Source organism: Streptomyces chromofuscus (assembly GCF_015160875.1).
In the GTDB taxonomy this organism is placed as follows: domain Bacteria; phylum Actinomycetota; class Actinomycetes; order Streptomycetales; family Streptomycetaceae; genus Streptomyces; species Streptomyces chromofuscus.
In genome coordinates this window covers 403701-514247 of record NZ_CP063374.1, presented here as the reverse complement: position 1 = coordinate 514247, position 110547 = coordinate 403701, and the positions used below count along the sequence as shown (strand labels likewise).

The following is a 110547-nucleotide window of genomic DNA, read 5'->3' as shown; positions in this document are numbered from 1 at the left end:
TTCCTGACGGCTCTGGACCCGGATCACCGGGAGGCCGTCAGTGCCAAGCCCCGCGAGGAACAGGAGCGCCTCGCGGCAGCCTGGGAACGGGAACTGGAAGCGGACACCGAACTCGACACCCTCGACGAATTGTCACCGGCGGCGGCGGAAGCGGAGGCTGCCCGCCGTGTGATGGACCGCGACACCGACGGAAGCGTGTGACGGAGGGCCGTTGAGAGGCCCTCCGTCTTGTGTGCCAGGGCGTTCGAGCGAGCGCGGTCGATCGTCTACTGCGGCTTCGTCGCGATCTGGATCAGGTTGCCGCAGGTGTCGTCGAAGACGGCGGTGGTGACCGGTCCCATCTCCAGGGGCTCCTGGGTGAAGCGGACGCCGAGGTCGCGCAGGCGCTCGTACTCGGCGTTCACGTCCTCGACGGCGAACTGGGCGAGCGGGATGCCGTCTTCGACGAGCGTGTCGCGGTACGTCTTGACGGCCGGGTGGCCGGCGGGCTCCAGGAGGAGTTCCGTGCCGCCGGGTTCGTCGGGCGAGACCACGGTCAGCCACCGGTCCTTCTCCCCCACGGGGACGTCGTGCTTCTTCACGAAGCCGAGGATCTCGGTGTAGAAGCGCAGTGCCTTGGCCTGGTCGTCGACGAAGACGCTGGTCAGATGGATCTTCATGGGGCGCTCTCTTCCGGTTCGGATGCGTCGGGCACGAGCCACCGTTCGGTGATCTGCCGTAGCGGGGCCGTGTTGAGGTCGTGGAACTTGTAGCGGCCCTCCCGCCTGGTCTCGACGAGCCCGGCGGCTTCCAGCACGGCGAGGTGCTGGGAGACCGCCTGGCGTGAGATGCCGAGCTGATGCTTCATGCTCAGTCGCGCGCAGATCTCGAACAGTGTCTGTCCGGACTTCTCCGTGAGCTCGTCGAGGATGGTGCGGCGGGTGGGGTCGGCCAAGGCTCTGAACAGGTCGTCGGCCACGGCCACAGCATAGGCAAGTCGCCGCTTGCCTATCAAGTCGAGGTGCGCCGTGCTCCGGAGTCGGGCCGGGCTTCGCCAAGGGCCTTGCTGGTCGTTCGGTGCCGAACGCAACCGTGCCGTAGGCCTGCTGGTGGCGACAGCCGACGTCACCGCACGGTCGATGACGCGGTGGTGCCGGTGCCGACTCGGGGGAGTCGGCGCCTGGGAAGCACCCCAGCGGTTTCGGCCGTCGATCCTTGTTGATCCGCTGGGGAACCGAGTCGCGGATGCGGCGGGCGCAGAGAGCGGGTGCGGCGGAGCGCGGAGAGAATTCCAGATCCTCGTGCGGGACCTAACGGGCCGGGACGGGGAAGATCATGCAGCTGCTCGTGGCGTGGGCCAGGAGACGGTCCGTGCTGTCGAACAGTTCGGCTTGGGCAAGGGCGGTACGACGGCCCTGGCTGAGAACGGTGCCCACGGCGCGGACCTTGCCGGTGTCGACGGTGATCGGGCGCAGGAACTTCACGTTCAGGTCGAGCGAGGTGTAGCCCGTGCCGGCCGGCAGGGTGGACTGCACGGCGCAGCCGGCGGCGGAGTCGAGCAGGGTGGCGTAGACACCGCCGTGGACGCTGCCGATGGGGTTGTAGTGCTCCTCGCCCGGTTCCATCGTGAACACCGCGCGGCCCGACTCGACCTCGTGGAGCGTGAAGTTGAGGGTCGCGGCGATGGGCGGGGCGGGCAGGCGCCCGGCCAGCACGTCCCTGAGGAACTCCAGGCCGCTCGCTCGGCCGACCGCGGCCGCGGACACCTGGGGGTCCCCCCACTCGAACGTGCGTGACCTGGCCATGGGATTCCTCCTGCGTACTGACTTCGGCAGACGAAGCTAGCCAGTGAGAGATCTGGCTGTCAATGACGAAGTCAGCCTACGATGAGCGCATGACCTGGCTGGAGACCAGTACCGAGAACTGCACGGTGCAGCGCACTCTCGAGCTCGTCGGCGAGAAGTGGTCGCTGCTGGTGCTGCGCGACGCCATGAACGGCGTGCGCCGCTTCGACGACTTCCGCCGCCACATGGGGCTGTCCGAGGCGGTGCTGGCGGACCGGCTGCGCAAGCTCGTCAACGCCGGGATTCTGGAGACCGTTCCGTACCGCGAGCCCGGCAGCCGTACGCGGCACGAGTATCGGCTCACCCCCAAGGGCTGGGACCTGTGGCCCGCGATGGTCGCCCTCAAGCAGTGGGGCGACCGCTACACCGCCGACATCGAGGGCCCGCCCCTGGAGGTCCGCCACCGCGACTGCGGCGAAGTCGTCGAGGCCGTGATCGTCTGCGAGGGCGGCCACGGCGCGCTCACTCCCCGGCAGGCCTACACCTGCCCAGGAGCCGCAGCCCGCACTGCGCACTGACCGGGGGCGTCGGGCGAGGAGGCGTTGGTTCCAGCGGGTCCAGGTCACCGTGGCCCGTCACCGGTGTCTTCGGTGCTACTGGGTGCGGGGAGATCGGGCGCGGCCGCAGGGAGTCATGGGGACGACACCGGAGCCGGACAAGGCCCAGTGCGCAACGGGGTTGCGGGGAGGGCAGTCCAGTCCGGCGTCGTACCCCATGGACGAATCAGCTCTGGATCAGGCCCAGTTCGAAGAGGCTGTCGGCGGTGTCGGTGATCGTTGTCTCCACGTCGATCGACACCGGCGGGGCTTCTGTCATTGCCACGTCCTCAGTGTTCGGAACTTCAAGCGCTTCAAGCCGAGCGTGGGCCGTGACCTGCCCAGGATCACGTGGGGCGTGACGGAGTCGGATGGGTGCGACCGGCCGGCACCGCTCGGCAGACCCGCGGGTGGGACGGAGATATCGGTGCCCAGTGCCTTGACACCGGGCCGGAGGCCGGCGAGGGCGGCGCTGTCGCGTACGGCGCCGTGCAGGACGAGGCCGGCCCAACCGCATGATCGGCCCCATGGCCCTCACCAGCCTGTTCGTCATCGCCGTCGCCCACTGGCTCGGCCTGGGCGAACGCAGAAGATCGACACCGAGAAGCTCGCCGCCGTCGGACCGGTGTGTACGCGGGGCGGCCGGTGACCCGTGTCGAAGGACGAGGTCGGACGGGAAGGTTCCGGGGCAGACGGACTGCGAGCAGCCGTACGACAAGGAGTGTTCACACGATGGGTACCACCGTGCACGTCCCGCAGACCCGGGACATGATCGGGGAAGAACTCTCCGGAGACGAGGCGTTCGCCGCCCTGCGCCATTACGGGGGTCTGCGGCTGCTGGTCGACTCCTTCGCACGGTTCCGTTACGCGGACGGCTTCACCAACGCGCGGGCCCTCGCCTTCCAGGTGGTGCTCGGGCTGGTCCCGTGCACCGTGGCGCTCGTCGGCCTGGCCACGTCGGTGCACACGGAGGGCGTCGGCCGGATCATCGAGCTGACGCTCGGCCGGATCGTGCCGGGCGCCGGCGCGGAGATCGTCGAGGACGCCTTCGAAGGCACCCGGCGCACCGCTCACGGCGACATCTGGAGCACGCTCGCCCTGTGGCTCGGCCTGGGTTTCGCGCTGCTGAACCTCTCCTCGGCCATGGGCCAGATCGAGCGCGGCGCCAACCGTATCTACGGCATCGAGCGCGACCGTCCCTTCCCGCGCAAGTACGGGCGGGCGATCCTCCTCGCGCTCGCCGCCGGTCTGCCCCTGGTGCTGGGGTTCGTCGTGCTCGTCGCCGGTGAGGCCGTGGGCGACGCGGTGGCCGAGTCCGCCGGTTGGGAGGGCGGACCTCAATGGTGGGGTCTGGTCGACGTCCCCCTGGGGCTCGCGCTGGCCTGGATGGCCTCCGCCGTGATCTTCCGCTGGTCGCCCCGCCGCGACCAGCCCGGCTACACCTGGCTGGCCTTCGGCTCGGCCGTGCACCTCCTGCTGTGGGTGTCGGCCACATGCCTGCTCGGGCTGTACGTGGAGGAGAGCGGTGCCTTCGGCGCCGTGTACGGTCCGCTCACCGCCTTCATCGCCCTGCTGTTGTGGGCCAACCTCACGGCCGTCGCGCTCTTCCTCGGTATCGCGTTCGCCGCCCAGCTGGAAGCGGCCCGCGCCGGCATCGAGTCGGCTGTCCACCCGGACCCCGGTCCGGGTGCGTGAGGCCGGACGCCGGCTGAGGCCGCCGCCGCGTTGTCAGCCGCCCGCCGCCGCGGACACCGTCGCGGGGTCCACCCCGGTCAGCTCGACGATGCGGTGCGGTGGCACGCCGGCGGCCAGCGCGCGTCCGATCAGACCGTCCCGGCCGTCCGCGCAGTCGCGGTAGGCGAGCAGCTCCTCCTCGACCCGGGCGAGCGGCTTCGGCGCCATCCGGTGGCGGACCCCGCTCAGTTCCTCGTCGCTCAGCGGCACGGGCAGTCGCTCCGCCCCCTCGGGTACGGCCGCTGTCTCCTCCGGCGGCAGCAGGCGCAGGTGCGGGGAGGTCGGCGTGGTTCCCTGAGCGTCCAGCCACGCGCGTACCGCGGGAGTCTCCATGCACGCCAGATCACCGACGGCGGCGGGGGCCACACCGAGCGGCGCGGACGCGTCGTCGAGCAGGAACAGGTAGGCGTCGTCGGTCATCTTCGGCTCCTTCTCCAGGGGGCTGATCGACGTCCCATTACCCCGCCCCGCCCGGATGAGCGCCGGCCACCGAGCCGAGTCACTGATGGGGGGACATGGCCCCGCGCGCCGACGTCGTCGGCCGGCTCGCCGCAGCCGGCTCGAAGGCGACCGGCATCCCGTTGGGCGCCGCTGCGGTTCCGGTCGCGCCGTCGTCGCGCGGCATTACGATCGCGGACATGCCGAGGGGTGAGACGAGCGGGGAAGCGGCGGGCGGGAGCGCCGCCGCGTGGAGCGCCGACGTGGTGGACCACCGGCGAACGGTGGGGCGGCCGCCGTACGAGCCGGCCCGGTCCGCGCAGGAGCCGCTGGCGCGCCGGGGTGATGTGCGCATCCTCGGCACCGTCGGTGCGATCAGCTGCGTCGACTCCACCGGCCGCACCCGCTGGACGCACCGCTGCGCCACGCGGCCCAACGCCGCCCATCTGTCCGGCGACCGGGTGCTCGTCACCACGGACTCCCTCGAGTACACGCCCTGGGGCAACCTCGGGCCGGCGCTGCTCCTCGACCTCGCGGACGGGCGGCTCGTCGCCGAGTTGCGCGGGGAGCGCGCCGCCGCACGGGGTGGCGAGCGGTTCGTGCTCGGGCTGGAGGGCTACGACGTCTTCGACACCTGGGAGTACGACCGGGACGGCAACCGGACCGACGCCTGGCGTTCCTACGGCCACTACGTCGTCGGCACCGGTCTGCGCGTCGTCGAGGCCGATCGCCAGGTGCCGACCAACGGCCGGGTCGTCCGGCTGCTGCCCGGCGGTGTCGTGGAACGCGGCCCGCGCCTGACGGATCCGCTGCCGCCCGAGCCGCTGGTCCTGCGGGACGGGACGATCCTGGTGCTCGACGGGGGAGCGGTCCGCGCGGTGGGCCGCAGGCTGGACAGCATCGTCCTGGCGGAACTCGACGGTGTCGCCGGGGATGTGAGGGCGCGGTCGATGCGGGCACTGCGGTGGGACGGCGACCGGGTGATGGCGGTCGTCGCCGAGCAGCACGCGGACGAGCCCAGCCGCTGCACCGTGGACACCTGGACGCTCGCTCTCCGCCGTCGCGCTTGAGTCGACATCGATCCCGGGGCCCGGACCGTCTCGGCTCCGTTGGCCGGCAACCGCCAGGCAGTCCGCGTCGGTCGGGACCGACGACGACACGAAGCGGGAGATGATCCACCGGTTCAGCGAGCTCGGCCCGGCCTGCCCGGACCGTCGACGGGCGGGACGGGCACCGGCAGGCGGTTGCCGTCGGCAGAGGCACGTTCCGGGCCCGCTCGACGGAGGCGCACTCGTCACCGATGAGGCCTGCGGTTCAGGCGCGCGGCTGACGCGTGAACCCGCTCATCTCGGCGCAGTTGTCGGGGTCACCGACCCAGTAGTACAGCCGAGGCTCATTCCGGGTTCCGGTGACGTAGAAGTACGACCCGTACGTGCCCGGGCCGATGGCGTAGTCGCTGATCTCGTGAAAGGCGAGGCGAGCTCGATGTCGGCCCGGCCGCGTTCGCCGCCCTTGAGCTCCCACCGCGGCCGACGCATTGCGGTACGTCCCGGCCAGGTCCCGCACGGTCAGCCCAGCGGGCCGTCCGTCCTCGCCGGGACACGCTTCACAGCGAGCGAAGCAGCCCGTCACGGACAACAAAGCGATGACCAGCAACCCGCCAATCGGTGTCTCAGTGGGAGATCAGGGGCGGCGTTGGGGGTGGGCGTCGTGGAGGTGACGGGTGCGGTGCGGAAGCCGGTGCCTCCGCGCGTCGGTGCAGGTGGCCGGTCGGGTCGGCGGTGGCGTGCTCGTGTCCGTCGGCAGGCGGAGGGTGTACGCGGAACCGGTGATCCCCCCTGTTGCCGCCGACGTGTGCTAGTGTCGTGGAGTTGCAGTTGTGGTACCCATGAATCTATGTGCGCCTGACGGGAATGTTTCTCCTTCGGGCGCATTATTTGTTTTCCGGCGTCTCCGGATGGGGCCTCTGCCTACCGAAGGAAAAGAACATGGCACAGGGAACCGTTAAGTGGTTCAACGCCGAAAAGGGTTTCGGCTTCATCGAGCAGGACGGCGGCGGCCCCGACGTCTTCGCCCACTACTCGAACATCGCGACGCAGGGCTACCGTGAGCTCCTGGAGGGCCAGCGGGTCTCCTTCGACGTCACGCAGGGCCAGAAGGGCCCGCAGGCGGAGAACATCGTTCCCGCCTGATCGCCCGTCGCGCATCCCGCTCACCGGGGTTCGCACCTCATGGTGCGGACCCCGGTTTGTGCTGTTTCCGCTGTTTCCAGGAAGGCAGATAACTGCATGCCCCGCAGGCCCCAGAAGTCGAACCGACGCGCCTCGTCGCCCCGACCCCCCGCGTCGTCGCCGACGGATTTCCGGCTGCCGGAAAGCACGACACCTGCACTTCCCGCCGTCGCGGACTTCGCCGACCTGGACATGCCCGCGGGCCTGCTGAAGACACTCACCGCGCAGGGCGTGACCACCCCCTTCCCCATCCAGGCCGCCACGCTGCCCAACTCGCTCGCCGGCCGTGACCTGCTGGGACGGGGACGCACCGGCTCCGGCAAGACCCTCGCGTTCGGGCTGGCGATGCTCGCCCGCACGGCCGGACTGCGTGCCGAGCCCAAGGCACCCCTCGCTCTCGTCCTCGTCCCCACCCGGGAACTCGCCCAGCAGGTGACGGACGCGCTGACCCCCTACGCCACGGCGGTGAACCTCCGGCTGGCCACCGTGGTCGGCGGGCTGTCCATCACCAGGCAGGCCGCTGCCCTCCGGCGCGGTGTGGAGGTGGTGGTGGCCAGTCCCGGCAGGCTCAACGACCTGGTGGAACGCGGGGACTGCGTACTCGACCAGGTACGCATCACGGTGCTGGACGAAGCCGACCAGATGACCGACATGGGTTTCCTGCCGCAGATCACCAAGTTGATCGAGCGCGTACGGCCCGACGGTCAGCGCATGCTTTTCTCGGCGACCCTGGACCGCAACATCGACCGCCTGGTGCAGCGGTTCCTGACCGATCCCGTGGTGCACTCCGTGGACCCGTCCGCGGGAGCGGTGACCACCATGGAGCATCACGTGCTCCACGTTCAGGACGAGACCCAGAAGAAGGCCGTCACCACGCGCATCGCGGCGCGGGACGGCCGGGTCATCCTCTTCCTGGACACCAAGAGGTCCGCGGACCGGCTCGCGAAGCGGCTCCTGGCCGTGGGTGTCCGCGCGGCGGCACTGCACGGGGGCCGCTCCCAGCCGCAACGGACGCGCACCCTGGAGCAGTTCAAGAACGGTCAGGTCACCGCCCTGGTGGCGACGAACGTCGCGGCGCGCGGCATTCACATCGACGATCTCGACCTCGTCGTGAACGTCGATCCCCCCACCGACCACAAGGACTACCTCCACCGGGGCGGCCGCACGGCACGCGCCGGCGGCTCCGGCAGCGTGGTCACGCTGGTCCTGCCCGAGCAGAAGCGGGACGTCACCCGGCTCATGTCGGACGCGGGCATCCGTCCTCGGGCGGCCCGGTCGAGCGACGAGGAACTGGCCACCCTCACCGGCGCGCGTGAGCCGTCCGGCGTGGCCGTCACCATCGAGGTGCCCCAGCAGGTGACACCTACGGCGTCCCGCGCGGACCGGAATGACGGTGCCAAGCCCGGCAGGCGGTCCGGCCGGCGACGCCAGAACGGCGGTGAGGCCAAAGCGGCGACGACTGCCGCCACCAGGACGGGGAGCAAGGGCTCGGGCCGGCGTGCCGCGAGCGGGTCGACGGCGTCCGGTGGCACCTCCGCTGCCGCCACCAGGACGGGGAGCAAGGGCTCGGGCCGCCGGGCCGCGACCGGTGCGACAGCGTCCGGTGGCACCTCCGCGAACGGCAGGCGCGGTTCTGCCCGTCGGGCGGGTTCTGCCGGCTGATGTGCCCGTCGCCGCACCGACTGACGGCTCATCAGCGCACCGGTCCGGTACCCGGGGCTTCGCCGGAACCCGCGCGCAGTGCAGGGCGGGGACGGGTTCCGGTCCCACCCGCCAACTGGCTTCGCCAACGGGCTTGTCGGGCTGTCGGCCCGTCGGCACGGACGGATTGATTCCGGGCCAGACGTCTGGCGGGCCGCGCAGACGGCCGGAGCGTGTCGGCGCATAGGGTGATCGCATGTCTGCCTCTTTGAGCCCTGCGAGAACCCGTGCCGCACTCCGTGCGTCGGCGCGCATATCGGCGGAGCTGCTGCTGGTCCTCGTGGGGACCGCGGTGGTGCTCTGGCTTCTCGGCCGGATGTGGCCGATCGTCTGGCCCCTGGTCATCGGCTTGCTGCTCACCACACTGACCTGGCCCTTCGCCCGGTTCCTGCGCCGTCACTCATGGCCGCCCGCACTCGCCGCGTCGGCGGTGACCGTGCTGTTCCTCATGGTCGCCGCCGGCGCCGTGGCGCTCATCGCCGTCCCCGTGGCCTCGCAGTCCGGCGAGCTGACGGACGGAGTGGTGGAAGGCATACAGCGGGTACGGGAGTGGGCCGCGGGTCCGCCGCTGAACATCGGTGACGACCAGATCACCAGCGCCCTGGACACCGCGACCGACCGTCTCCAGAACAGCGTCGGCAGCATGCTCACCACCCTCGCCACCGGTGTGGGCACCGTCGTCAACGGAGTGGTGACGGCCGTCCTCGCCCTCTTCCTGATGTTCTTCTTCCTCAAGGACGGACCGCGCTTCCTGCCGTGGCTCGCTCGTCAGCTGCCCGGTCGCCTCGCGACCGACGTGCCTGCCGTGGCCGAGCGCGGCTGGGACACCCTCGGGGCCTTCGTGCGCTCCCAGGCGGCGGTCGGTCTGCTGGACGCCGTCCTCATCGGCATCGGACTCTGGGTCCTGGACGTTCCGCTGGTCCTCCCGCTGGCCGTGCTCACCTTCGTGTGCGCGTTCGTGCCGATCATCGGCGCCCTGTTCGCGGGATTCGTCGCCGTGCTCATCGCCCTGGTGTCGAACGGGCTGATGGACGCCTTGATCGTGCTGGCGATCATCGTCGTCGTCCAGCAGTTGGAGGGCAACGTCTTCCAGCCCATGATCCAGAGCCGGGGACTCGGCCTGCACGCGGCGGTCGTCCTGCTGGCGGTGACCCTGGGAGGCAGCCTGGCGGGCATCGTGGGCAGCTTGCTCGCCGTTCCGGCCGCCGCACTGATCGCCGTCGTCTGGAACTACGTGCGCGAGCAGTTGACCGAGCCGCCGCGGGAGCCGGACGGCGCTCCGGGTCCCGATCTCGGGAACGACCCGGAGCCCATGACGGCCCCGCTCGCCACCTGACGACGCGTCGGACGTCGCTTCCGTCGCCCACCACGTCGGCCGGCCGGGTGTCGCGGTGAGTCAACCGGCCGGCGCGGACGTAGTCAGTGGGGGAGGGGCTGGTCCCGCCCCGCCTGCGTCGCTCGGCGACGCACGTACTGGTTCGAGGAGTACTCACCCATGAGCACCGCAAGAATGAACGACCGACTGACCGGCTACCAGCCCCTCGTACTCGGCGCGTATCGGATCGTCCTTGGCCTGCTGTTCACCAGTGAGGGCGCCGCCACCGTCTTCGGTGTGCTGGGCCGCGAGGCGAGCCCGGTGGGTGACTGGCCGTTCTGGTACGCCGGGGTGATCGAGTTGGTGTGCGGTGTTCTTGTCCTGTTCGGGGTGGGCACGCGCAGCGCCGCCTTCGTCAGCTCGGGGATCATGGCGTTCGCCTACTTCACCGAGCACCAGAAGGACGGGCTGTTCCCTCTGCAGAACGGTGGTCTGTCGCCCGCGCTGTTCTGCTGGGGCTTCCTGCTGCTGGTCTTCTTCGGGCCGGGCGCCCTGTCGGTGACAGGACGGGCCCGTCGGGGCCGTACCGCCGCGGACGAGGTCCGCTTGTCCGGCCCGGCCGCATGACACGGCGCGCTCTGCGCATGTGAACCCGGGTGCCCGGTCGCGCCGTTCACTGCGCGTCGGGCATGGCGAACGTCGTGATGACCGCTGCGTGGTCGGACGGCCAGTCGTCGCCGGCCGGCCCGCGGGGTACCGGCCACGTACGTCCGCGCGTCGAGAACCCGCAGACCGCGGTGGAGGACGTAGTCGACGCGGTCCTGCGGTTCGGGGCGGCCGCCGCCGCCCTCGTGCAGGACGTGGACCGGTGACCAGGTGCGGCCCGGCCGGTGCGGCGAGAGGGCGTGCCGGTCGTCGCGACGGGGTGAATGCCTGCCGCGGCACTAGGGTGCTGTCATGCGCGACGACACCCCCGACGAAACGCGTCGTGTGCGGTTGAGTCGGACCTTCGACGAGGACGCCGAGCTGTACGACCGGGCCAGGCCCGGGTATCCGCCGGAGTTGTTCGACGACCTCACCGAGGTGGCGGGCATCGAACCCGGCTGTCATGTCCTCGAGGTGGGGCCGGGCACCGGCCAGGCGACCTTGCCGCTCGCCGAGCGCGGCTGCCGGATCACCGCCGTCGAACTGGGCGCGGACATGGCCGCCGTCGCGCGCCGCAACCTGGCCGGGTTCGCGGCGGTGGAGATCGTGACGGCGGACTTCGAGACCTGGCCCCTGCCGCAGGAGCCGTTCGACGCGGTCGTCTCGGCGACGGCGTTTCACTGGATCGACCCGGCGGTGCGGATGACGAAGGCCGCTGACGCGCTGCGGCCCGGTGGCGCCCTCGCCGTGGTCGCCACGCAGCATGTGGCGGGCGGCAGCGCGGAGTTCTTCGTCGAGGTTCAGGAGTGTTACGAGCGTTTCGATCCGGCCACCCCACCGGGGCTGCGGCTTCCCTCCCCGCAGGACGTCGACACCTCGGACCACGCGGATGAGGTCGCACGCAGCGGCCGGTTCGGTCCCGTCGTCTTCCGGCGCTACGCGTGGGATCTGACGTACAGCACGGCGGAGTACCTGGAGGTGCTGCGGACCTACTCCGGCCATCGGGCGCTGCCGCCGGAGGCCAGGGACGGACTGCTGGAGTGCATCGCCGGGCTGATCGACAGACGGTACGGAGGCCGGGTCACCAAGCGGTACCTCACGGAGCTGCGGGTCGCACGAGCGGCTCCCTCAGGGCGCCGTCGCCGTGCGCCTTGACGCGCGGTGGTGCCCGCCACGACCGGGGAGCGGGCTTCACGTGCTCGGCGGCGCGCTGCGGCTGAGCTCCGCGAGGTGGGCGTCCAGCGGCTGGAGCGCCCCCGGCAAGGACGCCCGGAGGTCCCACCACCGGACGGCCGCGATCTCGTCGTTGGGCTGGAACGACTGCGACACGTCGGCGCCCTGCCCCGTGAACAGCGCGCCGTACTCGGCCCGCTGGTCGGGCGCCAGAGTGAAGCGGGCGAAGCCGACGAAGCGGATCCGCCCTCCGGACACGTGTCCGGTCTCCTCCAGCAACTCCCGCGCGGCCGCTCGGCGAGGCGTCTCACCCGGGTCGATCAGACCGCCTGGCAGTTCCCAGGCCTGTCGGAACCGGTTGAAGGTCATCAGGACGCGGTCGCGGTGCCACAGGGCCATCAGTGCTAAGGGCAGGGGCGCGTCACCGGGCGGCTCGTCCTCCGCTCCCGGGACGAAGGAGACCAGGGCATTGCCGCGGTCGTCGACGGCGAGCGGCGGAGAGTGGGGAGCAGCCACGTCGACATGATGCCCGCCGTGGTCCGGCAGTAGCCCTACTCGTCACGCGGCCGGCGCGGCGCTCGTGATGCGGGGAGCGCCGCGGTCGGTTGCGGGGCCGTACGTCCGCGGGCCCGTGCGTGGAGGCGACGGGCCCGCGCACGGGTGCCTAGCGGTAGCGGATGTGCAGGTGATTGTCGTGGTTCGGGTAGCTCGTGGTCAGGCCTTCCGAGATCAGCTGCGGGTCGTTGAAGAAGATCAACTCGACATGGCCGGGGGCCTTCGCCCGGATCTCCTGCACGAGCCGGCGGGTGGCCGCGCGGTCGTACGTCGACGACTGCCAGGTGATGCGTCCGGCGGTGCACTGCGCCGAGTCGGTGCGGATCGGCCACACGTCGATGTCCAGCCCGACCTCATGGCTGGCGTGGCCGGGTATGTCCCCACCGTGCTCGAAGCTCGCGTCGCCGACCGGCAGTCTGCCGTTGCCCGTGCCGGCGAAGGTGGCGGCGGCGGCTTCGAGCTGCCCGACGGCGCCCGCTGTCGCCCAGTGGGCGTTCGCGTTGCCGTCGGGGCTCTGCGCGCACATCGTGCCCGGGCCGAAGTCGATGTTCTCGAAGTGCCACAGCAGGTTCTTCCACGTGGTCGGTCCGACGATGCCGTCCACGCCGATCCCGGCGTGCGACTGGAAGGTGCGGACCGCCGTGTACGTGGCGGGTCCGAAGGCTCCGTCCACCGAGAGGCCGGCGCCCCGCTTCGCGTTGAGCAGCGCCTGGACGGCCTTCACGGCGGGCCCGTTGTCACCCTGGCGCACGGTGATGGCGAGCGCGCCCCAGGTGGCGGGGCCGACGATGCCGTCCGCGGTCAGACCCTTGGACTGCTGGAAGCCGACGACGGCGCTGTGCGTGCCGGAGCCGAAGACGCCGTCCACGGCCACGGTGCGGCCGTGTGCGGCGAGCAGGTGCTGCAGCGCGACGACGTCGGTGCCCCGGTTGCCGTTGCTCGTCAGCGGGAACGCGGCCTGGGAGAAGGCCTGCGCGGGGATGCCCGCTCCGAGGAGCAGACCGGCCACCGCGGCGAACAGCGCGATGACGCGCCAGAGTTGTCTCATGAGCCCTTCCTCACTTTCCTGACTGGAGGGCGCCCCAGGTGGCGGGGCCGACGATGCCGTCGACGCCCAGCCCGCGCGAGGACTGGTAGTCGCGTACGGCCTGGGTGGTGCCCGAGCCGAAGATGCCGTCGATGGCGACGGTCCGGCCGAGCGCGGCGGTCAGGGAGCGCTGCAGACGGGTGACGGCCTCTCCCGTCGAGCCGTTCTGGAGGGTCGGGGTGGTTCCCCGGGACAGCAGCGCGGTCCAGGTCCTCGGGCCGACCACGCCGTCCGCCGAGAGCCCCCTGCTGGACTGGAAGTTCCTGGTGGCGGTGGCGGTGTCGGGGCCGAAGATCCCGTCCGGTGTGCCCGGGTCGTAGCCGGCGGCCTGCAACAGGCACTGGGCGGCCTTGACCAGGTCACCGGTCGAGCCGCTCTGGACGGTGGTGTACGCGGTGAAGTTGAGGTTCACGCCGGTGCAGCCGGGCGGCGGCGGGGTGCCGGTGCCCACGTCGAGGTAGTCGCGGTCGATGTTGATCGAGTAGCCGCCGTAGGACTCGGTGACCTCGCCGACGTACTGGTGGATGCGCTGGTGGTTGGACCAGTACGTGGACGGCACGTAGGTACCGGTGTTGGTGTCGGCGGCGCCGTTCCACCAGGCGTAGAAGATGTGGTCGACGCGCGTGTAGGCGGTGTTGTTGTACTCGCTGGCGGCGTCCCTGATGCCGGAGGCGGCGCTGGAGTAGAAGCCCGACAGGTAGCCGCTGCTGTGCAGCCGCTCGGTCCAGCCGGACAGGTACGACAGCACGGCCGCTTTGCAGGAAGTGGTCGAGGTGTACGCCTCGATATCGCTGTAGATCGCGCTGCCCGGCGGGATGCCGAGGCTCGACGCGGCGCTGACGGCGCCGGCGGCCGCGGTGACACCCTGGGACTTGGCCGTGGCCGGGTCGGTGGACATTTTCAGCGAGTAGCTGGTGCACGGCGCCTGACGGCCGACGTCGATGGGGATCAGGCGCCAGCCGTTGTTGGTCTGGTTGGTCACCCAGGTCGCGGTCAGATTCGGCTGGGCGCAGCCGCGGAAGGAACCGCTGATGTAGACGCCGACGGCGCTGTACGGCGAGCTGGACTGCCAGGCGTTCATGGCGGCTTGCGAGGGCGCGGTGCAGGCGTCGAAGCCCTTGCCCAGGTAGGAGCCCGGTTGCGGCCCGGCCGCGGCCAGCGGCGCGGCGTCGGAGCGTTGTCCGGAGTCGGGCAGCTCGGTGCGCTCGGCGCCGGCGGTGAGCTCGGCCGAGGCGAGAACCTCGCGCACCAGGCTCTCGGTGGCCGGGGTGTGGGCGGCGGTGACCAGGACCCCGGCGTCCTCGACCGCGATCTGGATGGTGTCGCTGCGGGACGCGGCGGACGGGGCGGTGGCCTTGCCGCGCGGTGCCCGCGCCGTCGCCGCCGTCGCCTGCCCGGCGGAGCGGGCGGTGATGGGCTCGACGACGATGCCCGCCGTACGGCCGACGACCCGTGCGGGGCAGTCGTTCTGGTCGGCGGGCCGACCCAGGTAGACGGCGGGTCTGTCGAGGCGGAGGCAGGCGCGCGGGTTCTCGGCCAGATCGACCACCTGCCAGTCGGTGGGCACGTCGACGCTGTAGCCGTGGTAGGTGACGGTCCGCCGGTTCTCGGGTGGGGAATCCGCCTGGGCGGTCGCGGGGGCGGCCAACGCGCCGATACCGGCGAGCACCGCGAGTAAGGCCGTTCCGGCGCGGACGCGCCGGCGGTTGCGGGACGACATCAGGGCACTCCTACTCGGTGCGGGGGAGAGCGAGGGGGAGCGGCACGACGCGTCTGCTCCGTGCCGGGCGAGCAACGTCCCGGCACGGTGGATCGCTTCGTGCCGGGACGCGCGGTGCGGGTGGGAGTGCGCTGGTCAGATGCCGCAGCTGGGTGCGGACCAGGAGCGGCTGGTGCGTCCGTCCACGTGGGTGTGGTCGTCGTGGCCGGGGTAGCCGGGGCCGAAGATGCCGCCGAAGCCGTGGTAGCGGGCCCGTTGCGCGAGCTGGCAGAACGACGGGCTGCCGACGAGATCGGCGGCGTCGCCGTACAGGTGCCGGCTGTTCGAGGCGCCGCCCACCGCGCTGTTGCAGGAGTACGAGCGGAAGCCGCTGGACACGACGATCGGCACGTCGCCCATGATGCGCCGCATGGCCTCCAGCTTCCACATGGTGCGCAGGGCGTTGGACTTGGCCGTCGCCGCGCTGACCGCACCACCGGACCAGTCGGAGTTGCACTTGTTCAGCTCGGCGTAGGTGAAGTGGATGGGCGTGCAGTCCGGGTCCTGGAGCGCGTAGATCTTGCTGAACGTCTGGCTGCCCGCGACGCCGTCCGCCGACAGCCCGTACGCCTGCTGGAACTTGGTGACCGCGGCCTTGGTCCGCGGGCCGAAGTTGCCGTCGATGGAGAGGATCTCGCCGTAGTCGACGTGCCCGGCCACCCGGATCTGCAGCTGGGTGACGTCGGAGCCCGACATGCCCTCGGACAGGGTGCGGTTCCAGGTGTAGCACTCGTCGGCCTGGGCCGGGCCGGCCGTGGCCAACACGCCGCCCAATGTGGCAGCCATGAGCATGACAAATGAGAGGAGCAGTCGGACCGTACGTCGTTGCATCGTGTCTCCGTCCTCGAATCCTGGCGACCCGCAAGGGGGTTGAGCAGAGTTTGACGCCGCAACCGTGGCGTGTCCACTCCGTCACCAGCTGCCACAGGACCAGACCACCGGCACAACCTGCGAGCAGGCAACAGCTGTTGTGCCATCCGGTGGGTGGCAGGTGTCGTCCCTCCGGTCCGTGGCAGCTCCAGCGCTCGTGACGCCGTCGGCCGCGGGACTACTGGAGTACCGCGCAGGCGGCAGCGCCGATCAGCGCGGAACACACGACGGTCATCCCGCTCAGCCGCCGTGCGAGCAGGTCGTCCCAGCGCTCCCCGTCGCCCGAGAGCCTGCGCAGCGACGGAGTGAGAGCCCGGCCCGCGCCGAAGCCGAGGCCGGCGGCGAGGGCGGGCGCCCAGGAGCCTCCCGACAGCAGCACGGCGACCGCCATCGCGTACGGCGCGCTCGCCGAGACGTAGGTACGCACCCCCGTGCCGAGCTCGAAACCGAACTGCAGCGCCCCACGCGCCAGATGGCGGCGCAGCACGTCCTGCGGTATCTGCCGGGCGTTCTGCGGCAGCCTCAGTGACAGCTTGCCCGCGTCGCGCAGCGCGGCGAGCAGCGCGGCGGCCACGATCAGCCCTTGCCGCCCGCCGGCCGGAACCGGAGTGAAGAGACCGGACAGGAGCCACAGCACCGCGGCCGTCAGCGCCCCGCCGACGAGCAGGCCGACGGTGAACACGCCGAGGACCACTGCCTGTCTGTACGTCGCTCGCCAACCTGGCGAGGCCAGCGCGAACGCGCTGTTGCGCGTTCAAACGGAGCCCGAGAGCGAGTAGCCGGCCAGACCTCCGGTGATCGCCCAGGTCAGTACGGGGGCGTGCAGGGCGGCGGCGACGGCCGCAGCCCCCAGGGCCACCACGGGCAGGGCCGGATCGGTGAGCCGCATCCGTACGGCAGTCCGGACGCCGCCCGGCCGGGCCACGGGACGGCCGGGGCCGCTCACCTACACCGTCCCGGTCAGTGTGCGCCAGGTGTTCTGGCCGACCACGCCGTCGGCGGTCAGGCCGTTCCGGGTCTGGAACGCGATGACGGCCTGCCGTGTCAGCGTGCCGAAGTTGCCGTCCACGTTGAGCGCGTAGCCGTGCTTGTTGAGCTGTCGCTGGGCGCCCCGGACGGCGTCGTTGACGTCTCCCTGCCGCACGGTGACGACCAGGACGGGCCAGGTGGCCGGGCCGACGCTGCCCGTGGGGCTCAGTCCGTTGGCCGACTGGAACTCCTCCACCTTCGCCTCGGTGTCCGGCCCGAAGATGCCGTCGACGTCCGTCGGATGGCCGTGGAAGGTGAGCAGGTGCTGCACGGTGTGGACGTCGGGCCCGGTGGCTCCGCGGCTCGTGGTCGGCCAGGTGACGGAGCCGGGGCAGCCGCACGAGGTGGTCCAGCGGCAGATGGACTTCACCCAGCCCGAGCCGGTGTTGCGGTACCCGTCGTGGCAGCGCCGCTCGATGCCGCAGCCGCACGTGCCGCAGGCCGAGCTGTAGGCCCAGAGCCAGCCGTCGTAGGTACCGGCGTAACACTGGTTGGGCCGCAGCGTCCAGGTGACACCGTCCGAGCGGTGGAAGCCGGTGTTCGTCCCCGACGTCACGCAGGCGTCGGCGTACACGGTGCTCGGCCCGCAGCCCGGGGAGCAGTTGTGGTCCGCGGCGTAACTCGGGCACGCACCGGTCCAGATGTCGTAGCCGTCTGCGTACGCCTTCCGGGCGGCGGGGAACACCCCCAGCGCGGCGAAGCCCACGGCGGTCGCCGCCTGCAGCACCGTACGCCTGCGTGGCGCGAAGGACGGCAGGACCGCGCGCCTGGTCCGGGAGCGCCCGCCGGTTCCCGACCGGCGCAGCGTGGGCACGTCGTCCAGCGATGTCATGGCAGGCTCCTCGGCGTCGCGGGGTGAAGGTCGTCGAGCAACCGCAGCAGTGCGGTGGGCGAGCCGAGCGGCTCCGAACGCGCGATCCGGCCTCCGACGTCGACGGCCACCGCGTAGGGGGTGGCGGGGATGTCGTACGCCGTGAACAGCTCGGCACGGTCCCCCAGCACCGGGACGGCGCCCTCGCCGGACCGCGGTGCGGGGCCCGCGTAGAGCCCGACCACCCGCGGGGCGACGTCACCGCCCTGGCGGGCGGTCCAGGCGCCGGCCTCGGCGAGCACCTGGACGCAGGTGCCGCAGTCGGCGGAGAGGAACAGCAGCAGCGTGGTGCGGTCCGCCGAGACGATGCCGTCGAGCCCGGGTGCGTCGAGCCCGGGCGCCGACGCGCCGGACGCGATGCCCACGCGCCCCGGCTGGTGCGGCTGCGCGCGCGACAACTGGTGCACCTGCCTGACCAGTCCCGAGACGACCAGCGCGAGCAGCGCGATCGCCGCCCACGAGACGATCACGGCGCTGGTGGTGAAGTCCATCGCGTCGGTACTCCTTCGGGGGTCTGGTGGGCGGGGGGTGCGGTGGGCTGGTGGGGGGGGGTGAGCAGTTGGTGGGCGGGTGCCGTGGGCGGATGGTGGGCGGTGGCTTCGGACGGCCGGTGAGCGGTCGCCGTGGTCGGGTGGTGAGCGGTTGCCGTGCTCGGATGGTGATGCGTTGCCGTGGGCGGACGGTGAACGGTGGCTGCGGTCGGCTCGTGCATGGCGGCGGGGAGGACCCACAGCAGGACGGTGCAGGCCGGGGCTGCGAGCAGGAGCGTGGTCAGCTCCGTCGCCGAGAGCTCCACCGGTCCGGAGGCGGCGAGGATCGCACCGGTCAGTGCGAGGCAGGCGAGAACCGCGGCCCGCCGGGTCACCCAGCGGCTCAGCGGAACATCCCTGTGCGAACAGCCGCAGGGACCCCCATGGCCGAGGGCGAGGACGTGCCGCGTGTAGCCGGCGTAGAGGGCGAAGAGAAGGGCCGCGGCGGCGAGTACGGCTTGCAGCCCCCGCTGGTGCCCCGCCAGCAGCGCGCCGGCACCGGCCGCCCCCAGGGCGCCCTCGGCGACCGGCAGGGCGACGGCCGCGCACCGCAGGAGCCGCGAGCTCAGCACCCCGTGTTCCCGCAGCGCCTCGCCCAGGGCGGCCGGACGGGCGGCATGGGCGCCCGCTCCCCAGAGCAGGACCAGCGTCACGATCGCGGCGGTCAGCCCGCCGTAGAAGTCGGTCACCGGCCGCTCACCCGGTGCGCCGCAGCGCGAGCCGCCCGACGAGCTCGGGCACCCGCTCGACGGATGTCGACGCCAACGGCACCAGCGTCGCCCAGATTTCGGGGGAGGAGAGCACGAAGAACGGGCTGCCGTCGAAGAGCGTGTCGCGGAACAGCTCACCGGACGCGACCGACACGCCCTTCCAGGGAGGAAGCTGGGCGGTGTGCTCCTTGGTCCGCCGGGACAGCTCCAGCAGCCCGAGGCCGGGTACCTCCTTGATCACCGTCGCGGGCCGTGCGAAGGCGCTGCCCGTCGACGGATCGGGCTGGAGGGTGACTCCGTACTCGGTCTCGGCGATACGCACCGACCGGAGGAGCCCGAGCACCTCGGCCTCGGTCATGCCGTAGAGCCGGGTCACGAGCGCGTGGCGCTCCCCGCGCCACACGACGAGCGACGGCCGCTCCACGAGCCCTGAGCGTGGTTCGCGTTCGACCGAGTGGTGGATGCGCAGCGTGCCCTTTTGGAAGGTGAGTTCGGAGTCCGGTGCGTCGATGCCGAGGGAAGCGGCGACATCGGTTCCCAGACTGGCAGGCCCCGCGGTGAACTCGACCAGCCGCCCGCCGACCACCACCTCGACGGCGGAGGTGCAGGGTGCATGGAGGTCGAGATCGCCCTCCATGCGATACGTCGCGCCGTCGAGGGCGCGGTGAGTGACGAACGGTGCGACCATGTTCATCCTCCCGGGGGTGCGGGCCTGAGCGACGCCGCGACCGGAGAGGAACCTAGGCAATGAACATGCACCTGTCAATTGCACGGGATCCGGATTCGCGGTCGACTGAGGCTTCGCGCGGTACTGTCCGGCCTGTGTGGCAGCGCTGGGATTGGGCGCGGACCCGGAAGGGACTCCGGGTCTGCGCCCGAGGCGGTCGTCAACCGTCCTGGTCGGCGTACCACATGTTGCTGCACTGCAGAGCGCCGCTGCGGCGCAGGCAGACACGGATCGCGTTCTGGTAACCCTCGATCTGCTGGGTGTAGTGCGTTCCGCTCGTGCTCGCGGTGATGCCGCAGTAGTCGTACCCGTTCAGCTCGTTCATGACCTGGGTGGTCGTCGACCACTTGCGGGTGGTCTGGTACTTGGAGCGGTCGAGGGTGAGGATGTCGCCGGCCCTCAGACTGGCCTTGGCGCGGGCGGATCCGTTCGGGCTGCCGCTCTGCAGGTAGACCGTGGTCCCGTGCAGCGTGACCGGGTAGTAGGTGCCGACGTCCCTGTAGGCGATCTCCCACGTGGTGTGGCAGATGGCGTCGGCCTGCGCGGGCTCGGTGGTGACCGCCACCGCGGAGGCGGCGAGGACTGCGGTGGTGATCGCGGAACAGAGACTTATGCGGTGCCCCTTGAGGTGCAATGCATCATCCTCTCGAACGGATCTTTCCTGTGAGTGAGCGAAGTTGGCTGATTCTGGACGTATGAATATGCTCATGTCAATCACTGGCGCACGGTGAACCACTGAGCGTCTTTTGGGCATCAGGTGTCTTGTGCCTGGGGTGGCAATCCCTGCGGTCAGAGGGTGTCCGAGCGGTGAACTGCGTCACGCTGTGCGGCAGTAGTGGTGGCTTCCCGTTGCAGGGTGGGCCGGTGGGTGGCGCGCCACTGGCCGGGTGGGAGGCCGTGCGCGCGGCGGAAGGCGGTGGCGAACGCGAACTCGTTGGTGTAGCCGACGTCGGCCGCGATGGCGGCCAGGGTCGCGTCGGTGCGCAGGAGCGCGTCCTCGGCGTGTCCCATCCGCAGTTGGGTCAGGTAGCTGCCGGGGCTCTGCCCGATGATCTCCTTGAAGGTGGCGGAGAAGCCGGCACGGGACATCTCCGCGGTGCGGGCCATGCTTTCCACCCTCCATGTCCGTTCGGGGTGTGCGTGGATCGCCTGGATCACCCGCGCGAGTCGGGGGTCGGTCAGTGCCCGGTACCAGCCGGGCGCCCGCTGGTGCTCCTGCTGCCACCAGGTGCGCAGCGCGTAGACCAGGTTGAGGTCCAGCAGCCGGTCGAGCAGTACCTGTTGCCCGGACCCCGTTCCTTCCGCCTCCGCGGCCAGCAGGCTGATCGCGTCACGATGCCGCGGGTTCTGCGCGTGCGCCGGTATGCGGGCGAATCGGGGCAGTGATTCCAGCAGACTCTTTCCGACGCTTCCCTCGACCACGTACGCGCCGCACACGATGTGGGACGCCTGTCCCGGCCCGTGGTCGCTGCCGCGGCGGCGGGCGTCAGTGATCGTCTCGATGTCCGCGCCGACCTCACTCACGATCTCGTACGGGTCTCCGGCGGTGGCGAGGACGACGTCGCCGGCGGCGAGCCGGACCGGCTCCTCCTGGCTCGGGGTGAGCCACCCCGCTCCGTCGAGGAGGATGTGCGCGGTCAGGGGCCGCCGCCCGGTGAATGCCAGCCCCCAGGGCGCGACGCGGCGCAGGGCGGAGAACACGGCGCCACGTGCCCGTGCACGGGTGAGCTGATAGCTGAGCACGTCCACTTCGCCAGCCTAGACGAACGCGAATGTTTTCTGGCTGATCGCCCATCCATCATCGTTGGGCAGCTCCGTAACGTCGACGGCATGGCGAATTTTGTTGTTCTTGGCGGAAGCGGAAAAGTCGGGCGGCGTCTCGGCGAGGTGCTGGAAGATCAAGGTCATCACGCGGTGGCGGCCAGCCGGAAGTCACCGGCCCGCTTCGACTGGCACGATACGTCCACCTGGCAGCCGGTGCTCGCGGGAGCGGACGGGGTCTTCATCGTCGGCCCCGGCTCCGCGCGGGACTGGAGCGGCCCGCTGACCTCCCTCCTGGAGGTCGCGGAAGGGGAGGGCGTGCAGCACGCCGTGCTGCTCTCGGCGCGCGCGGTGGAGTTCCTTCCGGGCGGTGCGGTGTATCTCGCCGAGCGGGCTCTTGCGGCGGGCCCGGTCCCGTGGACGGTGCTGCGTCCCAGCCACTTCGCGCAGAACTTCACCGAGGCGATGTTCGTGCCCGTCGACGGGCTGATCAGGCAGCCCGTGGGCGCGGGGGCCGAGCCGTTCGTCGACGTGCGGGACGTCGCCGAGACCGCCGCGAAGGTCCTCGTCGAGCGGACGTTCATCGGCGAGCGGATCTCCCTTTCCGGCCCTGCCGCGCTGACCTTCGAAGAGGCCGCGAAGACCCTTTCCGAGGCTTCCGGGACCACGGTCCGCTTCGCGCACGAGGACCCGGCAGACCACGAGGCCGGCCTGCGGGCGGCCGGCACACCGGAGGGGTACGTGCGGTGGCGGATGGCGATGCTGGAGGCGATCCGCACCGGAGCCGACGCGTATGTCTCCGACGGCGTCCAGCAGGTCCTGGGCCGCGCGGCCACGGGATTCGCGGACTGGGCCGCACGTGAGGTGCCGCGTGCGGCATGGGCCGTGGAGGGACGCGGGCAGCGCTGAGGCATGCGACACCGGCCACGACGTGCCGGCAGCGTGGAGCGGCCCGAGGCGAATGGGTCGAATCGGTGCGGGCGCCATGTCGAGCGCTGCGTCCGCGGCACCGGGCACGGTGACCGGCGGCTCGGTTCCGGCGTCCCGTCGGACGGCTCCGCGCCCGACCGGTGATCGACGAGGCGGCGGAGTGGGGCTGGGGCCTGCTGGAGCTGCCCGCCCGGCACACGCCGCGCACCGATCCGGAGGCGGTGCGGGCGGTGGCGACGGTGGTACGACGGCTGCTGGACCGGGGTGGGGCGGCCACGTCGGAGCGCTCACCCGACCCGACGCCGCTGACCGCCTGGGACGACGCCCAGACGCCGGAACACGGCCCCGACGCCCTCAGCTGTCAGGGCGACCTGTCGATTCCGCCCGGCCGGCGGGTCGCCGGCTTCCCCAGCTGGGCGCCGACGGGCCCGAGGAGCATCGACTGCGCGTCCTGCGCAGCCCCGATGCGGCTGCTGCTGACCGCGGGGGGCGACGAGATGGACGCCCGCCCGCACAGCTGGGTGCCCCTGGAGGACCGCGATCCGTCCCGGTCCGGGACGGCCTCGATCCGGGGCGGTCCGTCCATTGCCCAGCCCACGCGGCTCCGCTTCGGCCGGGACCACGACCTGCACGTCTTCACGTGCCCGGCCGGTCCCGGACACCCACCCCCATGGGTGCTCGCCTAGTGCCGCGACAGGCAACGTTGACCCCGTCCCGACGCCCGGCACGCCCGCTCGCCGCACCGGCCGGAAGCCCAAGTACATCCAGTACGAGGGCTTCCGGCCGGCACGTCGAGAGCACGCACCGGACGCCGCTCCTTGCCGGGCAAACGTTGCCTGCCGCGGCACTAGCATGTCCCAGGGGATGGAGTCGGGCCGAGGTACGTGCTCGGCAGCGCCAGGGGACCAGCCGCGGCGACCGACCGCGCGGCACGTGGTGGGCGAGGCGTCACCGGGGCGGTGCCACTGCCCAGGGGAGTCGGCCGCAGTCTGTTCCCCTCTGCCGCATCACCGCTCCCGATCAACAGCCGGTACGCGCCGGGCGACACCCCTACCCTCTTTCGGAACGCCCGGCTGAACTCGGACGCCCGGGGAAACCCCCACCGCGCCGATCGCATGCACCGGGACCGTGTGGAGTGCGGGGTCGGCCAGGTCGCGGCGGCAGTGCGCGAGGCGGCGTTCGCGGATGAACGACGACGGGGTCGTGCCCTGGTCCCGGAAGACCAGTTGCAGATAGCGCGGCGAGATGCCGTGCGCCCGGGCGACGACGCCGGGGGAGAGTTCCGGATGCCCGAGATGCCGCTCCACGAACGCCGCGCACTTGAGGTACAGGACGCGCTGCCGTGAATCGGGTGGCAGCAGCGCGTCCCGGTCGGTGAAGTGCCCCAGGACGGCCACTGTCAGGTCCATGACACCCTGGCCTGCCCGGACCAGGTCGTGCGGGGACAGTTCGGTGTACTCCTCCGCGATGCCCCGCAACAGCCCCACCAGCAGCTTCCCGACCCCCGTTGTCGTCGGCAGCGGCACTGCCAGCAACTCCTTCAACCGCGGCTCGGGAAGACGGATCAGCTGCTTCGGGATCTGCAGTATCAGCGCCCCCGACAGACCGGAGGTGACCGCGGCCCGCGCTGTGAGCGGCAGCGAGGAATCGTGGACGACCATCTCACCGGGTCGGACCAGCGCCCGTTCCCGTACCTGCTCGATGCCCTGGTCGCCGGTGACGACCACGGCGATCTCGTACACCTCCGGGTCGTCGCGCCGGATGAGCCGCGGGGTCCGTTCCGCCACCAGCGCGCTGTAACTCGCCTGCGCCAGTCGCACCCCGCCCAACGGCATGGACACCAGCCGGCCCCGGCAGTCGTCCGGGATCAGGAAGCGACACCTCATCGGCAGTGCTGCGCGGGCGATGACCTCTTCCCACGCGGACGTCCGGTCAGGGCATGAAACGTCCTCAAGATCGATCACGCTGCGCACAAGGCCCCCCTTGAATCCCCCGCCTACATGGTGGGACCCGACGTCACCGATACGACAGTGCGCCGTCGGCCAATCACCATGCGCGTCCAGCACATGCCCTTCTCCGGCCCCAGCCAGCAGAGTGGCTCCGCTCGCTCCGGCCGATCCGCCCCTTCACGCATGAGAGGGAGGCAAAGGCCGGTTATCTCCGACCCTTCCGTCACAGAACTGGAGACAGACATGCGCATACGCAGAAGGCTCGGCGTCCCCGCCGCCCTGGCCGCGATGGCCGCCGCGGCCGGACTGCTCGCCACCGCCGCCCCGGCCTCCGCCGGCCCGAACTGCGCCTCCGGGTACCACTGCGTCTTCTACCTGGGCATCAACGACTCGGCCCGCCACTCGTACTTCAACTCCGACAGCAACTTCTCGGGCGACACCTTCAACCAGCTCACCACCCGGTCGGGCGGCGGCCTGAGCGTGAACGACAACACGGTGTCCGCCAGCAACTCGAGCACGGGTGGCTACGAGAGCCACTACTACTACAACTCCGGTTACAGCGGCTTCCTGTTCTGCGTGAACCCGGGGTCCTACGTGGACTACCTGCCCAGCGCCCTGCAGAACCGGGCCAGCTCCCTCCAGCTGCGGGGCACCACCACCATCAGCTGCTACTGACAGGCCGGGCCGACGGAGCGGCGGCGGCAGGCCACCTTGCCGCCCCGCTCTGTCCGCCGCGCTCCCCCGGCACCCGGCCGCTCACGGACACCGCCAGCCCGAAGGACGCCATGCCACCGACGAGTTCACCCGACAGCCCTCCCGATCCGCCCGACCTCGGCCCGCGTACGGGTACGCGTCCCAGTCCGGGCCGGCGTTCGCGCCGAAAGGCCGGAACCGCCCTGTTCCTCCTCGCGCCGGTCGTGTTGGCGGCGACGATCGGCTGGTCCCTGCAGGACGACGACGCCGCCCCGCAGGACGAGCGCACGAGCAGCCTGGCCGCCCTGCGCACCGCGCTCCCGCTGCACCGGCTGCTCAACTCGTCGACGGAGACAGCCCGCCAGGTGCACCGGGCGGAACAGGCACTCATCGCCGGCTGCATGGCACGTCAGGGCTTCGCGTACGAACGGGTGCCCGACCCGGCGCCGGCAGGGTCGGAGACGGCCGGCACCGCCAAGTCCTACTTCGGCATCGAATCGGTGGACTCGAAGGCCTCGTCGGCCGAGGAGGGGGCGGCCCCCGGGCGACAGCCGGTCGAACGCAACCGGGGGCAGGCCTTCGACCGAGCTCTGTACGGCGACCCGGAACGCAGGATCTCCGCCCGGAACAAGGTCATCCGCGTCACCCGCCCCGCCACCGGCTGCCTCGCCGAGGCCCAGACCCGCCTCCTCGGCGAGGACGGACGCCAACGCGACCTCACCCTGCGCCTCGTTCTCGACCAGGGCGAACGCGACGCGGTGGAACGCCTGGCCGACGACGCCGCCTTCCGCGCCGCCGACACCGACTGGCTCACGTGCATGGCCGACGCGGGCATCGAGGCGTCCAATCCCCGCGACTTCGCCCAGGACCTCCCGAGGGACACGGACCTCGCCGACGACCCGTCGGTGGCCGCCGACCTCACGTGCAAGAAGCGCACCCGCTACCTGGAGCGCGCCTACGGCCGTCTCGCCGCCGTGCAGCAGGACTGGCTGTCCCGGCACGAGAAGGACGCGGCCGAATGGAGGTCCCTCCGCACCCACGAGGCCGGGAAGGCCGACGAGGTGCTGCGGGGCGCGGGACACGCGGCTGCTGAGGCCGCCCAGCCCAAGTGACGGCACGAACGAACGCGCCCGTGGTGAAGGACCGCGGGAGTGGCGCGTGGACTTCCACCACGGACCGTGACGCCCGTACGAATCGGTACGGGCGTGCGGCCGTCCCGAGCGAGCCCGGCGCACCGGCCTGTTTCCTGCGCGGCGATCGCCCCTGCACACCGCGCACCAGCACGCACCCGGCGCCCGCGCCGGACCCCTTGGCGGCCGGCGCAGGGCGCGGCGCTGGTGGACGTACAGGGCTGCCGGACCGTGCGCCCACCCCGGGCCGTGTGCGGCGGCCTGTGCCGTGATGTGGGAGGGGCACGGGAGACGAGGCAGGGGTTGGGGCGCGGGGGGCCAGGTGCCGTCGCCCTTGACACGCGCTTCAGCGCGAGGGGCCCGTCCGAATCCGCATCGTGATCCGGGTGATATCCCGCCGGGCTGGCACCGCGGGCCCGCCGGTGTGACGGTGACTGGCACTGTCCACCGATATGGAGGTCCCTCATGTTCGGCCTGGCCTTCGCCGCCCCCTGGCTGGTTCTCGCCTCCACGCTCTGGGCCATGCTGCCGCTCGTCTGCCCCGGGCGGCGACGGGCGGGCGTCGTCATCGCCCTGACGCACGTGGTCGTGACGCTGGCGATCACCCGGCCCTGGACCGAGGGCTGGTACTGGCGTGACGGGGCGTGGCTGATGCTGGTCTTCGGGCAGGGCGCCCTCGTCGCGCTGGGACGGCTGGCCTTCGAACTGAGCCCGCTCGGCGCCCGCCGTCGCGCGACGCCCCGCGGTTCATCGGCCGCCGGACTCAAGTCACCTGTGTGACGATCACAGAACTCGTCGTCCTGACCGCGCATTGATGAGCAAACTGGATCAAAATGGACGCATCACACGGTCAACCTGCGGAGGCGCGGCGATGCACGGCAACGCCGAGAACGACGAGGGCTCCATCGAAGAGCGTGACTGGTATGAACGTGACCGCTACGCAGACGAGGATGCGGCCACCGCCCGCAGGAGCCCCGTCGCCCCCGACCGTGAGACGGCCGGCGCGCGTGCGGCGGCGGCGGATGCGGACCCCGACGTCTTCCTCGACGTTCCCGTGCTGAAGGTCGACGAGATCGACCTGGACGTCGAGGACCTACGCGCGCACGTCTCGCTGCAGGCCGAGGTGCTGGATCTGCTGAAGCTGAACGTGGGAGCCGACGTCACGCTCGGGCGCGTGCACCTGGGTATCTCGGGCGTCGAGGCACAGGCCCAGCTCAGGGTACGTCTCGACAATGTCGCGACGATCATCAACCGGGTGCTCACCACCCTCGACCGCAACCCGGAGATCCTGCACGAGCTGGCGCGGGGGGTCGGGTCCGCCGTGCGGGACGTCGGCGGCGGGGCCGGTCAAGCCGTTGGCGAGCTGGGCACGGGTGCCGCGAGAGCCGTCGAGGAAGTCGGCCAGGGTGCCGGGACCGCCGTACAGGACGTGGGCCGTGGTGTCGGTTCGGTGGCGAAGGACGTGGGCCAGGGAGCCGGAAGGGCCGTTCAGGACGTGGGTCGTGGCGCCGGGCGTGCCGTGGAGGACCTCGGCGACGAGACGGGCCAGGCCGTCGCGAGGGTGGGCCGGGACGTCGGCGACACCACCCGAAGCGTGGGCGAGAAGGCGGCGGACCTGACGGAAGCGGCAGGCGAAACAGCGAGGGAGAGCGGACGCGCTCGTGCGGACGCGCCCGAGGCGGCGCCGGACCTCCCGGAGGAGCGGGGCGGCGTCGCACGCCGCACCGAGTCGGCCGAAGGGAGTACGGCGCGCGAGCCCGCGGAGGGAGACCGGGACCGGATCGACCGGAGGAGTGAGGGCGGCACGCGCGAGCGTCGAGTGCGTGCGGAGGACGGGAGACTGCCGCCGCGGCCCAAGCGCCGCCGCGCCGCCGAGGAGCGGGAGGAACCGCCCTGAACCTCAGGCGAGGGGGACAGGAGCGCGGTGTGGGACATCTCGTTCCGTTCCACGGTCCGCGCCGAACGGCTCCGCTTCACGGACGATCCCCGCACCGCCGTGCGTTTTTCCGGCACCGGTGAGCGGGAGTCGACCAGTCGCAGTGACCGGACCCACCTTCCCGACAGGATCGTCCCCGGTGAGGAGTACCACGACGTCGGCGTCGCCTACCGCCTCGTGACCCGGCTGACCGGAGAGCCGGACGACGATCCGGGCGGCGCCGACGGCACGGACGCGTGACCAGGTCCGGGTGAGACGGCGGGCCTCATGAGGTCGATCGCGGCCGGCTGATGCATCGAGGCGAGCGTCAGCCGCCGCCCTGTGCTGCCCGGCGTCGGCACGTATACGAACGTGGCGCCGACCGCGTCGCCGGCGCCGTCCTCCGCCCCACCGTCACCGCGACCGACGGCCGGCTGACCATCCGCCGCCCCGCCGCCCCGCCGCCCCGCCGTCGCCGCGATCGTCGCCGCGACCGACGGCTGGCTGACCATCCGCCGTCGCCCCGCCGTCGCCGCGACCGACCATCCGCCGCCGCCCCGCCGCCCCGCCGCCCCGCCGCCCCGCCGCCCCGCCGCCCCGCCGTCGCCGCGATCGTCGCCGCGACCGACGGCCGGCCGACCGGACACAGCGCGCCGAACGCCGGATGAGCCCCTCCCCGTACTCCTGCGCTCATGCGCCTTTCGTGCAACGGCACGCCCCGATCGTGCAGGAGTTAACCCGCGCGTAACCCGCACACTCGGTGGCCAGGCACAACCGCCAGGCGGCCCACACACACGGAGGCGATGGACCATGCGGACGTTCGTGCACACTTCCCATCCGGCACGGGTGCTCTTCGGCTCCGGCACTGTCGGCGACCTCGCCGAGGAGGTGCGGCGGCTCGGCGGTAGCCGGGTGCTGCTGCTGTCCAGCCCGCCGCTCGCGGAGGCGTCCGCGCGGGTCCGGGACGCCCTGGGCGGGCTGCTGGCGGCGGAGTTCGACGGTGCCGCCATGCACACGCCGACCGAGGTGACGGAAGCGGCGCTCGCCGTACTGAGGGAGGCGGACGCCGACTGCCTCGTGTCCGTCGGCGGCGGATCGACCACCGGCCTGTCCAAGGCGCTCGCGGTGCGCACGGACCTGCCCCAGGTGGTCGTACCCACCACGTACGCCGGATCCGAGGTGACCCCCGTGCTCGGGGAGACACGGGACGGACACAAGGTCACCCGGTCCTCGCCCGCGATCCTGCCGGAGACGGTCGTCTACGACGTCGACTTCACGCTGTCCCTGCCCCTGCCCATGTCGATCACCAGCGGTGTGAACGCCATGGCGCATGCCGTGGAGGCGCTGTACTCCGCCGACGCCGACCCGGTCACCGACCGCCGGGCCCTCGACGCGATCTCCCTCATCGGGCGGGCGCTGCCCCGGCTGGCCGCCGACCCCTCCGACCTGGTTGCGCGGGCCGACCTGCTGCAGGCCGCCTGGCTCGCCGGGACCTGCCTGGCCACCGTGGGCATGGGCCTGCACCACAAGCTCTGCCACACCCTGGGCGGCAGCTTCGGCCTGCCGCACGCCGAGACGCACACCGTGATCCTGCCGCACGCGATGGCCTACAACGCCCCCGCCGCCCCGGACGCCATGCGCCGCATCGCCCGGGCGCTGGACGTGCCCGACGCCCCGAGCGGGGTGTACGACCTGATCGCCACGCTGGGCGGGCCGACGTCGCTGAGCGCTCTGGGCATGCCCGAGGCGGAGCTGGGCCGGGCGGCCGAGCTGGCCGTGGCGACGCCGTACCCCAACCCCCGGGAACTGACCGCCCAGGGCATCGAGGGCCTGCTGGCCGACGCCTGGCACGGCCGCCGTCCCCAGGGGCCCGCAACCGCCGACTCCTTGACTGCCCGGCTCACCGAGCAGGTGGTGGCGAGCTTCGCGCACGCGCCCGACCCCCGTGTCCGCACCCTGCTGACCGCCCTCGTACGGCACCTGCACTCCTTCGTGGCCGAGCAGGACCTCACCGACGCGGAATGGCAGTACGCGATCGACTTCCTCACCCGGACAGGACAGTTGTGCGGCCCGACCCGGCAGGAGTTCGTGCTGCTGTCGGACGTGCTGGGCGTCTCGAGCGCCGTGGACCTGCTGACCAACTCCCGCACCCCGGACACCACACCGTCCGCCGTCCTCGGCCCCTTCTACGTGGAGGGACCGCCCGAGGCCCCCCACGGCAGCGACATCTCCGGCGGCCTGCCCGGCACGCCGCTGTGGGTGGACGTCCGGATCACCGACACGGCCGGCACGCCCGTCAAGGACGCCGTCGTCGACGTGTGGCAGTCCAACGAGGACGGCTTCTACGACGTTCAGCTGCCGGAGCTGGAGGGGCCCGTCCTGCGGGCCCGGCTGCGCAGCGACGCCGAAGGGCGGCTGACGTTCTGGTCGATCCTGCCCTCGGAGTACCCGATCCCGGAGGACGGCCCCGTGGGACGGATGCTCTCGGCGGTCGGCCGCCACCCGTACCGGGCGCCGCACCTGCACTTCATGATCGACGCGCCCGGCCACCGCCGGCTCGTCACGCAGCTGTTCGTGGCCGGCGGCTCGTACCTCGACAGCGACACCGTTTTCGGCGTGAAGGACGAGCTCGTCGTCGACTTCGCCCCGCAGACCGGTCCCACCCCGGACGGCCGGAGTGTCGACGGGGAGTGGCGCCGTCTGAACCACTCCTTCCGCATCGCCCCCCTGACCGACTGACCAGGAGAACGCCCTCATGACCCGCACGGACAGATACGACACCGACGTCCTCGTCGTCGGCAGCGGCCCCGCCGGGGGCTCGGCCGCCCTGCTGCTGGCCACCTACGGCATCCGAACCCTCCTCGTCACCAAGTACGGCTGGCTCGCCAACACCCCCCGAGCGCACATCACCAATCAGCGCACGATGGAGGTGCTGCGCGACCTCGGCGTCGAGGCCGAGGCGCTGGCGCACGGCAGCCCGTCCCACCTCATGGGTGACACGGTGCTGTGCACCTCGCTCACGGGCGACGAGATAGGCCGGATCCGCAGCTGGGGCACGGGACCCGGCTCCCTGACCGAGTACGCGTCGACCAGCCCCTGCGAGATGATCGACCTGCCGCAGACCTACCTGGAGCCGATCCTCACCACCAACGCGGCGGCCCGCGGCGCCAAGGTCCGCTTCGACACCGAGTTCCTGAGCCTCACCCAGGACGAGGACGGCGTCACGGCCCTGCTGCGCGACCGGGTCCGCGGCGACGAGTTCACCGTACGGGCCCGCTACGTGATCGGCGCCGACGGCGGACGCAGCACCGTCGCCGAGCAGATCGGCCTCCCCATGGACGGTCGCATGGGCAAGGCCGGCAGCATGAACATCGTCTTCAAGGCCGACCTCGCCCAGTACTGCGCCCACCGGCCCAGCGTCCTGTACTGGGTGCTGCGGCCGGGCGCCGCGACCGGCGGCATCGGCATGGGCCTGGTCCGCATGGTCCGGCCATGGAACGAGTGGCTGCTGGTATGGGGCTACGACATCGAGCAGCCGCCGCCCTCGGTCGACGAGGAGGAGGCGCGCCGGATCGTACGCGATCTCATCGGCGACCCGGACCTGCCCGTGGAGATCACGTCCACCTCCCTGTGGACCGTCAACCACACCTACGCCTCGGCCTACTCGTCCGGGCGGGTGTTCTGCATGGGCGACGCCGTGCACCGCCACCCGCCGTCCAACGGGCTCGGCTCCAACACCTCGGTGCAGGACGCGTACAACCTGGCCTGGAAGCTCGCCATGGTGATCCGCGGTGAGGCGGGTCCGGCACTGCTGGACAGCTACTCGGCCGAACGCGCCCCCGTGGGACGGCAGATCGTCGAGCGGGCGAACCTCAGCCGGGACCAGTTCGGACCGGTCTTCGAGACGCTCGGCGTCGGCGCGGACAGCGACGAGCGGGCCATCGCCGAGGGCATCGAGGCACTGCGGGCCGGCACCGCCGAGGGCGCCAAGCGGCGCCGGGCGCTGGAGGACGCGATCCAGCTCAAGAACTACGAGTTCAACGCGCACGGCGTCGAGATGAACCAGCGTTACGTCTCCGGCGCGGTCCTCGCCGACGACTGCCCCGCCGAGCACTGGGAGAACGATCCCGAGCTGGTGGCCCGTCCGACCACGCGGCCGGGCGCCAAGCTGCCCCACGCGTGGCTCGTGGACAGCGCGGGCGAGCGGGTCTCCACGCTCGACGTCGTCGGCAAGGGCGCCTTCACCGTGCTGACCGGGCTCTCGGGCGAGGTGTGGGACGCGGCGGCGGCCGCCTGCCGCGACGAGCTCGGCGTGTCACTGCCCTGCGTGCGCATCGGTGACGACGACTCCCGCGACGCCTACGGCGAATGGAGCAGGGTGAGCGGGATGGCCGAGGACGGGGTGCTGCTGGTGCGCCCGGACGGCTACGTGGCCTGGCGCCGCCGCACCGCTCCCGGGACAGCGGCGGAGGCCCGGGACGCGTTGCTCGCCGCCCTGCGCCTGGTTCTGGGGCGGTGACCGTGGACAAGCAGGTGGCCACGGCCGCGGAGGCCCTGGCGGACGTCACCGACGGACGGTCCTTCGCCGTCGGCGGGTTCGGACTGAGCGGCGTGCCCGAGGTGCTCATCGGCGCGCTGTACCAGTCCGGCGCGGCGGACCTCACCATCGTGTCGAACAACTGCGGCGTCGACGGGCGCGGACTCGGCGTGCTGCTGGCGGCGGGCCGCATCAGCCGGGTCACCGGCTCCTACATCGGTGACAACAAGGAGTTCGCCCGCCAGTACCTCGCGGGTGAACTGGAGGTCGAGCTGATCCCCCAGGGCACCCTCGCGGAGCGGCTGCGGGCGGGCGGCAGCGGCATCCCCGCGTTCTTCACACCGGCCGGTGTCGGCACCCCCGTCGCGGAGGGAGGCCTGCCGTGGCGGTACGCCGCCGACGGCTCGGTCGCGGTGGCCTCCCCGCCCAAGGAGACACGCGTGTTCGACGGAGTGGAGCACGTCCTGGAGCACGCCGTCAGGACGGACTACGCCCTCGTCAGGGCCGCTCGTGGCGACCGGCACGGCAACCTCGTCTTCCACCGGGCGGCGCGCAACTTCAATCCGCTCGCCGCCATGGCCGGCCGGATCACCGTGGCCGAGGTGGAGGAGCTGGTCGAGCCGGGTGAACTCGACCCCGACGAGGTGCACCTGCCGGGCGTGTTCGTCCAGCGGGTCGTGGCACTGACCCCGGAGCAGGCGGCCGACAAGGGCATCGAGAAGAGGACGGTACGCGAGCGATGAGCTGGAGCAGACAGGAGATGGCGGCACGTGCCGCGCGCGAACTGCGCGACGGCGACTACGTCAACCTCGGTATCGGGCTGCCCACGCTGGTGGCGGACTTCCTGCCGGAGGGCGTGGACGTCGTCCTGCACTCCGAGAACGGCCTTCTCGGCGTCGGACCGTACCCGGCGCCCGACGAGGTCGACGCCGACCTCATCAACGCGGGCAAGGAGACGGTGACGGTACGGCCGGGGGCGTCCTTCTTCGACTCCGCGCTGTCCTTCAGCATGATCCGCGGCGGCCACATCGACACCGCCGTCCTCGGAGCGCTGCAGGTCTCGGCACGCGGCGACCTGGCGAACTGGGCCGTCCCCGGAAAAATGATCAAAGGCATGGGCGGCGCCATGGACCTCGTGCACGGCGTGGGACGGGTCGTCGTGCTGATGGAGCACACCGCCAAGGACGGCAGCTCCAAGATCGTCGAGGAGTGCACGCTCCCGCTGACCGGGCGGGCCTGCGTCGACCGCGTCATCACCGACCTGTGCGTGCTCGACGTCACCCCGCAGGGACTCGCACTCGTCGAGACCGCGCCCGACGTGACCGCGGAGCAGGTGGCCGCCCTCACGCCCGTGTCTCTCATCATGAGGAGCCCCCGATGATCGAACGCCCGCGTGACGTGTACATCGTCGACGCCGTACGCACCCCCTTCGGCCGTTACGCCGGTGCGCTGTCCGGCGTACGCCCGGACGACCTGGCCGCCGGAGTGCTGCGCGCCCTCGTGGAGCGCAGTCCCGGCCTCGACCCGGCCCGCATCGACGACGTGCTGCTCGGCAACGCCAACGGAGCGGGGGAGGACAACCGGAACGTGGCGCGCATGGCCGTGCTGCTGGCCGGGCTGCCCGTCGGCGTGCCCGGGGCCACGGTCAACCGGCTGTGCGGCTCCGGCATGGAGGCCGTCGTCCAGGCGGCCCGCGCCATCGCCCTCGGCGACGCCTCCGTCGCGATCGCCGGCGGCGTGGAGTCCATGAGCCGCGCCCCGTGGGTGCTGCCGAAACCCGACCGGGCCTTCCCGGCGAGGGACCAGCAGCTCCACTCGACCACCCTGGGCTGGCGGATGGTCAACCCGAAGATGCCGCAGGAGTGGACGATCCCCCTCGGGGAGAGCGCGGAGCTGGTGGGCGCCAAGTACGGCGTGACGCGCGAGGAGCAGGACGCCTTCGCCCTGGCCAGCCACCGCAACGCCGCCGCGGCCTGGCGCGACGGCCTCTACGGCGGCGAGGTCGTCGCCGTCGACGGTGTGGACCTGCCGCGGGACGAGAACATCCGCGACACCACCTCCCTCGAGGCCCTGGCGAAGCTGAAGCCGGCGTTCGTGCCCGACGGCACCATCACGGCCGGCAACGCCTCACCGTTGAACGACGGGGCGTCCGCGCTGCTGCTCGCCGACGAGGAGGGGCTCGCGGCGATCGGCCGCGAACCGCTGGCCCGGGTGCGGGCGGCGGCGGTCACGGGCATCGAGCCGCAGTACTTCGGACTGGGCCCGGTCGACGCCATCCGCAAGGTCCTGGCCAAGGCCGGGGTCGACGCGGCCGACCTGCACACGATCGAGCTCAACGAGGCCTACGCCGCCCAGGTGCTGGCCTGTCTGGCGGCGCTCCCCGAGCTCGACCGGTCCCTCGTCAACCCGCGCGGTGGCGCCATCGCCATCGGACACCCACTGGGCGCGTCGGGCGCGCGCGTCGCGGGCGCGGTCGCCCACCAGCTGGCCGCCGCGGGCGGGGGCACGGGCCTGGCCGCGCTCTGCATCGGAGTGGGACAGGGGATGGCGCTGGTGCTGGAACGCTGACCTGGGACGGGGTGGCGCTGGAACGCTGATCGGGGGAGGGCGGGGGCGCTGGAGCGCTGACGGAGGCGCGGGGGCGCTGGAGCGCTGACGGAGGGGAGGGCGCCGGCGCTGGAACGCTGATCGGGGGAGGGCGCCGGCGCTGGAACGCTGATCGGGGGAGGGCGCCGGCGCTGGAACGCTGATCGGGGGAGGGCGCCGGCGCTGGAACGCTGTCCAGGGGCGGGCGCCGCCCTCTCACCCCTCGCGGCGCAGCACGGCCGGGGTGGTGCCCAGGCGGGCACGCATCACCCTGGTCAGGTGCTCCTGGTGGGAGAACCCGCACTCGACGGCCACCTGCCCGATCGGCGCGTCCCCGGTGCGCAGCAGCCGGCACGCGTGTTCCAGGCGCAGGCCCAGCAGGTACTGGTGCGGGGACTGGCCCGTGCTCGCACGGAACTGGCGTGTGAACTGACTGACGCTGAGCGAGGCGGCAGTCGCCAGGTCCGCGATCGGCAGCGGCTCGGCCAGGCGCTCCACGATGAGGGCCCGCACGGCGGCGAGCTGGCGGTCGGAGAGTCCGGAGCGCACGGGCGCCGGCCCGGCGGGGCGGGCCGCGTGCCGCCGGGCGAGCTGCGCGGCGAGCATGCCGGTCAGGTGGTCCACGTACGTGCGGGCGGACGGCTCCCAGCGGCGCACCGCGACGTCCAGCGCGATCATGAGCTGTTCGGCGAGCGGATCGGTGGCGCCCAGTTCTTCGGAGAGCTCGACGGGCCGCCCCTCGTTGGCCTCGCGCAGCGCCTGATCCGTGAGATACGCGTGCACCGTGTCCAGAGGGCCGCCCAGCTCGACGCTGAGTTCCCGGCCCACCGGCTGCAGGAACAGGCCACCGGCCGGGATGGTCCTCGACCGCGCCCCGGTGCCCTCACCCCGGCGCACGGTGACCGGTCCGCTGAGGTGCAGGATGAGCAGATGGGTGGGGGCGGCATCGAACGTCGCCCGGTAGGACTGCTCCGTCTGGGCGGACAGGTAGAGGTGCTCCCATCCGAGCCCCGCGCTGGTGTACCTGGGCCGCACGTCGGGCCGGCGCAGAATTCCCACCGTGTCGGCCAGTCCGAGCTCTGCCACGGTGCGACCTCCTCGGACGCAGTCAGGCTAGTTGAATGCTCAATCATAGCGTCCGGGTCACACCACGTCCTGCGGCAGGGAGTCGGCCCCGGCCCGCAGACGCTGGTTCCCCCGTGCCGAGGTAGTGGCGGGCCGGCCGTAGTGCCGGGTGCGCACGCAGAAGATGAGCAGGGCCAGCAGGCTGGTGGCCACGAACCAGGGCAGGGCCAGGGCCGCGGTGGTGAGGGACGCCGCGTGGGTGAAGGAGGCGGCCAGGGCCGCCTGCGCGGGCCCGTACAACGGCAAGGCGCTCAGCCATGCCTGGTCTCCGGCCGGGTTCGAGACCGGACTTTGCATGCCGACGTCGATGAGCGTGGCCATCACCACGACGAAGAACCCCTCCAGTGCGCCGCGCAGCAGGTAGCCGGCCATGATGCCCAGCCCGCCGTAGGCCAGGACCGCTGCCGCCAGCGCGGCGGCGACCGCCCCGGGCTGGGTCTGCGGCCAGGACAGCCACAGCAGGCCGAGTGTGTAGCCGGTGAGCAGAGCCGTGATCGCGAGGAGGGCGACGATTTTGGCGGCCAGCAACTGCAGCCGCGGGTAGCCGGCCAGCACCAGACGCAGATCCATGTCCCGGGCGCTGAAGGTCGCCATGAACATCATGAAACCGGCGATCACCGTGACGGCGTGCAGGGCGCTGCACACCTGGATGCTCCGGTTCATCGACGCAGTCACGTCGACGCCGAGGGCGCTGATGCTGAAGGCGATGTCCTCGTTCAGAGCGGTGGCACGGACCAGATAGATCCAGGTCGGTATGAAGAAGGCGATCATGGTCATCGCGAGGCGGTTGCGCAGATGACCGGTGAGCGTGAAGCCGAGGGCCACCGTGAACGCGGTCCACTGGTGTTTCATCGCGACGCCTCCTCCACGTGCAGGCGGCCGTCGCGCAGATGGTGGACGGTGTCGAAGTGCTGCAGGTCGTGCAGCAGGTGGGACACCACGACCACCGAGCGCCCCCGGCTGCGCAGTCGGCCCGCCAGCTGCCAGAAGCGCTGGTGGGTGTCCCAGTCGAAACCCTGGTACGGCTCGTCGAGCACCAGCAGCGGCGGATCGTGCATCAGCGCGAGGACCAGGTTGAGCTTCTGCCGGGTGCCGCCACTCAGCTCTCCCACCCGCGTGCGCCGCTCGGCGCCGAAGCCGAGCAGGTCCACCAGTTCCCAGGCATGGTCCAGTCCCGGCAGTCGGTAGGCGACCTGGAACAGCCGCAGGTGCTGGGCGACCGTGAGCGTGTCGTTGACCACCGCCTGCTGCGGGCAGTACCCCAGCGCACTGACCCGCTGCACGGTGCCGCGGTCCGGCCTGAGCTGTCCCACCGCGATACGCAACAGCGTGCTCTTGCCCGAGCCGTTCTCGCCCACCACGCCCGCGAGCATGCCCGCCGACACCGTCAGATCGGCTCCGCGCAGCACCGCACGGCTGCCGTACGCCTTGTGTACGGCCCGCATGCGCAGCCGCGTCTCCGGTGCCATGTCGCGTGTTCCCTCGCTGCCCACCTCACGACCAACATACGCTCGGGCCGGCCGGAGCAGCCCTGCCCGGCCCGGTGCACGGGACGGGCAGCCGGTTCACCGTCGCGCTCAGATGCTGAGGTTGACCGGCGGGCTCAGCCCGGCCGACCGGGGGTGGTCGCCGAGCCCTTACTCCGGATGTCGGCGCTGGGTCGCGAGCCATGTGTCGAAGGTGGTCGGCGCGATGCGGGCGCCCTCGCCGGGCAGCATGACCTCACCGGCGGTCTCCGGGCCGAGCACCGACGACCATGTCGGCACCAGCTTGACCGTGCGCCCGCGCGCCTCGTTGGTGCGCCGGGCCATGTCCACCAGGTCCTGCGGATCCGGGCCCGCGACATCCCGGTAACGCCCCTGCGGGGCGCCCGTGGCGATCTCGGCGAGAACGTCGGCGACGTCCTCCGGAGCGATGGGTTGCACGAGCAGCGGTGGGATGGTCGCGACGCCGTCCTGCTCGGTCCACGCCGTCACCGTCGCGGCGAAGTCGTGGAACTGGGTGGCCCGCACGATCGTCCACGGCACCGGACCCTCCGTCACGAGGCGCTCCTGCTCCCGCTTGCCGGCATAGTGCGCGTTGCCCACCACGCGATCCACACCGACGATCGAGAGCAGCACATGGTGACGGACCCCTGCCCGGTGCTCGGCGGCGAGCAGGTTCCGCGTGGCGGTGCCGAAGTACGCGACGGCCGCGTCCCGGTCCGTGCCCGTGTAGCTGGTCGCGTCGACCACGGCCTCGACGCCGTCGAGGGCGGCATCGAGGCCGTCGCCGGTGGTCAGGTCCACGCCGAGCGAGCGGCTGATGCGGACGACGTCGTGTCCCCCCCGTTCCAGGGCGGCGACGGTGAGGGCCCCGATGTTCCCGGTCGCGCCGGCAATGGCGACTCGCATGGTGATCCGTCCTTCTGTCTCGTCCTGCCCCCGGGTACATAGTGGACTCAACGGACGTCACGGGGCACGCGCTGCGCACCCTGCCCCGGAGGAGCATCGGGCGCGCCGGCGCCTCGGCCGGCCCGTCCGCCGAATGCCCACGGCGGTTTGAGCGGTGCACGGACACGGTATGGACAGCACCACCGATCAACGCGAGGACGCATTCCCATGGATCTGAAGCTCGAAGTCATCGTGCTGCCCGTCTCCGACACGGACCGGGCCAAGGATTTCTACGACAAGCTGGGCTTCCGCCTGGACCTGGACACGGGTCCCAGCGAGGAGTTCCGATGTGTCCACTTCACACCGCCCGGCTCGGGGTGCTCGATCATGTTCGGCGAGGGGATGACCGCCGCCGCCCCCGGCTCGATGCAGGGCCTCTACCTCATCGTCAACGACATCGAGGCGGCCCGGACGGAGCTGGCCGACCGGGGCATCGGGGTGAGCGACGTGTTCCACGACGCCGGAGGAGTGCTGTTCCACGGCCACGAGAACGGAGACGTCACCCACCGTCTGCCGGGCCAGGAGCGCCTGGCGGGCCGGCACCCCGAGGGCAACACCTACTCCTCGTACCTCTCCTTCGCCGACCCGGACGGCAACGGCTGGGTCCTCCAGGAGATCACGGAGCGGTTCCCCGGCCGCTGAGCGTGTACGTCACCCTCCCGCAACTCCACGCCACGCAGAGCGCTCGTACGCTCTCGCGCCCGGGCCGGCATGACCGACATGACCGCAAGTCACGCACACCGCTCAGTGACGGTGGTCCAAGTGCGCTGTGCGACGCGCGGTTTGACGTCCTCGCCGTCCGGAAGGCACTCGCCGAGGCCCCGGCGCGGGCTGCCACACACGCGTCCGCTCACCGCGCGGGGTGCGTGCGGGGTGAGCGGACGGGCGGAGTGAGTGAGGGAAGCGGTCAGTGGTACGCGTGAACGACCGCGTGGCCCTTGCCGCGGCCGATCATCCACTTGTTGACCGGGGTGGTGATCAGGAAGGCGACGCCGAATCCGCCGAGCAGGGCCGACCAGAACAGCGCGTCGGACAGGTGCGCGTCCAAGGCGCCCGGGGTGAGGGCGATGATCGCGTTGTCGACGAACTCCATCACGGCGATGGAGACGGTGTCGGCGGCCAGGGCCACCTTGATGGCGGACGTGAGGTCGAGGCCGGCGCGTATCACGGCGAACAGGGTGAAGGAGTAGCCGAACAGGAACGCCAGACTGATCGCCAGGACCATGGTGGGCACGTTGCCCCAGCCCAGGGCTGTGCCGATGACCATGCCGAGGATCTCGCCGATGGCGCAGCCCGTCAGGCAGTGCAGCGTCGCCTTGACCGCGGTGGACCAGGACGCGCCGCCGTGTGCGTGTCCGCCGACGTGGCCGGAGTGAGCGACGTGGTCCTGGCCCTGGCCGAGCTCTGATGCGTTGGCGTGATGTGTGCTGTGGTCCATGGTGTCCCCTGTCCCGTCCTGGTGAGTCCGTTCCCGGCCCCACAGCACGAACATATACCCCTCGGGGGTATATGGCCAGAGGTTCTGTCGTCACTTTTCGGGGCTGCCGATGCAGCGACTGACAGGTGCGGCCCTGGGGGTGCCGGGGTGGGCGCGGGCCTGCGCCCACCCCGGGCCATGCGGGGCGGTTGAGATCCTCAGCTGTTGCCGAGGAACTGGTTCATCCGCTCGATCTCGGCGGTCTGGCTGCTGATGATGTCGGCGGCCATCCTCTTCGCCGGCGCGTACGCGCCGTCCGCCTGCTCCGTCTCGGCCATGGCGACCGCACCCTCATGGTGCTCGATCATCATTTCCATGAAGGCGGTGTCGAAGGCCCTGCCGGAGGCCTTCCCGAGGTCGTTCATGTCCTCGGCGCTCATCATGCCGCCCACGTCGCCGTGCAGGGAGTGGTCCATGGCGCCGTCGGCGGGGACCTCCTCGCCCCAGGACGTGAGCCACTCGGACAGGGTCCTGATCTCGGGGTCCTGGGCCTTCTTGATCTGTGCGGCAAGCTCCTTCACCGCGGTCGACTGTGCCCGGCCGGCTGCGAGCTCGGCCATCTCCACGGCCTGGCGGTGGTGGGGGATCATCCCCTGGGCGAAGCTGACGTCGGCCGCGTTGTGCCGTCCTTGCTCAGCAGAAGCAGAAGCAGAAGCAGAGGAAGCCGGGGCGGGAGTGGACGTGGAGCCGTTGCCGTGGCCGCCGTGGCCGGCGGAGTCGTCGCCGTTGCCGCCGCCGCAGGCGGCGAGGACGAGCGCGGCCGTCGCGGCGGTGGCGAGGGCAGTCGTGCGGCGGGCGAGGTGACGCGTGGGATGCATAAGGGCAACTCCTTGATGCGCAGGCCGTGTACGGCATGCGTCGATGTGGCGGATGAGGACCTCGGACGCGCAGCACCACGCGTCCGGCTCGCGCCGGAGGGGGCGTGGTGGCGCTGGGCGAAGCGCTCTATATGCGCAGGAGTTGCAGTTCGGACAGATCCGGTGGCGCCCCGTCGTGGTGGGCGCCGGCGGCCGAGCCCTTGAGGATGGCCGGGGCGGTGGCGTCGCGTGCCGGTACGGCGTCCGGCGCGGGCGGCGTGTAAGGGGAGCCGATGCCCGCTGCGGCGCAGGTCGCGTCGGCGTGGTCCAGGTGACCGACCCCGCCTGACAGGTGCGTACAGGGCGCAGCTGGCTCGTGGGCGACCGGCCGGTCGGCCGTCATCGTGTGCCCGGCCCCGCTGTGCGCGGTGGGCAGTCCTCCGCCGGGTGCCAGAGCGTGCATGCCGAGCAGGCCGGTCAGCACGGCGAGGACCAACAGCACCAGCACGTGCCCGCGCGGGCGCGTCTGGGAGGTCTCGGGGTCGCTGGGCACGGCCTCATCGTAGGGACACCCGCTGCGGTGCTCGCGTGCGGGTGCCTGTATGGCCCGCCGTGACCGCGCCGGGCGTCGCGTCGTCATCCGGGGCGCGGGTCGGCCCGGTCACGGCGGGTGTGAGGCATCGCGGTGGGCTGACGCGCGCCGGCAGCCCCGGTGTCAGGACGACGGGCCGGACTCAGGGACGGGTCGGCCGGGCGGGGTGAAAGCGGCGAGCACGGTGGCCGTGATGCAGTCGGCCGCCCGGTCCGGGGTGAGGTTGCCGGAGCGGATCTCGTCGGCGGCGCTGTGCATGACCGAGTGCATCACGTTGACGAGCCAGGGGATCGGCAGGTCGGTGCGGAAGACGCCGTCGGCGCGGCCGCGGGCGATGAGCGTCTCCACCCGGGCGGCCGGGCGGCTGTGCAGTTCGCGGATGCGGGCGGGCGACAGTTCCTTCTGGGCGGCGACGAGCAGGGAGCGGGCCCGGTCGACCAGGGTCCAACTGGCCTCGACGAGTCGTGCCAGGGCCTGGCGCGCGTCCCCGGACAGGTCGACGGACGCCAGCGCCTTGTCACCCTGGTCGATGGCGGAATTCATCGCCGCGTCGACCACCTCGGCGCGGGATGCGAAGTGTGCGTACAGCGTCACCCGCCCGACGCCGGCGGCGCGCGCGATCTCACTCAGGCTCGCCTCGGGATTGCGCCCGAGGCAGTCGGCCGCCGCCTGCACGATCGCCTCGATGCTGCGGAGCGCGTCCGCCCGCTTGGCGGTGCTTCTGGTGCTCATGACGCCACCTTACCCAGTAACCCGAACATTGCTGTTCGCGTTGACGCCCAGGGCGCGCTAACCTGAACATGGCTGTACGGTTTAGTGGAGGGGAAGCCACCATGAGTGAGATCAGGACCGCGGACACGCACGCACCGGGAGCACCGCATCCGCGACGCTGGACGGCCCTGGGCCTGCTGGGGCTGGCCCAGCTCATGCTGATCCTGGACATCACCGTGGTCGCCATCGCCCTGCCGCACATGGGAGCCGACCTGGAACTGGACCGGGCGGCGCTGACCTGGGTGGTCAGCGGCTACGCGCTCGCCTTCGGCAGCCTGATGCTGCTCGGCGGCCGAGCGGCGGACCTCTTCGGCGCCAAGCGGATGGTGCTGGCCGGGCTCGCCGTGTTCACGGCCGCGTCGCTGGCTGCCGGGCTGGCCCCCGGCGGGACCGTGCTGCTGACGGCCCGGATCGTCCAGGGGGCGGGCGCGGCGATGCTCTCGCCCGCCGCGCTGTCCGTGGTGGTGCGGTTGTTCGACGGGGAGGAGCGCAACCGGGCGCTGGGCATCTGGTCGGCGCTGGGCGGCGGCGGTGCCGCTCTCGGTGTGCTGCTGGGCGGTCTGATCACGGCCGGACCCGGCTGGGCGTGGGTGTTCTTCGTCAACGTTCCCGTCGGCGTCGGCGTTCTGGTGGCCCTGGCCCGGATTCTGCCCGACCTGCCCCGCGCGGCCTCCGGCTCCCTCGACGTGCTGGGCGCCGCTCTGGTCGCCGCTGCGACCGCATCCGTCATCTACGGGCTGATCCGCGCGGGCGACCACGGCTGGGGCAACGGAATCTCCGTCGGTACGTTCGCCTTCGCCGCGGTGGCCTACCTGGTCTTCGCCGCCTGGCAGCGCCGGGCCTCGGCGCCGCTGATGGATCTGTCCTTGCTCGGCCGACGCCCGGTGGTGGCGGGCGTCTTCGTCATCGCGGTGACCACGGCGCTGATGGTGGCGGTGTTCTTCCTCGGCTCCTTCTACCTGCAGAACCACCAGGGGCACGGCGCGCTCGTGACGGGCGCGTTGTTCCTGCCGGTCGCGCTGGTGACCATGGTCGCCGCCACCGGCGCCGGCCGGGTGCTCGGCCCGCTGGGAGCCCGGCCGCTGGCGGTGATGTCCCTGCTGGTGGTGGCGCTGGGGTTCCTGGCACCGGTGGTCTTCTCCGGCACCCTGGCCATGGTTGCCGGGGTGAGCGTGGCCTCGGCGGGGCTGGGCGGCCTGTTCGTGGTCGCCTCGGCCACCGCGCTGGGCAGTGTCGCCCCGCACGAGGCGGGCGTGACCTCCGGCATCGTCAGCACCTTCCACGAGTTCGGCGCCTCGGCCGGGGCCGCTGCGGTCTCCAGCGCCGCGGCCGCGAGTCTCACCAGCACGACGCTCACCTCGGGCTTCGACGACGCGTTCCTCGTGGCGACGGGCGTCGCCGTGGTGTCCGCGGCCGTCGCCACCTGGCTGATCCCGCCGAAGCGCCCCTGAGTCGAGGCAACAGGGGGACGGGACGGCGGGCCGTGCCCGTCGTCCCGCCGCAGACGGAAGACTGGGCGCGGCCCGCCGGGCGGCGGCGCCGCGCCTCGTCCGCAGACAGTAGGCACGGCATGGGTGTTGGGGCTGCCCCTTCGACCTGCAGGACGAGCCGGCCGGCACCTGGGTCGAGCACAGCGTCAGCAGACCCAGGGGCCCGGGAGGTCTTCACGGATGATGTCGAGATCGGCGATGGTGCGTCCGCGTGCGTGGATCCAGGACTGGTCCTGTACGCCGTCCCGGCGTACCAGTCGGCCGGGAGCGGAGTACCAGCGCACCGGCGAGTCGTCCTCGCTCGCCCACATCGGATGGCTGGGCAACTCGATCCGGGAGTAGCGAGCATGGAGGTTCGGCAACAGCGTGTCCGGCAGCTCGCAGGCGTCGTAGTGACTGTCCGTGCCGAAGAGCGACTCGCTCAGCACGAGCTCCACCCAGGCCAGGGACATCCGGTCGAGGAAGGGAATCCAGCCCTGAGGTGATTCCACCACCACCGGTGGGTCGTCCTGCTCGAGCTGAGTCAGGGGAATCCCCCAGGCGGCGCAGTCCTGATTCTCGCGGCGAAAGACCAGGACACCGTTCATGGCGTCGTCGACGTAGAGCCCGGCGGGGGGAACCAGGGGATCCTGCTGCCGGGTCAGGTCGTCCCGTCGGCCGAACAGCAGGTAGCCCTCACGTACGACGGCCGGCAGCTCGAAGCCCAGCTCAGCCTCCGCGGCCTTCAGCTCCGCCTCGGCACAGCCGTCCTCCGGCTGCAGAGGGCGATCGACCCATGCGTCGGCGAACCAGCGCACGACGTCCCAGGCCTGCGAGCGAGTCCGCACTCCGCCTCGCAGCACCACCGACACATCAGGACCGTCCAGCATGCCGGGGACGCCACCGGCTGACACGACAGCGCGAACCCCGATCCGTCGGGCCACTCAGTGCCCCGTCCGCAAGGGTGCGGACTGCGCGGCTCCGCGGTTGGCATGGCGGGCGGCCCGTGCGAAGCGACTACGTCGGCGGGATCCGGTACACGGAGACGTGAGAGCGGGACTCGGCGGTGAACTCGGTTCCGGTCCAGTCCGCATGCCTGCTCTCCAGTTCGAATCCCGCCAGCTGGGCCATCAGATCGAGTTCGGCCGGCCAGATGTAGCGATGCGGGCTGCGGAACAGCCGCGCCTGCTGGGTGTCGTCGAAGCGGAAGTGGTGCGACACCACGTGCTGATTCAGTACGTCGTAGGTGTCCAGGCCGATGTAGCCGGGATCGCACTGCCAGACGGTGGCCGCTTGGCCCGGTGGCAGCTTGCGCAACTCGGGTACCCACAGCTCGATCACGAACCGACCACCGGGCGCGAGGTGGCGGGCGGCGTTGCGGAAGCACTGGACCTGTTCGGCCTGTTCGAGCAGATTGGAGATCGTGTTGTAGACGAGATAGACCAGGGCGTACTCGCCGGGGGCGACCGTGGTCGCCATGTCACCGATGATCACCGGGATCGTTGATTCATCCGCCTTGGTCCGCAGTCGCTCCACCATCGGCAGTGACAACTCGATGCCGGTGACGGAGACTCCTCGGGCGGCGAGGGGTACGGCCACCCGGCCGGTCCCGATGGCGAACTCGAGCGCTGCTCCGTCCCCGGTGAGCTCGGCGAGGCGGTCCACGGCCGGCCCAAGGACCTCGGGCGCGAACATGCCCTGCCCGGGCGTGTCGTAGCGCTGGGCGGCATCGGCGTCCCAGATGTTCTCCTGCAGCATTCAGCCAACGCTCGCCGCTGCCCCATTCGTTGTCCAGCGAATTTCTCCCTGAAAACTCGGCCGGCGCGCGGGCAGCAGACCCGTGGGGCAGGACAACGCCGAGGCCGTGGACGAGGTGCGGGCCATGGCGGGGTTCGGCCTGAGGGCGCAAAGGACAAGGGCCGAACCTCACGGCCCGCCCCTTGTCCCGGTTCCGCACCCCGGCCCTCAGCCCGCCGTCCTGAAGCCGCGCAGCCGCAGGCTGTTGCCGACGACGAAGACCGACGAGAAGGCCATGGCCGCTCCGGCGATCATCGGGTTGAGCAGGCCCGCCGCGGCCAGCGGCAGGGTGGCGACGTTGTAGGCGAAGGCCCAGAACAGGTTGGACTTGATGGTGGTCAGCGTCCGGCGGGCCAGTCGGATCGCGTCGGCCGCGGCACGCAGGTCGCCCCTGACCAGGGTCAGGTCGCCCGCCTCGATGGCCGCGTCGGTGCCGGTGCCCAGGGCGAGGCCCAGATCGGCCTGGGCCAGCGCCGCCGCGTCGTTGACGCCGTCGCCGACCATCGCCACCGAACGGCCCTGGTCCTGCAGGCGTTTGACGACCGCCGCCTTGTCCTCGGGCATGACCTCGGCGATGACCTCGTCGATGCCGACCTCCGCGGCGACCGCCCGGGCAACGGCCTGGTTGTCCCCGGTCAGCAGGAGGGGAGTCAGTCCCAGGGCCCGCAGGCGGGCCACGGCCTCGGCGCTCGTGGCCTTGACCGCGTCGGCGACTTCCAGCACGGCCCGCGCTTCACCGTCCCAGGCGACCGCCACCGCCGTGCGGCCCGCGGCCTCGGCCTCCGCCTTGGCGCGCGCGAGAGCGGCGGGCAGTGTCATGGCCCATTCCTCGAGGAGCTTGTCGCGGCCCACGAGGACGGCGTGTCCCTCGACGACGCCCTGCACGCCCAGACCGGGGACGTTGGCGAAGTCCTCCGATACGGGCAGAGCGCCGGCACGCTCGGCGGCTGCGGCGGCCACCGCCTGGCCGATCGGGTGCTCGGAGGCGTGCTCCAACGCGCCGGCCAGGCGCAGCACGTCGCCTTCCTCGGTGCCGTCGGCGGTGTGCACGGCCAGCAGGGCCATGCGTCCGGTGGTGACGGTGCCCGTCTTGTCCAGCACGACGGTGTCGACCTTGCGCGTGCTCTCGAGTACCTCTGGTCCCTTGATGAGAATGCCGAGCTGGGCGCCGCGCCCGGTGCCGACCATGAGCGCGGTCGGGGTGGCCAGGCCCAGCGCGCACGGGCAGGCGATGATCAGAACGGCGACGGCGGCGGTGAACGCGGCCGTCAGGCCGGCGCCGTTGCCGAGCCAGAAGCCCAATGTGCCCAGCGCGAGCGCCATGACGACCGGGACGAAGATGCCGGAGATGCGGTCGGCAAGCCGCTGCGCCCGGGCCTTGCCGTTCTGCGCGTCCTCCACCAGCCGGGCCATCCGGGCGAGTTGGGTGTCGGAGCCGACCCGGGTGGCCTCGACGAGCAGGCGTCCGCCGGCGTTCACGGTAGCCCCGGTGACCGCGTCCCCGGCGGCGACCTCGACGGGCACGGACTCCCCGGTGAGCATCGACGCGTCCACCGCGGACGAGCCCTCGACCACCGTCCCGTCGGTGGCGATCTTCTCGCCGGGCCGGACCAGGAAGCGGTCACCGACCTTCAGCTCACCGACCGGTATCTGTTCCTCCCGCCCACCGCGCAGGACGGTGACGTCCTTCGCACCGAGTTCCAGCAGCGCCCGCAGTGCGGCGCCGGCCCTGCGCTTGGAGCGGGCCTCGAAGTAGCGGCCGGCCAGGATGAAGGCGGTGACACCGGCGGCTGCCTCCAGGTAGATGTTCCCGGCGCCGTCCGTGCGGGCGATGGTCAGCTCGAACGGATGCGTCATGCCGGGTGTGCCGGCGGTGCCGAAGAACAGCGCCCACAGCGACCACGCGAACGCCGCGGTCGTCCCGACCGATATCAGCGTGTCCATGGTGGCCGCACCGTGCCGGGCGTTGGTGAACGCGGCCCGGTGGAAGGGCCAGGCGGCGTAGGTGACGACGGGGGCGGCGAGCGTCAGGGACAGCCACTGCCAGTACGTGAACTGCAGCGCGGGAACCATCGCCATCGCTATCACCGGTGTCGCGAGCACCGCGGCGGTGACCAGCCGCCGGCGCAGCGACCGCAGCGCATCACCGCTCTCGTCGTTCGCCGGTTCGTCCGGGCCGGCGGTGGTCCCGGTCCGGGCGGCGGGCGGCAGTGGTTCCCGTGCGGTGTAGCCGGTGGCCTCGACGGTCGCGATCAGGTCCGCGACCCCGACCCCCGCTTCGAAGGAGACTTTCGCCTTCTCGGTGGCGTAGTTGACGGTGGCGGTGACGCCCTCCATGCGGTTGAGCTTCTTCTCGATCCTGGCGGCGCACGACGCGCAGGTCATGCCGCCGATGGCGAGTTCGACCTCGGCTGTGTCGGGGACCGTCGTGGTCATCACTGCTCCTCGGGCTGGGTGAGGAAGGGGAACGGGGGAGAAGAGGGCTGTGGGCCCCGCGGAGGCGGCGAGCTCAGGCGGTCCGGCCGGTGAGCTCGTAGCCGGCCTCGTCGACGGTCTTCGCGATGAGCGCGTCGTCGGCCTCGCCCGCCGTGGTGACGGCCACGCGGCCGGAGTCGAGATCGACGTCGACGGCGAGTACGCCGTCCAAGGCGCCGATCTCCCGCGTGAGAGTGGCCTTGCAGTGGCCGCAGGTCATCCCGGAGACGGTGTAGACGCTGGTGGTCCCGTCGTCGCCGGTCGGCGTGGCGGTAGCGGTGGAGCAGTTGCCGTCGGTGGAGCAGCAGGACATGGAAGTCTCCAGTGGGGGAGTAGGTACCCCTGGGGGGTATGGCTGGCGCTTCACAGGTATACCCCCTCCCGGTATCTTTCGGCAAACCTGCACCGGACTCTTATGTATACCCCCTAGGGGTATATTCTCGGGAGCGTCAGCGGCCCTCGCTCCACCTTCGAAAGGAACCACCATGAACACCGGCGTGAAGATCACCGCGTTCGCGGCCGCGGTCGCGGCCACCTTCGCCGCCAGCTACGGTCTCGGCGCGGCCCTCGACCCCGCCTCTCCCGCCCCGGCCCCGTCCGCGCACGCCGCCGGACACGACCGGGCGGACTCCGGGAGTCGAGGCGCTCACGGCGGCCACTCGGACGAGACGCCCGCCGGCCTCCAGATCTCCGAGGCGGGTTACCGCCTCGACCTGCGAACCGCCCGCATCCCGGCGGATGAGACGAGCGAGCTGCGCTTCGTCATCCGCGACCGTGACGGACGCCCGGTCGACGACTACCGAACCGAGCACGGCAAGGAACTGCACCTCATCCTCGCCTCACGCGACCTGGTCACCTACCGGCACCTGCACCCCACCCGAGCCGCCGACGGCACCTGGAGCACCCGGGTCTCCCTGCCTGCCGCCGGCACCTACCGGCTCTTCGCCGACTTCACGCCCGCCGCCGAGGACGCCACCGACCTCACCCTCGGCGCGGACCTGGCGGTCTCCGGCACCTACGCGGCGCCCGCGCTCCCCGAGCCCGCCGCCACGACCACCGTCGACGGCTACACCGTCACCCTGAGCGGCGGTCTGCGCCCCGGCAAGGCCGGCGAGCTGACCCTCACCGTCAGCCGCAACGGCCGGCCCGTCACCGACCTGGAGCCCTACCTGGGCGCCTACGGCCACCTCGTCGCCCTCCGCGCGGGCGACCTCGCCTACCTCCACGTCCACCCCAACGGCGAACCCGGCGACGGTAGGACGACGCCGGGCCCCGAGATCCGCTTCACCGCCACCGCGCCCACCGTCGGCACGTACCGCCTCTTCCTCGACTTCCAGCACGACGGCACGGTCCGGACCGCTGCGTTCACCGTCCGGAACGACGCGCCCGAGCCCGCGGCCACCCCGACCGCGCCGGACGGTACGGGGAAGGAACACGGCGGCGGCCACCAGCACTGACCCCGCCGCGACCGCGACCGACGGCCGCGGCGCACCGGCCCGCGGCACGGACTCGGGACACGGTCCGCGCAGCGTCGGTCACCTGGGTACTCGTGGTGGCGTCCCGAGCTCCCCCGGAGCTGTCGACCGTACGAAGGAAGGCACCACGATGACCACTTCCGTGAAGGACATGCTTGCCACGTACCCGGCCGATCTCGGCGACATCGACCGTGAGAAGCTGACCCGCTGCATCGAGGAGTGCGTCGCCTGTGCCCAGGCGTGCACCGCGTGCGCGGACGCCTGTCTGTCCGAGGGCATGGTCGGTGACCTGACCAAGTGCATCCGCACCGACATGGACTGCGCGGACATCTGCACCGCGACCGCCGCGGTCCTCTCCCGTCACACCGGTTACGACGCCAACGTCACGCGCGCCATCCTCACCGCGTGCGCCACCGTGTGCAAGGCGTGCGCCGACGAATGCGGCAGCCACGCCGACATGCACGCGCACTGCCGGATCTGCGCCGAAGCCTGCCGGAGCTGCGAGCAGGCCTGCAACGACCTGCTCAGCGCACTCGGTTGACCCCCGCCGGACCCTCACCGCTCAATAGGACGGCTGCCGGGGCGGCCGCGCCGGAATCGGTCGGGTGCGCTGCTCGGCAGCCTTGCGGTGCCCGTGGCGGGTACGGCCCTGCGGCTTGAACACCGACAGGGCCGTCGCCGCCAGGAGCACGACCAGCGCGGCGGCGGACTGCGCCGCCAACTGGACCCGAAGGGCCCGCAGGTGCTCACCGGACCAGGCGGCTGACGCGGCGGCGTCGGCAAGGGACTCCACCGGCTGCATGTGCGCCAGCAGCACCGCGGTCGCCAGGGCGGTGATCACCAGTTTCACCACGACCCAGTAGTGGCGGGCCAGGCCCCAGGTCGAGCCCACGGCGCAGACCACTCCGGTCAGCAGCGAGGCGAAGCACAGCGGTACGACGACGAACCAGCCGACCACCTCCAGTGCGACACACGCGGACCGCGCCGTCCGGTCGTCCTCGCTCAGCAGACCGGCCAGAGCCAGGGCCAGGAAGGCGGCGACCGCGCCGAGCCAGCCCACCGAGGCGGTGACGTGCGCGGTCAGAGCGGCCTTGCGTCCCCGCCGCGACAGGACCCTCACCCGTGGCCCCGCATGCCGCCGCCGGCCAGGTGCAGCACCACGAACGCCACGACCGCGACGACGGCGACCAGCACGGTGACCGTCACCCACCGCGGCCTGGTGTGCGGTACAGCGCCTTGCAGCGGCCGGGAACCCGTGGCGCCGGGGCGCGGCGAGGGAGAGGTTGTGCCGGTCATGGTGTCCTCCTGACATCCGCCGTGGGTCACCTGCCCCACGTTTTTCGAGACAAGTTGTCGCGAGGGTGCTCATCGTGTCATGGCCGTGGCGGCACGTATAGTCGGGGGGTGCCCAGGATCTGGAACGAGACGATCGAGGCTCATCGCCACGCGGTGCGCGACGCCGTCCTCGACGCCACGGCCGCGCTGGTGACCGAGCACGGGCTGCTCTCGGTGACCATGTCGCGCATCGCGCAGACATCGGGGATCGGTCGCGCGACGCTGTACAAGTACTTCCCGGACGTGGAAGCGGTCCTCACCGCGTGGCACGAGCGCCAGATCACCCGGCACCTCGACCACCTCACCGCCGTACGGGACCGCGCGGGCAGCCCCGGCGAGAGGCTGGAGGCGGTGCTCACGGCCTACGCGTTCCTGTCCCGGCAGCGGCACGAGCACCACGGCAGTGAACTCGCGGGACTGTTGCACCAGGGCCACCACGTGGCCCACGCCCACCGGCAGCTGACGGTCCTGCTCCGCGACCTGCTGACCGAGGGCGCCTCGCACGGCGAACTCCGCGACGACGTAGCCCCCGACGAACTCGCCGCCTACTGCCTCTGCGCCCTGGACGCCGCCGCCGGCCTGCCCTCCCAGGCAGCGGTCCACAGACTCGTCGCCGTCACCCTGTCAGGACTGCGCCCGCAGCCCGGCCCTGCCCCGGCGCGTAGTGACGAGGAGGCAACCGCCCCGCATCCCCGTCATCACCGCCCTCACTGAACCGTCTCCTGGGCGCGGTCACCGCGGCCGACGGACGGCCGACCTGCGTTTCGTCAGGGCCGCACCAGGCGGTGGAGAGCCAGCCGGGCGAGTGGGGCGTAGGCGGCCACCGCCGGCATCGGGCCGGAGATCGTGAGACCGGCCCGGCTGCCCCGCGCATGTGTGCTCACCGTGTGGTGCAGTCGGAGACGGACCGGTCCGAGACGTACGCGCCAGGTCCAGGTGCGCCGGTCGTGGTCGACCGTGTCGACGACGAAGGCGGCGCGGATGCCCAAGACCGCCTCGACCGTGCCGCTCAATCCGGGAGCAAGGTGGCGCCGGGCGGTGTGGACGGCCTTGATCTGCGGTGACCATGAGGCCCACTGGTCGACGTCGACGTAGCGCTGCCACGCAGTCTCGGGCCGGGCCGGACCCGTGGCGTGGAGGGTCAGCCGGCTCATGCCGTGTCGTGAGTCGGGCGTCGGCGGCGGCGGTGTCCGGTGCTCACCCGGTCTTGCCCTGGAGGTACTCGTCGAGGGCTTTGCCCGGCCGGAACGCTGCCGTGCCGTCGGTGGCCTGGAAGCTGCCGAAGCTGCCCAGGATGACCGTCTCCTTCGCCCTGAGTGCCTCGGCGATCGAACCGGGGTGCTCGACCGTACCGAAGAGGGCCTCGAGGACGCGGTTGATGTCCTCCGCGGCGAGAGGGCGGCCGTTCGTGTGTTCGGCAGCGCGGCGAGCGGTCACGTCGATGAGCTGCGTTCTGTCCATGTCGGGCCTCGTTGCGTCGCGGTGTGAGTGGTGCAGCCCTTCCACGGTCGTCGCAGGGTGCGCCGGGCGCATGTTCCGGGTGGCGCTCGGGTTACGGAAATGGCGGCCGGTGGTGGCCTGTGCTCCCTCCGCTCACGCGGGTCGGCGTCCGCGCCTGAGTCGAGCACATTCGGTCCGGCAGCAGCCCCTACAAGCAGTGATCGATCAGGCCCGGTTGGTTGCCGTCTCCAGGTCGGCGTGAACGAGCCCGACCTGGGAGCCACGCAGCCCTCTACGAGGGTGTGCCGACCGGCCGCTGAGCCGTTGATGCAGAGTCGGCGGCCGTCGACGCGCAGGTCGAGGAAGAACCAGAAGATCGCCGCCGCCTCCGGGATCACCCTCCTGGCCGCCGGCATCCTGGCCCCGGCGGTGCCCGGTGACTCGGTCGCCCTCCTCGCGCTCGCCCTCGCCCTGCTCGCCCTCGCCCTGCTCGCCCTCGCCCTGCTCGGGCTCGGATGGAACTTCGGCCTCGTCGCCGGCACCGCGATCACCGACACCGTCCCGCTCGCCACCCTAGCCACGACGCAAGGGCTGGTCGGCGTCTCCGTCGTCATCGCGGGCGCCACCGGCGGCATGGCCTTCGGCATCATGGTCGCCGCCACCGGCTACCCCGCCCTGGCCCTGACCGGCGGCGTCCTCTCTCTCCCTCCTGCCGGCCGTCGCCGCCACGGTCTATCGCCGATGAGCACCGCGAACGACGGGACGACGACGGCGGACCTCACCGTCGACGGCACCGACCCGGCCGCCCCGCTCGACCTGCCCGCCTGGTGCCCCATGACCGGCCACGCCTACCTCGGACCCGTGGCCCGCCACGCCCCTGACCAAGTCCGGGCCGTCCACGCCCTCGGCCTCGCGGCCCCGTCGACGCCGACCCGCACGGACGCTCCCTGGCTCCGGGCCGCGTCCGATGCGGGGCCCTGACGAGCGACGACGGGGCGGCCGAGCGGGGTCCGCGCTCGGTCGACGAGGATCCTCCGGCGCCGCCCGACGACGACCGCGTCCGGCCGTGCGCGAATCGGTCCCGGTCAGCCCGCCGGCACGGTGCGACGGGAGCGGATCAGCGCCCGGCGGCCGAGGAGCAGGCCGATCAGCCCCAGCGGGACGGCCACGACGGCTCCGACGAGCCCGTTGCCAGTACCGGGGCCACCGTCGGCGGTGGCCAGATGCAGCACTGCGAGGAGCATGCCGGTCAGCCCCGCCGCCATGGCCGACACACCGGCGGTGCGCGCACTGCCGGCGCGGACACGGCCGGCGGCGCGGGCGAGGGCCAGCCAGCCGAGGGCCGTACCGATCAGGCCCACCCCGAGGGCCAGGTTGGCTCCGGTCCTCCCGTCGCCGATGACTCCGCCCTCGGCGGCGGCCATCAGCACGTCTGATGCGCTCATGCCTGTCTCCTTCTTCTCGCGGACGATCCGCTTCCACCCGCGGGGCGATCCGCTTCACGCGCGAGGCGAGCCGCATGACTCGCGAGGCCATCCGCTTCGTCACGCGGGCCGACCCGCAGGTTCCCGTGGGCCTCGAGCATGGCCGTGGACCGCACTGCCGGTCGTCCCGCCGACGCAGGCACTTCGCGCTGCCGCCGACGTCGCAGGCTCCTGCTGCGGATGCGGCAGTGACCGGCCGGATACCGCGGACGCGGTAGCCGACCACTCGTCCACGAGGGCGACGTGCCCGCGTCGGCGCCCGGATAGGGTGCGCGCATGGACAAAGGACGGTTCGGCGTCCCGCCCGGTGCGAGGGACTGGGCGATCGCCCTCGGCGTGGCGGCCCTGCTGCTGGGCACCGGGCTGTCCGGGCAGCCGGCCGACACGCAACCCGGGTTGCCCGGGTACGCGGTGCTGGCGGCCGGAGGTCTCGCGCTGGCCGCGCGGCGCCGCGCTCCACTGGCCGTCCTGGCGGTCACCGGGCTGTGCGCGGTCGGCTACCAGATCGCCGGATTCGACGTGCTCGCCGTCTCGTACCTGGTCGCGGTGTACGGCGCGGTACGGGCCGGGTACCGCGCCCTCACGGTCGCGGCGTCCGTGACCCTGCTCGCCGTCCTGCACCTCACCGCTCTGGTCTTCCACGACGGGCCCGCGGGCGAAGCGCTGGCGCAGGCCCGACACGTCCTGGAGATCGCCTGGTTGATCGCCGCGTTCGCCGCGGGGGAGGCGCTGCGGCAGGCCGAGCGGCGGGCGGACGAGGCCGAGCGCACCCGGGAGGAGACCGCGCGGCGCCGCGCGGACGAGGAGCGGCTGCGCATCGCGCGCGAGTTGCACGATTCGCTCACGCACCAGATCTCCGTCATCAAGGTGCAGGCGGAAGTCGCCGTCCACGTGGCGCGCAGGCGGGGCGAACAGGTCCCCGAGCCGCTGCTCGCGATCCAGGAGGCCGGCCGGGAGGCTGCCCGGGAGCTGCGCGCCACCCTGGAGGCACTGCGTGACGACGACACCGCCCCGCCCCGTGGCCTCGACGACATCCCGGAGCTGGTGGAGCGGGCCGGCCGCGCCGGCCTCGAGGCGACGCTGACGATCGAGGGGCCGCGGCCCGATGTGCCGGCCGCCGTGGGCCGAACCGCCTACCGGATCGTGCAGGAGGCGCTGACCAACGTCGCCCGGCACGCCTGCGCCGCGACCGCGTCGGTCCGCATCGACTACCGGACCGATTCACTCGCCATCCGGATCGACGACGACGGCGCGGCAACGCCGGACACCGTGCCGACGCCGGGTCTGGGGCTGCTCGGCATGAGTGAACGCGTCACCGCCCTCGGCGGCCGGCTGCGGGCGCAGCCGCGCGACGAGCGCGGCTTCACCGTCCAGGCCGTACTCCCCGTGGAACGAGCGTCATGATCCGTGTCCTCCTCGTGGACGACCAACCGCTGATCCGCAGCGGATTCCGCGCACTCCTCGACCTGGAGGACGACATCGAGGTGGTGGGGGAGGCCGCCGACGGGGCGCAAGGCCTGACGCTCGCCGAGCGGCACCTGCCCGACGTCGTGCTGATCGACATCCAGATGCCGGTCGTCGACGGCATCGAGGCCACCCGGCGCATCGCGGCGGACCCGGGCCTGGCCGCAGTGCACGTCGTCGTCCTCACCAACTACGGCATGGACGAGTACGTCCTGGACGCGCTGCGTGCCGGCGCCGCCGGTTTCCTCGTCAAGGACATCGTGCCGGACGACCTCGTGCACGCCGTGCGCGTCGCCGCCCGAGGTGAGGCGCTGCTCGCGCCGACCATCACCCGCAAGCTGATCGACCGGTACGTCACCCAGCCGCCCGCCACCGTCCTCGACGCGGCGCTGGCCGAGCTGACCGGCCGCGAACGCGAGGCCGTCACGCTGGTCGCGCAGGGTCTGTCGAACGACCAGATCGCCGACCGCATGGTGATCAGTCCGCTGACCGCGAAGACCCACATCAATCGGGCCATGACCAAACTCCACGCCCGAGACCGCGCCCAGCTCGTCGTCCTCGCCTACGAATCCGGGCTGGTGACTCCGCGCAACCGCGGATAGCCGCCGATGACTTTCTCCGGTCCGGAGAGTCTCACCACCGTTGTCCGACTACCCTGGAGGAACTCATGGCTCAGCTCTTGCGGGTCCAGAACTTCACCATCTCGAGTGACGGAATCGGGGCCGGTGAGGACCAGTCCCTCGAGAACCCGTTCGGCCACGGCGTCGATCCCGCGAAGCTCTTCGCGTGGGCCGGCGCGACGGCGAGCTGGCCCATGCGCACGGATTCCGGCGGCAGCCGCGGCCTCGACGACTACTTCACGCGGGACTACGCGCGCAACATCGGTGCCGAGATCATGGGCCGCAACAAATTCGGGCCCCAGCGCGGGCCCTGGCACGACCACGAGTGGCGCGGCTGGTGGGGCGAAGAACCCCCTTTCCACACCCCGGTGTTCGTCATGACCCACCACAAACGTCCGTCGTTCACGCTCTCCGACACCACGTTCCACTTCGTCGACGGCTCCCCGGCCACGGTCCTCGAGCAGGCACGGGAAGCGGCTCGGGGCAAGGACGTCCGGCTCGGCGGCGGGGTGAGCACCATCCGGCAGTTCCTTGACGCCGACCTCGTCGACACCCTGCACGTGGTGGTCTCGCCGGTGAAGCTCGGTTCCGGACTACGACTCTGGGAGTCCCCCGACGAGCTGCTCGACCGGTTCCACATGGACGTCGTACCCAGCCCGAGCGGCGTGACGCACCACCTGTTCTGGCGGAAGTGACCGCTGCGCTCGCGGAAGCTGACGCGACATCGAGCAGCGGGACCAGCGAGTCTCCTGGGAAGTCTGACGGAATGGACGTCTCGACAGGACGGGGGATCAGTCGAGCATCCACGACACAGGGCGCAGCAGCAGTGATCCGCCGCGCCCCAGGTCCGCCTGCCGGCCCTTGGCGGTGCACTCGGCACGGTCGTGTCGGCGGCTTCACTGGCCGTGGGGCTCACCGGCGCCAACGACGCGCCCGGGCCGAACATCCCAACCTCCTTCGGGCTGTTCCCCACCAACTTCACCAGCGACTTCCCCACGAGCCTCCGGAGCTTGTCACTGCCTAGGGACCTGCCTACGGACCTGCCTACGGACCTGCCTACGGACCTGCCGACGTCTCTCCCCGGCATGCCGCCGGAGCTGACATGCCTGCCGGACCTGCCCGGAGGTGGCTCGTGAAAGGCGCACGCACCCCGCTGCTCCGGGACGACCCGCTGGTACGGACACGGGCGCTGCTGATCGCGCGCGTCGCGATCGCCGTCCATCTGGTCGAGCTGGTGCTCAACCTGACCCGGCCGCGCCTGCTGCCCGACGAGCCCGCTCTGTCGATCTTTTACGATCTGGGTCAACGTCGACCCGGACGAGCCGGATCGCATCATCGACGAGCGGCTCGGCAGGACGAACGCCGGACGCGCGCTGCTGGAGGCCGACTGGCGGATGAAGCAGACCGAGGGGCGGCTGCTGAACCCCAAGACCTCGTCGGCGCCGAGTACTGGCGCAGACTGGGCGACTCGGCGGGGGAGGACGCCCGCATTACGCGCTGCTGTTTCGCTGTGATGCACCGGGGAGACGCAACGTGAATACGGCCCCTGCACCGGGGGTGCTCCCGGCGGTCACGCTTCCGCCGTGTGCCTCGACGAACTGGCGGACGATGGACAGCCCGAGTCCGCTTCCGCCGGTGCGCCGGCTGCGTGACTTCTCGGCGCGCCAGAAGCGCTCGAAGACGTGGGGCAGGTCGTCGGGAGCGATGCCGTCGCCCGTGTCCCGGACCGTGAGGACCACCTGGTCACCGTCCGGCCGGGCGGTCAGTGTGACCCTGCCGTGCGCGGGGGTGTGCCGCAGGGCGTTGCAGACGAGGTTGCCCAGGACCTGGCGCATCCGCACGGGATCGGCGTCGAGCCAGAGATGGGGTTCGGCCCGAGGGACCAGATGGACGTCCGAGGCGTCGGCCGTGCCGCGATGGGCGGCCACGACCTGGGCGATCAGGTCGTCGGCGCGTACCGGCTCGCGGTGCAGTCTCAGGGTGCCCGCGTCGACGGCGGCCAGGTCCTGCAGGTCGTCGATGACGTGTTGCAGGAGCAGGGCCTCGTCGTGCAGGGAGCCGATGAGGCCGGGGTCGGGGTCGAGAAGTCCGTCGCGCGTGGCCTCGAGCCAGCCGCGGATGTTGGTCAGCGGGGTGCGCAGTTCGTGGGCGATGTCGCTGACCATGGCCCTGCGCTGGGCTTCGAGTTGCTCGCGGCGTGCGGTGAGTTCGTTGAACGCGGCGGCCAGGCTGCCGGTCTCGTCCTTGGTGGTGACGGGAACCCGTGTGTGTCGCTGGGGTGGCTGCAGGGCCGCGGCGGTCAGGGCGCGCAGGGGCCGCACGAGACGGATCGCGACGGCCGCGGTCAGCGCGAGGCTCAGCGCGAGAACCGCCCCGGTCACTCCGACGATCTTGGCTTTGTTGCCCGTGGAGAGGTCGAACACCGAGATGCGCTGGTCCCGGCTGCCGAGATGGAGAAGTGCGCGGGGGGCGACGTACGGGTCGAGTTGGGTGCGGCGTGCGCTGTCGACGCAGTCCTGCAGTCGCTGCTGACTCACGGCCGAGTCGGCACCGTGGCGGAACAGCCCTGTGCCACCGGTGATCACCTCGATCCCGACACCCGGCTTGAGCCTGGTCGGGCGTCGCTCGGCTGTGAGGCACTTGGCGAGCAGTTCGTTGAGCTCGGCCAGCGCCGCGGCCTCGGTCGGAGTGGGCGCGTTCAGTCTCCCGTCGGCACACTCCTCGGGCACGTTCGCGTCCCCGCCGTCGGCGATGATCACCGTGCGTCCGCCGGGGACCTGACGCAGGGTGCCGTCGCCGCCGTACCGCCGCATGCACGCCAGACGCACCTCGGCGAGCTTGCGTACGCGCCGTCGTTCGCCGCGATCCAGCCCGTACGGTCCCACCGCCCGCGGGTCGACACCGGCGAGCTGGGCGCCCGGTTCGGTGTAGGTGTCGGTGTGCAGCGGGTCGATGGTGGCCGAGGCCCGGTCGGGCAGTGCCACGCCCCCGGGGGCGGAGTCGGCGATGGCGCGGCCGGTCGCGGACGTCACGGCGATGCGCCGGCCCGTTGAGCGGGACAGTGCCTCGACGGTGGCCCGCACTCCGTCCCAGTCGGCGTGGGTGGCGGCGAAGCCGCTCAGCTGCCGCAGGATCTCGGTGTCGTCGGAGAGCAGCTGACCGCGTTCCTCCTGAACGGCGCGGGTAGTGGTCTCGACCGCCAGCCAGGCCGTGGCGCTGACGGAGAGTGCCGTGATCACCGTGGACGTGAGCAGCAGCCGCACCAGCAGGCTCCTGCGCAGCGGAACGTTCGGGCGCGGTCCGGCAGGGCCAGGTCCTGCCGTCGGAGTCGTACCGGCGTCGCCGTCGGCTGAAGGACGTGGCTTCCTCGAGCGAACACGCACCGGACGACCGGCCCTAAGCGTCATCGCGCCCGCCGCCGACGAGCTTGTAGCCGACGCCGAACACCGTCAGCAGCCGGACAGGTCTGCGTGGATCCGGCTCGAACTTCTTGCGCAGATTCATGATGTGCACGTCGATGGCACGCTCGGTGGACGCCCGGTCGAGGCCGCGGGTGTGGTGCAGCAGCTGCCGGCGTGTGAAGACCCGGCCGGGTTCCGCGGTCATCGCGTGAAGGATGGCGAACTCGCCGCGCGTGCAGGGGACGGGGGCGCCGTCGCACGTCGCCAGATGCCGGAGCGGATCGACGGCGATGGCGCCCGCGCGCAGCACGGGCGACGGTTCCGCAGGACGCAGAGTGCGGCGCAGCACCGCACGGACGCGGGCCATCAACTCACGGGGGCTGTACGGCTTCGTCATGTAGTCGTCCGCGCCGGTGTCGAGGCCGAGGAGCAGGTCGTCCTCGGTGGAGCGGGCGGTCAGCATGAGGATCGGTATCGGTTCGTCCTGGTCGTCGCGCAGCACGCGACAGACTCCGTAGCCGTCGATGCCGGGCAGCATGAGGTCCAGGACGACCAGATCGGGCCTGCGGCGGCGGGCCGCGTCGATCGCGGCTCGCCCGTCGGAGACCACCACGGCCTCGTGCCCTTCCCTCACCAGCAGCCGGCGTATCAGTTCCGCCTGCATGTCGTCGTCTTCCGCGACCAGGACATGTGCGCACACGCCGCTGACTCTATGCGTGCGGGCGTGCGGACAGGACGGGCGGTTGCGCTTCCCACATCCTGACAATTTCCTGACGAGTCTCAGGGCGTGCCCGCCGCACGGACATCCGGTCCGGCGAACTGACCACTTCCTCACATGTGCCGTCCAGCCTGATCGGTATGGCCGTACACACCCCTGTCACACCGACGAACCCGCACACCCCGCACCCGGAGTGGCGGACGCACGTCTCCCTGCCCCGCTCGCTCAGCCGCCTGACGGTGCCGGCCGTAGCGCTGGCCCTTGCGGCGTCTCTCAGCGCGTGCGGAAGCGGGGACGCCTCGACCACCGGCGGCCGGCCGGACAACGCCGTGGCGGCGCAGGCCCAGCGGAGCACTCCGCCCGACGGACGGGGCACGGCACAGGCCAAGTCCGTGCCGGGCGGCGGACGGGCCGAGAGCAACACCGCGGCCGTCCCCACGCCGCTGCCGGGCGTGGGCCCGCGGACGCTCGCCCGGATCCCGGGTAAGACGCGGCAGGTGGTCCTGGTCACCGGACGAGGCAAGAACTCCTCGGTCTCGGAGGCGGTCCTGTACCGGCGCACGGAGGCGGGCTGGGAGCCGGGGAAGACCTGGCCGGCCCACAACGCCGTCGAGGGATGGACCGACGACCACCGCCTCGGCGACCATCGCTCGCCCATCGGCGTCTTCACCCTCACCGACGCGGGCGGACTGCTGCCCGACCCCGGCACCAGGCTGCCGTACGACCAGTCGACCGGATTCACCATCAACGGCACGGGATCCCTGGGCGAGCCCCTCGCGGGCTCCTTCGACTACGTCATCGCCATCGACTACAACCGCAAGCCGGGTGTCTCGCCGCTGGACTGGACCCGTCCGCTCGGCGCCGAGAAGGGCGGCGGCATCTGGCTGCACGTCGACCACGAGGGACCCACACAGGGCTGCGTGAGTCTGCGGAAGCGGCACATGCGGGAACTGCTGCTCGCGCTCGACCCCGGGCAGCATCCTGTGATTGTCATGGGGGACGCGGAGTCGTTGCGCCGGTGAGACACGGGGGCACGCCGAGAACCTACTTGACCGTCGTGGTCATGGGCGTGTTGGGCTCGGCGGTGCCGACGAGGCACGAGGCGGCTTCGCCCGGGAGGGCATGCTCGCCGGCGCACGGATGTACCTGGAGGAGCCGCGCCTGGCCGCTGACGGCGTCCACACCTTCGGCCAGCCCTACACCTGCGACTCCACCCTGGCCAAGGCCTGCAACGAGAGCCTCAGCAAGCGCATGTACCGATGCGTCAACAACGACGACAGCGCGCCGCAGTTGCCTCCCGAGCCCTTCCACACCCATGTCGACGCCCTGCGGTACATTCGCAAGAACCTGGACCGAGCCGCCTGCCGAGCCGGTCGTTGCGCATGCTCGCCGTAGCCCGGTCTCATCTGCACTGTCCGAGCGGTGCGTTTCACTGTCCGGCATGGAACTGACGCAAGCGACCCTCAACGACCTGCTGGTTCAACTCCAACGGGGCGGAGGACACATGTACCTGCCCGACGAACTGGACTCGGAGCACCTGACCGACCTGCTGGCCGGCAGGTACGGCACCCCGCGCACCCTCGTCCTGGACGGCTTCACTGATCCGACAGTCGACGAGCCCAAGGGCGCGGCTCTCCTCGCCCCCTTCAAGAACCGTGCCGTGAGGATACGGGCATGGGCGTACGGGGATCAGTGGGTCGGCGCGGGTACGGCGAGGGACGCGGAGGGGGCGGAGCGGCCGGTCCTGGTGGTCGCGCACAGGGAGGTTCCCCAACTCCTGGCGGTCGCTCCGGGTGAGGACGTCGACTGGCTGGAGCGGCTCATACGCATCACCGGCTGGACACAGCCCGCCCAACGACCGGACCTGGACTGGGCGGAGGTGGAGTCGCGGCTGGGCACCCCGCTGCCGAGCGACTACAAACGCATGGTCGAGACGTTCGGCGAGGGCGCCTTCGACGGATACCTGAGGCTGAGCCAAGAGCCGTGGACGTATCTCAGGGAGGACGGTCTGCTCATGTGGGCGAGCACGGAGCATGAGGACTCGTACTGCTGGAAGGCCGATGGCGACGACCCCGATGGTTGGCCCGTCCTGGTCCAGTCCTTCGACGGCGAGGACGTCCTCTTCGACTGCCGGGCCACGGAGTTCGTCTGCCGCATCCTGACCGACCCGCACCACCGGTTCACGATGGCCCGCTACTTCGACACCCACTGGTTCATGAACTACCGGTAGATCGGCTGACCGAACCCACCGCCATGGGGCCGTTTCGCGGCGTAGTGGGGTCGCGGGAGCTTTTCCACGGCACGCAATCCGGTAGACGGAACAGCGTGTCGTGCCGCAGCAGGGGTATCGGCCCTCGCGGACCTATGCGTCGGGGTCACGGAGGCCGACTGCGTCATGCCGCCAGAACGGCTCGGCATAGACCAGCGTGCCCGTCATCCATGGCTCATACGCCGGGAGCCTGATGGCCTGGAAGGCACCGTCCGGGATACGCAGGGAGGGCTTCCGGAAGCCCAGGTCACCGCCGGCCGCGAAGCCGAAACGCGAGTAGTAGCCCGGATCGCCCTCCAGGAAGACGAGCGGAACAGCCCGCTCGGCGAGGGTCCCCAGGCCGTGTCGGACCAGGGCCGAGCCTATGCCGCGCCGATGGAACTCCGGCATCACGGCCAACGGGCTGAGCACTTGCACCTCAACCAGCCGCTGAGGGGCGTCGAGCAGGCTGCGGGTGAACATGACATGCCCGACGACCTGCCTGTCGTGCTCGGCGACCAACGAGAGACCGTCCTCGGGAGCGATGGTGCCCCGCAGGCTGTCGACCAGGTCGGCGACGACACTGCCGTGGTCGGCGAACGCCTGCAGGTGAACGTTCCGAACGGCCTGTCCGTCGCTCGGGAGTTCTTCGCGAAGATCCATGCCCGGAGGGTAGAGGCCCCTCCGGGCGGATCGCACACGGTTTTGGCATCGGAAGGACACGCAGCCAGTGACTGCCAAGAGCTGCTGACAGAGCGGTCAGCCGTTGCGGCAGGTTCCCGCGGCCCTGAGTGGCGAGTGCTGTGGTGCCGAGGCGTGGGTGCAGGTCAGGGTTCGATGACGAGGTCCTGGATGAGGCCGTCGCTGAGGGCGAACCGGTAGCGCAGGTCCACCACCCCGCCCGGGAAGTTCCCCTCGAGGTGGTGTGTGGCGATGTAGTGGTCCGTGTCGACCTTCTGTGCGCCGGTGAGCTCGATCGTGTACGTGTACTCGCCGGCGGCACGGGTCAGCCATGTTTCGATCGCCGGGGCTCCCCGGTGGGTCTTGCCTTCGTCGGTCACGGTGGCGTGCGAATGGAAGGTGCTGAGTGCGGTGGCGGTGTCATGCGCGCGGTGGGCGTCCAGATAGCGGTTGATCACCTCGGGCAGGGCGTCGGGGGCGAGGTCCTGGGGCTGGTAGCTGTTCATGGCGGTTCCTGACGGTGGAGGGGCTCACACGGTGGGGATGGTGCCGCCGTCGATGACGTGGTCGGCACCGACGACGGCGGAGGCGCGGTCGGATGCGAGGAAGGCGACGAGGTGGTCGGCGGCGGTGGTCTGGACGAAGCCGGGGGTGACGGTGTCGACGCGGACGCCGTGCGAGCCGACCTCGTCGGCCAGGTCCGCGGTGATCGTGTCTGGGGCCGCGACATCGTCCGGTCGGCCGCGCGCGGTCACCAGCACGGTGGCGCCGGCCTGGCCAGGCGTCGGGCGACGGCCGTACCGACCCCTTTCATGGCGCCGGTGACCAGGGCTCGCCGGCCCTTCAGGGATTCGCTGACTGCTCTGACGCGGGTGGTCATGGCGCGTTCCCCTCTCGGCTGGCTGCGGGCAGGCGGGAGCACCCGCCCCCTGTTACTACTAAAATAGAAGCTAGTAACTTTGACTTTAGCAGTAAGTCTTCGGTGTTTGGTCAACCTTGGCAAGTCGCCCCCATATTCTGCGGACCCGCCTGACAGCCTGCCGCTCAGCCGGCCGCATTCGCCGAGCGCGCCTGGCGACCGCCCGTCGGTCCAGGACCTCTCTGCGCTACGACGAGGGCCAGGTCGTCCCCCAGCCGGCCTCCGGTGTGTTGTCGGAGGTCTGCGGTGATCGCGTCGACCAGAGGTCCGGGTTCATGGTCCGCGCGCACCGCGACGCGTTCCGCGAGCGGATAGAACCGGCCGTCCGGATCACGGGCCTCGGTGACCCCGTCGGTGTAGAGGACCAGGCGGTCGCCCTCGCGGAAGGGGAAGGTGGCCGGTACGTACGTGCCGACCGACGGCCGGCCGACGGCCAGTCCGAGCGGCGGTGCGGGCTCCGCCACCTGGAGCGTCGTCACGGTCCCGCGGGAAGGGCGCACCAGCAGAGGCGGCGGATGCCCGCAGCTGACCAGGTGCACCACCGGCTCGTCGTCGGGGATGTCCACGATGACGGCCGTCACGAACCGTTCGGCGAGGTCCGCCTCGGAGGGAGAGAATTCGGCCAGTCCCCAGCGGACCGCGTCCTCCACGTAGGAGACCAGTTCCGGCAGTGGGATCTCACGGTGGGCGGCGGAGCGGAAGGCACCCAGCACGATCGCCGTGTCGCTGATCGAGGCGAGGCCCTTGCCGCGGACGTCGCCGATGATCAGCCGGGTGGAGTTGGGTGTGCGCGCGGAGGCGTACAGGTCACCGCCGACATGGGTGTCGGCGTCGGCGCTGCGGTACTCCGAGGCGAGCTGTACCGGTCCGGCCCGCTCCGGAAGCGGCCGCAGCACGACGCGCTGTGCCGTGTCGGAGACCGAGCGTGCCCGTAGCAGAGCTCGCTCGTGCCGGTCCCGCAGGTGGGCGAACAGCACCAGGATGACGGACACCGCGGCCAGCGCGCACCCCTCGACCACCACGCTCTCGCTCGTCAGGGTATGCCGCTCCAGGCCGGCCGCGGTCAGCGACAGAAGCGCGGCCAGACCCACCAGCGCCGTGGCTCGCCACCCGGCACCGACGGCGGTGACCGCAGTGGCGACGGTGAGCAGGTGGGCCAGGTGGATGTCGGGGGGCAGGAAGGCGTCGGCCACCGGAATGGCCACGATCATCAGCACGGGACCGAGCAGCCACGGGGGGTGCGGCATGACCCGGCGCAGGACGCGGAGCAGCGCGGCTGAGGACGTCGTGCTGGTGGCAGTACTCACTTGGCTGCTCCGGTGAGGGCCTGTGATGGAGCCTTGGCGTGGTGCTTTTTCCGTTGACACAGGTAAACCGTGAGGCGGACAGGAATTGTTCCACCGGCCGGGGAAGACGGTGGGCGACTGGAGCCGTCCGGCCGCCGGCACGAGGACCGAGTCCGGCCCTCCGCGGTCACGCTGTCACAGACGGGGCGAGCTCGCCGCGCGGCCCACTCCTGCGACGACCCCGCTGGCCCCTGAGGGGCGCGACACACCGGTGACCTACTTCGAAGGCGTCGCCGACATGCTGGAAGTCCCGGCCCTGGCGGTCCGGGACAAGCCCGGATGGATCGGCGGGCAGTTGGTGTGGGGCAGCATGATCGACCCCTCGCAGGAGGACAGGTGGCAGCCCTTGACCGGCTGACGAGAGGAAGGGTGCCGGCCCTGCAGGGCCGGCACTGAACGCCTGCCCATCTCAGGTACGCGCACCCGCCACTGCTCCGAGCGGGCCACCGATCAGGTCAACAGCTGCCGAAGCTTGCCGAGGTCGGCCTCGCTCAGAACGCGTCACTTGGCGCACTGGATGCAGGGCCGGTGGTCAGGCCGCTCGGTCGGTTGACGCGGAGGCGGCGGCCCTCGCGCTGATCACGGCGCGTCCGCGTTCCGATTCCGGGAAGCGGCTGAGCATCGCGCGCAGCTCTTCGGCGCCGACGTTCGCGCCGAAGGGCTCGGTGCCCGGTTCCAGTCGTACGCCGTCGGCGAGCGAACCCGCGGTGACGGGGTCGAAGCCGACCGCAGTGACGAAGCGGGCCACGGTGGCGAGGTCGTCCGGGTGGTCACCGGCGATCGCGATGGCCTTGCGTCCGGGCGTTCCTTCGGGTTGAGCGCCGTCCTCGAGGTCGTGGTACCCCATGTGGTTGAACGCCTTGACCACCCGCGCTTCGGACAGATACGCCTGCACGATCTCGCTCGACGAGGTCAGCGGGTCGGTGAGGTCGTCGCGGATGCCGTCGACCTCCCACCAGTAGTTCATGGCGTCGATGACGAGCTTGCCCCGCAGGCCCTGGGCCGGAATCGTGCGGTACTTGCCGAGCGGCAGCGCCAGGATGACGACGTCTGCCTCCGCGGCGGCCGACGCGGTGACCGGGACGGCGCCGGGGGCGAGGACCTCGACGGTGAGTGCGATCTTGGCGGGGTCGCCCGAGCCGGCGATGAGCACGTCACAGCCGGCTGCCAGGGCCAGGCGAGCCAGCACGGTGCCGACCTTCCCCGCGCCCAGGATGCCGACCGTGCCCACGGCAGCGGCGGTGGTGGTGTCCATGTCTGCTCCGTTCATGGCGTCAGCCTGCGAGGATGTCGCGGACCATCGGGAGCACCTTCGTGCCGTACAGCTCGACCGCCCGCAGGCGGGCGCTGATCGGCTGCGCCCCGGTGGTGTAGATGAGGTCGAAACGGCCCACGCCGAGCGTCTTGATGGCACGGGCCATCTTGCGGGCGACCGTCTCCGGCGAGCCGATGTACAGCGAGCCGTGCTCGATTTCGGCCTGGTACTCCTCCTTGCGCAGCGGCGGCCAGCCCCGCAGCGCGCCGATGCGGTCTCGGATGACCTTGTAGTGCGGCCAGTGCACCTCCCGGGCCTCCTCGTCCGTGTCGGCGATGAAGCCCGGCGAATGCATGCCGACAGGGTGAGCGGTGGTGCCGAACTGGTCGGTGGCCCGCTGGTAGAGGTCGATGTAGGGGGCGAAGCGCTCCGGGCTGCCGCCGATGATGGCGATCATGAGGGGGAACCCGTAGTGCGCGGTGCGAATGACCGACTGGGGTGAACCACCGACACCGACCCAGGTGCTCAGGTGCCCGGACTCGGTCTTGGGGAAGACGTCGGCGTCGTCGAGCGGGGCCCGCTTGGTGCCGCTCCAGGTGACGGGCTCCTCCTCCAGCAGCTTGGCGAACAGCTCGATCTTCTCCTCGAACAGCACGTCGTAGTCGGCCAGGTCGTATCCGAAGAGCGGGAACGACTCGGTGAAGGAGCCGCGCCCGAGGATGACCTCGGCCCGGCCGTTCGAGAGGGCGTCGACGGTCGAGAACCGCTGGAACACGCGGACCGGATCGTCCGAGCTGAGCACGGTCACGCCGGACGAGAGGCGGATACGGCTGGTACGTGTGGCGATGCCGGCGAGCACGGTCTCCGGGGAGGAGATGGCGTACTCCGGACGGTGGTGTTCGCCGAGCGCCAGGACGTCGACGCCGATTTCCTCCGCGAGTACGGCTTCGTCGAGGACCTGCCGGATGGCCCGCGCGTCGGACACCGGGGTTCCCGCGTCGTCCTCCGGCACATCGCCGAACGTGTCCAGGCCGAAAGCGATATCAGACATGGGCGGGCTCCTTTGCGAGAAGTTCCCTCACCCGCGGGGCGACTTCGCGGCCCAGCAGCTCGATCGTGCGCGCGCGGGCTTCGCGGGGGAGGTGCATGACGTCGTACTTGAGGTCGAAACGGCTGAGGTGCAGGGCGCGGGCCATCGTGGCGATCTTGCGTGCGACGGTCTCCGGAGAGCCGACGAAGAGCGCGCCCTTGTCGAGTTCCGACAGGTAGCGCTCGCGGGTGGGCTTGTAGAACCCGCGCTCCTCGGCCAGGGCGGCGACGACCGGTTGCCAGTACTGCCACCAGGTCTCGATCGCCTCCTCGTCGCTGTCGGCGATGAGCCCCAGCGAGTGCTGGGCGACGGGTTGCCTGGTGTGCCCGAACTGTTCGAGCGTCCGGTGGTAGAGCTCGACGTGGCCGGCGAAGCGCTGGGGGCGTCCACCGATGACGGCCAGCATGAGCGGCAGGCCGTACCGTGCCGCGCGCACCACGGAGTTCGGGCTGCCGCCCACGCCGATCCAGGTGGGTACGCCACCCGGCGGCATCCGGGGACGCAGTCGCTGCTCCACGAGCGGCGGGCGGAACCGGCCCGACCAGGTCACCGTCTCCTCGCGCTGGAGACGCATGAACAGATCGAGCTTCTCCTCGAACAACTCCTCGTAGTCGGCGAGGTCGTAGCCGAACAGCGGGAACGACTCCGTGGCCGACGCCCGCCCCAGTACCAGTTGGGCGCGGCCGTTCGAGGCGGCGTCCAGCGTGGAGAACTCGTGGTAGAGCCGCACGGGGTCGTTGGTGCTCAGCACGGTCACCGAGGTGCCGAGCCGGATGCGTTCCGTGGCGGTGGCGATCGCGGCGAGCAGTACCGGGGTGGCGCTGTCGTTGTGACCTGCGCGGTAGTGCTCGCCGACGCTGAACGTGTCGATTCCCACGGCTTCGGCGAGCTTGGCCTCCTCGATCAACAGGCGAACGGTCTCGGCGTCGCTCAGCGGCCGGCCGCCGTGGGTGGCGACCTCTCCGAACGAGTTCAGGCCCAGTTCGAACACTGTGGCCGTCATGGACTCCTCCTACTGGCACCGCGGGCACGCGGTGTCGCGCGGCAGGTCTTTGCTTGACGCGACAAATAATGCCCCAATGTGATTGATGTGTCAACGACAAGGGGTGGCGTCAGTGGGGGAACGGCGGAGGGTGCTGGCGGAGGGTGCTGTTCCAGCCGAGGAGCTGCGGATCCGGGCAGGACTTCATCGAGACGACGGAAGCGCTGCGCTTCGAAGTCTCGTCCCGTCTGTACAGCGAGTCCTCGTCGTCGCCGGGCGAGTACGGTGCGCTCCTGGCGCTGCGGGAAGGGGGCCGGCGGCTGCGCCCCTCCGAGCCGGCAGCCTGACGGAAGCCTGTCGGGGATCGCGCGTGAGGCCCTGGGCGGGGGAGTCCACGTAGTCGGGGTGGAACGGTTGAGAGGCGGGGGCAAGAGGCGGGTCCACCGGCTTTCACGTCGACGGATCACCTGCAGTAAGCGCGATCGTCCACAGCTGGACCGAGGCCGAGGACTTCCGGCCGGCTGCGGAAGGCCTCGACACGACCCACCCGTTCGCACCCGCCCTCCGCGCTGGTCCCCTTCCTGACCACTCAAGGAACGCGGCAGTCGCGGCCCCTTTTGGTGAGCGGTACCCGGCCTTGCCACGCCCCGGACTCAGTTCGGCATCGCTCGGCCACTTCATGCTCGCGATGCCGCCGTCATCGCAGGGAGTGCGATGGGTACGTACGGGAGCATCTGAGAATTTGGATACAGTCGTATAAGATTGTGGGTATGGATTTCGGGTTGCCGCCGCCCCCCGAAGTGCGGGACCGGCGCGTGCAGCGGTCACGGGCGGCGTTGTTGTCGGCGGCAGTGCGCCTGGTCGGCGAGCGGGGCACGACCGCTTTGTCGGCGACCGAACTGGCCGAGGCCGCGGACGTGAGCCGGCGCGTGCTCTATCTGCACTTCGGGGACCGTGACGGACTACTCATCGCGGCCGCGGTGGAGCTGGTCACGAGGGAACTGCTGCCGCAGTTGCCGCCGAACCTGGACGACACGCGGACCGCACTCGCGGTGTCCCGCCATTTCGCCGAGCGACGACCGTTCTACCGCCCGCTCCTGACCGGGTCTTGCGCGTACGCCGCGATCAGAACGGTGGTGAGCCTGTTCCGCCCCCACAGCCTCGCCGGCGCACGAGAGTTGTTCGGCGACCTCGACGACCGGGCCGTGGGCGAAGTGGCGGACTTCTTCACCGGCGCCATGGCGATGGCGTTGACCGAATGGCTGGTCGACGGGCCGACCCCGCCGGACCCGGACGGCTTCGCCGAGCGCCTGCTGCGGATCCAGTCCCTTCTCGCCGGTGCACGAGGCGGCCCGGGGCGCTCGCACACTGAGGACCCCGCATGAGAATGCCACCGTTGACCAGCATGCTTCTCCAGCGGATGCACGGACTGCCGGCCCCCGAAAGCCGGAACCTCACGGTCGAACGTGACCTTGAGGTTCCGATGAGGGACGGCACCGTGCTGCTGGCCGACCGATGGGCGCCCCGCGTCGGCGGCGAGCATCTGCCGACCGCGCTGATGCGCAGCCCGTACGGGCGTGGTGGCCCGTTCGCGTGGCACCTGGCCCGGCCGCTGGCCGAGCGCGGCTTTCAGGTGGTGCTGCTGAGCACGCGCGGCACGTCCGGCTCCGGCGGGGAATTCACCCCGCTGCGACACGAACGGCTCGACGGAATCGACACCGTCGACTGGGTGTGCAAGCAGCCGTGGTTCGACGGATCGCTGGTGCTGTGCGGCCCCAGTTATCTCGGTTACACCCAGTGGGCCATGGCCGACGAACTGCCGGCACAGGTCAAGGCGATGATCCCGGCGATGACCGAGTCGGCATTGGGCCTGGCGTTCCTGCGCAAGGACGCTTTCGCGCTGGAATCGGTACTCGGTTGGGGCCTGCTCATCGAGGCTCAGCGACGGCGCTGGGCGACGGCCAGGTTCCTGCTGGGGGCTCGCCGGCGCCGCCGCGCCGAGGCAGTGCTGCCGTTGTCCGAGGCCGACACCGCCGCCCTCGGCTATCAGTGCGCCGTCATCCAGAACTTCATCACCCACGACACCCACTCGCCGTTCTGGTCCGGAACCGACGCCAGTGACCGTGTCCCGGACGTCAGCGTCCCCGTCAGCCTCGTCGGCGGCTGGCACGACGTGTTCCTGCCTGGCCAGCTGCGCGACTACACCCGCCTGCAGGCCGCGGGCCGACACCCGCGCCTCACCATCGGCCCCTGGTCGCACAACTCCGGCTCGGTCGTGAAGGCCGTCCTGGACGAGACCCTGGAGTTCGGACTGGCCCACGCCCGCGGCGCCGCCCCTGCCGACCGGGCGCCGGTGCGGGTGTTCGTCATGGGCGCCCAGCAGTGGCGCGACCTGCCCTCCTGGCCTCCACCGGGATACGCACCGCAACACTTCCACCTGCACCCCGCTGGTCGGCTGGCCCTCGACCCGCCCCCGGACTCGGCGCCGGACTCCTACCGTTACGACCCTGCCGACCCCACCCCCGCCGTCGGCGGACTGCGCCTGCTGCCCGGCGTCAAGGCGGGCCGCGTCGACAACGCCGCGCTGGAAGCCCGCCCCGACGTCCTCACCTACACCAGCGACGTACTCACCGCGGACGTCGAGATGATCGGGGAGGTCGGCGCCGACATCTGGTTCCGCTCCAGCGTGCCCCACGCCGATGTGTTCGTCCGCGTCTGCGACGTCGACACTTCGGGCCGCTCGACGAACATCTGCGACGGCCTCAGCGGCGTCGCACACGCCGACGAGCTCTCACGGGTCACCGTCACCTTGTCACCCACCGCCTACCTTTTCCGGTCCGGCCACCGCATCCGCGTCCAGGTGTCCAGCGGCGCCTTCCCCCAGTACAACCGCAACCCGGGCACCGGCGAACATCGGCAGACGGCCACCCAGTTGAGAGCCGCGACCCAGCAGGTGTTCCACGACCCTCACCACGTCTCCACCGTCAGCCTGCCGATCCGAACCCGCTGACCGAACCACAACGCTGCCGCACCACCAACCTCTTGTCTGATGCGGCGCCGTCAGGAAAAGCGAACGACTTCGGTACGGGGCGCGATGGCGGAGGTGTGGACAAGGCAGGGTCGGTCGGCCCGCCCATCAAAGGCTTCGCGCCCGCAAGAGCACACCGCGGATCGCCCGCGAGGGCGTCGAGTCCTCGACCCGGCTGGGCCTGCACCGTTGGACGATCCGCGGCGACGAAGCCGTAAACCATTTCTCCAGCCAGTCGCCGTGGGAGAAACTCGCGGGTACCGAGAATGTCGGTTGTCGCATGTCCCGCACCGGCGGAGGGAGGAAGGCCATGGCGAGACCCGCGGTCGGGGCGTCTCCACGCCGCTGTGCGGAATGCGGCGGATACGAGTACGGCGGTGCGCCTGCCTGTACCTCCTGCCGCGAACTGGTGGACAGCATCGTGGAAGAGGAATGGTCCGCCTTTCTACGCCACTGGGACGTCGGCGGCGATCAGGAAGTCGCGCTCGCCGAGATGGTGGCGGCCGAACCCGACCGTCACGACTGGCGGGTGGTCGACGCCGCGCTCGACAGGCTTGTCTGCTCCGCATGTGGTGACCGGCTCAGCCGCGGCCCCGTCGGCTGCTCGGCCTGCGACCTGGCGCACGGCTTTCGCTATGCCGCTGTCGAGACGGACCGGCCGGGTGTCCCGCCGGGCAATGAACACGCCATCCGGGTCAACGTCTCCGTCGTGCGTCGGCCGCAGGGCATCTCCGAGAACGAAACCCTTGTCCGGCGCCTGCTGCTACCGGTGCTCCTGGTGGGTCTCCAGCCGACCACCGCAGAGGCTCAGCGGCTGAGCGCCCTGATCAAGAGGAGCTCCCGGACACAGAGGAGTTGTCTCATCGAGCAGGCCATCGAGGAAATGCTCCGGCACCCAGCCCAGAAGCGGCCCTTCCCCATGCGATGAGCGCGGAAGTCCGTGCCCGCAGGTGGTGCCGGCCCGGCCCCAGGGTCGCACTGGGACCGGGCCGGAGTCATTGCCCAACTCCTCCGGGAGTCATTGCCCAACTCCTCGGTGATACGAAGTCAGGGAACCGACGGATGGCAGGGGTCAGCAGACCAGAGGGATGTCCTCCGAGGGCAGACCGAGACGGGCGCGACCGACGCGGCGTGCGATCGGCTCGGACATGGTGGAGCAGACGTGCGTCCAGATGGTGGCGGCGTCCCGGAAATAGCGCTGCATGCGCTGACCGTCGCGCGCCTGCCGGGTGCCGGCCGTACGGAACAGGATGCCCTGCAACGCGTCCCAGGCCATGCGCCCGGCGGTGAGGTGGACGAGTGCGAACCGGTCGTCGTCGGCGGTGGTGAAGGGGGCACGGCCGGACACGTTGTCGGCACAGGCCTCCATCCATTGGTCGGCGGTGGCGCGCATCGCGGCGTCCGCCGTGTGGATCGCGGCCAGGGCCTCGCCGAGATGGCGCTGGTAGTCGTGCAGGTCGGCGCGGGTGCGGCTGGGGTCCTGGATGAGTCGCCGCTCGGAGATGATGCGGGCGTACTCGTCCGCGGCCGCGTATGCGGTTCCGATCATCAGCGCGGCCATTTCACCCTGGAAGAAGCTGCCCGGGCGCCCCGCGTACATCGCCCGGCCGTGCAACTTCGAGCCGACCGTTCCGCCTTCGACCGCCTGGTCGAGCAGGCTCCCCTCCACTGTGTGGTGGCTGGGGACAGAAGCCTTGTCGAACCGGAGGCTGTTGGAGCCACTGCCGCGCAGGCCGAGGGAGCCGTACCAGTCGTCCAGCAGCGTCCAGGAGGAGCGCGGTGCGACGAACAGTACGAGCGGTCCCGGACGGTCGTCCGGGTTCTCGGAAGCGCGGAACGTCTGCCCGAGATAGTGGGTGGAGTAGGGCGAGCCGGAGGAGTAGGACCAGGTGCCGTCCAGCACGAGGTGTCCTTCTCCGTCAGGCTGGGCGACTCCGACGGGGGCCACGGTGCTCGCGGCCCGGAAGTCGCCGTCTTCGCCGAAGACCTCGTTCTGAGTCTGCTCCTCGAAGAACGAGGCGACCTGCAGGACATGGGCGGCGGAGAGCGAGAAGGCCCAGCCGGTGGACGGGCAGCCTCGCGCGATCTCGGTCACGACGCGGTAGAACGTCGGGACGTCGAACTCGTAGCCGCCGTACCTGCGCGGTTGCAGGGTCCGATAGAACCCGGCTCTCAGGAAGTCCTCGTGCGTTTCCTTCGGGTAGACGGTCAACCGCTCGGTTTCCGACTGTCTCTCCAGCAGGGTCGGCCGCAGTGCCGCGGCCCTCTCGATCAATTCGCGTGGCGTGAGATCCGGTTCGGGTACGGCGATCACGAGGACTCCTCGCACGGTGCGGTGGGTGCGGTGTTCGGCAGACGGCATTGATAGCGAACGAAATAGTATCACTCGATACTATCTCCCCACTCCACACTGTTTTCCCACTGTTGTCAGCGGTACGACCTGCGCGGGCGCCTTGGGAGGGGAGCATGTTGTATGTGCGTACTGCACCGTCTGATACGTTCGCCGTGCATCGACTTCAGGTCGGGCGAACGGGACTTCACGGCGATTCAGACAGAGCCTCCCGCAACAGGCAGACGATGGAGCTCTGCCCGGCGGGCGACGGGAGCGGTGTCACCGTGGAGTGCACCACCGTGCGCCGGGCGTCGAACTTCGTCCGCCTGCGCATCGGGCCGCGTGCCGACGCTCCGCTCTTCGGTGAGCACGATCCACCCCGACGGCACCCCCGGCAGCGACCGGATCAGCGACTGGGGCAGCGCCGCCCAGGCTGGTCAGCAGTTCGTCGTGGCCGACAAGAAGGGGCCCTGGACCGCCATCTGGTACAGCGGCAGCAAGGTGTGGTTCCACAACCCGGACGGCCGCAACACCGTGCCCGCCCGCGACGTGACCATCGTCAAGCCGGCCGGCACCGAGGCACTGAAGGTCTACGGCACCAACTACCCGGACGCCGCGGAGGACCCTGCCGGTCTCTCGCCGTCGCCCCAGGCCCCGCCGGGCATGCAACCACTCCCTCCGGCCAGGCCTACGTGTCCACCGTGGCACCGGCGCCGACGGACGACTTCTTCCCCTCCAGCGGCAAGGTCGTCTTCGGCGCCAAGAGGATGCACACCATCCAGAACGGCCACGGGACCGCCCTGATCTACGCGACGACGTGATCGCCCAGGCCGGCCCTTCGCACTGACACGCAATCCTGGCAGAGCCCGGCGTAGACCCGGCGGCCGCCGCTGCCGGGCCTACGCCATCACAGCCTCGGTTCCGTGTGATCCGGCTCACTCGGCGGCGGGTTCAACGCTGATCAGCGTGCCCCTTGGTACACGTCGAGCCGCCCGCACATGCCGTGACGCCCGAACTCCGTCGGTGCGGGCATGTGGTGCAGCTCCGCGGTCCGAAGGTGCGGCGCGGTGCCGACGGCCAGGGCGTCGAGGGCGGCTCCCGTGTCGTCGGCGGCCCGGCGGGCCCCCTGCTCCCACCTGTGCCGCCACTCCGCGAGTTGAGGACGGACGATGGCGATCGCCGCCCGGTAGAACGCCTCCAGGGCGCTAGGCCCCACCGCGTCGTAGGTCGTGCGCAGCGCGGCGAAACCCTCCAGGGCCACGTCGCGGCGGCGCATCGCCGACCGTGTCCGGGCGTCCCCCTCTCCGGTGAGCACGGTGGCCTTCATATAGGTCTCACGGTCGGTCAGAAGCTCCGGCGGCACGGTGAGCACGGCGTCACCGGCCTCGGGCAGACCCGCGTTGGACATGAGTGTGAGGATGTCGAGCCCGCCACCGTTGATCAGGCGGTGGATCGTGCCCGGGTCGAACCAGACCACGGTGCCCGCTCGGAGAGGCGTCTCGGCGAACCCCGTCACCGAGAGAGTCTGCACGGCGCCGGACCCCGCGACCACGTAATACCCCTCGGAGCACGCGAGGTGGACGTGCGGGGTACCGCCGGCCACGCCGTCGGGGCCCTCGATGTCGTAGACCCTCAAGCGGGAGATTCCGATGCCGCCGGGCAGCGCGGGGGGTGGGTCGACCGGGCTCGCGCCGACCGGTTCACCGTCGTGAGTGCACATGGTGGGCCTCCTCTACGTGGGAGATCGACTTCTGACTTGGTGGTGCGGCGCCGGGCGCGGGCGGGTACGCACCCGGCGCCACGGCATCGTCCGGAACGCGACGGACCGTCACAGTGTTGACAGCCGCTGATCGACCGCGCCGGCGCTGAAGACCTGCTCGCGCACCATGGCGGTCGCCCCGGCGATGCCGACTCGATCACCGAGCTCACTCATGGTCACGATCAGACCCCGGGTGGCCAACGGCTGGGTCCTCGCCAGCAGCGCCTCGTGGACGCTGCGCAGGAAGTGCTCGCCGGTGTGCGCGAGGTCTCCACCGAGGATGAGCACCTGCGGGTTGACCAGGCTCACCACCGTCGCGAGGACTTCACCGAGGAGTGCCCCGGCGGAGCGGACGGCGGCGAGCGCCTGCTGGTTCCCCTGCCGGACGAGGGCGACGACGTCCCGGCTGGAGCCGGCGTCGATGCCGAGCGCGCGAAGGTCCCGGCAGATCGCCGAGCCGCTCGCGCCGGCGGCCAGGCAGCCCGTCGCGCCACACGCGCAGACGTCGGTGATGCCGCGAACGCGGACGTGCCCGATGTCGCCCTCCGCGCCGTCCACGCCGCGCAGCAGTCCGCCGCCCATGACGATCCCGGACCCCACCCCGGTGCCGACCTTCACGAAGATCAGCGAGGAGGCGTCCGATCTCGCTTGGTCGTACTCGCCGAGCGCCATCATGTTGGCGTCGTTGTCGAGCAGGACGGGCACGGGGAAGCGCCGCCTCACGAAGCCGCGGACGTCGAAGTCGTGCCAGCCCGGCATGACCGGTGGCCGGACCACCCGGCCGGCACGGAAGTCGACCGGCCCGGGTACACCGATGCCGATGCCGCAGATGCTCGCGGTGCTGCGCCCCGCCCGCTCCAGCAGGATCTCGAAGTCGTCGCAGACCCGTGACAGCGTGCGTCGCGGACCGGCGTCGATTCTGCTCTCGACGACGTGCTCCGCCAGGATCCGGCCGCTGGCGTCGGTGACCGCCACCCGGCCGTGGGTCGCACCGAGGTCGGCGGCGAGCACGGTCGGCGTCTCGTCGTCGAAGACCAGGGTCGTCGGCGGCCGTCCACCGGACGAGGACAGGGTTCCGCCCTCTCTTAAGTAGCCGGCCCTGATCAACTCGTCGACCCGTGCGGCCACGGTGCTGCGGGAGAGGTCGGTGACTTCGCCGAGCTCGCGGCGGGTGGACACCCGTCCCTGCCGGAACAGCTGAAGGAGGCGGCCGGAACTGGTCGTTGAGAGCGGTCGGCCCTTCCTCATCCTTTCTCCGCGCCCGAAGTGAGGCCTTCCACCAGAAGCCGTTCGCTGGTGAAGAACAGCACGACGATGGGCAGCGTCAGGACCACCGAGCCGGCCATCAGCACTGTCGTGGGAACCTCGATGCTCCCGGACAGCTGGGACAGGCCCAGCGAGACGGTCCACTGATCACGCCGCTCCACCAGGAACAACAGGGCGAACAGGAACTCGTTCCAGGCGATCATGAAGACGTACAGCGCGGTCGCCATCACCGACGGCTTCGCCAGGGGAAGGCTGATCCGGCGGATGACCTGCAGGCGGGTGCAGCCGTCGACCAGTGCGGCCTCCTCGAGACTGACCGGGATGGTCGCGAAGTAGCCGCGCAGCATGTAGATGGCGACCGGTGCCGTGTGCGCGACGTAGACGATCGCCAGCCCGATCAACGAACCGCGCAGTCCCAGGCGGGTGAAGATGACGAACAGGGGCACCGCCACGATGACGGAGGGGAACAGGTAGACGGCCAGGAACAGGGCGCTCACCTGCCGCCTCCCCCGAAAGGCGATGCGGCTGATCGCGTAGGCGCCCGGTATGGACGCGAGCAGCGTGATGACCACCGTGAGAGTGGCCACGATCAGGCTGTTGCCGATCAACGCCAGGAACCCCTGGCCGCCGGCGTCGACGGAGCTGAGGACACGGTCGTACGCGTCCAGGGAGACCGTCCGGATGTCGACCCACAGTGACGCGGGGTTGAGCAGGACCTCGTCGATGCTGCGCACCGACAGCAGGAGCATGTAGTAGAAGGGGAGCGCCGAGGCGAGGACGAAGCCGGCCATCGCGACCCACCGGAGGACGCGCAGTACTTCGGTCTCGATCCGTTCTCGCGTCCAGGGCCGGTCGGTCGGCCGTGGGGCGGACGCTCTCCGGTTCGCGGCCTTGCTCGCAGTGGTCGTCACAGTTCCCACCCGTTCTTTCGACGGCCGATCCACCACTGGAAGACCAGGTAGCCGGCCAGGACCAGAGCCAACACCGCCGCCTGCGCCGACGCCGCCCCGACGTCCTTGTGAGCGGTGAGGAAGTCGAACACCCGCACACTGACCACCTCGGTTCCGGCGCCGCCGCCGGTGAGCAGGTACACGTCGTCGAACTTGTTGAAGGTGAAGACGAACCGCAGGGCGAAGAGCACACCCATGGTGGGAAGCAGCTGGGGGAGGATGATGTGCCAGAAGACCTGCAAGGGGGTGGCCCCGTCCACCCGCGCGGCTTCCTCGATGGAGTCGGGCACCGCCTGGAGCCGGGCCATCATGAACAGGAACGCGAACGGGTAGTACCGCCAGATCTCGAAGGCGATGACGGTGAGCAGGGCGGTCGACGGCTGGGACAGGAAGGCGATCGGGTCGTCCCATCCCAGATAGCGGGTGCCCCACTCGTTGACGATGCCGAACTGCGGGTTGAGCATCACCGACCACACGAAGGTGACGGCGACGACCGGGGCCACGTACGGCAGCAGCATCAACGCCCGTACCAGGGACCGGCCCCGGAAGCCTCGCCGGACGACGAGCGCGGCGATCAGCCCCACGACGATGGAGCCGGCGGTCGACCCGAAGGTGTAGAGCAGGGTGGTCCACAGCGCAGAGTAGAAGCCGGGTGAGGTGAGAACGCCCTTGAAGTTGTCCAGCGTGAACGTACCGATGAAGCCCGCGTAACTGATGTTCAGCAGCGTGATGTGCTGGAACGCCAGGGACAGGGTCCAGGCCAGGGGGACGAGCACGACGAGCACGACCACGACGAGCGTCGGGGTGATGAGCGCTATGCCGGTTCTGGCGTCGCGTTGGCTCAGGCTTCCGCGACGGGCAGCCATGGTGTGGTCTCCTTTGGGCCGCGTCACTTCAGCGACTCGGCTATCTCGGTCACCGCGGCATCGGCCTGCTCCGCCGCCCTGTGCGGATCCGTCCCGTTGACCATGTCGTTGACGGCTCCCGCGACCGGGAGTTGACCGTTGGTGGCTCCGACCAGCGCGCCCTGTCCCTGGCTGAAGCCCCACGGGGCGACCTCGTCCGGGCCGTCGATCAACGTCTCGAGGACGTCGGCGGAGTAGAAGTCGGTGAGTGGGGCCTTCTTGTCGACGCCGGCCTTGAGCTCACTCCAGGCGTCGACGAACTTCCGGGGGTCGCCCGCGGTTCCCTTGCGCACCGGGACCTTGCCCTCCGGCGCGATGGCGAGCCAGTCGGTGTAGGCCTCGTCCATCATGTACTCGACGAACTGCTTCGAGGCAGCCGCGTTGCCGGCCTTGGTCAGCGCCCACGAGGTGACGCGGCCGTACTGCGCGGGCTTGCCCGACGGACCGCTGACCGGGCCGACGATGCCGGTGTTCTTCGCCAGGAACTCCGGGTCGCCCTTGCACTCGGGGCAGGTCGGGAGGGCGTCGTTGCGCAGACCGGCCAGTTCGTCCAGCAGGAAGGTGGACCAGATCACCATGGCGGCCTTGCCCGCGAAGTAGTTGGCGCGGGTGGTGTCGACGTCCTGGTTGCCGTCGGCGGAGTAGTTGCGGGCGAGGTCGCCGTAGAAGGAGAAGGCTTCCTTGCAGGCCGCGCTGTCCAGCGTCACGGTGCCGTCGCGGTCGACCATCTCGCAGCCGTTGCCCAGCGCGAGGTGTTCGAAGGACTGGTGGGTGAAGGGGTCGCCGGCCTTCGTCGACAGCGCGATGCCCCACTTTCCGCCGGAGGTCAGCTTCTTCGCGGCCGCCTCGATCTTCGCGTACGTGTTCGGCGTCCCCAGGCCGGCCTTGGCGAAGAGGTCCTTGCGGTAGAACAGCAACTGGGTCCAGGCGTCACTCGGAACCGCGACCTGTTCCTCGTTGTCACGGGTGAGGTTCAGCGCCGTCGGCGAGAAGGTGTCGCGACCGAGGGCGTCGACCACCTCGCCGGTGGACTTGGTGTCCAGCAGCCCGCTCACCGCCATGGACTGCACACCGGCCGGGCTGAGTGCGGCCACGACGTCAGGCAGAGTGCCGCCGGCGGCGGAGGTCGTGACGATCTTGTCGAACTGTGCCTCCGAGATGGCGACGAGATTGACCTTGATGCCGCTCTGCTCGGTGAACCCGGCGATGATCTTCTCGGTGGCGGTGATCCTGTCCTGCACGTCCTCCACCGTCCACACGGTGATCTCGTCGGCGACGCCGGAGTCGGCGGCCGAGTCGTCGGGCGGGGCGCCCGTGGTGCAGCCGACGGTCAGCGTGAGGAGAAGTCCCGCTGCGGTGAGGGACCTGATCTTCATGCGATGTGCTCCTGAAGGTGCGGAAAAACTGAACTGTGCTGGATGAGAAGGCTCAGTGGTCCGGCCGCCGGGCGGCCGTGACGGACCACGCACGGCACCGCCGCCGTCCTCGGGCGGGCCGACGTTCGTCGCTCTCAGGCGGACCAGTCGATGACCACGCCGAGGTGGTCGGCCGGTTCCTCGGCCAGGGCGCGGAACGCCTCACCGCCCTGCGACGGTGTCACCACGTCCGTGATGAGCGAGTCGACCTCCAGCGCCCCGTCGCGGATGAGGTCGAGGATCAGCCGGCGGTTGGCGGCCTCCGTCCACCTGTCGTGGACGGTCGCGGTCTTCGGCGCGGTCGAGACATGTGCCCCGATCACCCGCAGGCCCTTGAGGTGCAGTGACGCGTAGGGATCGAAGTTGTCCACGCGTCCACGGGTGCTGCCCAGCAGAACGACCCTGCCGCCGTGAGCGGCGAGTTCAAGCGCCGGTACGAACGCGGGCGCCGCGCCGGTGGCCTCGACGACCACGTCGAACCCGCCCGGCGCCAGCCCGCGAAGCTGCTCGTCCGACGCCGGGTCCGCCGGGTCCACGACGAGGTCGGCACCGGTGCTCCGCGCTGCCTCGCGCCGCTCCGCGAGCAACTCCACCACGGCCAGCCGGTGGGCGCCGTCGAGGCGGGCGAACCGTGCCGCCAGCAGGCCGACGAGTCCGGCGCCGACCACCGCGACGGTGTCCCCGAGCTGGATGGCGGCCGGTCGTACGGCGTTGAGAGCGATGCAGGCGAGCTGTGTCACGGCGGCCTGCCGCGAGGTGACGCCCTCAGGGACCCTGGTCATGCGCGCGAGGCGTTCCGGCCGGTCCTCGATCGCCCACGACGCGTGCGGCAGCGGCCCGCAGATCCGGTCGCCGGGCCGGAACCTGTCCATCCCGTCCCCGACGGCTTCCACCACTCCTGCGAACGAGTAACCGGGGTAGTAGGGCTCGGTGCTGGTGAGCGTGCGCTGGGTGGTGCGTCCGAGATAGTTCGCCACCTCGGTGCCCGGGCTGATCAGCGTGACGTCGGCCCGCACCAGGATGCCGCCCGGCGGCGGCTCACTGGGCAGTTCGTGGCGCTCCAGCTCCATCCGGGCCGGCTTGTGGGACACCAGCCTGCTGGCGTGTATCACGGTGCTACTCCTTGGTCGGGGTTGCGTTGGTGCGTGCGGCGCGCCTCTCGCAGCTGCGCAGGTAGGCGAGGCTCCTGCGGGCCACCGTGGTGGCGCCCGGGGTCCGGTCGAACGCCTCCACCGACACGTCCCCGTCGTACCCGACGGCGGCCAGGGCCTGGAACACGGGCACGAAGTCGGTGGTGCCGAAGCCGGGCCCGCCGCGGTTGGCGTCGTTCGCCTGGAAGTAGGTGAAGTACGGCGCGGCAAGCTCGATGAGCTGCGGAATCGGCCGCTGTTCGGCGCTCATGCTCTTCACGTCGAGCACCATCCGGACGGCGGGCGAGTCGATGGCCCGGACGACGTCGATGACCTCCTGGGTCGTGTTCAGCACGTCGGTCTCGGTGACCGGCAGCGACTCCAGGCAGACGGTGACACCGTGTTCCCGCGCGGTCTCGCCCCAGTCGGCGAACATGTCGACAGCGCGGGCGACGTTGTCCGCGCGGGAGACGCCGGGCGGCGTACTGCGCTGAGCGGGTGAGCCGAACACGAGGACCTGGCCGCCGAGGTCGGCGCACAGGCGCGTGAGCATCCTCAGATACTCCAGTGTGCGGTGCCGCCGCTCGGGCTCGGCCGCGCCGACGTGCAGGTCGCGGGTCCCGGTGAGGAGCCAGTGCAGGCCGGTGAACGCGAGGCCGTACCGGTCGGCTAGGCGCTTGACCTCCTTGAGTCGTTCCGGTGCCACCGTGCCGTCGGGTTCGGCGATCGTGTAGGGCGCCAACTCGACGGCCGCGTAGCCGGTCTCGGCGATGAACCGGAACGCCTCGTCCAGTGGCCGGTCGTCGAGGAGTTCGTTGCAGATCGCGAAGCGCATCTCTCAGCGGCTCCGTTCGGCGACGTACTCGGCGTAGTGGTCCGCGACGCGTCCGGCGGTCGCGTCACCGAGGTGCAGGAGCAGGCGGTACCGGAAGGTCACCGGCTCGTGCACACCGAGCCGGAGGCTGCCGTCCCGGTCCTGCCCCGGGAAGAAGTCGCGGTGGCCGAAGGGGTTCGCGGCCAGGAGGCCGTAGGCGCGTACGTGCCACGGCGTGGGGTGCCGGGGGTTGTCGGGATGGTCGAACACCGCGACACCCACGACCTCGCCGTCCACCTGGCCCGAGTAGTCGCACCATGCCGCGGGTCGGCCCCAGCAGTGCGCCTCGCCGACGTCGCCGCCCGAGTTCTCCACGCGGCCGCCGTTGTTCTCCTCCATCGACGGCGCGACGCGGAGCGCCACCATGCCGGCTTCTTTCGTGTCGCCGAGCCGGACCGGACCGTCGACGGGTGTGAGGCTGGTGCTGACGTCGATCAGCCGCGGTCCGTCCGGCATGGAGCCGTGGAAGCGCAGCGACCGGCGCTCGGTCAGGCGGAGTACGCCGTGGGCGTCCAGCCAGTCCAGGCTGTGGCTCACCCGTACCTCGCCGGGACCTTCGGTGAGCTCGTCGAGGGTTCGGTGTGCGATGCGGCCGTGTCCCGCGAACTCGGTCCAGAAGTCCGCCCCGTCGACGTCGCGATGGCCGGTCCAGACGCCGCGGTGGTGCGGGTGGTCGGCGCCTGCGCCCGCCGGGTGAGGCCGGGTGATCCGCCGACCGTGCGGCCCCATCACGTCGGACAGGTACGGACGCGGCTCCGACGGTCCCAAGTGGTAGGTCGCGAAGGGCGTCTCACCCAGCATCACGTGAATCGACGAGGCGTCCTGGCTGACGACGGCAGTCGGTGGATCGATCACTTCGGCTCCGATCGCGGGGTGGCAGAGCACAACATGTGTCTGGTGAGTGGGCAGAAGGAAACTACACGGAAAACCAAAGATTGGTAAGCGCTTTCTCGTACTGTTTGAGTGACACGCTGTGACATGGTGCCGTCGGGTGGTCGGTCGGCGGGGTCCGCCTGCGCTGCCGGGGCGCGGGCATGAGGGCGTTGCCGCAGAAGCGGCTCGGGCGTCACAAGGCGTCTTTGTGCGGCAGGCTCGCACCCCGGACGCCGACGAGTCGTGGCATCGCCGACGCCATGATCACCCGCCCGACAGTCATCTCACGTGCCGAGGCGGTCAGTCCCCGTTGATCCTGTGTGCTCGACCTGCCGGACAGGAAGGGCACATGGGGTTGACTCTCTTTCCGGGCGACGGGGACGACAGCGGTCCGGATGTCTCCTGGTCCTACAGCGGCTTTGCCGCGTTCCGGCGGCGCCTGGCCGAGGCAGAGGGGTTCGCGCTCCGCGACATGAAGGGCTTTGGCGGCGATCGGCCATGGAGCGAGGTGTCCACCGTGCTGGAGCCACTGCTCGATCGTCCTGATGACGGCGGTGACGACCTCTCGCCTGTCGAGTGCGCGGTGGTCCCTGCCCCGGTTGGTGGAAATCGTCGATGAGTGGGTACAGGACAGCGACCCCCCACTCCTCCAGCAGCACATCGACGCCGCCCGCCGGCCGGCCGGCGTCCTGCGGCTCTGCATCGAGAAGCGCGTCCCGCTCCTCTTCCTCTGAAGCCCGCGCCGACAGCGAAGGCGACTTACGGGACAGTCTCCGCGGTGGTCACCCCACCGGTCGACTCGCTTCGCACCCGGTCGGGGAGTAACGGCTCGAGCCGCGCTCAGTGCGCTTCTTCACGGCGCGTCCCGACCACCGGCGGGACGATGCGAACGTATCGGCCTAGCCGTTGAACCCGCTGCACTGGGTGAGTTCGCCGCCCTGCCGGAGGCTGTACTGGGCAGGCGGCACGTTCATGATCTGGAAGCCGCCGTTCTGGGCGATCTCGACCGTCCCGCCGAAGCCCGCCGACCCGTGCACATAGGCCGGGCCCGGCGTGAAGCCGCCGCCGGACAGGTGCACCTTGCCGTTGTCGAGGACGCCGGAGACGGAACAGGTCGCGGCCGGGACGGCGGCCTGCGGTGACTGGGGGACCGCCGCGAGGGCGGTGGGGGCAGCGGCGAGTGGGGCCGCCACGAGGGCGGTCAGGGCCAGGAGGCGTGTGTGCCGGTTCATGAGTCTTCCTTACCGGGAGGAATCGTGAAGCCGCGGACTGCACACCCGGCGCCGAGGGCAGGCCGGGCGAAAGCTGCCGGCGCCGTCCGACACCGATGTCCTTGGCCTCGCGCTGCGAGCGCGTTGGCCGTCCCCTCACGGGGGACCGAGGACCGGGCCGAACCGAGCGGGCCCGCCTTCCTATTGTCACTCCGGCCCTTCCTCGGTGCGACCGGGCACATGAGCACCCGCCACGACGACGTCCGTCCAGCACGGCTGACACCATGCGGTGCCGGCGGTCGTAGCCGCAGGTTGCTCGAACTTTCTTGTCATGGCTGCGCGTACTGCGTCGGCGAGCGGTGCCGCCGACCGTCGTCGCCGGGCGGAGAGCGAACAGTGCCCTCAACGAGCACAGGACCCTTGTCGGTCGCCCTTGGTCATCGCATCTGCGGTGTGTCCGGCGCCGTCGGGGGCGGGCCGGCTTCGACACGGGAGCGGACGAGGGCGATCACGGTGTCGGTGGTGCGGTCCAAATGGGTGCGGCCGTCGGGGAGTCGGGCCGTAGGGCTGATGTAGCTGAGCGGTCCGACGTGCGTCGCCGGGTCGAGCCGGTGCACGGTGATCTTTCCCGAGCGGACCGCGCGGTTCCATCCGCTGTTCCGCCACAGCCGCCGGCGTCGCGGGAAGATCCAGGTGCCGACTTGCTCGATGTGGTCGTTCGCGCTGGTCAGCTGGTGCAGGTGTTCGGCGTGCGCGAGGTCGTTGGCACCGTTGTGGAACCCGCCGAGTGTGATCAGCAGGAGCGGGGCCTGCAGTTGGGCGTGCAGTGCCTCGACGGCGCCGGTGGCGACCTGCGCACCGCCGCTGTAGCTGAGCAGCACCACGGGTATGCCGCTGCCGCGTCGGTAGCCGGCGAGCCGGAGCTGCGTGGCGATCTGACCGCCGATGGCGCGGTTGTACAGGGGCCGGTAACGGTGGTCCGCGGCGACGAAGATCTGCATCACGTTGTGCAGGAACAACAGCAGACCGACGTGGCGGCGCAGCCACGCCCACACCGGCCGGTCGACGAGCGCCCGGGCCAGCGGCGAGTACGGCTGGACCTGGCCGAGGACCCGCAGCTCGGGCGCCTTGGAGATCAGGGCCGCCACCAGCATGCCGCCGTCTCTGCTGTCGCGGACACGGCGTTTGCCGATGCCGTCCAGGTAGACCAGGTAGGCGCCCGGAGGGGTATGAGGGGCCGCGCCCCGGGCGTACGGAACGCCCTCCGGGAGCCGGCTGGTCGGCGTTCGCCACCCTGCGCCGTAGACCAGCACCTCGTAGCGCGCGACCAGCGCCTCGGCCAGCAGGACGGTTCCGAGGCCGGCCCCGACCCAGAGCAGGAGAACGTTCATCCGACCGGCTCCGGCGCTCGGGGCACGCTGAGCCGCACGACCAGTCGCCGGACGGCCTCCACGGCGACAGCGAGCCCCACCCCGGAGAGGGCGAGGCACCCGGCGGCGGTCCACCGGTCGACGCCGGTCGCCGCGGCGAAGGGGTCGGTCAGTGCCAGCCCGACCCCCACGAGAAGCAGCACGTGCAGCAGCGGCCCGAGCATCGGAAAGGCGAGGACGGCGGCGAACACCAGCGGAGCGACCAGGCCCGGGGTCCACAGCGGGTCGTATCCCGGCAGGGGCGAGGACAGCAGGAGGCCGGCCAGGGTCCACGCTGTCAGCGGCCACAGCCCGAACACCACGGCCTCGACGACCCCGCCCATGATCAGCAGCCTGATCAGGAGGGTCCGTGACACGCCGGGGCGGCGTACCGCCAGCGGCACGATGCGTCCGGCGGCCTCGGACACTCCGGCGAGCAACAGCAGGGTGATGACGGCGGGCGACATCGCTCAGCCTCGCGGTGACGGGTCGTGGAACGGCGGAGCCGGACCCGCACCCGGGCCCGGGCCCAAGGCCGGACCCGGGCTCGCACCCGCGCCCGTACCTGGCCCCGCGCCAGGACCCGGAGCCGCGCCCCGAGCGGGGGCCGGAGCCGGACGGTCGGTCGGGACGGAATCCCGCAGATAGCGTTCCAGTTCGTCCGCGGCGCGCCTGAAGCCGCCCGCGCCGCGCTGAGCCGCTGCGAGGGTGTTCGCGGCCGACCGGAACCGGGGGACTTCGAGCAGACTTCGGGCGAGGGCGCGTACGGCGTCCTCGGTGACGTCGCGGTTGCGCAGGGACAGCCCGGCGCCCAGCTCCGTGACACGGCGGGCCACCAGCGGCTGGTCGGCGCCCTGCGGGACCACGAGCATCGGGACACCGGCGTACAGCGCCTCGTTGACGCTGTTCATCCCGCCGTGGGTGATGAAGAGCGCCGCGCGCCCCAGCACCTGCAGCTGCGGCACGGAGTGGCGGGCGATCACCTGGGCCGGCAACGGGCCGAGCGCGGCGGGGTCGGTATGCCCGGTGGAGATGATCACGGTGCCGCCCAGCGGGGCGAGCGCGGTGGCGAAGGTGCGCAGCATCCTCGGGTCGGCGCTGAACAACGTGCCGAGCGACGCGTACATCACTGGGTCGCGCAGGGGCTCGACGGGCAGCGACGGGTCCACCGGGCGGGCGCCGATGCTCGGTCCTACGAAACGGTAGGAGGGGGCCAGGTCCTCGGCGCCGGGCTGGAACGTCCTCGACGTGTAGACCAGGTTGAGAGGCTGACGGATGTTTCCCAGGTCCAGCGGCGGCAGTCCCCGGGTGTCGTACCGGCGCCGTAGCTCCCGGCGCGCCCGCAGATAGCCCCTTGCATGGCGTGCGTGGGCAGCCGCCGAGGCGAGCAGCGCCCACGAGGCGCTGGTCGGGCTGGGCACGCTCCGGTTGTACGCGAACGTGGTGAACGAGGCCGCCGCCGGGACCGCCAGCTCCCGTGCCGCGATCGCCCCCCACAGGCAGGCGTTGTCATGGACGACGAGGTCCGGTGGGGTGCCTCGCAGGTCGGAGAGGACGGCGGGCAGCAGGCGTACGGTCGTGCGGGCGAGCTCCTCCATCAAGGTGACCGGCATCGGCGGATCGGGCGCCGGGAAGTCGCCCCCGGGGTGCAGGCGCACCACCGCGCCGGTGGCCTCGATCTCCTGACGGAACGCGGGCCAGGTGTGGTACGTGACGCGGTGGCCGCGCCGGACCAGTTCGGCGACGATCGGCAACGTCGGGTTGATGTGGCCGTGCATCGGGATGTTGAGGAAGGCGATCGTGCTCACGACCTGCCTCCCCGGACGAAGGGGCTCGGCGGCCGTTCCCGGCCGGCCGGGGCCGCGCCCGGAACGGCCGACGCCGTCACCGGGTCGTCGAGCCGGTACAGGCCCGGCCCGTCGACGCTGAGCGTGTCCAGGAAGCGCCCGGCCGTGCGGGCCGCGGTGCTGATCAGCCGATGGGAATGGCCGAAATCCCAAGGTGAGGGCCAGCTGTCGATGCCGGTCGGCAGCACCACGGTCGGGATGTGCCGGGACACCTCGCGAAGGTCACGCTGGATCTGATGGTGCAACAGCAGCATCCCGGCCCTGGCCGCGATGGCGCTTGCGCGCCGACGCGGGACGTCCGGGCTCAGTGGCGAACTCTCCGGCCCGGCCGACAGCACCACCACACTGGCCGCGCCGGCCTCCAGGGCCGCCAGTACCGGGACATAGGCGACCACCCCGCCGTCGACGAGCGTCCGGCCCTCGCGGACCACCGGCGGCAGCATCCCGGGAATCGCCGCGCTGGCCATCAGCGCGGACGTGAGATCCCCGTGGCCGAGCAGGGCCGGAGCACCGGTGACCAGGTCCGTGGCCACGGCGGTGAACGGGACCGCCAGCTCCTCGATCCGTGACGGCAGCCCGGCCCCGGCGATCAGCCGGTGCAGGCCCCGGTCGGTGAAGAGGCTGCCCCGTGACACGGAGTAGCCGAGCGGATACACGTCACGACGGCGCAGTTGCGTCCACACGTTGTCGAGCCACGGGGCGGCCGTGTCGGGGTGCGCGGCGGCGATGGCCCCGTTGAGAGCGCCCACCGAGGTCCCCACGATCATGTCCGGCGCGAAACCGCGCTGCTCCAGCGCGTATCCGACCCCCACGTGCGCCGCTCCGAGCACACCGCCGGCGCCCACGACCGCCGCGACCGGTCGCGGCAGGGAGTCGAGGCCCACCGACGCAGAGCCTCCCTCGGCGGGGCGAGCCGAAGCCGGACACGTCCCCTGGCGGTTCGCCGTGCCGCCCGTCAGGGCCGGACGCTTCTCGCCGGAGCCGCGGCGTATCCAAGTGGCCGGCCCCCGGTTCAACGGGACTTTCATGTCCACTCCACGCACATGTCGAATGCGAGCGCCGGCCACGACGGGGCAGCGCCTCGATCGCCGGACGTGCACGACACGACTTCGGCGGGTGGGCCTCCTCGGGGAGGCGCGCGTCATCTCTTCATCTGCCTCAAAGGGTATTGCTCCAGCGTGCGAGTGCGCTCGTCCGTGCCGGACTGCCCTGGTGGGGGAGCCGGAGAGCAAGATCCAGGAACGGATCGTCGGCGGGATCCGGTGGACGAGTTCAACCAACTCGTCCACCGTGATGTCCCCTGCCTCGGCGGAGAGGGCAGCGCTGCGCCCAGCGTGAAGCGACCGGCCGAGGGCGTCCTCAGGGGACGCAGCCGGCCCTCCGGTCACAGGCCGGGGGAGTCGTCCCTCCCGATGGACCGGATACCGGCCACCGTGTTCAGGTGCGACTGCGAGTCGCGTTCGGCCGGCAGCGGTCCCGAGACGGTGAAGTAGCGCCGGCCGGCCACCAGCAACTCCTCCGCGGGGAACTTCGTGATCACCTCGCACCCGTCCGCCGTCACCACGAGCTCTTCCTCGATGCGCGCCGCGCCCCAGCCGTCCTTGGACGGCCAGTAGGTCTCCAGCGCGAAGACCATGCCCTCTTCGAGCACCTCGGGGTGCTCGAGGGACACCAGCCGGGAGAACACCGGCTTCTCCCAGATCGACAACCCGACCCCATGACCGTACTGCAGCGCGAAGGCCGCTTCCTCGTCGGGGAAGCCGAACTCCTGCGCCGTCGGCCACACCGACACGATGTCGGCCGTCGTCGCTCCCGGGCGGACCAGGCTGATCGCTTCGTCCATGTACTCACGGCACCGCGTGTAGGCGTCGCGTTGGGCGGTCGAGGCGCTGCCGACGGCGAAGGTGCGGTAGTAGCAGGTGCGATATCCGTTGTAGCTGTGGAGGATGTCGAAGAAGGCCGGATCCCCGGGCCGCACGATGCGGTCCGAGAAGACGTGGGGGTGCGGTGCACACCGTTCGCCGGAGATCGCGTTGACACCTTCGACGAACTCGGAGCCGAGGTCGTAGAGGGACTTCGCCACGACACCCACGCACTCGTTCTCCCGCACACCCGGGCGCAGGAACTCGTAGAGGTTCTCGTAGGCGGCGTCGACCATCGAGCACGCGTGGGTGAGCAGGTGGATCTCGTCGCGTGTCTTGATGCGGCGGGCCTCCAGGAACACCTGCTGGCCGTCGACCACCGTGATGCCCGCGTTCTGCAGGGCCATCAGGACCGGGAGTTCGACGACGTCGACGCCGAGCGGCTCGCCCAGGAGGCCGTGGAGTTCGAGTTCGTGCTTGATCTTCCGGGCGACCGTGTCGGCCATGCCGACCAGGGGATTGATGGCGCCGCGCAGCGTCGAGATGCCGGCGCGGGCGCCGCTGGGGTTGCGGGCGTCGGCTCCGTGGTGGGCTCCGTGCGGATCTCCGTCGGCGTGGGCGTTCGAGTGGTCCAGCCACGGGTTGTACAGCTGGTGGTGCTTCGCGGCCGAGCCGAAGTCCCAGACGATCGGGTCACCTCCCCTGACCAGCAGGGAGAAGCGGATCATCTTGTCGATCGCCCAGGTGCCGATGTGGGTGGAGGTCATGTAGCGGATGTTGGCGAAGTCGAAGGCCAGGACCGCGCCCATGTCGGACCGCTCCAACGACGCGCGAAGGCGGTCCAGTCGCTCGTCGCGGAGCCTGTCCATGTCGATACGGGTCTCCCAGTCGACCGCGTTCGGTCCGAACGTCGGAATCGCCATCGCACGTCCTTTGCCAGGTGTGTAGTTGCGGGTAGGGGGGGGCACGCGCGCGAGGAGGGAAATGGGTGCGAACGCGCGCCGCGAGATGGTTCTGCAACAGCAGGGGGTGGGTGATCTCCGGGTGAGTCGAATGCGCCGTCAGGGTTCGGCAGGTGTCCGAGCGGCGTCGGTGAACGCCCTCTGCTCGAACGTCACTTCGACCGTGGAGCCGGTCGTCGCCGCCGCGCCGTCGACGGCGACCGTGCGGTCCCGGCACACGCGAAGCGCGCATCGGTGACCGTTCACGCGTCCCAGGTAGAGTCCGGGCGCCGGGCGCACGAACCTCGACGAGATGAGCAGTCGGCCGTCGTCGACAGTGACCGCCGGCAGGGTGAGTGAGGCGCCCAGCAGGTCGGCGGCGGACTCGACGTCGCCGTCCAGGATCAGGCGGCGGATGCGCGTCGAGGAGACCGGCTCACCGGCCGGGCCGCGCGTGACCAACGGGACCACCCGGGTGGTCAGTTCGGCGTAGTGTGCGAAGGTGGCCACCGTGCCCGCGCCGCCGGCGCCGAACCGGAAACCCTGCCCGACACTGACGAACTCCGCGCCGAGCCCGTCCAGGACTATGTCTTGGACGAAGTCCTCGGCCGGGACCTGCGACCAGGCGTGGTCGAACGGGACGATCGCCACCCGGCGGACTCCGAGCAGATCGAACTGGTGCAGTTTCCGCCGACGATCGCTCAGCAGGCACGGCGCGCCCCGGGGTGCGAGTACGTGCATGGGGTGCGGGTCGAAGGTGAGTACGGTGTCGCAACCACGGATGACCCGCCGGTGACCGCGGTGGACGCCGTCGAAAGTCCCTATGGCGACTTTGGCACCGGGCCGGACCCGACCGGCGAGGCCGCGACCACGGCGGCCCGGCCCTTCCCGGGGCGGGTCGAGCATGAGGATCTCCATGTTCCCTTCCTCCTTCCGGCTCGGAGCGAGCGGGTTGCGCACGGGTCAGTGTGTGCCCCGCGCCGTTAGTCGACGGGAAGGTGTGAGGCGGCCCGACGGTGCGGGTGTGAAGGCGGCGTTAGCCGCGTGCCGGGAGCGCTGAGGCGTCGTGCGCGGACGGCCGTCTCACCGGGAGGGGCCGACGTGGTCACAGCAGGATCCTGAGCGGGTGTTCCAGAACGTCGACGAAGACCCTCATCCACTCGGCCGCGGTGGCACCGTCCACCGACCGGTGGTCGACGGCGAGGGTCAGTCGCAGCACGGAGGCCACGGTGACCTCGCCTTCCTCGACGACCGCCTCCTGCCGCGCCGCTCCGACGGCCAGGATCGCGGCATGCGGCGGGTTGATGATCGCTGCGAAGTCTTCGGTGCCGTACATGCCGAGGTTGGTGATCGTGATCGTGCCGCCCTCCAGTTCCTCCTGCTGCAGCCGACGCTCCTTCGCACGGCCGATGAGGTCCCTGGTGGCCGTGGCCACACCGCTCATCGACAGGGAGTCCACCCCGCGGACCACAGGGGTGACCAGACCGCCTTCGGTGGCGACGGCCACGGCGATGTCGACGTCCGTGAACTGCCGGACGGCCGTGTCGCGCCACTGCACGTTCATCGAGGGAACGGTCCTGTGCGCGGACGCGATCGCCTTGACCAAGAGGTCGTTGACCGACACCTTCACGTCCTGGCCGGCGTTGATCTGCCCGCGCAACTCGAGCAACGCGTCGACATGTGCGCCGGCCCGCAGGTAGAAGTGCGGCGTGGTCTGCTTGCTCTCCGTCAGCCGACGGGCGATGGCCCGGCGCATCCGCGAGATGGGCACGTCCACGAACCGCGCCTCCTCGACAGCCGGGGACGCGGTCGCGCGGACGTCGTCCCGGGAGCTCTCCGGTACGTCCGGCGCCGGCTGCGCCGACCGGGCGGCAGCCGCTTCGACGTCGGACCGCCGGATCCGTCCGTGCGGGCCGCTCCCCACCACGCCGCGCAGATCGACGTCCAGCCGGCGTGCGAGTCGCCTCGCCAGCGGGCTCGCGAAGAGGCGTTCACCCTCGTCCGGCGACGGCGACGGCGACGGCGACGGTGACGGTGGCGATGCCGGTACCGGCTCGGAAGATGCTGCCACGGGCACCGTTCCGTTCCCCAACGAAGCCACCACGGCGGCTGCCGCCGACGCCGACTCGCCGGGCGCTCCCCACACCGCGATCGGTGTACCCACGGTCACCGTCGCACCGGCGTCCACCAGGAGTTGCAGGAGTACACCCTCGCTCTCGGCCTCCACCTCGACCACGGCCTTCTCGGTCTCCACCGTGACGATCGGATCCCCCGCGGCGTAGCGGGTGTGCAACTCGACGTTCCAGGACTGGAGGACGGCCTCTTCGGTGTTGGCCGCGACCTCGGGCATGCGCAGGAGTTCAGCCATCGTTGCGCTCCCCGGTGATCTCGCGGAGCTTGGTGACGACTTCCTCCGTGGAGGCGAACGCGGCGCGCTCCAGCACCTTGCTGATGCTCGGCGACGCCTCGCCCCCCGTCACCCGCTCGACGGGGGCGTCGAGCCAGTCGAACAGGCGGCGCTGGATCTCGTCCGCGAGCCAGCCGCCGTAGGAGGTGCCGAGCGCTCCCTGTTCGGCGATCAGCACGTTGTTGGTCTTCATCACCGATCGGGTGATCGTGTCCCAGTCCAGACTGGCCCGGTCCAGCCAGCGCAGGTCGATGACCTCGGCGTCCACACCCGTCTGCTCGACGGCGGCCAGTACGGCCGGTGTCATCGCCAGATAGGCGAGGATGGTCAGGGCCGCTCCCTCTCGGCGTACCGCGGCCTTGCCGACGGGTAGGAAGTGGTTGTAGTCGTCCGGCAGTCCGGGACCGGTGGAGTTGTACAGGTCCACGTGCTCCAGGACCACGACCGGGTCGTCGCAGGCCAATGCTGTGTTCATCAGGCCGACGTAGTCGAACGGCGTCGAGGGTGCGACGATGCGCCAGCCGGGCGCGGTCGCGAAGATGCCGGCCGGGTCCATCGAGTGCTGCGATCCGTAGCCGGTGCCCATGGCGACCTTGCTGCGCAGGACGAACGGCACTTTGCCCTCGCCGCCGAACATGTGGCGGGCCTTGCCGATCTGGTTGAACAGCTGGTCCGCCGCCACCCACATGAAGTCGGCGTACATGAACTCGACGATCGGGCGGTACCGGCCGTCCAGAGCCAGTCCGCCGCCGAGGCCGGCGAACGCGTTCTCGGAGATGGGCGTCCCGATCACCCGATCGGGGAACGCCTCGCTCAGGCCGCGGGTCGCGCCGTTGGTTCCGCCGTTGAGCTTGTGCACGTCCTCGCCCATCACCACGACGCGGGGATCGGTCTCCAGACAGCGTCCCAGCACACCGGCGACCGCACCGATGAACTTCACCTCGGTCAGCGCGTCGGCGTAGTCCTCCGTGTCGGTGAACTCGATCCCGGACAGTTCGGCGAGGTCGCCCCGGACGCCTTCGTCGACGAACGCCGGGTCCGGCCACTCCGAGGGCACGATGCGCCGCTCGCCCGGCTTGCCGCCCGGGCGCGGTTCCAGCAGGACGTCGCCGAGCTCGGACATCAGGGTCTTGGCTCGGTCGATCGCCTCCGCGGCAGCCTTCTTGGTGACGATCCTGCGCCGCACCAGGTGTCGTGCCGTGGTGTCGATCGGATCGCGGGCGCGCCACCGCGCTTCCTCTTCCTTGGTGCGGTACTTGAAGGCCGAGCCGGGGAAGGGCCCGTTCTGGTGGAAGTAGCGGTACACGTCGGCCTCGATCATCGCCGGGCCCTTGCCGCCGCGCATGTGTGCGAGGGCCTGCTGTGTCACGAGGTACACGGCCAGGGGATCCATGCCGTCGACCTTCCAGCTCCGGATGCCGAAGCCGGGGCCACGGCCGGACAGCCGTGGCTCGGCGGTCACTTCGGACACGTGGGTGGAGACGGCGTACAGGTTGTTCTCGACGAAGAAGCACAGGGGGAGCGACCACGCCGCCGCGAGGTTGAGGCTTTCCAGCGTGGACCCGATGTTGATCGCGCCGTCCCCGAAGAAGGTGAAGGTCACCGCGTCGGTGCCGGCCCTCCGGTGTGCCCAGGCCGATCCGGCCGCGAGCGGGACCCCGCCGCCGACGATGGCGTTGGTTCCGATGGCGCCCGCCTCGTGCCACTGAAGGTGCATGCTGCCGCCGCGACCGTGGCTGAAACCCCGGTCGAGTCCGCAGATCTCGCGCAAGGTGCGCAGGAGCAGGGCCCGCACGTCCTGCGGGAACGGCTTGGTCGGGTCGATGCCCTTGGGGTGCAGATGGGCCAGCGCCTTGGCGAGGAACTGGTGATGGCCGCGATGGGATCCGTTGACGGTGTCCTGCGAGGTCAGGGCGAAGCACGCACCGACGGCGCCGCCTTCCTGGCCGATGCTGGAGTGCGCGGGGCCGTGGATGAGCCCTTGCGCGGCGAGTTCGAGGACGTACTCCTCGAAGGCCCGGATCAGCACCAGCTGGCTGAACATGCCCGTCAGGAGGTCGGGGTCCGCGGTGTCCCAGTCGTCCTGGGTGGCGATGAACTCCGACCACGCGGCTTGGGCTTCGAGTGGGTGTTCGGCAGGCAACTGGAGCCTCCTTCAATCGACCGGAGTGCAACGACACTGGCACAAGATTGGATCCAATAACAAGAGCAGGGTCGACTGAACGTGCGACTGCGGGGCATCATGTGGGCATCTTTGGATCCAAGGAGGCATGTCATGGCTCTTCCCGGTGTCACCCGCCTGGACCACATCGGCTTCACGGTGCCGGACCTGGAGCAGGCGCACGCCTGGCTCGTGGACGTCCTGGGCTGTGAGTACCTGTACGCGATCGGACCGTTGAGCTCGGCGGACGACTGGATGTCCGTGCACCTGGGTGTGGACGCGCGGACGGTGCTGCGCCAACTGCGCTTCTACCGGTGCGGAGACCAAGCCGTGTTCGAAGTTTTCGAGTACCAGGCGGCCGGGCAACGGACGGTCGGACCGCGCAACAGCGACGTCGGCGGTCACCATGTGGCGCTTTACGTCGAGGACCTGGACGAGGCCGTGTCATGGCTGAGGGCGAGGGGCATACCCGTCCTGGGTGATCCGACCGTGAGTGCCGGCCCGTCCGAGGGGCAGCGGTGGGTCTACTTCCGCTCGCCGTGGGGGATGTACTTCGAGCTGGTGTCCTATCCTGACGGCAAGGCCTACGACCGCGACCCGTCGACGTTCCAGAGGTGACCGCACTTGAGTCCTGCGCACGCCCGTGATCCGCGAGGATCGGACAGCGTCAGGAGTCAGCGCATCGCGGGCATCCTCCGCGACGAGATCCTCGCCGGCGAACTGACGCCCGGCACATGGCTGCGCCAGGACGAGCTGGCCGCGCGCCTCGGCGCGAGCCGTATCCCGGTCCGCGAGGCGCTGAGGATCCTGGAGTCCGAAGGGCTCGCCGAGTCGTTCCCCAACCGGGGCGCGCGGGTCCCCGTGCTCAGTCTCGACGACGTCCACACGTACTACCGGATGCGCGAGCGACTCGAGCCGCTGACCCTTACGGAGAGCCTGACTCGTCTCACCGACCAGCACCTCGCTCGCCTCGAGCGCATCCAGGACGAGATCGAGAACCAGAGCGACATCAATCGGTTCCTCGTCCTCGACCGTGACTTCCACATGACCAGCTACTCGGGCTGCCCCAGCGGTCACCTGCTGGCCATGACGGAGCGGCTCTGGAACTCCACCCAGCACTACCGCCGTGCGTTCATGGTCCTCGCGGACCCCGACCGGGCGGCGATCGTCAACGCCGAACACCGGCTGATCCTCGACGCCGTACGGCGTCGCGATGCCGAGGACTGCGAGCGCTACCTCACCGGACACATCCGCCGTACCAGGGTCGAACTCACCGCCCACCCCGAACTCTTCGTCGACGGCGAGGGCGCGAGCGGGAGGAGTGGCACCTCCTGAGCGAACGAGGCGCACTCGTCAGGGGCAGTCACTCAAAATGTATCCAACTAGCGCTTCAGCTAGGGCGATTGTGGTCTAGAGGCACTGGTGTGCCTCTGATGTGAAACCTACGATGGATCCAATCGAGGCTCTTTGATGCACAAGCAATGAGGAGAGCGCCATGCCCATCGCCACCGTCAATCCCGCGACCGGCGAGCTCATCGAGGAGTTCGCCGCTCTCACGAAGGAACAGATCGACCAGCGACTGACACGAGCAGAGGCCGCGGCCGTCACGCTGCGGGCCACCGACTTCGGCACCCGTGCCCGGTGGATGCGAGCGGCCGCGGATCTCGTGGAGGCCGAAGCGGCCCACACGGCGCGAAGGCTCACCGTCGAGATGGGCAAGCCGATCGTGCAGGCCCGCGCCGAGGTTCTCAAGTGCGCGCACGCGATGCGCTTCTACGCCGACAACGCCGAGAGCCTGTTGGCCGACCAGGCACTCGCCGACCCGAGGACGGTCAACGCGTCCGTCGCCTACACCGCCTACCAGCCCCTTGGCGTCGTCCTCGCCGTGATGCCGTGGAACTACCCGATGTGGCAGGTGATCCGGTTCGCCGCGCCCGCGCTGATGGCCGGAAACGTCGGTCTGCTCAAGCACGCCTCGAACGTGCCGCAGACGGCGATGTACCTGGACACGCTCTTCGAGCGAGCGGGCTTCCCCGCCGGGTCGTTCCAGACCCTCCTCGTCGGAGCGGCCGACGTCGAAGCGGTTCTCCGCGACCGTCGCGTGGCCGCCGTGACACTGACGGGTTCCGAACCGGCAGGCCGTTCCGTCGCCGCGGTCGCCGGCTCCGAGGTGAAGAAGGTCGTGCTGGAGCTCGGCGGATCCGATCCGTTCGTCGTGCTGCCGTCCGCCGATGTGCACGCGGCCGCCCGCACCGCGGTGTCCGCTCGCACGATGAACAACGGCCAGTCCTGCATCGCGGCCAAACGCTTCATCGTCCACACGGAGGTCTACGAGGCGTTCGTCGAGGCGTTCGTCGCGGGCACGAAGGCCCTGACCGTCGGTGACCCGCTCGACGAGGGCACCGACGTAGGGCCGATCGCGACGGAGTCCGGCCGGCGTGAACTCGTCGACCTGGTCGACGACGCCGTCGCCAAGGGCGCTGTTCTGCGGTGCGGCGGTTCGGCCGCGGGCACGCGGGGGTGGTTCTTCGAGCCGGCGGTGCTGGAGGAGGTGACGCCCGCCATGCGGGTGTACCGGGAGGAGGCGTTCGGGCCGCTGGCGGTGATGCACCGGGTCGACGACATCGAGCAGGCTGTGACGCTCGCCAACGACACGGCCTTCGGCCTCAGTTCGTCGGTGTGGACCACCGACCCGGACGAGGAACGGCTGCTGATCAGCCGCATCGACGCCGGTGCCGTCTTCGTCAACGGCATGAGCGTCTCCTACCCCGAACTGCCCTTCGGCGGCGTGAAGGCCTCCGGCGTCGGCCGCGAGCTCGCCGCGGAAGGCATCCGGGAGTTCTGCAACCTCAAGACCATCTGGAAGAACTGAAACGCCTCACCGTTCCCTCCACCGGGCGCCGCGGGAGCCGATGAGCCCCGAGCGACCCGGGGCCGGCAGATCGTCAGGATCCCGATACGGCAAGGGCCCGCGCCGCCACCGGCGCGGGCCCTTGCCGTATCGGGTCGCTTCCTGTGTCAGAGGACCCGGAGGATGTCCTCGACGCGGTCCTTGGCGTCGCCGAACAGCATCGCGGAGTTCTCGCGGTAGAAGAGCGGGTTCTGAACACCGGCGTACCCGGAGGCCATGGAGCGCTTGAAGACGATGACGTTGTCGGCGTTCCAGACCTGGAGCACGGGCATGCCGGCGATCGGCGAGCCCGGGTCCTCGGCGGCGGCGGGGTTGACCGTGTCGTTGGCGCCGATGACGAGGACGACGGTGGTGCCGTCGAAGTCGTCGTTGATCTCGTCCATCTCCAGCACGATGTCGTAGGGCACCTTGGCCTCGGCGAGCAGGACGTTCATGTGCCCCGGCAGCCGGCCCGCGACCGGGTGGATCCCGAAGCGCACGTCGACGTCCAAGTCCCGGAGTCTGCGCGTCAACTCCGCGACGCCGTACTGGGCCTGGGCCACGGCCATGCCGTAGCCGGGCGTGATGATCACGGAGTCGGCCGTCCCCAGGAGCTCGGCGACGCCCTCGGCGGTGATCTCCCGGTGCTCGCCGTAGTCCGTGTCGTCGGCCGGGCCGGTCTCCAGGCCGAACCCGCCGGCGATCACGGAGACGAAGGACCGGTTCATCGCCTTGCACATGACGGAGGACAGATACGCGCCCGAGGCGCCGACCAGGGCGCCGGTGATGATCAGCAGGTCGTTCTCCAGGAGGAACCCGGACGCCGCGGCCGCCCAGCCGGAGTAGGAGTTCAGCATCGAGACGACGACCGGCATGTCACCGCCGCCGATGGAGGCGACCAGGTGCCAGCCCAGCGCCAGCGCGACGACCGTGACCGCGACCAGCAGCCACAACGCCGGGTCGATCACGAACCACGTGGTCAGCACGGCGCACACGGCCAGCGCGGCCAGATTGAGCCGGTTCCTGCCGGGCAGCATCAGCGGTGCCGACCTGATGCGCGCGGAGAGCTTCAGGAACGCCACGATCGAGCCGGTGAAGGTGACCGCGCCGATGAAGACGCCGATGAACACCTCGGCGGAGTGGATGCCCAGGAGTTCGCGGGCCTGAAGGGCGGCGGCCTGCCCACTCACCGGGCCGTGCAGGGTGGCTTCGACGTGCAGGTAGCCGTTCCAGCCCACCAGCACCGCGGCCAGACCCACGAAGGAGTGCAGCAGGGCGATCAGCTCCGGCATCCCGGTCATCGGGACGACCCGGGCTCGCCACAGCCCGATGGCGGCGCCGACGGCCATGGCGCCGATCATCAACGTCAGACCGGCTCCGGAGAGGTCACGGTGGACGGCCGCCGCGACGGTCGCGGCCAGTGCCACGGCCATGCCGGTGACGCCGAACGTCTGCCCGGCCCTGGCGGTCTCATGACGGGACAGTCCGGCCAGCGCCAGGATGAACAGGAGCGCGGCGACGATGTAGGCGGCGCCCGCAGTCGTCCCGACAGTGATCAGATCGGACATGACGGGCCCCTCAGCTTCTCGAGAACATGGAGAGCATCCGGCGGGTCACCGCGAAGCCGCCGACGACGTTGACCGAGGCCAACAGGATCGCCACCGTCGACAGCACGGTGACCAGGACGCCGTTCGGGGTCCCTTCGTGACCGATCTGCAGCAGGGCACCGACCGCGATGATCCCCGAGATCGCGTTGGTGACGCTCATCAGGGGCGTGTGCAGGGCGTGGTGCACCTGCCCGATCACGTAGTAGCCGATCACGACCGCCAGGGCGAACACCGTGAGGTGCCCCAGCAGGGCCGGCGGGGACACCGCTGCGAGCAGGAACAGCACCGCGGCGGCGGCCCCGGCCACGGCCAACCGTCGCCGGTCGGACACGGGAGCCTCGGGCCGGGAACCGGCGGCCGGCTTCACGGCCTTCTGCGCGGAGCCGGGGGAGGCCGCCGGAGCGGCGGACACCTCGACCGGCGGCGGGGGCCAGGTCAGCTCCCCGTCGCGCACCACGGTTATCGACCGCTGCACCACGTCGCCGAAGTCCAGCACGAGCCGGCCGTCCCTGCCGGGAGTCATCAGCTTGACCAGGTTGACGAGATTGGTGCCGTACAGCTGTGACGCCTGTGCCGGCAGCCGGCCGGGCAGGTCGGTGTAGCCGATGATCGTCACGCCGCCCGCCGTGACCACGGCCTCGTCCCTGACCGTGCCCTCGACGTTGCCGCCGGTCGCGGCGGCCATGTCGACGATGACGCTGCCGGACCGCATCGACGCCACCATCTCCGCGGTGATCAGCTTGGGCGCCGGCCGGCCCGGGACCTGCGCGGTCGTGATGACGATGTCCATCTCCGGGATGCGCTCCCGGTACAGCTCGGCGGCACGGGCGTTGTAGTCCCGCGACATCTCCTTGGCGTACCCCGTCGCCGACACGGCCGCCTCGTCGGCATCCCCGGTCGCGACCGTGAGGTACTCGCCGCCGAGCGATCCGACCTGATCGGCCACCTCGGGACGTGAGTCGGTGGCGTACACGACGGCACCGAGGCGGCCCGCCGCCGCGATCGCGGCCAGGCCGGCCACCCCCGCGCCGCACACCAGCACCCTGGCCGGCGGCACCTTGCCCGCGGCCGTCACCTGACCGGTGAAGAACCGGCCGAAGGCATGAGCGGCCTCCACCACGGCCCGGTACCCCGCGATGTTCGCCATCGACGACAGCACGTCGAGCGGCTGCGCCCGCGAGATGCGCGGCACCGCGTCCACGGCCAGGGCCGTGACGGGCCGCTTCGCCAGGTCCTCCACCAGCGCCGGACGCAACGCCGGGCTCATGATGCCCACCACCGTCGCACCGGGCGTCAACGCGTCCAGCTGCGCCGGCGACAGCGCGTCGACCCCGAGGACGACGTCCGCCGCGAGCGGATCACCGACTCTTGCACCGGCCTCGGCGTAGGCCTCGTCCGGGAAGCTCGACAGCGCACCGGCGCCCGGCTCCACCACGACGTCGTATCCCAGCTTCACCAACTGCACCACCGTGGTGGGCGTGGCGGCGACGCGCCGCTCACCAGGGTGGGTCTCCTTCACGATTCCGATCAGCATTCCCCACACTCCAGGGGTCGAGGACGCGGAGCATCTGGCGGATGCCCGTACGGGCAGAAGCAAGAGCGCCATCCAGGGCGCCCGCGGGCACTGGATGGCGCTTGCCTGGGCCTGCGATCAGGCGACGGGCTTTGTCATCCCGCCGTCGACGCGCAGCACCTGGCCGGTCACGTAGGAGGCGTCGTCGGACGCCAGGAACGCCGCCGCGGCACCGATCTCGGCGGGCTCGGCCCAGCGGTCGAGGCGAATGCCGAGCGCCTGGGCCATGCCGGCCCGGACCTCCTCGGGGGTCTTGCCCTGCTGCCGGCCCATGGCCTCGGTCCTGGTGAGCCAGCCCTCCGTCTTGGTCATCCCGGGCGAGATCGCGTTCACCCGGATGTTGGCGGGAGCCGCCTCCGCCGCCAGGTAGCTGGTGAGCGCCACCACGCCCGCGTTCACGATGCCCGTGGCACCGGCGTTGGGGATCAGCAGGTGGGCGGTCGCGCCGACCACGTTGACGATGCTGCCGCTGCCGGTGCGGCTCAGGAACGGCAGCGCGGCCCGCGAGACGCGCAGGTATCCGATCAGCTTCGTGTCGAAGGCCGACGCGACGGTCTCGTCCTCGACCTTGTCCAGCGGGGCCGGCGTCAGCTGCGGTCCCGCGTTGTTCACGACGACGTCGAGGGCGCCGTGCCACGCGTGCACCTCCGCCAGCACGCTGTCGACGGAGTCCGCGTCGGTGACGTCCGCGACGACGGGGAGGACGTTCCGCGCGTCGGACCCGGCCGTGAGACGACCGGCCGCGGCCTTCACCGCCGCCTCGTCCCTGGCCGCGATCGCCACCTTGGCTCCCCGTTCGAGCAGCGCCTGCGCGATGGCGAAGCCCAGACCTCGACTACCACCGGTCACGAAGGCCGTGCGGCCCTCCAAGTTCCCACCTGCCGCCATGTTGGCTCCTCCAGTCAGCGCTTCATTGCTTGCTGCGGAGAGTGGAGCCGAAGCGCTCACGCAGCGGCAACCGCCGCTAACGAAGGGTTCACACGCCGGCCGCCGGGCCCTCGCCCACCTTCCTGGCGGCTAACGGGGCGCGGCGCACACTGGCTCGCGCTCAGCCCGCTCCGAGGAAGAAGGAGGGACGGGGTGACGGACGTCTTCGACCACGAGGAACGGCAGGGGAGTTGTGGCTCTGTCGGTCTCCAGCACACCATGGGCCGGCCCGAGCGGGCCGCCCGGGTGGAGACCGCTCCCGTCGCCTGGAGCGTGGCGGCGCGCGGTGCCGTCCGGGGCAGGTCACTGGCGCAGACGACCTTGGCCGCCCTGGCGGTCGGGTCGGTGCTGTTCCTGGTCAACCTGTATCCGCAGGTCCGGGAGGGACCCTTCACGTGGGCCCTCGCGGGTCGCATCGCTCTCACCTTCCTCGTGCCGTGGTGCAACGCGACCACGGGGATCGCCATCGGCCTGCGCAGACCCGGAGGTCCACCGCGTCCGCGGGCCCTGCCCGTGCACACCGCCTCTCCCGGCGGATCCGTTTCACCGTCAGCCCGAACCGGCTGCTCCCCGGCAGGATCCATCGAAAGGTAGCTCTCATGTCGCTGGTGCCGCTCCTCACGTCCGACGAGTTCTCGTCGATCGACCAACCCGCTCTCGCCCAGGGGATCAACGCCTACGGCGACGTGCTGAACACCTGGGCGGGCATCGGGAACAGCCCCGGCCTGCTCGCCACATACCTGCCCTTCCTGCGTCGGCTCAACGGCCCGGGCTCCTTGAAGGGGCGGGTGAAGGAACTGGTCGCCGTGCGCGTCGCGGTGCTCAATCACTGCCGCTACACCGCGAGTCACCGCTGCACGTCCGCGCTGGCCGCCGGCGTGGGGGCCGAGGAGCTGGCGGCCGTCGCGAGCGGCGCGCTGGAGGGCTTCGCCATGGAGGAGAGGCTGGCCCTGCAACTGGCCGAGGAGATGACGGTCTCGCTTCCGACGGTTTCCGCGCAAGACGGCCCGACCGGCGTGTCGAGCAGGGTCCGGGACGAGGTGGGGCGGGTGTTCGGGGCGGCCGAGCTGGTGGAGCTCGTCATGTGCATCAGCATGTGGAACGCCCTGTCGCGGTTCCACCGCGTCATGGCCTTCGAACTCGACATGCCGGCGCCGCCGGCACCGGTGGCGGCACGGCTCTGACACCGCCCGGCGAACCGGGCAGTGCGGCAAGCGACTTAACTGCTCATGGCGTCCGGTCACGATTAACAGCCCCACTAACAGCTGGTGGATACGCTCGCGGACATCGTCGGCCGAGCACGACCGCCACCGTGGGCACCATGCGCCTCGTCGATTCCCGTCGATTCCCGTCGAGCAGGGCGAGGGGCAGTCGATCGAGGCGCCGAACTTCCCGGCCCACAAGGCCTCGAAGGCAATCTCACCGACGGGTTCGCGGCCCTCTTTCCCCGTGATGTCCGCATCGCAAGGGAAGAGGACGGCGGCCCCACAGAAAACAGTGCCCGCGCAGGCGCGCGGGCGATGTGGAAAGGGTGGCATCTGATGCGGACCGGCGATCAGTATCTGGAGTCCCTCAGGGACGGGCGCGTCCTCTGGGTCGGAGGTGACCGGGTCGACGACGTCACCACGCACCCGAAGACCAGGGCGCAGGCCAAGCGCATAGCGAAGTTCTACGACCTGCACCACGACCCGAAGATGCAGGACGTCATGACCTTCGTCGACGACGACGGAGAACGTCGCTCGATGATGTGGTTCAAGCACACGGACGCCGAAGGGCTGCGGCGCAAGCGCGTCTACCTCGAGACCGTGGTCCGGGAACTCGACGGCGGGTCGACGGGACGAACCCCGTGCGCGAACAACTACGGCCTGGTCACCTACGAGGAGGACCCGGCGCCGTGGAGCGAGCAGTCCGTGGGCACCGACGGGCGTGACCTGACCGTCGGCATCCGGGAGTTCCTGGAACTGGTGAAGGAGGGTGACCTCAACTGCGCCTTCGCCTTCATCGACCCCCAGCTCGACCGGTCGAAGGAGTCCTCCGCCAAGAGCTCGCCCACGCTGCGCATCGTGGAGCGGCGCGAGGACGGCATCGTCGTGGCCGGCGTCAAGGCGGTGAGCACCGGCACCCCGTTCGCCGACTACATCCACCTCGGCGTCTTCTACCGCCCGGGCATCCAGAGCGAGCAGGTCATCTACGGCGCCGTGCCGGCCAACGCGCCGGGCGTCACGATGGTCTCGCGCGAGGCGACCGTGCGCGACGACCCCGACAACCACCCGCTGGCCTCGGCCGGTGACGAGCTGGAATGCACCGTCATCTTCGACAACGTGTTCATTCCGTGGGAACGGGTTTTCCACATCGGCAGCCCCGAGCACGCCTCGCTGTACCCGCAGCGCATCTTCGACTGGGTGCACTACGAGGCGCTGATCCGGACGATGGTGCGGGCCGAGCTCATGGTCGGGCTCGCGCTGCTGATGACCGAGCACATCGGCACCTTCCAGCTTCCGCCGGTCCAGGCTCGCGTGGCACGTCTCGTCGAGTTCTACCAGACGCTGCGCGCCCACGTGATCGCCTCCGAGACGGAAGGGTTCCTGTCCCCTGCCGGGCTCTTCAAGCCGAACGTCCTGCTCTTCGACTTCGGCCGGTCCTACTACCTGGAGCGGTACGCGGAGATGCGCAACGAGGTGGTCGACCTCGCCGGCCGCGCGTCGCTGCTGTTCCCCACCGAGGAGCAGTGGAACAACCCCGAGCTGCACGACTGGCTCGAACCGCTGCAGTCCGGTGCGGTCGGGGAACCCTACGACCGCATGCGCATCTCGCGGGTGATCCGCGACCTGTTCCTCACGGACTTCGGTGACCGCGTGAGCACCTTCGAACAGTTCAACGGCACCCCGATGCTCACCACGCGGATGCTCACCATGAAGCGCTCGGAGCTGTCGCCGTCCGGGCCGCTCACCGAACTCGCCCGGAGGGTCTGCGGCATCTCGGCGCCCGCCGCTCCCGAGGTGACGGCCTACACGGAGCAGGCCGAGTACGCCCGGCGCCTGGACGGCGCGCGGGCCCAAGGCTCACTGGTCCGCTGAGCCGGCGGCGCGGCGGGCGGTCCACGGCAGTCGCCGGCCATGGACCGCTCCGCCGCCCCCTTCGCAAGGCCCCGTCACGATCAGCAGCTACCAGGCGAGGGGTCCTGTCCGGACGTCTCGCCCGTGAAAGAAAGAGGTGGACATGGCTTACTACATCTCCCGCGCGTCGGAGCGGACGTTCGTCGACGTCCCGGGTGTTCCCGGCCTTCGGCAGGCGCTCCTGGTCGGGCACGAGCACGGTGCCGCTCACCTGGAGGTGAGCCTGTACGAGCTGTCTCCCGGGGCGACGACGGGCTGGACCCGCTGCCCGTTCGAGGAGTCGTGGTTCGTCACGGGCGGAACCGGCGAGGCCGCCTACGCCGGAGTGCGCTACGAACTCGGCTCCGGCGACTACGGCGTGGCTCCCGTCGGTGTCGCGCACGCACTGTCCGCCGCCGATGAGGGACTCACGTGGATCGGGGTGCGCGCGCCCAAGCCACCGACGTTCGACGGGGCTCGCAGCCGTGTCGGAGCCAAGGCCTCGCCGGGGGAGAACCTGGGCCGCCCGTCCGAGACGGACCCACGGCACCGGTTCGTCGGGCACTTCGCCGACTCCGACATGGCTCCGTACGCCCAGCTGTCGATGCCCGGTTACCACGGGCCCAACATCAAGAACATCAGTGTCAGGATGATGGTCGACCAGCTCCTCGGCGCACAACATCACACCGTCTTCGTGTGTGAGATCGCACCGAAGTCCGGCCCGGGCCGGGCGGCCAAGGTCCACTACCACCCGTTCGAGGAGATCTACTACTTCACCTCCGGCGGCATGCGCGGGACCCTCGACGGCAAGGACGAGGTCATCCACACCGGTGACCTGGTGTGGGTGGGTACGGACGGCACCCACGGGTTCGTCAACGAGCGTGATGAACCCGCGCGTTGGGTCGAGGTGCAGTCGCCGATCCCTCCGACGTCCGATGCGTTCTTCTTCCCGGACGACTGGCGTAAGCTCCCGGACGAGCACTGAGGATCACGGAGGCGCGAGATCGATGGGTGACTCCGTACCCGATCGACCACACGGCTCCACCACGCCCGGTCGAAAGCATCGCGCGATCATCAGGCGGAAGCTGGCGATGCCGGAACCGGCGAAGGACGTCGTCGTCCGCGACAGGCTCAGCCAACGGCTGAGGACACTGCTGGACCGTCACACCGTGGTGAACGTCTTCGCCACCGCCGGGGCCGGCAAGACGACCGCCGTGGCGCTGGCCGTGCGCGACCTCGACAGGCCCGTCGCCTGGTTGTCACTCGACGGTACCGAGCAGGCGGCGGGCCGCCTGCTCGTGTACCTGGAGGCGGCGGTCGAGGACGCCGTCCCCGGCGCCGCCGACGTCGCCTCCGACGCCCTGAGCAGCAGTCTCCACATCGGAGAGGCGGCCGGTCTGCTGGCCGAAAGCCTCCAGGGGAGCCGACTCGTCCTGGTGTGCGACAACGTGGAACGCATCAGCCCCGACGAGACCTGCGTCGCGGTGCTGTCGTCCTTCGCCCGCTACCTGCCGTCCGGTGTCAACCTCGTACTGGTCTCCCGTGTCGACGTCCGTCTCGACACGGGCTCGACCAGCGAGCGCGACCGGGTGGGCGAACTCGTCGAGAGCGACCTGTCCTTCGACGTCCAGGAAGCCGCGGCGGCACTGCGCAGCGTCGGCCGTGACGGCAGTCCGGTGCACGCGGTGGCGGCCACGGGGGGCTGGGTCACCGGTGTGCTGTTCGGGGGCTGGCGGCACGCCCGCTCGCACGATCTGCATCCCGACCTGCTGCGGTCCTACGTCGCGGCCAACGTCTTCAACTCGCTCTCCCCGGTGGAGAGAACCTTTCTCCTGCACACCAGTCTGCTGCAGGAGGTCACCGCGGAAGGCGCCCGGGCGCTGGGCCAGGAGAACGCGGCGCAGGTCATGGCGGACCTGCGGGCCCGGCACCTTCCGGTGGCATGGTCGTCGGACGGTACGCGCATGACGCCGCACCCGGTGTTCCGCGATTTCCTGCTGGAGGCTCTGGAACGGGAGGACGACAGGACGCTCGGCGCGGTACGCCGCCGGCACGCCGAGGTACTGATCGCCGGCGGCGCGCACGAGGAGGCCGTCGACGAGCTGCTCCGGCTCGGCGACCTGGAGGCGGCCGGTCGGCTGGCCGCCGTGGCCCTGCCCAGCCTCGTGGCACGGATGGACTTCGCGCCGGCGGCACGGTGGCTGGACGCCCTCGGTACGTCGGTCCGGGCACCGACCCCGGAGATCGGATCGGTCATTCTGCGGGTCGCGTTCGCACTGGAGCAGTGCACTCGGGGAGTGGAACTCGTCGACCGCTACGGATACGACTGGCTGCCCGCGCCGAAGACCGCCGACCTGGAAGAGGCCCACGTCCTGGCCTGCTGGTGCCTGTGGCACTCCGGGCGGATGGAGGAGGCGCGATCCGTCGCCGACCGGCTGCCGCACGGCCGGAACCGGCACATCGCGCAGACCCTGATCGCGTTGGGCACCGGCGAGGAACCGCCGCCCTTCCCCGACTACTCGACCACGCCGTCCGGCCCGCTCGACGGCCTGCTGATGCGGCTCGCCTTCCTGCGGGGCCGGCTCGAAGGACTCGACGACCCGGGCTCGTTCGACCCCTGGCGCACGACGGTCGGCGGCCCCTGGGTCGTCGCCGCCCTGCGGGTCACCGGGCGTCTGGACGCCGCGATGTCGATGTTCGAGCCGCGCCGGGGCTCGTCGCAGCCGGTCTGGCTGCATGCCGTGGACGCCGTCGACCTCATGCTCGACCTCGGCCGCGGGGAGGAGGCCTGCGCGTCCATCAGTCGCGGGAGGGAGCTGATCGAGGCAACCGGCTCGAGGGTGTACAAGAACCTGAGCCTGCTGGGCGAGGCCAAGCTGTGGCTGCGCCTGGAGGGCGACACCCGACGTGCCGACCGCGCGCTGGCGCAGGCGATGGCCAACGGTGCGTCGGAGTACGCCCTCACCCGCGAGGCATGGCAGATGTGGTCGGGTCTGTCGATGCTCCTGCAGAACCGGGACGCCGAGGCGCACGCGCACCTCGAGGAGTGCATCCGCAGCATGCAGAAGGGAGACCGCCGTCTCGATCTCCCGACGGCTGCCGTGTACCTGGCCGAAGCGCAGTGGCGCCTGGGGCAGGAGGACGAGTCCGACGCCACGGCCGACCTCGCGATGGTCTCCGCTTCGGCGCACGGCACCCAGCATCTGCTGCTGACGGCTCTGACGGATGTGCCGTCGGTCGCGGCCAGAGCCGCCGACGCCAGGTCCAGCCGAATGTCGCCCTGGCACGAGATCCTCACGGTCCTGTCCGGCCAGCATCCCGTGCGCGTGAGCGTGCGCACGCCCCGGCTCGTCCTGGAGGAGTTCGGCGAACCCGCCCTGAGCATCGACGGAACGGTGACGCAGCCACGGCTGACGAAGAGCGTGGAGCTCCTGAGCTACCTGCTGTGGGCACCCGACCGAAGGGCCACGCGCGACGAGCTTCTCGGGGCGCTGTTCGGCGGACGCAACGACGCGGCCGGCCGCAGCTATCTGCGGCAGGCCCTCTACCGCCTGCGCGAGGTACTGCCCGACGGCCTGGGGCCGGTACAGGACGGAGACGTCTTCCGCATGGTCGGCCCCGCGCTGGCCATGGGTTCCGCGCAACGGGCGGTCGACCTCGTCGCCCAGGCCGGCAGGCAGGACAAGGAGGTGCGCCTCCAGACGCTCTCGCGCGCCCTCACCAGTGCCGAGCGGGGGCCCTACCTCGCGACGGTGTCGGGGGAGTGGGTCGCTGAGCGCCGCGTGATCCTGGCCGAGACCTTCCTGTCGGCCCGGATGGACTCCGCCAGACTCGCCTACGGGATGAACCGCTACCGCGAGGCGAAAGGGCTGGTCGACGGCGTACTGCGGGAGGACCCGTACCGCGAGCAGGCCTGGCAGCTCGCCATCAGGCTGGCGCACGCCAGCGGCAGCGACGACGCCGTGTTGGCGCACTACCAGCGGTATGTCGCACGCATGCGGGACCTCGGGGTGCCGCCGTCCGACGAGGTGCGCCGGCTCGTCATGCAGCTGCGCCGGTAACGCCGCCAACGCCGGTTTCTCGTCGGTAAACAGGTCGCCCGGCACACTCGGGCGACCTGGTCAGCAGCAACACTCAAGCCAACTCGTGAGAGGCAACGGAGGGCAGCATGGGTGCATCGACCACGCAGGAGATGCGTGCTACGTATCGAGGAGCCATGGCACGGTTCACGACCGGTGTGACGATCGTGACCACCACGACTCCGAACGGGCCGGCCGGCATGACCGCCAGCGCCGTCGCGTCCGTTTCGCTGGACCCGCTCATGCTGCTGGTGTGCGTCGGAAACACCCTCGCGACGAGGGACGCGATCTCGGCGTCCGGTGTCTTCGCCGTGAGTGTGCTCTCCCGGGGGCAGGAGCATCACGCCCTTCGCTTCGCCAGCAGGTGTGACGACAAGTTCGCCGGCGTCGGGCTGCGGACCGACCACGACCTCCCCGTCATCGACGGCGCCGTCGCGCACTTCGCCTGTGAGGTGAAGGAGGAGTTCGCCGGGGGAGACCACACCATCTTCGTCGGTCAGGTGAACCGGTGCGGCTACGCCGTCGACTCCGATCCGCTCGTGTACTTCGGTGGGACGTTCGGCAGCCTCTGCGACCTCACCTCCCACGCGCGGCTCGCGTACGACTGGCAGCTCGCCGCGACCATGTAGGACGGCCCCGTCCCTTCGCCGGGCCGGCCCTGCGGATCGAGCGCGTGGCCGGGACCCGTGCGCCAACCCTCGCGCGGCTCACGCGCACATCCCCCGAGGAGATGAAGGTGGACGTATCAGTGCTGGGTCTCGGGCAGATGGGATCCGCCATCGCCGAACGACTCGTCGACGCCGGCCACGAGGTCGGTGTCTGGAATCGGTCGAAGGGCAGGGCGGACGACCTGGTGGCCCGCGGCGCGTACGAGCTGGACTCGCCGGCCGAGGCGTGGGAACGCTCCGACGTCTGCATCACCATGCTGGCGGACTCCCGCGCCCTGGCCGATGTGGCGCTGGCTGCGGACGGCGGGATGGTCCACGCCGCGTCCGCCAAGGGCAAGACGCTCATCGACATGAGCACCGTCTCGGTGGAGGTCTCGCGCGCCGTGTCCGCCGCGGCCGCGGCGGCAGGCGTCCGGTACCTCTGCGCTCCCGTCAGCGGCAACCCGGGTGTCGTCCGCGCCGGGAACCTGACCGTCATCGCTTCGGGGGAGGAGTCCGTCTTCAGCTCCGTCGAGAGCCTTCTCCGCGACATCGGCCCTCATGTGTTCCTCGCCGGTGAGGGGGACACCGCGCGCGTCATCAAGCTGGCCCTCAACCTCATGGTCGCCGGGACCGCCGAACTCCTCGCCGAATGCGTCGCCTTGGCGGAGGCCCACGACGTACGGCGGGAGAAGCTGCTGGAGATCGTCGGCGCGTCGGCGGTGGCGTCG

At 70.9% G+C, this 110547-nt stretch carries 116 protein-coding genes and 3 pseudogenes (2 of these 119 running past the window's edge); 52 read left to right on the top strand and 67 right to left on the bottom strand.

Annotation, left to right across the window (positions count from 1 at the left end):
• On the top strand, positions 1 to 201 hold the 3' portion of the coding sequence (locus tag IPT68_RS34760; protein WP_189701286.1) for a hypothetical protein. It extends 24 nt beyond the left edge of the window; 201 of the gene's 225 nt are visible here — the last part of the coding sequence; its start codon lies beyond the left edge, outside the window; its stop codon occupies positions 199 to 201.
• 65 nt (positions 202 to 266) lie between these two features.
• Here IPT68_RS34760 and IPT68_RS02235 read toward each other — a convergent pair whose 3' ends face one another.
• The 3 genes from IPT68_RS02235 to IPT68_RS02225 all read right to left on the bottom strand — a co-directional run bounded on the left by IPT68_RS02235 (position 267) and on the right by IPT68_RS02225 (position 1784).
• Positions 267 to 659, bottom strand: a complete 393-nt coding sequence (locus IPT68_RS02235; RefSeq protein WP_189701256.1) for a VOC family protein — start codon at positions 657 to 659, stop codon at positions 267 to 269.
• Positions 656 to 958, bottom strand: coding sequence for an ArsR/SmtB family transcription factor (locus IPT68_RS02230; protein ID WP_189701255.1), 303 nt, complete (start codon positions 956 to 958; stop codon positions 656 to 658). The genes IPT68_RS02235 and IPT68_RS02230 overlap by 4 nt, the downstream gene beginning before the upstream one ends.
• A 331-nt stretch (positions 959 to 1289) precedes the next feature.
• Positions 1290 to 1784, bottom strand: a complete 495-nt coding sequence (locus tag IPT68_RS02225; RefSeq protein WP_189701254.1) for a PaaI family thioesterase — start codon at positions 1782 to 1784, stop codon at positions 1290 to 1292.
• An 89-nt stretch (positions 1785 to 1873) separates the two neighbouring features.
• Between IPT68_RS02225 and IPT68_RS02220 the strand changes: the two genes are divergently transcribed.
• Entirely contained in the window at positions 1874 to 2341 is a 468-nt protein-coding gene (locus tag IPT68_RS02220) for a winged helix-turn-helix transcriptional regulator (RefSeq protein WP_189701253.1), read from the top strand.
• 294 nt (positions 2342 to 2635) lie between these two features.
• Here IPT68_RS02220 and IPT68_RS34755 read toward each other — a convergent pair whose 3' ends face one another.
• Positions 2636 to 2854, bottom strand: a complete 219-nt coding sequence (locus tag IPT68_RS34755) for a hypothetical protein (RefSeq protein ID WP_322734607.1) — start codon at positions 2852 to 2854, stop codon at positions 2636 to 2638.
• 237 nt (positions 2855 to 3091) lie between these two features.
• Between IPT68_RS34755 and IPT68_RS02210 the strand changes: the two genes are divergently transcribed.
• Positions 3092 to 4054, top strand: coding sequence for a YihY/virulence factor BrkB family protein (locus IPT68_RS02210; RefSeq protein ID WP_189701252.1), 963 nt, complete (start codon positions 3092 to 3094; stop codon positions 4052 to 4054).
• Positions 4055 to 4087: 33 nt separating this feature from the next.
• Here the strand turns inward: IPT68_RS02210 and IPT68_RS02205 are convergent, their stop codons facing one another.
• A complete protein-coding gene (locus IPT68_RS02205; protein WP_189701251.1) occupies positions 4088 to 4513 on the bottom strand; it encodes a DUF6003 family protein in 426 nt (141 codons plus the stop codon).
• 218 nt (positions 4514 to 4731) lie between these two features.
• On the opposite strand from IPT68_RS02205, the gene IPT68_RS02200 reads away from it, so the two are divergent.
• From IPT68_RS02200 to IPT68_RS02180, 5 genes are all read left to right on the top strand, one after another.
• Positions 4732 to 5601, top strand: coding sequence for a hypothetical protein (locus tag IPT68_RS02200; RefSeq protein ID WP_189701250.1), 870 nt, complete (start codon positions 4732 to 4734; stop codon positions 5599 to 5601).
• A 918-nt stretch (positions 5602 to 6519) separates the two neighbouring features.
• Positions 6520 to 6723 (top strand): cold-shock protein, encoded by a 204-nt coding sequence (locus IPT68_RS02195; protein WP_189701249.1) that lies wholly within the window; start codon positions 6520 to 6522, stop codon positions 6721 to 6723.
• Positions 6724 to 6819: 96 nt separating this feature from the next.
• Positions 6820 to 8424 carry a DEAD/DEAH box helicase gene (locus IPT68_RS02190; RefSeq protein WP_189701248.1) on the top strand — a complete coding sequence of 535 codons (1605 nt, stop codon included), beginning with the start codon at positions 6820 to 6822 and terminating at the stop codon, positions 8422 to 8424.
• Positions 8425 to 8659: 235 nt separating this feature from the next.
• Positions 8660 to 9799: an AI-2E family transporter gene (locus IPT68_RS02185; protein ID WP_189701247.1), complete on the top strand. Its 1140-nt coding sequence runs from the start codon at positions 8660 to 8662 to the stop codon at positions 9797 to 9799.
• Positions 9800 to 9958: 159 nt separating this feature from the next.
• The gene (locus tag IPT68_RS02180; RefSeq protein ID WP_228040197.1) at positions 9959 to 10405 is read left to right on the top strand and encodes a DoxX family protein; all 447 of its coding nucleotides are present in this window, start codon (positions 9959 to 9961) and stop codon (positions 10403 to 10405) included.
• A 46-nt stretch (positions 10406 to 10451) separates the two neighbouring features.
• Here the strand turns inward: IPT68_RS02180 and IPT68_RS33730 are convergent.
• Positions 10452 to 10665 (bottom strand): annotated as a pseudogene (locus IPT68_RS33730) (HAD-IA family hydrolase); the annotation flags it as partial.
• Between the two features lie 70 nt (positions 10666 to 10735).
• On the opposite strand from IPT68_RS33730, the gene IPT68_RS02170 reads away from it, so the two are divergent.
• Entirely contained in the window at positions 10736 to 11578 is an 843-nt protein-coding gene (locus tag IPT68_RS02170; RefSeq protein ID WP_189701245.1) for a class I SAM-dependent methyltransferase, read from the top strand.
• 36 nt (positions 11579 to 11614) lie between these two features.
• Here the strand turns inward: IPT68_RS02170 and IPT68_RS02165 are convergent, their stop codons facing one another.
• The 13 genes from IPT68_RS02165 to IPT68_RS33725 all read right to left on the bottom strand — a co-directional run bounded on the left by IPT68_RS02165 (position 11615) and on the right by IPT68_RS33725 (position 21642).
• Positions 11615 to 12112 (bottom strand): NUDIX hydrolase, encoded by a 498-nt coding sequence (locus IPT68_RS02165; protein WP_228040195.1) that lies wholly within the window; start codon positions 12110 to 12112, stop codon positions 11615 to 11617.
• A 148-nt stretch (positions 12113 to 12260) separates the two neighbouring features.
• Positions 12261 to 13199, bottom strand: a complete 939-nt coding sequence (locus tag IPT68_RS02160; RefSeq protein WP_189701244.1) for a penicillin-insensitive murein endopeptidase — start codon at positions 13197 to 13199, stop codon at positions 12261 to 12263.
• Between the two features lie 10 nt (positions 13200 to 13209).
• The gene (locus IPT68_RS02155) at positions 13210 to 14958 is read right to left on the bottom strand and encodes a glycoside hydrolase domain-containing protein (RefSeq protein WP_189701243.1); all 1749 of its coding nucleotides are present in this window, start codon (positions 14956 to 14958) and stop codon (positions 13210 to 13212) included.
• Positions 14959 to 15093: 135 nt separating this feature from the next.
• Positions 15094 to 15828 (bottom strand): D-Ala-D-Ala carboxypeptidase family metallohydrolase, encoded by a 735-nt coding sequence (locus tag IPT68_RS02150; protein WP_189701242.1) that lies wholly within the window; start codon positions 15826 to 15828, stop codon positions 15094 to 15096.
• A gap of 217 nt (positions 15829 to 16045) precedes the next feature.
• Positions 16046 to 16561: a hypothetical protein gene (locus IPT68_RS02145; RefSeq protein ID WP_228040194.1), complete on the bottom strand. Its 516-nt coding sequence runs from the start codon at positions 16559 to 16561 to the stop codon at positions 16046 to 16048.
• A 60-nt stretch (positions 16562 to 16621) separates the two neighbouring features.
• Positions 16622 to 16813, bottom strand: a complete 192-nt coding sequence (locus IPT68_RS02140) for a hypothetical protein (RefSeq protein ID WP_189701289.1) — start codon at positions 16811 to 16813, stop codon at positions 16622 to 16624.
• Positions 16814 to 17728, bottom strand: coding sequence for a peptidoglycan-binding domain-containing protein (locus IPT68_RS02135; protein WP_189701241.1), 915 nt, complete (start codon positions 17726 to 17728; stop codon positions 16814 to 16816).
• Complete coding sequence (locus IPT68_RS02130; RefSeq protein WP_189701240.1) at positions 17725 to 18258, bottom strand: TlpA family protein disulfide reductase; 534 nt, start codon at positions 18256 to 18258, stop codon at positions 17725 to 17727. The genes IPT68_RS02135 and IPT68_RS02130 overlap by 4 nt, the downstream gene beginning before the upstream one ends.
• Positions 18234 to 18986: a MauE/DoxX family redox-associated membrane protein gene (locus IPT68_RS02125; protein WP_194074047.1), complete on the bottom strand. Its 753-nt coding sequence runs from the start codon at positions 18984 to 18986 to the stop codon at positions 18234 to 18236. Before IPT68_RS02125 ends, IPT68_RS02130 begins: the two co-directional genes overlap by 25 nt.
• A gap of 7 nt (positions 18987 to 18993) precedes the next feature.
• Positions 18994 to 19695 (bottom strand): hypothetical protein, encoded by a 702-nt coding sequence (locus IPT68_RS02120; RefSeq protein WP_189701238.1) that lies wholly within the window; start codon positions 19693 to 19695, stop codon positions 18994 to 18996.
• 199 nt (positions 19696 to 19894) lie between these two features.
• Entirely contained in the window at positions 19895 to 20368 is a 474-nt protein-coding gene (locus tag IPT68_RS02115) for a hypothetical protein (RefSeq protein WP_189701237.1), read from the bottom strand.
• Between the two features lie 155 nt (positions 20369 to 20523).
• Entirely contained in the window at positions 20524 to 21483 is a 960-nt protein-coding gene (locus tag IPT68_RS02110; protein ID WP_189701236.1) for an AraC family transcriptional regulator, read from the bottom strand.
• A 9-nt stretch (positions 21484 to 21492) separates the two neighbouring features.
• Positions 21493 to 21642 (bottom strand): hypothetical protein, encoded by a 150-nt coding sequence (locus IPT68_RS33725; RefSeq protein WP_228040751.1) that lies wholly within the window; start codon positions 21640 to 21642, stop codon positions 21493 to 21495.
• On the opposite strand from IPT68_RS33725, the gene IPT68_RS02105 reads away from it, so the two are divergent.
• On the top strand, positions 21622 to 22404 hold the full coding sequence (locus IPT68_RS02105) for a Rossmann-fold NAD(P)-binding domain-containing protein (RefSeq protein WP_228040711.1): 783 nt from the start codon (positions 21622 to 21624) through the stop codon (positions 22402 to 22404). The genes IPT68_RS33725 and IPT68_RS02105 overlap by 21 nt on opposite strands.
• Positions 22405 to 22500: 96 nt before the next feature.
• Positions 22501 to 23111, top strand: a pseudogene (locus IPT68_RS33720) (hypothetical protein); the annotation flags it as partial.
• 321 nt (positions 23112 to 23432) lie between these two features.
• On the opposite strand, the gene IPT68_RS02095 reads toward IPT68_RS33720, so the two are convergent.
• Positions 23433 to 24311: an AraC-like ligand-binding domain-containing protein gene (locus tag IPT68_RS02095; RefSeq protein WP_189697432.1), complete on the bottom strand. Its 879-nt coding sequence runs from the start codon at positions 24309 to 24311 to the stop codon at positions 23433 to 23435.
• Between the two features lie 306 nt (positions 24312 to 24617).
• Here IPT68_RS02095 and IPT68_RS02090 point away from each other — a divergent pair, with 306 nt between their 5' ends.
• From IPT68_RS02090 to IPT68_RS02045, 10 genes are all read left to right on the top strand, one after another.
• Positions 24618 to 25049, top strand: coding sequence for a hypothetical protein (locus IPT68_RS02090; protein ID WP_189697433.1), 432 nt, complete (start codon positions 24618 to 24620; stop codon positions 25047 to 25049).
• 110 nt (positions 25050 to 25159) lie between these two features.
• Positions 25160 to 26179 carry a hypothetical protein gene (locus tag IPT68_RS02085; protein ID WP_189697434.1) on the top strand — a complete coding sequence of 340 codons (1020 nt, stop codon included), beginning with the start codon at positions 25160 to 25162 and terminating at the stop codon, positions 26177 to 26179.
• A gap of 483 nt (positions 26180 to 26662) precedes the next feature.
• Positions 26663 to 26977, top strand: coding sequence for a hypothetical protein (locus IPT68_RS02080; RefSeq protein ID WP_189697435.1), 315 nt, complete (start codon positions 26663 to 26665; stop codon positions 26975 to 26977).
• A 91-nt stretch (positions 26978 to 27068) separates the two neighbouring features.
• Complete coding sequence (locus IPT68_RS02075; protein WP_189697436.1) at positions 27069 to 28094, top strand: hypothetical protein; 1026 nt, start codon at positions 27069 to 27071, stop codon at positions 28092 to 28094.
• A 27-nt stretch (positions 28095 to 28121) separates the two neighbouring features.
• A complete protein-coding gene (locus IPT68_RS02070; protein ID WP_189697437.1) occupies positions 28122 to 28373 on the top strand; it encodes a hypothetical protein in 252 nt (83 codons plus the stop codon).
• A gap of 549 nt (positions 28374 to 28922) precedes the next feature.
• Positions 28923 to 30851, top strand: a complete 1929-nt coding sequence (locus tag IPT68_RS02065; protein WP_189697438.1) for a maleylacetate reductase and hydroxyquinol 1,2-dioxygenase domain-containing protein — start codon at positions 28923 to 28925, stop codon at positions 30849 to 30851.
• A gap of 16 nt (positions 30852 to 30867) precedes the next feature.
• The gene (locus tag IPT68_RS02060) at positions 30868 to 32631 is read left to right on the top strand and encodes an FAD-dependent oxidoreductase (protein ID WP_189697439.1); all 1764 of its coding nucleotides are present in this window, start codon (positions 30868 to 30870) and stop codon (positions 32629 to 32631) included.
• A gap of 2 nt (positions 32632 to 32633) precedes the next feature.
• Positions 32634 to 33392 carry a CoA transferase subunit A gene (locus IPT68_RS02055; RefSeq protein WP_189697440.1) on the top strand — a complete coding sequence of 253 codons (759 nt, stop codon included), beginning with the start codon at positions 32634 to 32636 and terminating at the stop codon, positions 33390 to 33392.
• A complete protein-coding gene (locus tag IPT68_RS02050) occupies positions 33389 to 34030 on the top strand; it encodes a CoA transferase subunit B (protein ID WP_189697441.1) in 642 nt (213 codons plus the stop codon). The genes IPT68_RS02055 and IPT68_RS02050 overlap by 4 nt, the downstream gene beginning before the upstream one ends.
• Entirely contained in the window at positions 34027 to 35217 is a 1191-nt protein-coding gene (locus IPT68_RS02045; protein WP_189697442.1) for a thiolase family protein, read from the top strand. The genes IPT68_RS02050 and IPT68_RS02045 overlap by 4 nt, the downstream gene beginning before the upstream one ends.
• Before the next feature lie 234 nt (positions 35218 to 35451).
• Here the strand turns inward: IPT68_RS02045 and IPT68_RS02040 are convergent, their stop codons facing one another.
• The 4 genes from IPT68_RS02040 to IPT68_RS02025 form a co-directional block, all read right to left on the bottom strand.
• Positions 35452 to 36321: a helix-turn-helix domain-containing protein gene (locus tag IPT68_RS02040; protein ID WP_189697443.1), complete on the bottom strand. Its 870-nt coding sequence runs from the start codon at positions 36319 to 36321 to the stop codon at positions 35452 to 35454.
• 57 nt (positions 36322 to 36378) lie between these two features.
• Positions 36379 to 37212 (bottom strand): ABC transporter permease, encoded by an 834-nt coding sequence (locus IPT68_RS02035; RefSeq protein WP_189697444.1) that lies wholly within the window; start codon positions 37210 to 37212, stop codon positions 36379 to 36381.
• Positions 37209 to 37829, bottom strand: a complete 621-nt coding sequence (locus IPT68_RS02030) for an ATP-binding cassette domain-containing protein (RefSeq protein WP_189697445.1) — start codon at positions 37827 to 37829, stop codon at positions 37209 to 37211. Before IPT68_RS02030 ends, IPT68_RS02035 begins: the two co-directional genes overlap by 4 nt.
• Before the next feature lie 168 nt (positions 37830 to 37997).
• Positions 37998 to 38753, bottom strand: a complete 756-nt coding sequence (locus tag IPT68_RS02025; RefSeq protein ID WP_189697446.1) for an SDR family oxidoreductase — start codon at positions 38751 to 38753, stop codon at positions 37998 to 38000.
• 207 nt (positions 38754 to 38960) lie between these two features.
• On the opposite strand from IPT68_RS02025, the gene IPT68_RS02020 reads away from it, so the two are divergent.
• On the top strand, positions 38961 to 39434 hold the full coding sequence (locus IPT68_RS02020; protein WP_189697447.1) for a VOC family protein: 474 nt from the start codon (positions 38961 to 38963) through the stop codon (positions 39432 to 39434).
• Between the two features lie 265 nt (positions 39435 to 39699).
• Here the strand turns inward: IPT68_RS02020 and IPT68_RS02015 are convergent, their stop codons facing one another.
• From IPT68_RS02015 to IPT68_RS02000, 4 genes are all read right to left on the bottom strand, one after another.
• Positions 39700 to 40230, bottom strand: a complete 531-nt coding sequence (locus tag IPT68_RS02015) for a DUF4396 domain-containing protein (protein ID WP_189697448.1) — start codon at positions 40228 to 40230, stop codon at positions 39700 to 39702.
• Positions 40231 to 40427: 197 nt separating this feature from the next.
• On the bottom strand, positions 40428 to 41087 hold the full coding sequence (locus IPT68_RS02010) for a DUF305 domain-containing protein (RefSeq protein WP_189697449.1): 660 nt from the start codon (positions 41085 to 41087) through the stop codon (positions 40428 to 40430).
• 127 nt (positions 41088 to 41214) lie between these two features.
• A complete protein-coding gene (locus IPT68_RS02005) occupies positions 41215 to 41619 on the bottom strand; it encodes a DUF6153 family protein (RefSeq protein WP_189697450.1) in 405 nt (134 codons plus the stop codon).
• Between the two features lie 162 nt (positions 41620 to 41781).
• On the bottom strand, positions 41782 to 42390 hold the full coding sequence (locus IPT68_RS02000) for a TetR/AcrR family transcriptional regulator (RefSeq protein ID WP_189697451.1): 609 nt from the start codon (positions 42388 to 42390) through the stop codon (positions 41782 to 41784).
• 101 nt (positions 42391 to 42491) lie between these two features.
• Between IPT68_RS02000 and IPT68_RS01995 the strand changes: the two genes are divergently transcribed.
• Complete coding sequence (locus tag IPT68_RS01995; RefSeq protein ID WP_189697452.1) at positions 42492 to 43880, top strand: MFS transporter; 1389 nt, start codon at positions 42492 to 42494, stop codon at positions 43878 to 43880.
• Positions 43881 to 44065: 185 nt separating this feature from the next.
• Here the strand turns inward: IPT68_RS01995 and IPT68_RS01990 are convergent, their stop codons facing one another.
• The 4 genes from IPT68_RS01990 to IPT68_RS01975 form a co-directional block, all read right to left on the bottom strand.
• Positions 44066 to 44788 (bottom strand): SMI1/KNR4 family protein, encoded by a 723-nt coding sequence (locus IPT68_RS01990; RefSeq protein ID WP_189697453.1) that lies wholly within the window; start codon positions 44786 to 44788, stop codon positions 44066 to 44068.
• Positions 44789 to 44915: 127 nt separating this feature from the next.
• A complete protein-coding gene (locus tag IPT68_RS01985; RefSeq protein WP_189697454.1) occupies positions 44916 to 45656 on the bottom strand; it encodes a class I SAM-dependent DNA methyltransferase in 741 nt (246 codons plus the stop codon).
• 207 nt (positions 45657 to 45863) lie between these two features.
• Positions 45864 to 48131 carry a heavy metal translocating P-type ATPase gene (locus IPT68_RS01980; RefSeq protein ID WP_189697455.1) on the bottom strand — a complete coding sequence of 756 codons (2268 nt, stop codon included), beginning with the start codon at positions 48129 to 48131 and terminating at the stop codon, positions 45864 to 45866.
• 73 nt (positions 48132 to 48204) lie between these two features.
• Positions 48205 to 48483 (bottom strand): heavy-metal-associated domain-containing protein, encoded by a 279-nt coding sequence (locus tag IPT68_RS01975; RefSeq protein ID WP_189697456.1) that lies wholly within the window; start codon positions 48481 to 48483, stop codon positions 48205 to 48207.
• 172 nt (positions 48484 to 48655) lie between these two features.
• Here IPT68_RS01975 and IPT68_RS01970 point away from each other — a divergent pair, with 172 nt between their 5' ends.
• Together IPT68_RS01970 and IPT68_RS01965 are read left to right on the top strand one after the other, a co-directional pair.
• Positions 48656 to 49627, top strand: a complete 972-nt coding sequence (locus IPT68_RS01970; RefSeq protein WP_189697457.1) for a hypothetical protein — start codon at positions 48656 to 48658, stop codon at positions 49625 to 49627.
• 148 nt (positions 49628 to 49775) lie between these two features.
• A complete protein-coding gene (locus IPT68_RS01965) occupies positions 49776 to 50186 on the top strand; it encodes a four-helix bundle copper-binding protein (protein ID WP_189697458.1) in 411 nt (136 codons plus the stop codon).
• A gap of 21 nt (positions 50187 to 50207) precedes the next feature.
• Here IPT68_RS01965 and IPT68_RS01960 read toward each other — a convergent pair whose 3' ends face one another.
• Together IPT68_RS01960 and IPT68_RS01955 are read right to left on the bottom strand one after the other, a co-directional pair.
• Positions 50208 to 50765: a hypothetical protein gene (locus IPT68_RS01960; RefSeq protein ID WP_228040192.1), complete on the bottom strand. Its 558-nt coding sequence runs from the start codon at positions 50763 to 50765 to the stop codon at positions 50208 to 50210.
• Complete coding sequence (locus tag IPT68_RS01955; RefSeq protein ID WP_189697459.1) at positions 50762 to 50941, bottom strand: hypothetical protein; 180 nt, start codon at positions 50939 to 50941, stop codon at positions 50762 to 50764. The genes IPT68_RS01960 and IPT68_RS01955 overlap by 4 nt, the downstream gene beginning before the upstream one ends.
• 108 nt (positions 50942 to 51049) lie before the next feature.
• On the opposite strand from IPT68_RS01955, the gene IPT68_RS01950 reads away from it, so the two are divergent.
• Positions 51050 to 51694 carry a TetR/AcrR family transcriptional regulator gene (locus IPT68_RS01950; RefSeq protein WP_189697460.1) on the top strand — a complete coding sequence of 215 codons (645 nt, stop codon included), beginning with the start codon at positions 51050 to 51052 and terminating at the stop codon, positions 51692 to 51694.
• 53 nt (positions 51695 to 51747) lie between these two features.
• Here IPT68_RS01950 and IPT68_RS01945 read toward each other — a convergent pair whose 3' ends face one another.
• Together IPT68_RS01945 and IPT68_RS01940 are read right to left on the bottom strand one after the other, a co-directional pair.
• Positions 51748 to 52134 carry an SRPBCC family protein gene (locus IPT68_RS01945; protein ID WP_189697461.1) on the bottom strand — a complete coding sequence of 129 codons (387 nt, stop codon included), beginning with the start codon at positions 52132 to 52134 and terminating at the stop codon, positions 51748 to 51750.
• A gap of 43 nt (positions 52135 to 52177) precedes the next feature.
• Complete coding sequence (locus IPT68_RS01940; RefSeq protein WP_189697462.1) at positions 52178 to 52441, bottom strand: HU family DNA-binding protein; 264 nt, start codon at positions 52439 to 52441, stop codon at positions 52178 to 52180.
• A gap of 351 nt (positions 52442 to 52792) precedes the next feature.
• On the opposite strand from IPT68_RS01940, the pseudogene IPT68_RS01935 reads away from it, so the two are divergent.
• Together IPT68_RS01935 and IPT68_RS01930 are read left to right on the top strand one after the other, a co-directional pair.
• Positions 52793 to 53165 (top strand): annotated as a pseudogene (locus tag IPT68_RS01935) (MFS transporter); the annotation flags it as partial.
• Entirely contained in the window at positions 53162 to 53401 is a 240-nt protein-coding gene (locus tag IPT68_RS01930; protein WP_189697463.1) for a sulfurtransferase TusA family protein, read from the top strand. The pseudogene IPT68_RS01935 and the gene IPT68_RS01930, both read left to right, overlap by 4 nt.
• A 104-nt stretch (positions 53402 to 53505) precedes the next feature.
• Here the strand turns inward: IPT68_RS01930 and IPT68_RS01925 are convergent, their stop codons facing one another.
• Positions 53506 to 53865, bottom strand: a complete 360-nt coding sequence (locus tag IPT68_RS01925; RefSeq protein ID WP_189697464.1) for a DUF6223 family protein — start codon at positions 53863 to 53865, stop codon at positions 53506 to 53508.
• 315 nt (positions 53866 to 54180) lie between these two features.
• Here IPT68_RS01925 and IPT68_RS01920 point away from each other — a divergent pair, with 315 nt between their 5' ends.
• The 4 genes from IPT68_RS01920 to IPT68_RS01905 all read left to right on the top strand — a co-directional run bounded on the left by IPT68_RS01920 (position 54181) and on the right by IPT68_RS01905 (position 57525).
• A complete protein-coding gene (locus IPT68_RS01920; protein ID WP_189697465.1) occupies positions 54181 to 55308 on the top strand; it encodes a sensor histidine kinase in 1128 nt (375 codons plus the stop codon).
• Positions 55305 to 55970, top strand: a complete 666-nt coding sequence (locus IPT68_RS01915) for a response regulator (protein ID WP_189697466.1) — start codon at positions 55305 to 55307, stop codon at positions 55968 to 55970. The genes IPT68_RS01920 and IPT68_RS01915 overlap by 4 nt, the downstream gene beginning before the upstream one ends.
• Before the next feature lie 65 nt (positions 55971 to 56035).
• Positions 56036 to 56683, top strand: a complete 648-nt coding sequence (locus IPT68_RS01910) for a dihydrofolate reductase family protein (RefSeq protein WP_189697467.1) — start codon at positions 56036 to 56038, stop codon at positions 56681 to 56683.
• Positions 56684 to 57120: 437 nt separating this feature from the next.
• Positions 57121 to 57525, top strand: a complete 405-nt coding sequence (locus IPT68_RS01905) for a hypothetical protein (RefSeq protein ID WP_189697468.1) — start codon at positions 57121 to 57123, stop codon at positions 57523 to 57525.
• Here IPT68_RS01905 and IPT68_RS01900 read toward each other — a convergent pair.
• Positions 57479 to 59254: a sensor histidine kinase gene (locus tag IPT68_RS01900; protein ID WP_228040708.1), complete on the bottom strand. Its 1776-nt coding sequence runs from the start codon at positions 59252 to 59254 to the stop codon at positions 57479 to 57481. The genes IPT68_RS01905 and IPT68_RS01900 overlap by 47 nt on opposite strands.
• 130 nt (positions 59255 to 59384) lie before the next feature.
• Positions 59385 to 60089, bottom strand: coding sequence for a response regulator transcription factor (locus IPT68_RS01895; RefSeq protein WP_189697470.1), 705 nt, complete (start codon positions 60087 to 60089; stop codon positions 59385 to 59387).
• Positions 60090 to 60247: 158 nt separating this feature from the next.
• Between IPT68_RS01895 and IPT68_RS01890 the strand changes: the two genes are divergently transcribed.
• From IPT68_RS01890 to IPT68_RS01880, 3 genes are all read left to right on the top strand, one after another.
• On the top strand, positions 60248 to 61129 hold the full coding sequence (locus tag IPT68_RS01890) for a L,D-transpeptidase family protein (protein WP_228040190.1): 882 nt from the start codon (positions 60248 to 60250) through the stop codon (positions 61127 to 61129).
• 100 nt (positions 61130 to 61229) lie between these two features.
• The gene (locus IPT68_RS01885) at positions 61230 to 61502 is read left to right on the top strand and encodes a lipase family protein (protein ID WP_189697471.1); all 273 of its coding nucleotides are present in this window, start codon (positions 61230 to 61232) and stop codon (positions 61500 to 61502) included.
• Between the two features lie 46 nt (positions 61503 to 61548).
• Positions 61549 to 62337: an SMI1/KNR4 family protein gene (locus IPT68_RS01880; protein WP_189697472.1), complete on the top strand. Its 789-nt coding sequence runs from the start codon at positions 61549 to 61551 to the stop codon at positions 62335 to 62337.
• Between the two features lie 132 nt (positions 62338 to 62469).
• Here IPT68_RS01880 and IPT68_RS01875 read toward each other — a convergent pair whose 3' ends face one another.
• The 4 genes from IPT68_RS01875 to IPT68_RS01860 all read right to left on the bottom strand — a co-directional run bounded on the left by IPT68_RS01875 (position 62470) and on the right by IPT68_RS01860 (position 65262).
• Positions 62470 to 63018, bottom strand: a complete 549-nt coding sequence (locus tag IPT68_RS01875) for a GNAT family N-acetyltransferase (RefSeq protein ID WP_189697473.1) — start codon at positions 63016 to 63018, stop codon at positions 62470 to 62472.
• 164 nt (positions 63019 to 63182) lie between these two features.
• Positions 63183 to 63542, bottom strand: a complete 360-nt coding sequence (locus IPT68_RS01870) for a nuclear transport factor 2 family protein (protein ID WP_189697474.1) — start codon at positions 63540 to 63542, stop codon at positions 63183 to 63185.
• Between the two features lie 24 nt (positions 63543 to 63566).
• Complete coding sequence (locus IPT68_RS33715) at positions 63567 to 63791, bottom strand: hypothetical protein (RefSeq protein ID WP_228040188.1); 225 nt, start codon at positions 63789 to 63791, stop codon at positions 63567 to 63569.
• Positions 63792 to 64080: 289 nt separating this feature from the next.
• Positions 64081 to 65262 carry a PP2C family protein-serine/threonine phosphatase gene (locus IPT68_RS01860; protein ID WP_228040186.1) on the bottom strand — a complete coding sequence of 394 codons (1182 nt, stop codon included), beginning with the start codon at positions 65260 to 65262 and terminating at the stop codon, positions 64081 to 64083.
• A 250-nt stretch (positions 65263 to 65512) separates the two neighbouring features.
• Here IPT68_RS01860 and IPT68_RS01855 point away from each other — a divergent pair, with 250 nt between their 5' ends.
• Positions 65513 to 65659, top strand: coding sequence for a hypothetical protein (locus IPT68_RS01855; protein WP_189697475.1), 147 nt, complete (start codon positions 65513 to 65515; stop codon positions 65657 to 65659).
• A gap of 174 nt (positions 65660 to 65833) precedes the next feature.
• Here IPT68_RS01855 and IPT68_RS01850 read toward each other — a convergent pair whose 3' ends face one another.
• The 3 genes from IPT68_RS01850 to IPT68_RS01840 are packed head-to-tail and all read right to left on the bottom strand — an operon-like array spanning position 65834 to position 68649.
• Positions 65834 to 66571: an NADPH-dependent F420 reductase gene (locus tag IPT68_RS01850; RefSeq protein ID WP_228040184.1), complete on the bottom strand. Its 738-nt coding sequence runs from the start codon at positions 66569 to 66571 to the stop codon at positions 65834 to 65836.
• A 4-nt stretch (positions 66572 to 66575) separates the two neighbouring features.
• Positions 66576 to 67607 carry an LLM class flavin-dependent oxidoreductase gene (locus tag IPT68_RS01845; RefSeq protein ID WP_189697476.1) on the bottom strand — a complete coding sequence of 344 codons (1032 nt, stop codon included), beginning with the start codon at positions 67605 to 67607 and terminating at the stop codon, positions 66576 to 66578.
• A complete protein-coding gene (locus IPT68_RS01840) occupies positions 67600 to 68649 on the bottom strand; it encodes an LLM class flavin-dependent oxidoreductase (RefSeq protein WP_189697477.1) in 1050 nt (349 codons plus the stop codon). Before IPT68_RS01840 ends, IPT68_RS01845 begins: the two co-directional genes overlap by 8 nt.
• Positions 68650 to 68792: 143 nt before the next feature.
• On the opposite strand from IPT68_RS01840, the gene IPT68_RS01835 reads away from it, so the two are divergent.
• From IPT68_RS01835 to IPT68_RS01820, 4 genes are all read left to right on the top strand, one after another.
• On the top strand, positions 68793 to 68975 hold the full coding sequence (locus tag IPT68_RS01835) for a hypothetical protein (RefSeq protein ID WP_189697478.1): 183 nt from the start codon (positions 68793 to 68795) through the stop codon (positions 68973 to 68975).
• Between the two features lie 423 nt (positions 68976 to 69398).
• Positions 69399 to 70013 (top strand): TetR/AcrR family transcriptional regulator, encoded by a 615-nt coding sequence (locus IPT68_RS01830; RefSeq protein WP_189697479.1) that lies wholly within the window; start codon positions 69399 to 69401, stop codon positions 70011 to 70013.
• A 20-nt stretch (positions 70014 to 70033) separates the two neighbouring features.
• Positions 70034 to 71638, top strand: coding sequence for a CocE/NonD family hydrolase (locus IPT68_RS01825; protein ID WP_228040706.1), 1605 nt, complete (start codon positions 70034 to 70036; stop codon positions 71636 to 71638).
• A 427-nt stretch (positions 71639 to 72065) separates the two neighbouring features.
• Positions 72066 to 72584 carry a hypothetical protein gene (locus IPT68_RS01820; RefSeq protein WP_189697480.1) on the top strand — a complete coding sequence of 173 codons (519 nt, stop codon included), beginning with the start codon at positions 72066 to 72068 and terminating at the stop codon, positions 72582 to 72584.
• Positions 72585 to 72728: 144 nt separating this feature from the next.
• Here IPT68_RS01820 and IPT68_RS01815 read toward each other — a convergent pair whose 3' ends face one another.
• The 9 genes from IPT68_RS01815 to IPT68_RS01775 form a co-directional block, all read right to left on the bottom strand.
• Positions 72729 to 73970, bottom strand: coding sequence for an acyl-CoA dehydrogenase family protein (locus IPT68_RS01815; protein WP_189697481.1), 1242 nt, complete (start codon positions 73968 to 73970; stop codon positions 72729 to 72731).
• A 979-nt stretch (positions 73971 to 74949) separates the two neighbouring features.
• Positions 74950 to 75708 carry a cupin domain-containing protein gene (locus tag IPT68_RS01810; RefSeq protein WP_189697482.1) on the bottom strand — a complete coding sequence of 253 codons (759 nt, stop codon included), beginning with the start codon at positions 75706 to 75708 and terminating at the stop codon, positions 74950 to 74952.
• Positions 75709 to 75816: 108 nt separating this feature from the next.
• Positions 75817 to 76926 (bottom strand): ROK family transcriptional regulator, encoded by a 1110-nt coding sequence (locus tag IPT68_RS01805; RefSeq protein WP_229818357.1) that lies wholly within the window; start codon positions 76924 to 76926, stop codon positions 75817 to 75819.
• Between the two features lie 65 nt (positions 76927 to 76991).
• Positions 76992 to 77804 (bottom strand): carbohydrate ABC transporter permease, encoded by an 813-nt coding sequence (locus tag IPT68_RS01800; RefSeq protein ID WP_189697484.1) that lies wholly within the window; start codon positions 77802 to 77804, stop codon positions 76992 to 76994.
• 116 nt (positions 77805 to 77920) lie between these two features.
• Positions 77921 to 78829, bottom strand: coding sequence for a carbohydrate ABC transporter permease (locus tag IPT68_RS01795; RefSeq protein ID WP_189697485.1), 909 nt, complete (start codon positions 78827 to 78829; stop codon positions 77921 to 77923).
• 23 nt (positions 78830 to 78852) lie between these two features.
• A complete protein-coding gene (locus IPT68_RS01790) occupies positions 78853 to 80244 on the bottom strand; it encodes an ABC transporter substrate-binding protein (RefSeq protein ID WP_189697486.1) in 1392 nt (463 codons plus the stop codon).
• Positions 80245 to 80378: 134 nt separating this feature from the next.
• Entirely contained in the window at positions 80379 to 81395 is a 1017-nt protein-coding gene (locus IPT68_RS01785; protein WP_189697487.1) for a zinc-dependent alcohol dehydrogenase, read from the bottom strand.
• Positions 81396 to 81399: 4 nt separating this feature from the next.
• Positions 81400 to 82248, bottom strand: coding sequence for a sugar phosphate isomerase/epimerase family protein (locus IPT68_RS01780; RefSeq protein ID WP_189697488.1), 849 nt, complete (start codon positions 82246 to 82248; stop codon positions 81400 to 81402).
• 3 nt (positions 82249 to 82251) lie between these two features.
• Complete coding sequence (locus IPT68_RS01775; RefSeq protein WP_189697489.1) at positions 82252 to 83142, bottom strand: DUF6807 domain-containing protein; 891 nt, start codon at positions 83140 to 83142, stop codon at positions 82252 to 82254.
• Between the two features lie 367 nt (positions 83143 to 83509).
• On the opposite strand from IPT68_RS01775, the gene IPT68_RS01770 reads away from it, so the two are divergent.
• Together IPT68_RS01770 and IPT68_RS34750 are read left to right on the top strand one after the other, a co-directional pair.
• Positions 83510 to 83779 carry a hypothetical protein gene (locus IPT68_RS01770; protein ID WP_308438751.1) on the top strand — a complete coding sequence of 90 codons (270 nt, stop codon included), beginning with the start codon at positions 83510 to 83512 and terminating at the stop codon, positions 83777 to 83779.
• On the top strand, positions 83763 to 83894 hold the full coding sequence (locus IPT68_RS34750) for a hypothetical protein (RefSeq protein ID WP_308438752.1): 132 nt from the start codon (positions 83763 to 83765) through the stop codon (positions 83892 to 83894). The genes IPT68_RS01770 and IPT68_RS34750 overlap by 17 nt, the downstream gene beginning before the upstream one ends.
• A 165-nt stretch (positions 83895 to 84059) precedes the next feature.
• On the opposite strand, the gene IPT68_RS01765 is transcribed toward IPT68_RS34750, so the two are convergent.
• From IPT68_RS01765 to IPT68_RS01725, 9 genes are all read right to left on the bottom strand, one after another.
• Complete coding sequence (locus tag IPT68_RS01765; protein ID WP_189697490.1) at positions 84060 to 84392, bottom strand: hypothetical protein; 333 nt, start codon at positions 84390 to 84392, stop codon at positions 84060 to 84062.
• A gap of 416 nt (positions 84393 to 84808) precedes the next feature.
• The gene (locus IPT68_RS01760; protein ID WP_189697491.1) at positions 84809 to 85762 is read right to left on the bottom strand and encodes a hypothetical protein; all 954 of its coding nucleotides are present in this window, start codon (positions 85760 to 85762) and stop codon (positions 84809 to 84811) included.
• On the bottom strand, positions 85759 to 86247 hold the full coding sequence (locus IPT68_RS01755) for a hypothetical protein (protein WP_189697492.1): 489 nt from the start codon (positions 86245 to 86247) through the stop codon (positions 85759 to 85761). Before IPT68_RS01755 ends, IPT68_RS01760 begins: the two co-directional genes overlap by 4 nt.
• Before the next feature lie 3 nt (positions 86248 to 86250).
• Positions 86251 to 87588, bottom strand: a complete 1338-nt coding sequence (locus tag IPT68_RS01750) for a macrolide family glycosyltransferase (RefSeq protein WP_189697493.1) — start codon at positions 87586 to 87588, stop codon at positions 86251 to 86253.
• Positions 87585 to 88511, bottom strand: coding sequence for a patatin-like phospholipase family protein (locus tag IPT68_RS01745; protein WP_228040183.1), 927 nt, complete (start codon positions 88509 to 88511; stop codon positions 87585 to 87587). The genes IPT68_RS01750 and IPT68_RS01745 overlap by 4 nt, the downstream gene beginning before the upstream one ends.
• Before the next feature lie 500 nt (positions 88512 to 89011).
• Entirely contained in the window at positions 89012 to 90412 is a 1401-nt protein-coding gene (locus IPT68_RS01740) for a M24 family metallopeptidase (protein WP_189697495.1), read from the bottom strand.
• Positions 90413 to 90550: 138 nt separating this feature from the next.
• A complete protein-coding gene (locus tag IPT68_RS01735) occupies positions 90551 to 91348 on the bottom strand; it encodes an FAD synthetase family protein (protein WP_189697496.1) in 798 nt (265 codons plus the stop codon).
• Between the two features lie 187 nt (positions 91349 to 91535).
• A complete protein-coding gene (locus tag IPT68_RS01730) occupies positions 91536 to 92798 on the bottom strand; it encodes a dihydrolipoamide acetyltransferase family protein (protein WP_189697497.1) in 1263 nt (420 codons plus the stop codon).
• Positions 92791 to 94980 carry an alpha-ketoacid dehydrogenase subunit alpha/beta gene (locus tag IPT68_RS01725; RefSeq protein ID WP_189697498.1) on the bottom strand — a complete coding sequence of 730 codons (2190 nt, stop codon included), beginning with the start codon at positions 94978 to 94980 and terminating at the stop codon, positions 92791 to 92793. The genes IPT68_RS01730 and IPT68_RS01725 overlap by 8 nt, the downstream gene beginning before the upstream one ends.
• Positions 94981 to 95112: 132 nt before the next feature.
• Between IPT68_RS01725 and IPT68_RS01720 the strand changes: the two genes are divergently transcribed.
• The 3 genes from IPT68_RS01720 to IPT68_RS01710 all read left to right on the top strand — a co-directional run bounded on the left by IPT68_RS01720 (position 95113) and on the right by IPT68_RS01710 (position 97870).
• Positions 95113 to 95616, top strand: coding sequence for a VOC family protein (locus IPT68_RS01720; RefSeq protein ID WP_189697499.1), 504 nt, complete (start codon positions 95113 to 95115; stop codon positions 95614 to 95616).
• 6 nt (positions 95617 to 95622) lie between these two features.
• Positions 95623 to 96333 carry a GntR family transcriptional regulator gene (locus IPT68_RS01715; RefSeq protein WP_189697500.1) on the top strand — a complete coding sequence of 237 codons (711 nt, stop codon included), beginning with the start codon at positions 95623 to 95625 and terminating at the stop codon, positions 96331 to 96333.
• Between the two features lie 160 nt (positions 96334 to 96493).
• Complete coding sequence (locus IPT68_RS01710; RefSeq protein ID WP_189697501.1) at positions 96494 to 97870, top strand: NADP-dependent succinic semialdehyde dehydrogenase; 1377 nt, start codon at positions 96494 to 96496, stop codon at positions 97868 to 97870.
• Positions 97871 to 98016: 146 nt separating this feature from the next.
• On the opposite strand, the gene pntB is transcribed toward IPT68_RS01710, so the two are convergent.
• From pntB to IPT68_RS01695, 3 genes are all read right to left on the bottom strand, one after another.
• Complete coding sequence (gene pntB / locus IPT68_RS01705; protein ID WP_373300528.1) at positions 98017 to 99456, bottom strand: Re/Si-specific NAD(P)(+) transhydrogenase subunit beta; 1440 nt, start codon at positions 99454 to 99456, stop codon at positions 98017 to 98019.
• A gap of 10 nt (positions 99457 to 99466) precedes the next feature.
• Complete coding sequence (locus tag IPT68_RS01700; RefSeq protein ID WP_194074046.1) at positions 99467 to 101029, bottom strand: Re/Si-specific NAD(P)(+) transhydrogenase subunit alpha; 1563 nt, start codon at positions 101027 to 101029, stop codon at positions 99467 to 99469.
• A gap of 117 nt (positions 101030 to 101146) precedes the next feature.
• A complete protein-coding gene (locus tag IPT68_RS01695) occupies positions 101147 to 101956 on the bottom strand; it encodes an SDR family NAD(P)-dependent oxidoreductase (protein WP_189697502.1) in 810 nt (269 codons plus the stop codon).
• A gap of 192 nt (positions 101957 to 102148) precedes the next feature.
• On the opposite strand from IPT68_RS01695, the gene IPT68_RS01690 reads away from it, so the two are divergent.
• The 7 genes from IPT68_RS01690 to IPT68_RS01660 all read left to right on the top strand — a co-directional run.
• Positions 102149 to 102589 (top strand): hypothetical protein, encoded by a 441-nt coding sequence (locus IPT68_RS01690; protein WP_189697503.1) that lies wholly within the window; start codon positions 102149 to 102151, stop codon positions 102587 to 102589.
• 5 nt (positions 102590 to 102594) lie between these two features.
• Complete coding sequence (locus IPT68_RS01685; protein ID WP_189697504.1) at positions 102595 to 103179, top strand: carboxymuconolactone decarboxylase family protein; 585 nt, start codon at positions 102595 to 102597, stop codon at positions 103177 to 103179.
• Between the two features lie 357 nt (positions 103180 to 103536).
• Positions 103537 to 105072 carry a 4-hydroxyphenylacetate 3-hydroxylase N-terminal domain-containing protein gene (locus IPT68_RS01680; RefSeq protein WP_189697505.1) on the top strand — a complete coding sequence of 512 codons (1536 nt, stop codon included), beginning with the start codon at positions 103537 to 103539 and terminating at the stop codon, positions 105070 to 105072.
• A gap of 142 nt (positions 105073 to 105214) precedes the next feature.
• Positions 105215 to 106075, top strand: a complete 861-nt coding sequence (locus tag IPT68_RS01675) for a cupin domain-containing protein (RefSeq protein WP_189697506.1) — start codon at positions 105215 to 105217, stop codon at positions 106073 to 106075.
• Between the two features lie 106 nt (positions 106076 to 106181).
• Positions 106182 to 109151 carry a BTAD domain-containing putative transcriptional regulator gene (locus IPT68_RS01670; protein ID WP_228040181.1) on the top strand — a complete coding sequence of 990 codons (2970 nt, stop codon included), beginning with the start codon at positions 106182 to 106184 and terminating at the stop codon, positions 109149 to 109151.
• A gap of 155 nt (positions 109152 to 109306) precedes the next feature.
• The gene (locus IPT68_RS01665; RefSeq protein ID WP_228040175.1) at positions 109307 to 109798 is read left to right on the top strand and encodes a flavin reductase family protein; all 492 of its coding nucleotides are present in this window, start codon (positions 109307 to 109309) and stop codon (positions 109796 to 109798) included.
• A 107-nt stretch (positions 109799 to 109905) separates the two neighbouring features.
• Positions 109906 to 110547, top strand: partial view of an NAD(P)-dependent oxidoreductase gene (locus IPT68_RS01660; protein ID WP_189697509.1) — the 5' portion only. The gene runs 246 nt beyond the window's last position; only the first 642 of its 888 coding nucleotides appear in the window; its start codon is at positions 109906 to 109908; the stop codon falls past the right edge of the window.

Excerpts from the sequence above, each read along its gene's own strand:
- IPT68_RS01830 (WP_189697479.1), top strand. The coding sequence starts at position 69,399 with ATGGATTTCGGGTTGCCGCCGCCCCCCGAAGTGCGGGACCGGCGCGTG.
- IPT68_RS02130 (WP_189701240.1), bottom strand. The coding sequence starts at position 18,258 with ATGGACTTCACCACCAGCGCCGTGATCGTCTCGTGGGCGGCGATCGCG.
- IPT68_RS01685 (WP_189697504.1), top strand. The coding sequence starts at position 102,595 with ATGTCGCTGGTGCCGCTCCTCACGTCCGACGAGTTCTCGTCGATCGAC.
- IPT68_RS01975 (WP_189697456.1), bottom strand. The coding sequence starts at position 48,483 with ATGTCCTGCTGCTCCACCGACGGCAACTGCTCCACCGCTACCGCCACG.
- IPT68_RS01870 (WP_189697474.1), bottom strand. The coding sequence starts at position 63,542 with ATGAACAGCTACCAGCCCCAGGACCTCGCCCCCGACGCCCTGCCCGAG.
- IPT68_RS02120 (WP_189701238.1), bottom strand. The coding sequence starts at position 19,695 with ATGGTCGCACCGTTCGTCACTCACCGCGCCCTCGACGGCGCGACGTAT.
- IPT68_RS01970 (WP_189697457.1), top strand. The coding sequence starts at position 48,656 with ATGAACACCGGCGTGAAGATCACCGCGTTCGCGGCCGCGGTCGCGGCC.
- IPT68_RS02200 (WP_189701250.1), top strand. The coding sequence starts at position 4,732 with ATGCCGAGGGGTGAGACGAGCGGGGAAGCGGCGGGCGGGAGCGCCGCC.
- IPT68_RS01800 (WP_189697484.1), bottom strand. The coding sequence starts at position 77,804 with ATGGCCGGCTTCGTCCTCGCCTCGGCGCTCCCCTTCTACTACATGCTC.
- IPT68_RS01965 (WP_189697458.1), top strand. The coding sequence starts at position 49,776 with ATGACCACTTCCGTGAAGGACATGCTTGCCACGTACCCGGCCGATCTC.
- IPT68_RS01885 (WP_189697471.1), top strand. The coding sequence starts at position 61,230 with ATGCTCGCCGGCGCACGGATGTACCTGGAGGAGCCGCGCCTGGCCGCT.
- IPT68_RS02170 (WP_189701245.1), top strand. The coding sequence starts at position 10,736 with ATGCGCGACGACACCCCCGACGAAACGCGTCGTGTGCGGTTGAGTCGG.
- IPT68_RS02155 (WP_189701243.1), bottom strand. The coding sequence starts at position 14,958 with ATGTCGTCCCGCAACCGCCGGCGCGTCCGCGCCGGAACGGCCTTACTC.
- IPT68_RS02195 (WP_189701249.1), top strand. The coding sequence starts at position 6,520 with ATGGCACAGGGAACCGTTAAGTGGTTCAACGCCGAAAAGGGTTTCGGC.
- IPT68_RS01730 (WP_189697497.1), bottom strand. The coding sequence starts at position 92,798 with ATGGCTGAACTCCTGCGCATGCCCGAGGTCGCGGCCAACACCGAAGAG.
- IPT68_RS02015 (WP_189697448.1), bottom strand. The coding sequence starts at position 40,230 with ATGGACCACAGCACACATCACGCCAACGCATCAGAGCTCGGCCAGGGC.
- IPT68_RS01920 (WP_189697465.1), top strand. The coding sequence starts at position 54,181 with ATGGACAAAGGACGGTTCGGCGTCCCGCCCGGTGCGAGGGACTGGGCG.
- IPT68_RS01980 (WP_189697455.1), bottom strand. The coding sequence starts at position 48,131 with ATGACCACGACGGTCCCCGACACAGCCGAGGTCGAACTCGCCATCGGC.
- IPT68_RS01990 (WP_189697453.1), bottom strand. The coding sequence starts at position 44,788 with ATGCTGGACGGTCCTGATGTGTCGGTGGTGCTGCGAGGCGGAGTGCGG.
- IPT68_RS01780 (WP_189697488.1), bottom strand. The coding sequence starts at position 82,248 with ATGCGCTTCGCGATCTGCAACGAACTCCTCGACGACCGGCCACTGGAC.
- IPT68_RS01875 (WP_189697473.1), bottom strand. The coding sequence starts at position 63,018 with ATGGATCTTCGCGAAGAACTCCCGAGCGACGGACAGGCCGTTCGGAAC.
- IPT68_RS02060 (WP_189697439.1), top strand. The coding sequence starts at position 30,868 with ATGACCCGCACGGACAGATACGACACCGACGTCCTCGTCGTCGGCAGC.
- IPT68_RS02035 (WP_189697444.1), bottom strand. The coding sequence starts at position 37,212 with ATGAAACACCAGTGGACCGCGTTCACGGTGGCCCTCGGCTTCACGCTC.
- IPT68_RS01955 (WP_189697459.1), bottom strand. The coding sequence starts at position 50,941 with ATGACCGGCACAACCTCTCCCTCGCCGCGCCCCGGCGCCACGGGTTCC.
- IPT68_RS01940 (WP_189697462.1), bottom strand. The coding sequence starts at position 52,441 with ATGGACAGAACGCAGCTCATCGACGTGACCGCTCGCCGCGCTGCCGAA.
- IPT68_RS02020 (WP_189697447.1), top strand. The coding sequence starts at position 38,961 with ATGGATCTGAAGCTCGAAGTCATCGTGCTGCCCGTCTCCGACACGGAC.
- IPT68_RS01790 (WP_189697486.1), bottom strand. The coding sequence starts at position 80,244 with ATGAAGATCAGGTCCCTCACCGCAGCGGGACTTCTCCTCACGCTGACC.
- IPT68_RS02205 (WP_189701251.1), bottom strand. The coding sequence starts at position 4,513 with ATGACCGACGACGCCTACCTGTTCCTGCTCGACGACGCGTCCGCGCCG.
- IPT68_RS01680 (WP_189697505.1), top strand. The coding sequence starts at position 103,537 with ATGCGGACCGGCGATCAGTATCTGGAGTCCCTCAGGGACGGGCGCGTC.
- IPT68_RS02190 (WP_189701248.1), top strand. The coding sequence starts at position 6,820 with ATGCCCCGCAGGCCCCAGAAGTCGAACCGACGCGCCTCGTCGCCCCGA.
- IPT68_RS02075 (WP_189697436.1), top strand. The coding sequence starts at position 27,069 with ATGCACGGCAACGCCGAGAACGACGAGGGCTCCATCGAAGAGCGTGAC.
- IPT68_RS01840 (WP_189697477.1), bottom strand. The coding sequence starts at position 68,649 with ATGACGGCCACAGTGTTCGAACTGGGCCTGAACTCGTTCGGAGAGGTC.
- IPT68_RS02025 (WP_189697446.1), bottom strand. The coding sequence starts at position 38,753 with ATGCGAGTCGCCATTGCCGGCGCGACCGGGAACATCGGGGCCCTCACC.
- IPT68_RS01665 (WP_228040175.1), top strand. The coding sequence starts at position 109,307 with ATGGCACGGTTCACGACCGGTGTGACGATCGTGACCACCACGACTCCG.
- IPT68_RS01890 (WP_228040190.1), top strand. The coding sequence starts at position 60,248 with ATGGCCGTACACACCCCTGTCACACCGACGAACCCGCACACCCCGCAC.
- IPT68_RS02160 (WP_189701244.1), bottom strand. The coding sequence starts at position 13,199 with ATGAGACAACTCTGGCGCGTCATCGCGCTGTTCGCCGCGGTGGCCGGT.
- IPT68_RS02185 (WP_189701247.1), top strand. The coding sequence starts at position 8,660 with ATGTCTGCCTCTTTGAGCCCTGCGAGAACCCGTGCCGCACTCCGTGCG.
- IPT68_RS01910 (WP_189697467.1), top strand. The coding sequence starts at position 56,036 with ATGGCTCAGCTCTTGCGGGTCCAGAACTTCACCATCTCGAGTGACGGA.
- IPT68_RS01740 (WP_189697495.1), bottom strand. The coding sequence starts at position 90,412 with ATGGCGATTCCGACGTTCGGACCGAACGCGGTCGACTGGGAGACCCGT.
- IPT68_RS02150 (WP_189701242.1), bottom strand. The coding sequence starts at position 15,828 with ATGCAACGACGTACGGTCCGACTGCTCCTCTCATTTGTCATGCTCATG.
- IPT68_RS01810 (WP_189697482.1), bottom strand. The coding sequence starts at position 75,708 with ATGTGCACTCACGACGGTGAACCGGTCGGCGCGAGCCCGGTCGACCCA.
- IPT68_RS01770 (WP_308438751.1), top strand. The coding sequence starts at position 83,510 with ATGGGGTTGACTCTCTTTCCGGGCGACGGGGACGACAGCGGTCCGGAT.
- IPT68_RS02000 (WP_189697451.1), bottom strand. The coding sequence starts at position 42,390 with ATGAGCACCAGAAGCACCGCCAAGCGGGCGGACGCGCTCCGCAGCATC.
- IPT68_RS01995 (WP_189697452.1), top strand. The coding sequence starts at position 42,492 with ATGAGTGAGATCAGGACCGCGGACACGCACGCACCGGGAGCACCGCAT.
- IPT68_RS01795 (WP_189697485.1), bottom strand. The coding sequence starts at position 78,829 with ATGGCTGCCCGTCGCGGAAGCCTGAGCCAACGCGACGCCAGAACCGGC.
- IPT68_RS01670 (WP_228040181.1), top strand. The coding sequence starts at position 106,182 with ATGCCGGAACCGGCGAAGGACGTCGTCGTCCGCGACAGGCTCAGCCAA.
- IPT68_RS01930 (WP_189697463.1), top strand. The coding sequence starts at position 53,162 with ATGAGCACCGCGAACGACGGGACGACGACGGCGGACCTCACCGTCGAC.
- IPT68_RS01850 (WP_228040184.1), bottom strand. The coding sequence starts at position 66,571 with ATGAACGGAGCAGACATGGACACCACCACCGCCGCTGCCGTGGGCACG.
- IPT68_RS33725 (WP_228040751.1), bottom strand. The coding sequence starts at position 21,642 with ATGACCTTGATCTTCCAGCACCTCGCCGAGACGCCGCCCGACTTTTCC.
- IPT68_RS01760 (WP_189697491.1), bottom strand. The coding sequence starts at position 85,762 with ATGAACGTTCTCCTGCTCTGGGTCGGGGCCGGCCTCGGAACCGTCCTG.
- IPT68_RS01845 (WP_189697476.1), bottom strand. The coding sequence starts at position 67,607 with ATGTCTGATATCGCTTTCGGCCTGGACACGTTCGGCGATGTGCCGGAG.
- IPT68_RS02210 (WP_189701252.1), top strand. The coding sequence starts at position 3,092 with ATGGGTACCACCGTGCACGTCCCGCAGACCCGGGACATGATCGGGGAA.
- IPT68_RS02090 (WP_189697433.1), top strand. The coding sequence starts at position 24,618 with ATGCGCATACGCAGAAGGCTCGGCGTCCCCGCCGCCCTGGCCGCGATG.
- pntB (WP_373300528.1), bottom strand. The coding sequence starts at position 99,456 with ATGTCCGATCTGATCACTGTCGGGACGACTGCGGGCGCCGCCTACATC.
- IPT68_RS01825 (WP_228040706.1), top strand. The coding sequence starts at position 70,034 with ATGCTTCTCCAGCGGATGCACGGACTGCCGGCCCCCGAAAGCCGGAAC.
- IPT68_RS01915 (WP_189697466.1), top strand. The coding sequence starts at position 55,305 with ATGATCCGTGTCCTCCTCGTGGACGACCAACCGCTGATCCGCAGCGGA.
- IPT68_RS02180 (WP_228040197.1), top strand. The coding sequence starts at position 9,959 with ATGAGCACCGCAAGAATGAACGACCGACTGACCGGCTACCAGCCCCTC.
- IPT68_RS01985 (WP_189697454.1), bottom strand. The coding sequence starts at position 45,656 with ATGCTGCAGGAGAACATCTGGGACGCCGATGCCGCCCAGCGCTACGAC.
- IPT68_RS01880 (WP_189697472.1), top strand. The coding sequence starts at position 61,549 with ATGGAACTGACGCAAGCGACCCTCAACGACCTGCTGGTTCAACTCCAA.
- IPT68_RS01765 (WP_189697490.1), bottom strand. The coding sequence starts at position 84,392 with ATGAACCGGCACACACGCCTCCTGGCCCTGACCGCCCTCGTGGCGGCC.
- IPT68_RS02225 (WP_189701254.1), bottom strand. The coding sequence starts at position 1,784 with ATGGCCAGGTCACGCACGTTCGAGTGGGGGGACCCCCAGGTGTCCGCG.
- IPT68_RS01700 (WP_194074046.1), bottom strand. The coding sequence starts at position 101,029 with ATGCTGATCGGAATCGTGAAGGAGACCCACCCTGGTGAGCGGCGCGTC.
- IPT68_RS01945 (WP_189697461.1), bottom strand. The coding sequence starts at position 52,134 with ATGAGCCGGCTGACCCTCCACGCCACGGGTCCGGCCCGGCCCGAGACT.
- IPT68_RS01710 (WP_189697501.1), top strand. The coding sequence starts at position 96,494 with ATGCCCATCGCCACCGTCAATCCCGCGACCGGCGAGCTCATCGAGGAG.
- IPT68_RS02045 (WP_189697442.1), top strand. The coding sequence starts at position 34,027 with ATGATCGAACGCCCGCGTGACGTGTACATCGTCGACGCCGTACGCACC.
- IPT68_RS01720 (WP_189697499.1), top strand. The coding sequence starts at position 95,113 with ATGGCTCTTCCCGGTGTCACCCGCCTGGACCACATCGGCTTCACGGTG.
- IPT68_RS02010 (WP_189697449.1), bottom strand. The coding sequence starts at position 41,087 with ATGCATCCCACGCGTCACCTCGCCCGCCGCACGACTGCCCTCGCCACC.
- IPT68_RS01925 (WP_189697464.1), bottom strand. The coding sequence starts at position 53,865 with ATGAGCGCATCAGACGTGCTGATGGCCGCCGCCGAGGGCGGAGTCATC.
- IPT68_RS02235 (WP_189701256.1), bottom strand. The coding sequence starts at position 659 with ATGAAGATCCATCTGACCAGCGTCTTCGTCGACGACCAGGCCAAGGCA.
- IPT68_RS01755 (WP_189697492.1), bottom strand. The coding sequence starts at position 86,247 with ATGTCGCCCGCCGTCATCACCCTGCTGTTGCTCGCCGGAGTGTCCGAG.
- IPT68_RS01675 (WP_189697506.1), top strand. The coding sequence starts at position 105,215 with ATGGCTTACTACATCTCCCGCGCGTCGGAGCGGACGTTCGTCGACGTC.
- IPT68_RS02050 (WP_189697441.1), top strand. The coding sequence starts at position 33,389 with ATGAGCTGGAGCAGACAGGAGATGGCGGCACGTGCCGCGCGCGAACTG.
- IPT68_RS02030 (WP_189697445.1), bottom strand. The coding sequence starts at position 37,829 with ATGGCACCGGAGACGCGGCTGCGCATGCGGGCCGTACACAAGGCGTAC.
- IPT68_RS02135 (WP_189701241.1), bottom strand. The coding sequence starts at position 17,728 with ATGACATCGCTGGACGACGTGCCCACGCTGCGCCGGTCGGGAACCGGC.
- IPT68_RS02095 (WP_189697432.1), bottom strand. The coding sequence starts at position 24,311 with ATGAGGTGTCGCTTCCTGATCCCGGACGACTGCCGGGGCCGGCTGGTG.
- IPT68_RS02220 (WP_189701253.1), top strand. The coding sequence starts at position 1,874 with ATGACCTGGCTGGAGACCAGTACCGAGAACTGCACGGTGCAGCGCACT.
- IPT68_RS02065 (WP_189697438.1), top strand. The coding sequence starts at position 28,923 with ATGCGGACGTTCGTGCACACTTCCCATCCGGCACGGGTGCTCTTCGGC.
- IPT68_RS02080 (WP_189697435.1), top strand. The coding sequence starts at position 26,663 with ATGTTCGGCCTGGCCTTCGCCGCCCCCTGGCTGGTTCTCGCCTCCACG.
- IPT68_RS01735 (WP_189697496.1), bottom strand. The coding sequence starts at position 91,348 with ATGGAGATCCTCATGCTCGACCCGCCCCGGGAAGGGCCGGGCCGCCGT.
- IPT68_RS02085 (WP_189697434.1), top strand. The coding sequence starts at position 25,160 with ATGCCACCGACGAGTTCACCCGACAGCCCTCCCGATCCGCCCGACCTC.
- IPT68_RS01695 (WP_189697502.1), bottom strand. The coding sequence starts at position 101,956 with ATGGCGGCAGGTGGGAACTTGGAGGGCCGCACGGCCTTCGTGACCGGT.